At 36.5% G+C, this 115,343-nt stretch carries 102 protein-coding genes, 1 pseudogene, 1 riboswitch and 2 other annotated features (2 of these 106 running past the window's edge); of the genes and pseudogenes, 80 read left to right on the plus strand and 23 right to left on the minus strand.

Annotated features, from left to right (window positions below; translation table 11 throughout):
• Positions 1–102, plus strand: the end of a protein-coding gene (locus IGL70_RS02625) for a hypothetical protein (protein ID WP_113809442.1). Its footprint begins 1,896 nt before the window's first position; the window shows 102 of its 1,998 coding nt (coding positions 1,897–1,998); the start codon falls outside the window, past its left edge; its stop codon occupies positions 100–102.
• Positions 103–177: 75 nt separating this feature from the next.
• Here the strand turns inward: IGL70_RS02625 and IGL70_RS02630 are convergent, their stop codons facing one another.
• On the minus strand, positions 178–513 hold the full coding sequence (locus IGL70_RS02630; RefSeq protein WP_002403347.1) for a helix-turn-helix domain-containing protein: 336 nt from the start codon (positions 511–513) through the stop codon (positions 178–180).
• Between the two features lie 127 nt (positions 514–640).
• Here IGL70_RS02630 and IGL70_RS02635 point away from each other — a divergent pair, with 127 nt between their 5' ends.
• The 4 genes from IGL70_RS02635 (at position 641) to IGL70_RS02650 (ending at position 2,506) form a co-directional block, all read left to right on the plus strand.
• Positions 641–856 (plus strand): helix-turn-helix transcriptional regulator, encoded by a 216-nt coding sequence (locus IGL70_RS02635; protein ID WP_002404111.1) that lies wholly within the window; start codon positions 641–643, stop codon positions 854–856.
• A gap of 36 nt (positions 857–892) precedes the next feature.
• On the plus strand, positions 893–1,255 hold the full coding sequence (locus tag IGL70_RS02640; protein WP_104873735.1) for a zinc ribbon domain-containing protein: 363 nt from the start codon (positions 893–895) through the stop codon (positions 1,253–1,255).
• Positions 1,256–1,300: 45 nt separating this feature from the next.
• Positions 1,301–1,627, plus strand: a complete 327-nt coding sequence (locus IGL70_RS02645; protein WP_104873734.1) for a hypothetical protein — start codon at positions 1,301–1,303, stop codon at positions 1,625–1,627.
• Positions 1,628–1,780: 153 nt separating this feature from the next.
• Positions 1,781–2,506 (plus strand): hypothetical protein, encoded by a 726-nt coding sequence (locus IGL70_RS02650; RefSeq protein WP_104873733.1) that lies wholly within the window; start codon positions 1,781–1,783, stop codon positions 2,504–2,506.
• Positions 2,507–2,881: 375 nt separating this feature from the next.
• Here the strand turns inward: IGL70_RS02650 and IGL70_RS02655 are convergent, their stop codons facing one another.
• Both IGL70_RS02655 and IGL70_RS02660 read right to left on the minus strand, forming a co-directional pair.
• Positions 2,882–3,415 carry a transcriptional regulator gene (locus IGL70_RS02655; RefSeq protein ID WP_104873732.1) on the minus strand — a complete coding sequence of 178 codons (534 nt, stop codon included), beginning with the start codon at positions 3,413–3,415 and terminating at the stop codon, positions 2,882–2,884.
• A gap of 1,020 nt (positions 3,416–4,435) precedes the next feature.
• Entirely contained in the window at positions 4,436–5,608 is a 1,173-nt protein-coding gene (locus IGL70_RS02660) for an IS256-like element IS1542 family transposase (RefSeq protein ID WP_104807992.1), read from the minus strand.
• A gap of 303 nt (positions 5,609–5,911) precedes the next feature.
• On the opposite strand from IGL70_RS02660, the gene IGL70_RS02665 reads away from it, so the two are divergent.
• From IGL70_RS02665 to IGL70_RS02685, 5 genes are all read left to right on the plus strand, one after another.
• Positions 5,912–6,631 (plus strand): hypothetical protein, encoded by a 720-nt coding sequence (locus tag IGL70_RS02665; protein ID WP_104873730.1) that lies wholly within the window; start codon positions 5,912–5,914, stop codon positions 6,629–6,631.
• 15 nt (positions 6,632–6,646) lie between these two features.
• Positions 6,647–7,480 (plus strand): serine/threonine-protein kinase, encoded by an 834-nt coding sequence (locus IGL70_RS02670; RefSeq protein ID WP_104873729.1) that lies wholly within the window; start codon positions 6,647–6,649, stop codon positions 7,478–7,480.
• A gap of 14 nt (positions 7,481–7,494) precedes the next feature.
• A complete protein-coding gene (locus IGL70_RS02675; protein WP_104873728.1) occupies positions 7,495–8,673 on the plus strand; it encodes a hypothetical protein in 1,179 nt (392 codons plus the stop codon).
• Positions 8,674–10,773: 2,100 nt separating this feature from the next.
• Complete coding sequence (locus IGL70_RS02680) at positions 10,774–11,208, plus strand: hypothetical protein (protein ID WP_162781111.1); 435 nt, start codon at positions 10,774–10,776, stop codon at positions 11,206–11,208.
• Positions 11,138–11,626, plus strand: coding sequence for a PTS transporter subunit EIIC (locus IGL70_RS02685; RefSeq protein WP_104873727.1), 489 nt, complete (start codon positions 11,138–11,140; stop codon positions 11,624–11,626). Before IGL70_RS02680 ends, IGL70_RS02685 begins: the two co-directional genes overlap by 71 nt.
• 86 nt (positions 11,627–11,712) lie before the next feature.
• Here IGL70_RS02685 and IGL70_RS02690 read toward each other — a convergent pair whose 3' ends face one another.
• Together IGL70_RS02690 and IGL70_RS02695 are read right to left on the minus strand one after the other, a co-directional pair.
• A complete protein-coding gene (locus IGL70_RS02690; RefSeq protein ID WP_104873726.1) occupies positions 11,713–12,684 on the minus strand; it encodes a site-2 protease family protein in 972 nt (323 codons plus the stop codon).
• Between the two features lie 105 nt (positions 12,685–12,789).
• Complete coding sequence (locus IGL70_RS02695; protein WP_010727436.1) at positions 12,790–13,437, minus strand: ATP-binding cassette domain-containing protein; 648 nt, start codon at positions 13,435–13,437, stop codon at positions 12,790–12,792.
• A 1,013-nt stretch (positions 13,438–14,450) separates the two neighbouring features.
• Here IGL70_RS02695 and IGL70_RS02700 point away from each other — a divergent pair.
• From IGL70_RS02700 to brxL, 6 genes are all read left to right on the plus strand, one after another.
• On the plus strand, positions 14,451–15,050 hold the full coding sequence (locus tag IGL70_RS02700) for a DUF1819 family protein (RefSeq protein WP_002327399.1): 600 nt from the start codon (positions 14,451–14,453) through the stop codon (positions 15,048–15,050).
• Positions 15,050–15,625: a DUF1788 domain-containing protein gene (locus IGL70_RS02705; RefSeq protein WP_104873725.1), complete on the plus strand. Its 576-nt coding sequence runs from the start codon at positions 15,050–15,052 to the stop codon at positions 15,623–15,625. Before IGL70_RS02700 ends, IGL70_RS02705 begins: the two co-directional genes overlap by 1 nt.
• A gap of 24 nt (positions 15,626–15,649) precedes the next feature.
• The gene (brxC, locus tag IGL70_RS02710; RefSeq protein ID WP_096573229.1) at positions 15,650–19,321 is read left to right on the plus strand and encodes a BREX system P-loop protein BrxC; all 3,672 of its coding nucleotides are present in this window, start codon (positions 15,650–15,652) and stop codon (positions 19,319–19,321) included.
• Positions 19,322–19,384: 63 nt separating this feature from the next.
• The gene (gene pglX, locus IGL70_RS02715) at positions 19,385–23,011 is read left to right on the plus strand and encodes a BREX-1 system adenine-specific DNA-methyltransferase PglX (protein ID WP_104873724.1); all 3,627 of its coding nucleotides are present in this window, start codon (positions 19,385–19,387) and stop codon (positions 23,009–23,011) included.
• Positions 23,012–23,126: 115 nt separating this feature from the next.
• A complete protein-coding gene (gene pglZ / locus IGL70_RS02720) occupies positions 23,127–25,649 on the plus strand; it encodes a BREX-1 system phosphatase PglZ type A (RefSeq protein WP_104873723.1) in 2,523 nt (840 codons plus the stop codon).
• A gap of 243 nt (positions 25,650–25,892) precedes the next feature.
• The gene (gene brxL / locus IGL70_RS02725) at positions 25,893–27,926 is read left to right on the plus strand and encodes a protease Lon-related BREX system protein BrxL (RefSeq protein ID WP_104873722.1); all 2,034 of its coding nucleotides are present in this window, start codon (positions 25,893–25,895) and stop codon (positions 27,924–27,926) included.
• A gap of 477 nt (positions 27,927–28,403) precedes the next feature.
• On the opposite strand, the gene IGL70_RS02730 is transcribed toward brxL, so the two are convergent.
• Entirely contained in the window at positions 28,404–29,069 is a 666-nt protein-coding gene (locus IGL70_RS02730) for a helix-turn-helix domain-containing protein (RefSeq protein WP_104873721.1), read from the minus strand.
• 125 nt (positions 29,070–29,194) lie between these two features.
• Between IGL70_RS02730 and IGL70_RS02735 the strand changes: the two genes are divergently transcribed.
• The 8 genes from IGL70_RS02735 to IGL70_RS02770 all read left to right on the plus strand — a co-directional run bounded on the left by IGL70_RS02735 (position 29,195) and on the right by IGL70_RS02770 (position 39,989).
• Positions 29,195–31,231: a DUF1430 domain-containing protein gene (locus IGL70_RS02735; RefSeq protein WP_061605278.1), complete on the plus strand. Its 2,037-nt coding sequence runs from the start codon at positions 29,195–29,197 to the stop codon at positions 31,229–31,231.
• Positions 31,232–31,234: 3 nt separating this feature from the next.
• A complete protein-coding gene (locus tag IGL70_RS02740; RefSeq protein WP_002327390.1) occupies positions 31,235–31,873 on the plus strand; it encodes an ABC transporter ATP-binding protein in 639 nt (212 codons plus the stop codon).
• A gap of 376 nt (positions 31,874–32,249) precedes the next feature.
• Positions 32,250–33,161: a peptidylprolyl isomerase gene (locus IGL70_RS02745; protein WP_104873720.1), complete on the plus strand. Its 912-nt coding sequence runs from the start codon at positions 32,250–32,252 to the stop codon at positions 33,159–33,161.
• A gap of 216 nt (positions 33,162–33,377) precedes the next feature.
• On the plus strand, positions 33,378–33,815 hold the full coding sequence (locus IGL70_RS02750) for a hypothetical protein (RefSeq protein WP_002336024.1): 438 nt from the start codon (positions 33,378–33,380) through the stop codon (positions 33,813–33,815).
• A gap of 94 nt (positions 33,816–33,909) precedes the next feature.
• Positions 33,910–34,794, plus strand: a complete 885-nt coding sequence (locus tag IGL70_RS02755) for a diacylglycerol/lipid kinase family protein (RefSeq protein ID WP_010728140.1) — start codon at positions 33,910–33,912, stop codon at positions 34,792–34,794.
• A 221-nt stretch (positions 34,795–35,015) separates the two neighbouring features.
• The gene (locus IGL70_RS02760) at positions 35,016–38,186 is read left to right on the plus strand and encodes an Ig-like domain-containing protein (RefSeq protein ID WP_104873957.1); all 3,171 of its coding nucleotides are present in this window, start codon (positions 35,016–35,018) and stop codon (positions 38,184–38,186) included.
• A 19-nt stretch (positions 38,187–38,205) separates the two neighbouring features.
• Complete coding sequence (locus IGL70_RS02765; protein WP_002291157.1) at positions 38,206–39,234, plus strand: DUF916 and DUF3324 domain-containing protein; 1,029 nt, start codon at positions 38,206–38,208, stop codon at positions 39,232–39,234.
• Positions 39,231–39,989: a WxL domain-containing protein gene (locus tag IGL70_RS02770; protein WP_002291155.1), complete on the plus strand. Its 759-nt coding sequence runs from the start codon at positions 39,231–39,233 to the stop codon at positions 39,987–39,989. The genes IGL70_RS02765 and IGL70_RS02770 overlap by 4 nt, the downstream gene beginning before the upstream one ends.
• Positions 39,990–40,074: 85 nt before the next feature.
• On the opposite strand, the gene IGL70_RS02775 is transcribed toward IGL70_RS02770, so the two are convergent.
• Positions 40,075–40,815 (minus strand): LytR/AlgR family response regulator transcription factor, encoded by a 741-nt coding sequence (locus IGL70_RS02775; protein WP_002291154.1) that lies wholly within the window; start codon positions 40,813–40,815, stop codon positions 40,075–40,077.
• Positions 40,816–40,875: 60 nt separating this feature from the next.
• On the opposite strand from IGL70_RS02775, the gene IGL70_RS02780 reads away from it, so the two are divergent.
• The 15 genes and pseudogenes from IGL70_RS02780 (at position 40,876) to IGL70_RS02850 (ending at position 57,207) form a co-directional block, all read left to right on the plus strand.
• The gene (locus IGL70_RS02780) at positions 40,876–42,129 is read left to right on the plus strand and encodes a GHKL domain-containing protein (RefSeq protein WP_002291152.1); all 1,254 of its coding nucleotides are present in this window, start codon (positions 40,876–40,878) and stop codon (positions 42,127–42,129) included.
• Positions 42,130–42,423: 294 nt separating this feature from the next.
• A pseudogene (locus IGL70_RS02785) lies at positions 42,424–42,678 on the plus strand (winged helix-turn-helix transcriptional regulator); the annotation flags it as partial.
• A 122-nt stretch (positions 42,679–42,800) separates the two neighbouring features.
• A complete protein-coding gene (locus IGL70_RS02790; RefSeq protein WP_002291148.1) occupies positions 42,801–43,127 on the plus strand; it encodes a nucleotide pyrophosphohydrolase in 327 nt (108 codons plus the stop codon).
• 67 nt (positions 43,128–43,194) lie between these two features.
• Positions 43,195–43,908 carry a class A sortase gene (locus IGL70_RS02795; RefSeq protein ID WP_002318718.1) on the plus strand — a complete coding sequence of 238 codons (714 nt, stop codon included), beginning with the start codon at positions 43,195–43,197 and terminating at the stop codon, positions 43,906–43,908.
• Positions 43,909–44,217: 309 nt separating this feature from the next.
• Positions 44,218–45,069 (plus strand): BglG family transcription antiterminator LicT, encoded by an 852-nt coding sequence (licT, locus tag IGL70_RS02800; protein ID WP_002338530.1) that lies wholly within the window; start codon positions 44,218–44,220, stop codon positions 45,067–45,069.
• 120 nt (positions 45,070–45,189) lie between these two features.
• Complete coding sequence (locus IGL70_RS02805) at positions 45,190–47,055, plus strand: beta-glucoside-specific PTS transporter subunit IIABC (RefSeq protein ID WP_104873958.1); 1,866 nt, start codon at positions 45,190–45,192, stop codon at positions 47,053–47,055.
• 13 nt (positions 47,056–47,068) lie between these two features.
• Positions 47,069–48,511, plus strand: a complete 1,443-nt coding sequence (locus IGL70_RS02810; protein WP_002291139.1) for a glycoside hydrolase family 1 protein — start codon at positions 47,069–47,071, stop codon at positions 48,509–48,511.
• 107 nt (positions 48,512–48,618) lie between these two features.
• Positions 48,619–49,320 (plus strand): GntR family transcriptional regulator, encoded by a 702-nt coding sequence (locus tag IGL70_RS02815; protein WP_002339067.1) that lies wholly within the window; start codon positions 48,619–48,621, stop codon positions 49,318–49,320.
• A 542-nt stretch (positions 49,321–49,862) separates the two neighbouring features.
• The gene (locus IGL70_RS02820; RefSeq protein ID WP_002339066.1) at positions 49,863–51,203 is read left to right on the plus strand and encodes a PTS sugar transporter subunit IIC; all 1,341 of its coding nucleotides are present in this window, start codon (positions 49,863–49,865) and stop codon (positions 51,201–51,203) included.
• 25 nt (positions 51,204–51,228) lie between these two features.
• Positions 51,229–52,317, plus strand: a complete 1,089-nt coding sequence (locus IGL70_RS02825) for a DUF871 domain-containing protein (RefSeq protein ID WP_086299857.1) — start codon at positions 51,229–51,231, stop codon at positions 52,315–52,317.
• Between the two features lie 8 nt (positions 52,318–52,325).
• Positions 52,326–53,438: an amidohydrolase/deacetylase family metallohydrolase gene (locus IGL70_RS02830; RefSeq protein ID WP_086318899.1), complete on the plus strand. Its 1,113-nt coding sequence runs from the start codon at positions 52,326–52,328 to the stop codon at positions 53,436–53,438.
• Positions 53,422–54,519, plus strand: coding sequence for a DgaE family pyridoxal phosphate-dependent ammonia lyase (locus IGL70_RS02835; RefSeq protein ID WP_086295083.1), 1,098 nt, complete (start codon positions 53,422–53,424; stop codon positions 54,517–54,519). Before IGL70_RS02830 ends, IGL70_RS02835 begins: the two co-directional genes overlap by 17 nt.
• Positions 54,520–54,532: 13 nt before the next feature.
• Complete coding sequence (gene dagF / locus IGL70_RS02840) at positions 54,533–55,273, plus strand: 2-dehydro-3-deoxy-phosphogluconate aldolase (protein WP_002323613.1); 741 nt, start codon at positions 54,533–54,535, stop codon at positions 55,271–55,273.
• A gap of 10 nt (positions 55,274–55,283) precedes the next feature.
• Complete coding sequence (locus IGL70_RS02845; RefSeq protein ID WP_002291132.1) at positions 55,284–56,297, plus strand: sugar kinase; 1,014 nt, start codon at positions 55,284–55,286, stop codon at positions 56,295–56,297.
• 586 nt (positions 56,298–56,883) lie between these two features.
• Complete coding sequence (locus IGL70_RS02850; protein ID WP_086324531.1) at positions 56,884–57,207, plus strand: hypothetical protein; 324 nt, start codon at positions 56,884–56,886, stop codon at positions 57,205–57,207.
• Between the two features lie 451 nt (positions 57,208–57,658).
• Here IGL70_RS02850 and IGL70_RS02855 read toward each other — a convergent pair whose 3' ends face one another.
• Both IGL70_RS02855 and IGL70_RS02860 read right to left on the minus strand, forming a co-directional pair.
• The gene (locus IGL70_RS02855; protein WP_104873917.1) at positions 57,659–58,090 is read right to left on the minus strand and encodes a hypothetical protein; all 432 of its coding nucleotides are present in this window, start codon (positions 58,088–58,090) and stop codon (positions 57,659–57,661) included.
• Between the two features lie 203 nt (positions 58,091–58,293).
• Positions 58,294–58,647, minus strand: coding sequence for a hypothetical protein (locus IGL70_RS02860; RefSeq protein ID WP_002306073.1), 354 nt, complete (start codon positions 58,645–58,647; stop codon positions 58,294–58,296).
• A gap of 1,078 nt (positions 58,648–59,725) precedes the next feature.
• Between IGL70_RS02860 and IGL70_RS02865 the strand changes: the two genes are divergently transcribed.
• From IGL70_RS02865 to IGL70_RS02885, 5 genes are all read left to right on the plus strand, one after another.
• Complete coding sequence (locus IGL70_RS02865; RefSeq protein WP_016628078.1) at positions 59,726–59,947, plus strand: CAT RNA binding domain-containing protein; 222 nt, start codon at positions 59,726–59,728, stop codon at positions 59,945–59,947.
• Between the two features lie 94 nt (positions 59,948–60,041).
• On the plus strand, positions 60,042–60,500 hold the full coding sequence (locus IGL70_RS02870; protein WP_104873916.1) for a PTS sugar transporter subunit IIA: 459 nt from the start codon (positions 60,042–60,044) through the stop codon (positions 60,498–60,500).
• A 6-nt stretch (positions 60,501–60,506) separates the two neighbouring features.
• The gene (locus tag IGL70_RS02875; RefSeq protein WP_113792377.1) at positions 60,507–61,376 is read left to right on the plus strand and encodes a ketose-bisphosphate aldolase; all 870 of its coding nucleotides are present in this window, start codon (positions 60,507–60,509) and stop codon (positions 61,374–61,376) included.
• Between the two features lie 12 nt (positions 61,377–61,388).
• Positions 61,389–61,715, plus strand: coding sequence for a PTS fructose transporter subunit IIB (locus IGL70_RS02880; RefSeq protein WP_002293612.1), 327 nt, complete (start codon positions 61,389–61,391; stop codon positions 61,713–61,715).
• 1 nt (position 61,716) lies between these two features.
• Entirely contained in the window at positions 61,717–62,814 is a 1,098-nt protein-coding gene (locus IGL70_RS02885) for a PTS fructose transporter subunit IIC (protein WP_002339057.1), read from the plus strand.
• A gap of 397 nt (positions 62,815–63,211) precedes the next feature.
• Here IGL70_RS02885 and IGL70_RS02890 read toward each other — a convergent pair whose 3' ends face one another.
• The gene (locus tag IGL70_RS02890) at positions 63,212–63,421 is read right to left on the minus strand and encodes a phenylalanyl-tRNA synthetase subunit beta (RefSeq protein ID WP_002296192.1); all 210 of its coding nucleotides are present in this window, start codon (positions 63,419–63,421) and stop codon (positions 63,212–63,214) included.
• A gap of 240 nt (positions 63,422–63,661) precedes the next feature.
• Between IGL70_RS02890 and IGL70_RS02895 the strand changes: the two genes are divergently transcribed.
• Genes IGL70_RS02895 through IGL70_RS02905 form a run of 3 tightly spaced genes read left to right on the plus strand, consistent with a single transcriptional unit; the run spans position 63,662 to position 65,394 of the window.
• On the plus strand, positions 63,662–64,237 hold the full coding sequence (locus IGL70_RS02895) for a TIGR00730 family Rossman fold protein (protein ID WP_002293608.1): 576 nt from the start codon (positions 63,662–63,664) through the stop codon (positions 64,235–64,237).
• The gene (locus tag IGL70_RS02900; RefSeq protein WP_002293607.1) at positions 64,237–64,677 is read left to right on the plus strand and encodes a nucleoside 2-deoxyribosyltransferase; all 441 of its coding nucleotides are present in this window, start codon (positions 64,237–64,239) and stop codon (positions 64,675–64,677) included. Before IGL70_RS02895 ends, IGL70_RS02900 begins: the two co-directional genes overlap by 1 nt.
• A gap of 15 nt (positions 64,678–64,692) precedes the next feature.
• Complete coding sequence (locus tag IGL70_RS02905) at positions 64,693–65,394, plus strand: deoxynucleoside kinase (protein WP_104873913.1); 702 nt, start codon at positions 64,693–64,695, stop codon at positions 65,392–65,394.
• A 487-nt stretch (positions 65,395–65,881) separates the two neighbouring features.
• On the opposite strand, the gene IGL70_RS02910 is transcribed toward IGL70_RS02905, so the two are convergent.
• Positions 65,882–66,307 (minus strand): hypothetical protein, encoded by a 426-nt coding sequence (locus IGL70_RS02910; protein ID WP_002293601.1) that lies wholly within the window; start codon positions 66,305–66,307, stop codon positions 65,882–65,884.
• 373 nt (positions 66,308–66,680) lie between these two features.
• On the opposite strand from IGL70_RS02910, the gene IGL70_RS02915 reads away from it, so the two are divergent.
• From IGL70_RS02915 to IGL70_RS02935, 5 genes are all read left to right on the plus strand, one after another.
• Entirely contained in the window at positions 66,681–67,652 is a 972-nt protein-coding gene (locus IGL70_RS02915) for a LacI family DNA-binding transcriptional regulator (RefSeq protein WP_002293600.1), read from the plus strand.
• Positions 67,653–67,683: 31 nt separating this feature from the next.
• A complete protein-coding gene (locus tag IGL70_RS02920; RefSeq protein ID WP_002293599.1) occupies positions 67,684–69,081 on the plus strand; it encodes a glycoside hydrolase family 1 protein in 1,398 nt (465 codons plus the stop codon).
• A gap of 158 nt (positions 69,082–69,239) precedes the next feature.
• A complete protein-coding gene (locus IGL70_RS02925; protein ID WP_104873912.1) occupies positions 69,240–69,863 on the plus strand; it encodes a hypothetical protein in 624 nt (207 codons plus the stop codon).
• Between the two features lie 680 nt (positions 69,864–70,543).
• Entirely contained in the window at positions 70,544–72,637 is a 2,094-nt protein-coding gene (locus tag IGL70_RS02930; protein ID WP_002329531.1) for an LTA synthase family protein, read from the plus strand.
• Between the two features lie 159 nt (positions 72,638–72,796).
• Positions 72,797–73,663: an Rgg/GadR/MutR family transcriptional regulator gene (locus tag IGL70_RS02935; protein WP_104873990.1), complete on the plus strand. Its 867-nt coding sequence runs from the start codon at positions 72,797–72,799 to the stop codon at positions 73,661–73,663.
• A gap of 21 nt (positions 73,664–73,684) precedes the next feature.
• Here the strand turns inward: IGL70_RS02935 and ndk are convergent, their stop codons facing one another.
• A complete protein-coding gene (gene ndk, locus IGL70_RS02940; RefSeq protein ID WP_002293327.1) occupies positions 73,685–74,122 on the minus strand; it encodes a nucleoside-diphosphate kinase in 438 nt (145 codons plus the stop codon).
• Positions 74,123–74,294: 172 nt separating this feature from the next.
• A riboswitch (M-box (ykoK) riboswitch) is annotated at positions 74,295–74,469 on the plus strand.
• Positions 74,470–74,810: 341 nt separating this feature from the next.
• Between ndk and mgtA the strand changes: the two genes are divergently transcribed.
• The 7 genes from mgtA to nhaC all read left to right on the plus strand — a co-directional run bounded on the left by mgtA (position 74,811) and on the right by nhaC (position 84,550).
• A complete protein-coding gene (gene mgtA, locus IGL70_RS02945; RefSeq protein WP_002323359.1) occupies positions 74,811–77,459 on the plus strand; it encodes a magnesium-translocating P-type ATPase in 2,649 nt (882 codons plus the stop codon).
• Between the two features lie 86 nt (positions 77,460–77,545).
• Positions 77,546–78,217 carry an HAD family hydrolase gene (locus tag IGL70_RS02950; protein WP_002293780.1) on the plus strand — a complete coding sequence of 224 codons (672 nt, stop codon included), beginning with the start codon at positions 77,546–77,548 and terminating at the stop codon, positions 78,215–78,217.
• Positions 78,218–78,293: 76 nt separating this feature from the next.
• Positions 78,294–78,527: a binding site (T-box leader), on the plus strand.
• Positions 78,528–78,569: 42 nt separating this feature from the next.
• Positions 78,570–78,808: a binding site (T-box leader), on the plus strand.
• 55 nt (positions 78,809–78,863) lie between these two features.
• Positions 78,864–79,937 (plus strand): methionine ABC transporter ATP-binding protein, encoded by a 1,074-nt coding sequence (locus IGL70_RS02955; RefSeq protein ID WP_002323358.1) that lies wholly within the window; start codon positions 78,864–78,866, stop codon positions 79,935–79,937.
• 1 nt (position 79,938) lies between these two features.
• Positions 79,939–80,619 carry a methionine ABC transporter permease gene (locus IGL70_RS02960; protein ID WP_002293786.1) on the plus strand — a complete coding sequence of 227 codons (681 nt, stop codon included), beginning with the start codon at positions 79,939–79,941 and terminating at the stop codon, positions 80,617–80,619.
• 16 nt (positions 80,620–80,635) lie between these two features.
• On the plus strand, positions 80,636–81,475 hold the full coding sequence (locus IGL70_RS02965) for a MetQ/NlpA family ABC transporter substrate-binding protein (RefSeq protein WP_002306089.1): 840 nt from the start codon (positions 80,636–80,638) through the stop codon (positions 81,473–81,475).
• 30 nt (positions 81,476–81,505) lie between these two features.
• Positions 81,506–82,729, plus strand: a complete 1,224-nt coding sequence (locus tag IGL70_RS02970) for a M20 family metallopeptidase (RefSeq protein ID WP_002306090.1) — start codon at positions 81,506–81,508, stop codon at positions 82,727–82,729.
• Positions 82,730–83,131: 402 nt separating this feature from the next.
• Positions 83,132–84,550, plus strand: coding sequence for a Na+/H+ antiporter NhaC (gene nhaC / locus IGL70_RS02975; protein WP_002293307.1), 1,419 nt, complete (start codon positions 83,132–83,134; stop codon positions 84,548–84,550).
• A gap of 507 nt (positions 84,551–85,057) precedes the next feature.
• Here the strand turns inward: nhaC and IGL70_RS02980 are convergent.
• Together IGL70_RS02980 and IGL70_RS02985 are read right to left on the minus strand one after the other, a co-directional pair.
• Positions 85,058–85,501: a DUF305 domain-containing protein gene (locus IGL70_RS02980; protein WP_002299975.1), complete on the minus strand. Its 444-nt coding sequence runs from the start codon at positions 85,499–85,501 to the stop codon at positions 85,058–85,060.
• A gap of 215 nt (positions 85,502–85,716) precedes the next feature.
• Positions 85,717–87,057 (minus strand): amino acid permease, encoded by a 1,341-nt coding sequence (locus IGL70_RS02985; RefSeq protein WP_002296179.1) that lies wholly within the window; start codon positions 87,055–87,057, stop codon positions 85,717–85,719.
• A 268-nt stretch (positions 87,058–87,325) separates the two neighbouring features.
• On the opposite strand from IGL70_RS02985, the gene IGL70_RS02990 reads away from it, so the two are divergent.
• On the plus strand, positions 87,326–88,222 hold the full coding sequence (locus tag IGL70_RS02990; RefSeq protein ID WP_002323722.1) for a hypothetical protein: 897 nt from the start codon (positions 87,326–87,328) through the stop codon (positions 88,220–88,222).
• Positions 88,223–88,371: 149 nt separating this feature from the next.
• On the opposite strand, the gene IGL70_RS02995 is transcribed toward IGL70_RS02990, so the two are convergent.
• Complete coding sequence (locus IGL70_RS02995) at positions 88,372–89,313, minus strand: 2-dehydropantoate 2-reductase (RefSeq protein ID WP_104873713.1); 942 nt, start codon at positions 89,311–89,313, stop codon at positions 88,372–88,374.
• A gap of 125 nt (positions 89,314–89,438) precedes the next feature.
• On the opposite strand from IGL70_RS02995, the gene IGL70_RS03000 reads away from it, so the two are divergent.
• The 6 genes from IGL70_RS03000 (at position 89,439) to IGL70_RS03025 (ending at position 97,082) form a co-directional block, all read left to right on the plus strand.
• Positions 89,439–90,560, plus strand: coding sequence for a glycerate kinase family protein (locus IGL70_RS03000; protein ID WP_002291594.1), 1,122 nt, complete (start codon positions 89,439–89,441; stop codon positions 90,558–90,560).
• A 257-nt stretch (positions 90,561–90,817) separates the two neighbouring features.
• The gene (gene eat(A), locus IGL70_RS03005; RefSeq protein ID WP_002291593.1) at positions 90,818–92,320 is read left to right on the plus strand and encodes an ABC-F type ribosomal protection-like protein Eat(A); all 1,503 of its coding nucleotides are present in this window, start codon (positions 90,818–90,820) and stop codon (positions 92,318–92,320) included.
• 66 nt (positions 92,321–92,386) lie between these two features.
• Positions 92,387–92,914, plus strand: a complete 528-nt coding sequence (locus tag IGL70_RS03010) for a histidine phosphatase family protein (protein WP_002296174.1) — start codon at positions 92,387–92,389, stop codon at positions 92,912–92,914.
• A gap of 211 nt (positions 92,915–93,125) precedes the next feature.
• On the plus strand, positions 93,126–94,187 hold the full coding sequence (locus tag IGL70_RS03015; RefSeq protein ID WP_002291589.1) for a DUF871 domain-containing protein: 1,062 nt from the start codon (positions 93,126–93,128) through the stop codon (positions 94,185–94,187).
• Between the two features lie 2 nt (positions 94,188–94,189).
• Positions 94,190–95,086, plus strand: coding sequence for an N-acetylmuramic acid 6-phosphate etherase (gene murQ, locus IGL70_RS03020; protein ID WP_002287094.1), 897 nt, complete (start codon positions 94,190–94,192; stop codon positions 95,084–95,086).
• Between the two features lie 13 nt (positions 95,087–95,099).
• Complete coding sequence (locus IGL70_RS03025) at positions 95,100–97,082, plus strand: glucose PTS transporter subunit IIA (protein WP_002323720.1); 1,983 nt, start codon at positions 95,100–95,102, stop codon at positions 97,080–97,082.
• 64 nt (positions 97,083–97,146) lie between these two features.
• Here IGL70_RS03025 and nrdI read toward each other — a convergent pair whose 3' ends face one another.
• Complete coding sequence (gene nrdI / locus IGL70_RS03030) at positions 97,147–97,593, minus strand: class Ib ribonucleoside-diphosphate reductase assembly flavoprotein NrdI (RefSeq protein WP_002287091.1); 447 nt, start codon at positions 97,591–97,593, stop codon at positions 97,147–97,149.
• 210 nt (positions 97,594–97,803) lie between these two features.
• On the opposite strand from nrdI, the gene IGL70_RS03035 reads away from it, so the two are divergent.
• On the plus strand, positions 97,804–99,228 hold the full coding sequence (locus IGL70_RS03035) for a basic amino acid/polyamine antiporter (protein ID WP_002287090.1): 1,425 nt from the start codon (positions 97,804–97,806) through the stop codon (positions 99,226–99,228).
• 180 nt (positions 99,229–99,408) lie between these two features.
• Here the strand turns inward: IGL70_RS03035 and IGL70_RS03040 are convergent, their stop codons facing one another.
• The 3 genes from IGL70_RS03040 to IGL70_RS03050 all read right to left on the minus strand — a co-directional run bounded on the left by IGL70_RS03040 (position 99,409) and on the right by IGL70_RS03050 (position 101,558).
• A complete protein-coding gene (locus tag IGL70_RS03040) occupies positions 99,409–100,182 on the minus strand; it encodes an ABC transporter permease subunit (RefSeq protein WP_002287088.1) in 774 nt (257 codons plus the stop codon).
• Positions 100,179–101,084 (minus strand): ABC transporter ATP-binding protein, encoded by a 906-nt coding sequence (locus IGL70_RS03045; protein ID WP_002323718.1) that lies wholly within the window; start codon positions 101,082–101,084, stop codon positions 100,179–100,181. The genes IGL70_RS03040 and IGL70_RS03045 overlap by 4 nt, the downstream gene beginning before the upstream one ends.
• 153 nt (positions 101,085–101,237) lie before the next feature.
• Positions 101,238–101,558: a DMT family transporter gene (locus IGL70_RS03050; RefSeq protein ID WP_002287086.1), complete on the minus strand. Its 321-nt coding sequence runs from the start codon at positions 101,556–101,558 to the stop codon at positions 101,238–101,240.
• Between the two features lie 473 nt (positions 101,559–102,031).
• On the opposite strand from IGL70_RS03050, the gene IGL70_RS03055 reads away from it, so the two are divergent.
• From IGL70_RS03055 to IGL70_RS03070, 4 genes are all read left to right on the plus strand, one after another.
• Positions 102,032–102,718 carry a DUF969 domain-containing protein gene (locus tag IGL70_RS03055; protein WP_002287083.1) on the plus strand — a complete coding sequence of 229 codons (687 nt, stop codon included), beginning with the start codon at positions 102,032–102,034 and terminating at the stop codon, positions 102,716–102,718.
• A gap of 1 nt (position 102,719) precedes the next feature.
• Positions 102,720–103,664, plus strand: a complete 945-nt coding sequence (locus tag IGL70_RS03060; protein ID WP_002287082.1) for a DUF979 domain-containing protein — start codon at positions 102,720–102,722, stop codon at positions 103,662–103,664.
• A 198-nt stretch (positions 103,665–103,862) separates the two neighbouring features.
• The gene (gene pcp / locus IGL70_RS03065) at positions 103,863–104,507 is read left to right on the plus strand and encodes a pyroglutamyl-peptidase I (RefSeq protein ID WP_002287081.1); all 645 of its coding nucleotides are present in this window, start codon (positions 103,863–103,865) and stop codon (positions 104,505–104,507) included.
• A 78-nt stretch (positions 104,508–104,585) separates the two neighbouring features.
• Positions 104,586–105,863: a hypothetical protein gene (locus IGL70_RS03070; RefSeq protein WP_002323716.1), complete on the plus strand. Its 1,278-nt coding sequence runs from the start codon at positions 104,586–104,588 to the stop codon at positions 105,861–105,863.
• 183 nt (positions 105,864–106,046) lie between these two features.
• Here IGL70_RS03070 and pnuC read toward each other — a convergent pair whose 3' ends face one another.
• The gene (gene pnuC / locus IGL70_RS03075; RefSeq protein WP_104873711.1) at positions 106,047–106,796 is read right to left on the minus strand and encodes a nicotinamide riboside transporter PnuC; all 750 of its coding nucleotides are present in this window, start codon (positions 106,794–106,796) and stop codon (positions 106,047–106,049) included.
• A gap of 332 nt (positions 106,797–107,128) precedes the next feature.
• Here pnuC and gloA2 point away from each other — a divergent pair, with 332 nt between their 5' ends.
• The 4 genes from gloA2 (at position 107,129) to IGL70_RS03095 (ending at position 108,990) form a co-directional block, all read left to right on the plus strand.
• Positions 107,129–107,509 (plus strand): SMU1112c/YaeR family gloxylase I-like metalloprotein, encoded by a 381-nt coding sequence (gene gloA2, locus IGL70_RS03080; RefSeq protein ID WP_002287076.1) that lies wholly within the window; start codon positions 107,129–107,131, stop codon positions 107,507–107,509.
• 94 nt (positions 107,510–107,603) lie between these two features.
• Complete coding sequence (locus tag IGL70_RS03085; RefSeq protein ID WP_104807544.1) at positions 107,604–108,113, plus strand: hypothetical protein; 510 nt, start codon at positions 107,604–107,606, stop codon at positions 108,111–108,113.
• 76 nt (positions 108,114–108,189) lie between these two features.
• Positions 108,190–108,369 (plus strand): hypothetical protein, encoded by a 180-nt coding sequence (locus IGL70_RS03090; protein WP_002291570.1) that lies wholly within the window; start codon positions 108,190–108,192, stop codon positions 108,367–108,369.
• A 54-nt stretch (positions 108,370–108,423) separates the two neighbouring features.
• Complete coding sequence (locus IGL70_RS03095; protein ID WP_002319037.1) at positions 108,424–108,990, plus strand: GNAT family N-acetyltransferase; 567 nt, start codon at positions 108,424–108,426, stop codon at positions 108,988–108,990.
• A gap of 424 nt (positions 108,991–109,414) precedes the next feature.
• On the opposite strand, the gene IGL70_RS03100 is transcribed toward IGL70_RS03095, so the two are convergent.
• Positions 109,415–109,798 carry a hypothetical protein gene (locus tag IGL70_RS03100; RefSeq protein ID WP_258151696.1) on the minus strand — a complete coding sequence of 128 codons (384 nt, stop codon included), beginning with the start codon at positions 109,796–109,798 and terminating at the stop codon, positions 109,415–109,417.
• A 211-nt stretch (positions 109,799–110,009) separates the two neighbouring features.
• Here IGL70_RS03100 and IGL70_RS03105 point away from each other — a divergent pair, with 211 nt between their 5' ends.
• Positions 110,010–110,378, plus strand: coding sequence for a hypothetical protein (locus tag IGL70_RS03105; RefSeq protein ID WP_104873710.1), 369 nt, complete (start codon positions 110,010–110,012; stop codon positions 110,376–110,378).
• A gap of 564 nt (positions 110,379–110,942) precedes the next feature.
• On the opposite strand, the gene IGL70_RS03110 is transcribed toward IGL70_RS03105, so the two are convergent.
• Both IGL70_RS03110 and IGL70_RS03115 read right to left on the minus strand, forming a co-directional pair.
• On the minus strand, positions 110,943–111,458 hold the full coding sequence (locus IGL70_RS03110; RefSeq protein ID WP_002291449.1) for an LURP-one-related/scramblase family protein: 516 nt from the start codon (positions 111,456–111,458) through the stop codon (positions 110,943–110,945).
• 25 nt (positions 111,459–111,483) lie between these two features.
• On the minus strand, positions 111,484–112,353 hold the full coding sequence (locus IGL70_RS03115) for a Cof-type HAD-IIB family hydrolase (RefSeq protein ID WP_002287072.1): 870 nt from the start codon (positions 112,351–112,353) through the stop codon (positions 111,484–111,486).
• Between the two features lie 125 nt (positions 112,354–112,478).
• Between IGL70_RS03115 and IGL70_RS03120 the strand changes: the two genes are divergently transcribed.
• From IGL70_RS03120 to IGL70_RS03135, 4 genes are all read left to right on the plus strand, one after another.
• Positions 112,479–113,159, plus strand: a complete 681-nt coding sequence (locus IGL70_RS03120) for a uracil-DNA glycosylase (protein WP_002323793.1) — start codon at positions 112,479–112,481, stop codon at positions 113,157–113,159.
• Between the two features lie 152 nt (positions 113,160–113,311).
• Complete coding sequence (gene pta / locus IGL70_RS03125) at positions 113,312–114,292, plus strand: phosphate acetyltransferase (RefSeq protein ID WP_002291445.1); 981 nt, start codon at positions 113,312–113,314, stop codon at positions 114,290–114,292.
• Between the two features lie 122 nt (positions 114,293–114,414).
• Positions 114,415–114,888 carry a tRNA (adenosine(37)-N6)-threonylcarbamoyltransferase complex ATPase subunit type 1 TsaE gene (gene tsaE, locus IGL70_RS03130; RefSeq protein ID WP_002287066.1) on the plus strand — a complete coding sequence of 158 codons (474 nt, stop codon included), beginning with the start codon at positions 114,415–114,417 and terminating at the stop codon, positions 114,886–114,888.
• On the plus strand, positions 114,881–115,343 hold the 5' portion of the coding sequence (locus IGL70_RS03135; RefSeq protein ID WP_002287063.1) for a GNAT family N-acetyltransferase. 62 nt of this gene lie beyond the right edge of the window; 463 of the gene's 525 nt are visible here — the first part of the coding sequence; its start codon is at positions 114,881–114,883; the stop codon falls past the right edge of the window. Before tsaE ends, IGL70_RS03135 begins: the two co-directional genes overlap by 8 nt.

A 115,343-nucleotide genomic window follows, 5' to 3' on the forward strand; every position in this document is an offset into this window, starting at 1 on the left:
GCATCTGGTGTTGAATTAGTTCCTCTTTATCAATTTACAAGTGTAACAAGAGATGATGGACGGAGAGTAAGGAATAGAAGAGACCCAATTGTATTAACCTAGACAGGTTATCCATAGCTCTTAATCTTATTTCATCTCAATACACCCACCGTTAAAGTTCGGTGGGTTATTTATTTTTCAATCTTTCAATAGCTGATTGCGTTCATTTTCTTGCCTTTTTAATAGCTTCATATAGTCAATTGTTCGAATTGCATCTTCAGTGCTAAGAGAGCGATAGAGAGCCAAAAACTCTTCCTCATAATCTACGACAACATTGTCTAGAAAATGGCTTACAGGGGTTCCTAGGGCTCTAGAAAGAGCTGTTAAGCTATCGAGGTTAGGTTCTGTCACAGAATTTTCCCATCTTGCTACTGCCTGTTGTGTAGAGAAGATTTTTTTAGCTAATTCTTTTTGTGTCCACCCGAGTGCTTTTCGCTTTTCTCTAATGACCTTTGCATATTGTTTCTGTTTCATTAATACACCCCCTTCTCAGTAGAGTACAACAAGTTGTTGTATTTGTAATGATACTTGAAGTTTTTATATATTTTACGAGTTGAAATACATCATATTGTTGTATATAATAAAACAGGAGGGGAGAATCATGAAAAAAGTAAGTAATCTCAGCCGATACAGAAAAGAAAAAGGATTTTCTCAAACGGAGTTAGCCAAAAAAATGAATGTTACACAGCAATGCGTAAGTTCGTGGCAAACAGGGAGAACGATTCCTAAACCCTATCAAATGAAAATGCTTTCTGAGATATTAAGTGTACCAATAAATGAGCTGTTTTCTGATGTATTTAATAAAGTAAACAGTTAACTCATAAGCAATTGAATGATTTTAGGAGGAGAAGACATGTATTGTAGAAAATGTGGCAAAGAAATAACAGATGAAAGTAAGTATTGCCAGTTTTGCGGAGCATTACAAGAAACAGATGAGACAACCGAAGTAGACACAGTAAAGAAAAGTACTGAGCAGACAATTAATGAAATGAAGGAACAAATCGTACATGGACAAGAGACAGGGAAGCTGTATTTGATTATTGGTTGGATTTCTATGGTAGTATCGTTAGCATTTATTCCTGTTGTATTTGGTGCTGTTGCTGTTATTATGGGCTACTTATATCGAGAAAAAGATGAGAAAATGGGTACGATTTTGATGATAGCAGGGGTAGCTGGAGCAATCTTTGGTGTACTTTTAGGGATGTCAATGTACTGATAAGAGGGATAAGAGCAAATTATTTTGGAGATAGGAGATAAAAAGTTGAATAAAGTAAATATGAACAAGAAGTTTGTCATTATAGGTATCGTTGTATTGGCTATTATAGGTATAATTTTTTCAAGAATGACGGGTTCATCTGGACTAGAGAAGTCATCTGTACCATTGGTAACTCAGATTTTACAAGAACAGTATAACTTAAATCGGTCATGTGATGATGTGACGATCACTCATGATAATGGTGATAACACGTACCGGGCTAAAGCTACGTTAGACAATGGAAGTGCTATCAATATAAATGTCGAGTACTATCCAAAAAAAGACCGTGTATATGTAGAGATACCATATACTGAGGTGTTAATGTTAAATTGATTTAAATGTATTATGCATACCGTCCAAACAGGAACTCCTAAAGGTGTAAGCTTACTAAGGAGTTTTTTTGAATCCCTGTAAATAATAGTCTGATGATTACTGGGAAAATCTTTACATTAGTCACTGTTATAACAGCAGTGTATAGGAGGAAAAATGAAAAAGAAAAAATTATTATGGATTTGTTTGGCAATTTTATTGATAATTGGAGGAATTGAGATATTTACCACATATAGATTAAAAACGAATCAGCCTAAACAATATGTATCAGACATGTTAAATATTATTGAAGAAATAGACTCAGAAATGAAAACTTTATCAAAAAATTTTATGGATTTGGGAGAAAGATACGAATTTAAGGGTTTTATGGAAGATAAAATGGACGAGGTATCAAGTAGAGAAATTCCAGAAGGCACGCCTAAAGCTGTTAGGGACACCAAAGATACTCTTCTTGAAGCGATAGATAAAGTGAACACAGCTTTACTAACTAACGATGTAAAATTATTGGAACAAGGTCAGCTTTGTTTTAGTATGGCTCAAGCCATATATACAGAGTTTTTAGATGGAAATATAAAAGAGAAGTCACTTAATGAAAAACTTAATTCATTTGTAGAAACATACACAGCTATACCACCTACTTGGAAACTTGTAAATGAAGATAAAGGAATCACGATAAATACTGATACAGAGATTTCTACAGATGCTCAATCTTTATCAGATTTATTAGCTAATCTAACAGGTATCAGTAATGCAGTGACAGAGCAAGTTGGTAAAGATATTCCACTTCGGTTACTTGAAAATGGGAAAAAAGATTATTCTGTGGTATTTAAGAACGGACAGGTAATTGATTACAACGAAGTATTTAAGAAAGTTATTGAATAATGGTTTTTCTATCCTTTTATTAATTACCCCACCCCGTTGCTATATGACCGTACTTATACACCTCCAGTACTGAGGATAAGCTACTTGGGGTGTTTTTTTTTGGATTTTGGAATCCGACTGTATTTATTTGTATCTGAAATGAAACGGAGATAGGTTTATTAAATGTTGATATATAAGTGTTTTAGACTGTTTCAGGTAGTAGTTTTAGTAAAGTTTTTTTTAAGAAATTTGTATATTTTATACTACTAAATAGTACTGTTTTTTATGAAAAAAACACATGTAATTGTTTTGTATGTATCTGAAACGGTTCTAAAGATAACTATGTAGAAATATAAACAAAAAAGCCGGAGAATACTCTCTAGCTTTAGGGGAATACTAAGATAGGATAGTACGTAAATATGGGATTATTTGACCAATAATATGGAAATTGATTTTTTTCTGTTGTTTAGATGTGATCTTACTTTTGTCTCTTTTGTTAAACATTTTCTTTAAAAAAACAAGATCATTATAGTTGAACACATTTTGTTCGTAAAAATAATCAAGCAACTTACGACTGAAAAAATCGGAAGAGAGTCCAATGTATTTATTTGATGATAGTGCCGCCTGCAATTTGAATAATTTTTCAAAAATTGCAGTTTCTTCATTTAAGTCTTCCCTTTCAAACTTCTTTATACACTGACTACCAATCGGTTCTAATTCATTTCCATTTTCTCTATTTGTAATTGTAAAGAGGTATCTTAGGTTTTCTTTACCACACAAACATGATGTCTCAAGCTCATCATCTTCATCCCAAGCGGTAATATCCCATTCCAAAACGGCATTATCCCAATCAGTTGCTTCGGAATTGTCCATGACTTGCTTTAGAAGTCTTTCTGCATATGTGCTTAGATTTGAATTGTTGTCTTTCATATTGAAGCTCCTTTTTACTCATTGTAAATAAAGAATACTATACCAATGTTAATAAATCGATTACAAATTTGTTGCTAATATTTCAGTATTATTAAAAATTACGAGAGATTGAACATAATAATGAATTTTTTAGAGAAACAAAAATTTACAAGTAGTGGTGTATCTACACTTTATAAAACAACAAAAGAGGAAAGCTCATTGGGAAATGCTTAAAAAAGTAGTAAAAACTGGTTGTTTTTGTTAATTGGCCTAGCCGTAGCGGGCTATGCCGTAAAGCACCATCATACAGGTAAAAAAGCATGAAGAAATATTTGGTGATTCTTTCATTAATATTTCTAACAACTTGTAAAAATCATAATGAGGACATTAGCAGTATTTCAACAAGTACAGTCGAGAGTCAGCAGACCTCCAATCCACTGGAGATAAAAGTAAATAATCAGATAACAACTACTACACCAGATGAATTACTAGGAGATTGGAAGGTTAATAATAAAGGATTTGGAATAGAAGTACTAGAAGAACAGGTAGTATTCTATATTGGAGATTTCCATGTTGTGTCATATGTTGTTACACGCCTATTTTTCCTTTGAATATGCAGGTGTTAAATACGATCAAGTTTCCATTGAAAAACAGGATACAGTGAGTATTCTAATAAGAGTGAAGGGATAATGACGATGTTTGCTAAAGGTGGTCAAACGGTAAGCCACAATGTTAGGAGAGTGTCTGGGGAAGGTAACTGATTACAACGAAGTATTTAAGAAAGTCATTGAATAATGGTTTTTCTATCTTTTTATTCATTACCCTCCCCCGTTGTTATATGACCGTGTCTCAAGAGGAACTTTTAGAAAGCATAGGCTAACTAGGGGTTCCTTTTTCTTTTGTTTTTTTGGAATCCGCTTAAGTGAAATGTATCTGAAATGATAAAAAATGTTAAATTTGTTGTTATATCAAGTGTTTGAGCATTTCATTAGTCAAGTCCATAATCCTGTGTAAAATACTATACAATGTTTTACCGGTCTCTCATTGATCAAACTTAATATATTTTCTTGTAGAACTGAGCCATTCGTCATGAAGGTCCATAAGGACAGCTCCAATTAATCGATTGGCAGACGTTCGGTTGGGAAAAATCCGAATAATCTTTTCTCTTCTGCGGACTTCCTGGTTCAGTCGTTCAAGAAGGTTGGTGCTTTTTAGCCGATTATGACTATTTCCGATAACCGTGTATTGAAAGGCATCTTCGAAGCCATTATCCAATATTTCGCAGGCTTTTGTATATTTAGGCTGGTCGATATATTCACCGACTAAGGCATTCTTAGCTGTTCGAGCGAGTTCAATATCCGTAAACTTAAAGATCGCTTTTACTGCTTCTCTAAACGGTTTTGAATTCTTTTTTGGAATGGAACTGAAGATGTTTCTTAAAAAATGGACCTGGCATCTCTGCCAACTTGCGTTGGTAAATGACTTACGAATCGCAGACACTAGGCCTTTATGGGCATCAGAAATGATGAGTTCTGTCCCCTTTAGGCCGCGTTCTTTTAAGTATTCAAAGAAGATGGACCATGTGTCATCACTTTCTTCATTTTGAATCATGAAGCCAATGATTTCACGGTCGCCACCTTCTGTTATCCCGATCGCAATATGGCAGCTTTTAGAAAGCACTCGATGGTCCTCACGGACTTTTATGTAGAGAACATCAGTCATCAGATAAGGATAATTCGTACCTGAGAGTGAACGGTTCTGCCATTCGTTGACCATCGGGTCTAACTGCTCAGTCAGGCTAGAAACAAAAGATTTCGATACAGATTTTCCACATAGCTCTTCAACAATCTTTGAAACTTTACGTGTCGAAACGCCCGAAACATACATCTCAAGCATTGAAGCGAGCAGTGCCTTTTCATTTCGCTGATAACGCTCAAACACCGTCGGTGAAAATTCACCATCACGTGTTCTAGGCACTTTTAATTCGAGTGTACCCACACGAGTCGTAAAGTCTCGCTCATAATAGCCATTTCTTTGACTCTGACGACTTTCTGAACGTTCATAGTCATCGGCTTGAATATATTCTGTTCGTTGATTTTCCATCAATTGGTTGAAAACAGTGGTTAAAATATTTTTAGAAATATCATCTTTTACCGAATGTTCAATAATACTTTGAACCTCTTCGTTGTTCAGTGTAAAATGTACTTGGGTCATGTAACGTCCTCCTGGGTATGTTTTTGTGGTTAAAAACATTGTACCGTAAAAGGGCTGTTACATGGCCTTTTATCTTTTACACAATTATATGGACTTTATCATTTCATTTACTAATTTTTTGAAAATAAATATTTGCAATTAAAGTCTAATTTATACTACTAAATAGTGTTTGTTTTTTAACTTTTTTATACATGCAAACATTTCATTTATATTTGAAATATGATCATTCAATTCTTACTTTTTTACAAATAAAAATATAGTATAATACAGTATGGATATGAAATAGTACAAGGGATGGATAAGATGAATGAGATACAAATATTTGATGAAAACCAAAAAGATATAGGACTGTATACAAGGACTAATACTTTAGGAAAAGAATATGATCTTGTGCTAGAATTTATTTCATACTACAGAGAGTATTTTTTTAGATATAATAAAAGAAAAAAATTAGCAATATTTATAGAACCTAAAATCGAATCTGCTTTTCCAGATATTGTTTTAGCTTCTTATGATGATGGGGCTTTTAATCAATGGAAATCTGTTCGTAATACTATTAACACGCAAGATTTGAAAATACTTACAATATTAATAAAAAATAAGGGATGCAAGAGTGAATATTTGTCTGAATTAGGCTTTTCTGATAATCAAATTCTAAAATCACTTGAAAAATTAATTGATTGTGAGATGGTTTTTCGTTCTAAAGAACAGTGGAAACCACGTAGATTAGATTCTTATTTTGGAATTAAGCAATTAATAGCAGTAGAAGCTAAAATATCCGATATTAAATCGGTATATTCACAAACATTAATGAACACCTGGTTTGCGTCAGAGTCCTATGCTCTTACTATATCTAAAAACCCACATGATCAAACGAAGGATATGTTTTACGAAAAAGGGCTAGGCTTGTATACGAAATCTGATAAGTTTCGTAAAATCATACCTGCAAAAAAAATGAGCTTACCAACAAGCTACATATCATTGCAATTTAATGAGTGGATTGGAAAGTCATTGAACTTATGATAAGAGGAGGAAAAAATGTTGGAGTTTGAGACATTGTTAGAACAATACGAAAATATAGAGAAGCTTGCAAGTGGCGGTCAAAAAGTTGTTTATTCGGCAGAGCATCCTTTATACGGAGCTGTAGTACTGAAAATATGTAAAAATAAGTCTCCACGTTTGGAAAGAGAAATAGAGATCATCACCACTGGCAGGTTTGAAAATTCTCCAAAAATATTTGATTTTGGAGAAGTTCAATATTATGGTGATAATACTATGTATATTGTAGAAGAAAAAATAGTAGGAACTGAATTACGAAAATTTATTGATGAGAATGCACCAATAGATATTGAAAAAGCAATAGATATCTTAGAACAAGGTTTGCAATTTATCCAATCAATGGAAGAAAAAAATATTGTTCATAGAGACATAAAACCTGAAAATATAATGATAAATTCGGAAGGAAAACTGTTTTTCTTAGATTTTGGGATTGCACGTGTATTAAACATGCAATCGTTAACGATGACAGAAGCTGTCAAAGGACCACATAGCTTGGGATATTCTGCTCCAGAGCAAATTGATAATATTAAAGATAATATTGATTCTAGGGCTGACATATTTTCCTTGGGAGTAGTTGTATATGAATGTTTAACAGGAAAAAATCCATTTGTGGAGAATGCAATAAGTAGATTTGAAGTTGAAAATAGAACAAAAACTATGCTTCCTACTCTTATTACCATACCAGGAGACGAAAATAGGCAATTTTTAGGACTATTAAATGTTATGATGGCTAAATTTCCTTCTCAACGTCCTTCTAATGCCAAGGAAGCTTTATTATTCCTTCAATCGGCACGAAATACAATTATAAAATAAAGGTGGGCAGAACTATGGATTTTTATATTCAGATGGGGCATGGCATGCAAGGGATGTGTCAAGAGTTAATAAAAAATTGGGGCGGCGGTACGGTAATCGTCAGTCCAGTTAATATTGATCCAAACAAGCTTGAAAATTTTTGTGAAAAAATAAACAATATTAATGGGGACGTTTTATTTGATCCTCAAATGTATTTTCCTGAAAAGTATCACAAAAATTTAAAAAAATATGACTATTGGCAATATGGTATGAAGAATGCGAAAAAATTAGTAGAAGAAATTGTCTCTCTAAATTCCAATATAAGATCAAAAGCCATCATTTTACCATCCTATACAACTAATAAAATTGATTCAAACTGGTTGCAGGTGCAAGAAAAAATTGTAGATGAAGCCTTGAAACATGTAAATGATTATAAATTGCTTTTAACCGTTTCCTTAGATAAAGATGTTATGAAAGATGCTGGAGAACTTGAAAAAATCATTTCTTTATTAGAAAAACTTCCTGTAAAGGGCGTATATTTAGTTTGTGAACATCCTGATAAGTTATATCTAGTTGATAAACCTCTATGGTTATTAAACCTGATGAATTTAGTTACAGGTATAAAAAGATTAAATAAGCAAGTTGTAGTAGGGTACGCTAGCCATCAAATGCTTTGTTTATCTTCAGCTAAATGTGATGCAATTGCTTCTGGTAATTTTTTAAATGTTAGATGGTTTCAGAGAGAGAGATTTGAAACGCTTGATAAAAATAATCCAAGTAAACGTTCAACATGGTACTATGCTCCTGCTGTATTATCTGAATTTAAATTAGCTTTTTTAGATATTGCATATCAACAAGACTTATTAGGGATAATTTCGCCCCCACCATCGATGCAAAGTGAATTTAGCAATATGCTTTTTAAAGGAGAGCTGCCCTCATCATCAGATTATAGTGAGAAGCATTCGCATAGACATTACTTAAATTGTTTATATTATCAATGTAAAGAAAGTGAAAGAGCTACTTATTTAGAAACATATAATGGACAATTACTTCAGTTACAAACTGCTGAGACACTTTTGAGAGCTCTAGATGAAAATGGAATTAAAGGCCAAAAAAGAGATTTTACAGAAATAGTAGATGTAACTAGATCAGCGTTGATTAATCACAATAAGACATATAATATTATTCTTAACAACATTTGGGATAAACTTTAATATTTATATTCTCTATAAAGAATTTTGAATCCGTGTCTGAATCCATTGTATTGATTGTAAATGATATTTGATGGTCTTTTAACAAGTCAATTTTTGTCTTTCTTTATATGATTCAGTTTGGTACTTATTGATAGTGCGATGTGCGTTTATATCGAACAAGGGAATAATCCAATAAAAAATGATTTAGAACATCAAAATAACAAAAAAGAGGACTACCTGTATTAGTCCTCTTTTTTGACCAGATTTTGACCAGTCTATTTTATATTTTAATATATTCATATGAGCTAATTTTTTGATTAAATGGTAAGTTTTTCCTTGTTTGTTTTAGTTTAAACTAGTGTATAATTCAAAAATCTATATGGAAGGGTCTGTTGGATAACAACTAATTCATTGCTCGAAACGTTTATATTAAAGCGTTTCGAGCATTTTTTTATTCATCAGTATATTAACTTAAAACAAACGACCGTCCAGAAATAATGAACTGAACAGCTAATATTATCCATTTGTCTGATGAATCTAAAGACTTGAATGTTTACTACTAGATTGTTCAAATTCTAGTAGTAGCTCAAGCAACATTTTTTAGTCACTACTTTGAGTGCGAACGACAATAATAAAATGTATGAAAGGGGATGGGTATAATTCTCTTCCCTTTTTACTAAATACATTCTTTTCCATTATTAGAGAGGACTGAGCACTCAATATAATCCTATTCGTTGATATGATGCCAAACAAACTTGCGAAGGCTGAACTTGCTGGTGAGTAACCTTTTTAGAAATGGAGCGAGATAAATTCACTTCTTCCATTTGTTCGAACTAATTGGGCCGTCGGTAATGAGTATCACGATTAGAATGAACGATTGGATTCACTTTGACTTGGCGGGTAGCGAGTCTAGCACTTAACATATTATTTACTGATCCTGCATTAAGCTTGAATTTAATGGACTAACTAATGATAGCAATATCGCGATAATCAACAAGTAGTAATAAATGAATTTTCTCTGCGGGAATTCTAAACTCAAAATTATCTGTCAGCCAATTTCAGTTGGCTTTTTTCTGCTTATTTGGAGATAAAGAATTTTTCAACATATCCTCTTTATAATTTTTTGGTTAATTTTTCCGTATTTTTCCAAAGTTTTCTAGCCTTGGTTGCTGCTATTTCTTCACGCCATTGCGACAGGTATCACTATTTGGATAACTAAGTATACGAATAGTTTATATATAACACTGCCTAATGATTAACAGTTCTCGCTTTTGTTCTTTGGAATACTTTGATTTTTTTCGGTACCTCTGATGGATCTTTCCAAATATCAAACATTCTTTGTACTATTCTAGAAATAGTTTGAACAAGTAAAAGGAATTTAAACACGCCTAATTTCGTACTTATAGCCCTTCTTTAGTAACTTTTGTTCCTTAGTCTATTAACAAAAAGTTGAAGGAACTAGAACAGTTGGCTTTACTCTTCTTATCATTTTGATAACAATTTGTGTAGAATGTCCATTTTTCAAATATGATTAAACATTATGGAGTGTTTGTTTTGAACGTTGCATTATCTGATTTGTTTTAATAACAAATTGATTGATATTTGTATCAGGTTTTTAGACTTAATTTTCTGATTTTCAAAGAATTTATCTTTTTTGATGTTTCATATTTTAGTTTTTTAATTTTCGGAGTGTTAATCTCTAGTTCAGTCTGATTAAGGGAGATCATCTACCTAATTATTAGATAATCTTTGAAATTAATCTGTTTTCCAAAATAACTCGGTAAATATTTGGATTTTAAGTATAATATTGTCCTTTTAATACAAAAAAAGGCTCTAATAGCCTATATTTTTTTGATAACGATTACAATGACGTTATAAATTTTGGGGATTTGCATAAAGGAAAAATAAAATGTCTAATAAAGGAATTGATAATCAAGAAAAAATATTTGCTCATCAAATTAAACTAATCAAAGAAAGAAGAAAAAACATCATATTGATCTAGCGATTCTAAGAGATGAATACCTAAATTCTGAAAAGGGAAGTTACGGGAAACATTTAGTAAAAGATAACTCCATATTAAATGATCATGGTTTTTCTTATGAATTTGTTTCAACTGATTTATTGTTAGAATTTAAAATAGAAAAAGGGCATGTGTCAACGAATGGTATAGGCTGCAAAGCATTGATTGTTCAATCTAAAGATAGAAATTCTACCAAAACAATACAGTTGCTTACGGAATTAGCAGATATAGGACTACCGATTTTTATTGTTGGAAATAATAAATTAGAACCAAAATTTATGGTTGATTTGATGGCTATGGATACCTTTAGTGAGACAGTCTACAAATTACTTAGCGAGGAAAATGTCTATCAAGTTAACATGTTTTCTGATTTATTAGACTCTTTACTTTCAAATTTTCCAATGCAATCAGTTGCGGATTTCTTTTTAGCAGTAGGGTTAACACCAATTTTTACAGCAATGTTCAATGCCACAGACTATTCCAAATGGCGAAGAAGTCATTATAGGTTTCCAACAAAAGTATTTAGGGAGCTCTGATTTATTTGTTACAATGATTGTATCAGTTTTAATTTCAATGCCTTATCTAAGGTCAGTCAAAACTGATAAATTAGTAATCAAATTCCCTGATTCTGTACCACCAATGGTTAGTCAGTCTTTTGAACCACTAGCAATAGGAGTCATTATCTTTATCGTGATTGCATTATTTCAGATGGGACTTTCACTTTTAACCGATGTAAATATTTTTGATTTAATAAATCAATTTATTGGCGCTCCAATCATGAAATTAGGAGAATCACCAACTACTTTTATCCTCGTTTCCTTTGTTTGTGCTTTACTATTTTTTATTGGGATTTATCCTGTTTCTATTATGGCGGCTTTAACTCCAGTAATCATGGTTCTCATAACAGGTGCAATCGAACAATATCAGGCAGGAGAATATCTTAATCCATTGTAACAATCTCCTTTTATACGTTCATGATTATTTAAAATCAAAAAATAAGTTTAATATAAGTTTATTCGCAACATAAGTGATCCCATACATTACATTAATTTCTCCAAACGTTCTACATATTCAATTTCCATCTTTCTATATCCTCGATCAGGAAAGTTTATTAGCTGTTTTTTAGCCTTTTCTAAAAGATACCTTCCTTCCACTACATTATCCAAAACAAAATAAGTATATGTTGCTAAAATTCTAGTGTTAGAAGGCAGATCATTTTTCAAAAATAACTGTACCTCTTTATCTTCATATATGCCCTTCGCTTTTTCAAAATCAGGGCGATGAATAATATGATAATCTAAAAACTCAAGAGCTACTAATATTTTAAATGAAGGTGGCAAGTTTTTAAAATCCAATCGGTTAAGCTCTTCTATTGCAAGATTGTATTCACCCATGTCTCGTAACCGACTTGCTTCACATAAAAGAAGATAAATGATAAACTGATTATCTAGCTTAATTCCTTCATCAACTTTAAACATCTCATGAGGTAAATCTCTGAATCTTTTGCCGTTTTTCGCCATGGTAGGTGGAAGATAAAAGAAAGCATGCATCCCCCTTTTTGCTTCTTCAGATCTTAATGCCGCATAAATGTTTGTTCCATCATTAGTTCCTCTTGGAGTTGGAAAAGAGTTCGAAATAAAGAACATAATACCCGCAATAATCCCAACAATTAAAAGATTCTCATATAAAATGCTTCCTTCTGAATTTTTATAAATAAGAAGGAATGCAATAGCACTTAATAGATTAAAAAGACTTCCACCAAAATTATACCAAAAAAATTTAAACACTTCTTTATTTTCATGCGGAATCATCAAGCATTCTCCCATAGAAAAAAACTTTAGTAACTTAAACTTTATACGATCTTCCTCTTTAATCCACATAAAAAATCCTGCTTGAAAGCTATGAAATTTGTACCCTGTTGCAAAGCCACAAACTAAGTGTCCTAGTTCATGAATGTATAGATTAAACAAAAATATCATTATACTCCCTATCGCTAAAAGCACTATATTCACGAAGCCATCTCCTTCCTAACTATGTTGAGTAATAGTTTACTCAATTTTCTAGTCTCTCATTTGGTCTTTAAAATTATATTCATTAATCAATGAAAATAGTAGAAGCTATTCCTTTTCATTTTTCTCATATAGCTTTTTATAATAAAAGGAATTTTCAATCAGTTCTCTATGCGTACCTATTGCAACTATTCTCCCGTGATCCATAACAATGATTTTATGAAAATGTTGAATCATAGACAATCTGTGTGCTACAACAATCATCGTTGAACAAACTTTAAATAAGTTATTCATAACAATTTTTTCAGAAATATTATCTAATGCACTAGTCGGCTCATCCATAAAAATAATTTTAGGATCAGATATAATCGTTCGAGCAATAGATGTTTTTTGCCTTTGTCCACCAGAAAGATTATGCCCACTTTCTGAAATTCTTGTTTCCAAACCTAATGGAAATGATGAAAGCAGCTCCTCTAAATTCGCTACTTTAATGCTTTCCATAATTTCTTCATCTGAATATTTCCTTCCCATTAAGATATTCTCTTTAAAAGTTCCATTAAATAAAACATTCTCTTGTAAAACAATGCCTATGTGTTCTCTCAAATCATGCAATCGAACATCTTTCACATTCAAATAATCATAGTAGATTTCACCACTAGTCGGCTTATATAAGCATGATATGATCTTCAATAATGTAGATTTTCCAGAACCGCTTGCGCCAACAATCGCTATTTTTTCATTCGAACAAATCTTCAATCGAACATCCGAAACTGCATTCTCTGAAAATAGGCTGTATCGATAACTAATTCAATCCATGCTAATTGCTCCCGTATAGCTTTTCATTTCTTGGTCTCCACTAGTAAGTGTTTCATTTTTAGTTTCTAAGATATCCAACAATCTATCTAAATAAATTTTACCATCAATAGTTGACTATAACTATTAGCTATTGATAATAAAGAAGATAAAAACATTACACCAATAGTGTTAAATGCAATCAATCCGCCTATAGTTATTTGCTCATTTATTATCAATAGATGCCCGAAAGAAAAGATAATCAAAGGATAGAAATTTTGAATAATTAAAAAAATCTTTCAATCATGAAGGATATATTTACAAAAAATATATTAGTAATAATGAGTAACGAATCCTATTAAGGGAAATAGTAATAAGATTTTTTCATCTATATGATCATGGTTAATTGAATTACAAGATATATAATCTTTAACTGTATTTGAGAATATGGATTTGTTTCATGAATGAATTACTGTCAAAAGTAGACACTAGGAGCTAACCTAACAGTAAATTGATTCCCCAAATAACTTCTCTACCTGCTATTTTGGCTACGATATTGGTTACGTTCCCGATGATAGTATCTGCTAATATATACCGTCAGTCTATAGTAATTTGATAAATCAAATATCTCTGCAAAGCCTATTCCTTTCCTCTGATTCCTAAAAGAGTCATTGGAAGGGTCTGGGGGATAAATCATTATACAAAAGTAAATTTTTTACTTATTAACAGACTGTAGAAATATAAAAAAGAACTAAAATTTAACTAAATTATGTGCTATTCTTAAGGAAAGCCAAGTGTACAAGAAAGTTTCTGAGAATGTAATTTTTATAATTAGATGTTTAGGTTGCATACATGGATATAAAAAATAAAACTATAATAAATATGTATTGTATAGTAGATAGTAAAAAATGAATGCTAACGATGAGCAAAAAACACTTGTTTACTTATTGAATTATAGATGATTAGGAGGCAATCTATTGAATAAAAAATATTCTGCTGGTCTAGTTTCTAAACGCTTTTGGTTTTCAGAGTTCAAGTTATATATTCAATTACGACTAGAAGGATATACAGATATAGAAATTAAAGAGAAAAATGAACATGAAAATATTTTTTTGGCAGTGAGCAGTAACCGTCAAAAAGAAATCTATCAGAACGTGAAAAGGAGAGTTAGTCAACTGGATGAAGCTGGATTGCAACTTTTCAATCAGTTAAATATAGATAATCAAAAGTTAGTGAATTTGATTTCCATCCTTATGATTGATGATCTTTTTAGTGAATTTATGACTGAGGTATATGCTGAAAATCTACGTAAAGGAAATTTGCAATTAACACCAGTTGATTACCGTTCTTTTTTTACAGAGAAGCGGAGAAGTTCAGAAGATATTTCAAAATGGAAAGATTATACGATTAAACGGCTTATTGCCGCTTATCAAACGAATCTAATTGAAACAGGATTAGTCAGAGGGGAAAAAGAATACGGACGAATGACCCCGATATTATTAGATAAACGATTGATTCAATGGTTAGTTGACAAGAATCGTAAAGATATTGTACTAGCACTGGGAGGAATTTTATAATGTCATTATCGATTCAAGAGCATTTAGAAAAACTGGACGAAGTAATCCAAAAAGAAGATTTTTTATTGAATCGTGGTTTAGGTAATGAAGTAGGCTATTATATCTTTGACTACGATCCAAAAGACGAGTTAATTGTAAGAGATTATATTAATGATATATCTGGAACATCTGTTGGTGATAATTATGAAGTGAAAGTTTATAATCTCTATGTGATTATGTTAGAGTATTTAGAAAAACGTGGTTTCACTGAAAAAGCGATTAAGATGGAAGAACGACGTGGTTTACAAAAATTAGTGGAAAGCATTGGTCGTTTATTGAAAATGGATTTACCTGAGGAAGAAAATGTATTTTTTGAATATGTGGATACCCACACACCAGAAAAATCAGTTGTGTTCCTGACAGGAATTGGTGAATTGTATCCGTTAATTAGAGCGCACTCCATTTTAAATAAAATGCATCAGGTATTTGATCGCGTACCAGTTGTGATGATGTATCCAGGGGAATATGATGAGTTAAGTTTAACGATTCTTAATACCAATAAAGACGATAATTATTATCGAGCATTTAGAGTTTAGTTGGATTGGAAGGTAGGAGAGTAAATGCTAATTAAAGATATTTTTGCAAAACCAATTGACCGAAATATTCAAGGAGTTATTAAAGTCGGTCAAGCAAAGGATGAAAATGTTCAACAAGAATTAGAAGAATACGTGGTTACGAAAGAATTACAAAAACACTTTAAAACAATTTTTGATGCCTATCAACGAAGTATCAATACGCCAACAGATAAAATGGGTGTTTGGATTCAGGGGTTCTTCGGTTCGGGTAAATCTCATTTCTTAAAAATTATTTCTTACTTGCTCGCAAATCGAGAAATAAATGACAAGAAAGCCATTGATTACTTCAAAGAAGATGGAAAAATCAAAGATCCACTGACTTTGGCAACGATGGAACGGTGCTCACAAATAAATACAGATGTTATTCTATTTAATATTGATTCAAAAAGTGATGCAGGTGGTAAAAAAGATAAAAACGGAATCGTAAATGTTTTTCTAAAAGTATTTAACGAAATGCAAGGATTAAGCACGATTCCACATCTAGCAGATTTTGAACGTCGGTTAATTAAAGAAGAAAAGTTTGATGCATTCAAAGCTGCTTTTGAAGAGATTAATGGGGCAAAATGGCAAGAAGAGCGCCATGAGTTTGATTGGATTCAAGATGATATCAAAGAAGCGGCACTTAAAATCGATTTTATGAGTGAAGCCGCTATTGATAATTTTTTAGAAAAAGCATCAGGAAATTATTTAATAAGCATTGATGATTTTGCCAATCTAGTTAAAAGCTATCTTGATTCCAAAGAAGCAGACCATCATATTGCCTTTCTAGTCGATGAGGTCGGACAATATATCGGCGGTAATCGTGAGTTGACTTTGCAGTTACAAACCGTTGTGGAAGATTTGGGTCGAATTTGTGAAGGTAAGGCTTGGGTATTAGTGACAAGTCAGGAAGCGATTGATCACGTAACAAACTTTGATAACAATTCTGATAATGATTTTTCTAAAATCAAGGATCGTTTTGCCACAACTGTGAGTTTATCTTCAGCAAATGCCGATGAAGTAATTAAAGAACGTATTTTGAAGAAAAAAGAGTCTGCCAATGATTCTTTAGCTTTACAATTTGAAACTGTTCAAACAGAATTGAAAAATAAATTACTCTTTGTTGATAGCCCTGAATTAAAGCTCTTCCAAGATGCTGAAAATTACGCAGAAGTTTATCCATTTATTCCATATCAATTCAATTTATTGGGGCAAATTCTAACCGAGATTCGTAATCACAGCTATCAAGGATCAAACTTATCGTCTGGTGAACGTTCATTACTAGCAATGTTTAAAGAAGCCGCTGAACGAAATAAGGAAAATGATACAACCAGTTTGGTTTCTTTAGATCAGTTTTATTACTCGTTAGAACGTTGGATTGATACAGCAATTAGCCGAGTGATTACACAAGCTACAAATAATTCTCACATTCAAAGGCCAACTGATATAGATGACTTTAACGTGAATGTCTTACGAATTTTATTCATGATTAAATATGTTGATCAAGCCATCAAACCAAATGTTGAAAATATTACGAGCTTGATGATAAGAAATATCAACGAAGACCGCCTAGAAACTAAAAAACGAGTAGAAGAAGCATTGGACCTTTTAATTAAGGAAAACTTTGTGCGGAAGAACTTAGATAGTTATATTTTCCAAACTGATGAAGAACAGGAAATTACTCGTGAGATTAAAAATCAAAATATTACAGATAGTGATTTGATCGTAGAACTATCTAAACGAATTTTTGACGGCGTTCTAGACCGAAATAGTTTTGCCTATGAAAAATTAGGCATGTCAGGTGGAAATAAATTTAAAAACCGGTATACGTTTACTTATGCACAAGTGTTAGATCAACGTCCATACAAGCAAGCTGGAAATGCTGAAATGACAGTTAATTTTATTTCACCATACTCTGATTTAGCAGGTCAAGAGGCAGAACTTGCGCTTAAGAGTTCCCGTAACTTATTATTCGTAGAATTGCCATCAGATAAAGAATTTAAAGATGATATAGCAATGTATGCTAGAATGAATCTTTATTTAACAACGACTTATTCGAGTGTAGTAAAGAACTTTGACGCGATTCGTTCGGAAAAATCTGGTGAATTACAGGAACTAAGTGCAAGTATCAACGATCAATTAAATGAACTGTTGAAATCTGCAAAATTTTTCTATAACGGTGCAGAAATTCAACTGACAGGCTCCGACTTTAAAGCAAAATTCCAATCAGCACTTCAGAAAATGGCTGAAGAAGTATACCATAAATTAAACCAAATTGATGCGCCTAAAGAAAAAGAAGATATCTTATATTTAGTGAAAGAAAGCAAAAATGAAATTATTGAAGATCCATCAAATGAGCAAGCAGTTCAGGAAATTTTCAATTTTATCAATGATCAAAAGAGAAATCACCTAACGATTACGATGAAAACAATTCGTGATCGTTTTGAAACAAAACAACCGTATGGATTCACAGAACTTGATGTGGAATGGTGCATCGCTAAACTTTTCATGTCTGGTAAAATTGATTTACTTTATAACAATGTACAAATTTCACGGATGGATGATCCCAATAGTATTGTAATGATTATTCAAAAACGACGAGAAAGTGAAAAGATAAAAATTGAACCAAGCGCGGTGATTTCGCCAAAAGCAAAAAAATTGGTTGACGAAATCGGTAGAGAACTGTTTCAAAGTCGTAATATTGTTGATGAAAATAACAATGAACATACAATGGAAAATTTCAAGAAACATTTAAAAGGTCAATTAGACAATTTACGCTCTTATTTTGATTTACAAAACACTTATACCTACCCTAGTGCTTATGAATATGAGCAAATAAAAAAATATCTTGAAGTAATTGTTCAAACGTCAGATGTTGAAGACTTTTTTTATACAATCAAAAAATATCGCGATGAATTATTCGACTGGGCTGAAACATATGATAAAATTAAAAATTTCCACAAGCAAAATAGTACTCAGAAAAAAATCTGGGAGAATGCACAAGATAAAATTAGATTAATCGAAAAAAGTCGGCGTCAAACTTCTAGCCAAGAAATTGATCAATTGATTCATGAGATGAAAACCATTTTGAAAAAGGCTGATCCTTATTCAGATATGATGAAACTAAATGAGTTGATTCAAGAATTTATCGAACAATATAACCAACTGTTAGAGTTGGAAAGTCAGGAAATATTAAATAAGCTAACGGAAGAAAAACAAGCAACATTTAAATTATTAGAAGGAAAAGATTTTAAAGATCAATTTGTACCAATAGTTGACCAAGAATTTCAAGAACTGAAAGCAAAAATTGAACAAGCGAATACTATAGATGATCTTGTTTTCTTATCATTAAACGTAGCAGAACAGTATTCGATCTTTAATCAACGTTTCGATAAAGAAGAAAATCGCAGACGTCAAGAAGAACAAGCACGTAAACAAATTGAAGCAGCAAACTTGATTCGTGAAACTGAAAAAGATGAAATAGACTCTGCAGCAGAAGCTGAAGAAATAGCGATAGTAAAACCTACTATTCGACAGAAAACAGTACCAATGAGAACACTTAACGTTCATGTTAAAACTATTAAGTCAGCAGCAGATATTGATGAGTTAACAGCTGAAATTAATCAAAAACTGAAGGAACAACTTCAAGAAAATACAGAAATCACGATTCAATTCTAGTGAAAAGACAGGCATAAAAAGGTGCCTGTCTTTTCAAAGGTTACATATAGAAAGGAAAGAAAAATGGATAAGAAAGCGATAAAGAATTTCGCGGTCAATGCCCGTAGAAAATTAATTGATGAAGTAATGACTAAAGCAAAACGTTTAGGAATTGATGAATCAAAAATTGAAGATGTGAAGAAAATTGATAGCAATTTACAAGAAATCGAAAAATCAGGAATAAGAATTCAAGGAAAAGAAATAGCGCAAAGAAACAAATTGATTGCAGAACTAAAACAACGTGCTTCTGTCACTTCTTATTCAGAAGCTTTTCAAGAGTTAATCGAAGAGGTTGCTTATACGTGGTTTAACCGATTGATTGCCATTCGGTTTATGGAGGTAAATGATTATTTACCTGACACGTATCGTGTATTATCTAGTGAAATAAGTGGGAAAATTGAGCCAGATATTATTACAGATATTTATGATGCCGATATCTTTGAAGAATTATCTAGTAATGAACAGCAACAAGTCAGAACTTGGAAAACAGATAATTCAGCAGAAGCAATGGACAAGCTGTATCAATTGATTTTTATAAAAATCTGTAATCAATTGAATGATTACTTACCTGAGCTATTTGAAGAAGTAGAAGATTATACAGAACTTTTGTTTACAGCTTCTTATATTAAAAAAGATGGCGTAATCGCTGATCTTTTAAGTATTCCAGAGGATGATTTCAATGTTCAAGCTGGTGGACAGGTAGAGATTATTGGGTGGTTGTATCAGTACTATAATAGTGAGCCACATAATAAAGTGGTGAATATTTATAAAGGGATTGTCAAAAAACAAGATATTCCGGCAGCAACTCAACTATTTACCACAGATTGGGTCGTTCGTTATATGGTTGACAATAGTTTAGGAAAGTATTGGTTAGATCGTTATCCCAATAGTGAATTAAGAAATAAGTTGAAATACTTAATTCCTGATAAATATGCTTTTAAACAAGCAACATCTGTAAGTAATTTAAAACCAGAAGAACTAAAAATTATCGATAACGCAATGGGGTCTGGGCATATTTTAGTTTACGCCTTCGATGTATTGATGGAAATTTATCTTACGTTAGGATATTCTGAGCGTGATGCTGCACGTGCAATCGTTGAATACAATTTATATGGACTTGAGATCGATAAGAGAGCGTATCAGTTGTCTTATTTTGCAATTATGATGAAAGGGCGTCAATACGATCGTCTTTTTTTGAAAAAAAGTCTATCGCCGAATTTAAGAGAGTTTATTGATTCTCCTAAAGTGACAGACGAGTATCAAGAGCGTATTAGTGAATTGAACAATGATAAGGATAGTGAACGCTGGAATGAATACAAAGAGTTAATTTTTGATCAATTTGAAAATGGGAAAGAACTTGGATCAATCATTAAGTTAGTCGATAAAAATAATCAGGCAATAACTAAAGAATACTTAGGAAAAGTAAGAGAGTATATATCAAAATTCAATGAATTTACGAATATGGATATTCTTTATGGGATGAAGGAAATACAAGAAAAATACTTGCACATTCTTGACGTGGCTGAAATGCTAGTTGATAAATATGTAGCGGTAGTCACTAATCCGCCTTATCTTAATAAAATGGATAAGAAATTAAAAAAATATGTAAATGATAACTATTCTGATGTCAAAAAAGATCTATTTTCTGTGTTTATTAAATTGAATAGCCAAATGCTGATTGATAATGGATATGCTTCCTTTATGACGCCATTTGTTTGGATGTTCATTTCTAGCTATGAAAAGTTACGCTCATTTTTAATTAATGAAAGAAACATTTCTAGTTTGATTCAAATGGAGTATTCAGCTTTTGAAGAAGCAACCGTTCCAATTTGTACGTTTACGATAAAAAATTCAAATGAACAAGAGGGAAGCTATATCAAATTATCAGATTTTAAAGGTGGAATGGAAGTTCAAAAAGTTAAGACGCTAGAAGCTATTCATCAGCATTGTGAATGCGATTATTTTTATAGTACTAATCAAAGCAACTTCAAAAAAATTCCTGGAATGCCGATTGCTTACTGGGCAAGCAAATCAATTATCACTGCTTTTGAAAAAGGAAAACCAATTTCTGATTATGTAACACCTAAGCAAGGATTAGCTACAGCTGATAATGATAAATTTTTACGTTTATGGTGGGAGGTAGATATAAATAAAATAAAGTTTGATGCTAAAACATTAGAGGATGCTAAAAATTCTAGGAAGAAGTGGTTCCCTTACAATAAGGGAGGATCTTTTCGTCGATGGTATGGAAATTATGACTACATTGTTAATTGGGAAAATGACGGTCAAGAAATTAGAAATTTTGTCGATAATAATGGAAAAGTTAGGTCTAGGCCTCAAAACACAGAGTTTTATTTTAAAGAATCTATAACATGGTCCGATGTAACAAGTGGTGCCTTTTCGATGCGTTATAGACCTAGTGGGAGTATTTTTGATTCAACAGGACACTCTGCTTTTACAGAAAATAAAAGTGATCAACTATATTTGCTTGGATTGTTAAATAGTCCAATCGCGAATTATATTTTTAATATTTTAAACCCAACGATCCATATGCACATTGGATATGTTTCTCTTTTTCCAACAATAATAAACGAAAATATCAGAAAAAAAGTCACAGAATTAGTAGAAGAAGCAATAAGATTAAGTAAAAATGATTGGATTGATAATGAACAAGGTTGGTATACTTTTAGAAAAAATTCATTACTTGGATATTTTAAAACAATAGAGAATTCCATCCAGATAAGGAATGAAACGTTAATAACAAATATTTCACGTATGAGGGATATAGAAAGAGAAATTAATACTCATTTTATATCTTCTTATGGAATGGATAAAGAGTTATCAATAGAAATTGAACATCAACCACTTTCATTAAAAATAGTAAATAATAAAAGGGAAATTAAGGATTTTATTTCTTATTCAATAGGTTGTATCTTCGGTCGCTACTCCCTAGACGAAGATGGTCTCATCTTCGCTGGCGGCGAATGGGATCCTTCTCGTTATCAAAAATTTAAACCTGATACTGATAATGTTTTACTCATCACCGATGATGAGTATTTCAAAGATAGCCAAATTGACATTGTCAATCGCTTTATTGATTTTGTTGAGGTGACTTTTGGTGAAGATACTCTAGAAGAAAACTTACAATTCATTGCTGATACTTTAGGTGGAAAAGGAGAGCCAAAGGAAATCATACGTCGCTATTTTTTGAAAGATTTTTACAAAGACCATTTAAAAACATACTCCAATCGACCAATTTATTGGCAATTGGACTCAGGAAAACAAAATGGCTTTAAAGCGTTAATGTACTTGCATCGCTATACACCAGATCAATTAGGAAAAGTACGTACTGAATACCTACACGAACTACAAAAAGCGTATGACAATCGAATCGAATTGCGTCAGCAGCAAATTTCAACAAGTGATAACCAAAAAAAAATAAATGTAATGACAAAAGAAATTGCAAAGATTCAGAAGCAATTAAAAGAAGTTCGTGAGTATGACGAGAAGTTGGGTCACTTAGCATTAAAACGAATTGAATTAGACCTAGATGATGGTGTGATTGTCAATTATGATAAGTTGCAGCGTGATCCTAAAACCGGCGAGAAATTCCAAATTCTGACAAAAGGGGTCAAAGAACCTAAAAAATAGTTATTTGAGAAAGTTGTTTTCTAACAACTTTCTTTTTTATTCTTAAATTGCGTGCGAAATTATCCAAATTATGTCAATATAAGGGGTATAGAAAGAGAACGATTAGGTGAGATTGATGACAGATATAAATATGCAACAAATTGAAGAAAAATTAAATCAACGTTTTCCTAATTATGGACGTAGGAGAATCATTTTTTGGTTTGATTCAAATCAGGATTTTCTTGAAGAAATTGACTCATTGGTCATTCAAAATGCAAAAATCTATCGATTAGAAAAGGACGCACAATTTAAAACTAAGCGTTTATTGGAATATGAAGATCCCGAAACTAACTATTTAATCTATGCACCATTTCCTCGCTGGGATGATAAAGATGAAGATAATCATTTGTTGAGTGTATTGAATTATTCAGAGGAATTTAGTGCAGACCGCTTAGCGATTATCATGAATGAATTGGCTATTCCACTTAGATTTCATCAGACAGTTAAACAGTATCGTAATTTCTTTAATGCAAAGGATCGCATGAGAAGTTTTGGTGAATTTAGTACGCATATGACAATTAATAAATCGGAAACGATTGAATTAATGATAATGGCTGTTTTGTTGAAATCGAAAAGTATTCGATTAAATGACTTACTGCGTGTAGTTCTAAAAAGCTTTACAGAAAGTAGGGAGAATCCTTTAAAGGAACTTGATAAGTATCAGTTAACAGCTAAATTTTGGGAATTTATTCAAATAAAATTTGGCTTTACGGATAGCCAGCCTACATTGGAAAAGCTGACGATGTGTCTTTATTTGAACTATTTTTATTATCAAATTGATCAAGAGATGCCGAAGAAGTTCAAAGGATTTGAAATACTCCATCTGAAAGCAAACATTATTACTTTCATGGATCAGTTTATGAATGATACACGTTACGTGGAAAGCTTTGAACAGCTATCTAAAAAAGTATATCAGACTATTGATGGTGATGGATTATTAGACAGTATAGAAATTGATGATTTAATTGAAGCAGACGTATTTTCTGAGATTCATGCAAAAATATTAATGTTTTATGCAGAACGATTAAAGGCTTCTGACACTACAACGAAAATTGCAGGACAAACAATTTTTGATAGTTTAAAGCAGCGCGAAAAAATGCATTTCGCATCGGATTATATTTACGAGTATCAATTATTGAAACATGCTTATTATCTTGTGGATAAAAACAGATTATGCTTGCCGATGAACATGGATAATTTGCTAACTCAATATGAGAAGGAAATGTATTGGATTGATACGCATTATCGGAAATTTATTTGGAATAGTGATCATATAGAAGAAAAGCAAAAATATGACCAATTGTATCGATTAGTTGAAGCAAATTATTCGAAGTTTCTTGATCAATCAGGACAAATTTGGAATCAAACTTTTGAATTTAAGAATCGTCCATCCATTCGGAAATTTTATAATCAAGCCGTAATGAAACGCTCTGTTAAAACTGTAGTTATTATTTCAGATGCTTTTCGATATGAGTTAGGGATGAATTTAGAACGTAAGTTAGTTAGAGAAAAGAAGTATTCAACAAATATGGCTAGCTTTCTTTCTGTATTACCTTCAGTTACTGAATTCGGTAAAGCCGCCTTATTACCAAACAATCAACTAACTTACAATGAAGGAACAGAAGTACTGGTTGATGGGAAAAAAACGAATGGTTTATCCAATCGAAATGCGATTCTCCAGCAACGAGATGCAAATGCTGTAGCTTTAAATTATGATGATGTGGTTAAGATGAATAAGGCTGAGATACGAGAAGTATTTAATGGCAAATCAGTCATTTATATTTATCACGATCAAGTGGATAGAACAGGTGATCACTCGAATGAAAATCGAGTTTTTGATGCCTGTGATTTAGCGATAAGCGAAATTTCCCGACTTATTAATCGCTTGCATAATGATGGAAGTATCTATCGTTTTATAGTTACGGCTGATCATGGATTTATTTATAAAAGAAGCCACGTTGAAGAAGTAGATAAGATTGAAAATCCATCTAGAAATGAAAAAGATCGTGTAGAACGTCGTTTTATTCTTAGTGAAGAAGAATACGAAATAATTGGTACGAAAAATTACTCTTTGGGAGATTCTTTAGGAAATGATGACACTAGAAACATTTGTGTCCCGGTTACTTCAAGTATTTTTAAGAAAGCTGGCGGGGGACAAAACTACGTTCATGGAGGGTCATCTATTCAAGAAATGCTAGTCCCTATTCTAGAAATTACGGTAGCCAAAGGTAGCAATGCAAAGGAACCAGTAGCAATTGAATTAATGACTAGCAACCGCAGAATTACAGGATTATCAACCACGTTAGAATTCTATCAAAAAAATGCAATTAGTGATGTTTATGACCCAGTATCTTTCTGGCTTTATTTTGAAGATGAACATGGTGAACGTATCTCAAATGAAGAAATCTATGTTGCGGATTCAAAAGCAGAAGATGCGAATCAGCGGTTTACTAAATTTGTTTTTGAATTTGTAAATCGTCGATATACAGTTGAAGATACTTATTATTTAGTGATAAAAAATCAAAAAAATGATTTGACCGAGCGAATAAAATTCATTATAGATAATCCTTTTGCAGAATCATTTGATTTTGATATATAAAAACGAGGGAGCTGTGACAAAAGTCTTGTCGCAGCTCCTTTTTCCGAATAAACGGTGTTCCAGAAGTAGCTTCTTCGGAAATTTCACAAAAATTTGAGAAGCAATTTTCGTAAATTCTTTCTTATTTCTTGAAGCTGCCCACTTCTTTCACAACCTCTTTTTATTTTGTATTATCAAGCCTACTGGTTAAATATGATATACTTTAATTGCTATTATAATGACTGAACACATGGAGGAATTCTAGTGGAACAACAGGAAATTTTAAAGTTATCTGAATTCTTTCCCGGAAAGATTGTCAGAAAAGATTTAACAAAGAAAATTAAAGAAGGTGCGAATGTCCCTGTTTATGTATTGGAATATTTACTTGGTATGTATGCCTCATCATTGGATGAAACATTGGTTGAAAAAGGTGTAGAAAATGTTAAAAATATTCTTGCTCGAAACTATGTGCGTCCTGATGAAGCAGAAAAAGTAAAAGCTAAAATTCGTGAATTGGGCGGCTATACAGTTATTGATAAAGTAACTGTACATTTAAATGAAAAGAAAGATTGCTATGAAGCAGAATTCTCTAACCTCGGATTAAAAAACGTTCAAATTAGTGAAGAATATCCGAAAAAATTTGATCGATTATTAGGTGGGGGAATCTGGTGTATTGTTTCGATGGAATATTGGTATGACGAGAATGATCGTTGGAATAGCCCTTTTATTGCAAAAAAGGTTGATCCAATCCAAATGCCTGGTTTAGACATTGAGGCTTACAAGATGGCTCGCAAAGAGTTTACTACAGATGAATGGATTGACTTACTTTTACGGTCCATTGGTATGGAACCTACACAATTTAATAAAAGGGTAAAATGGCTTCATTTAGCAAGACTTATTCCATTAATTGAAAATAATTTTAATCTCTGTGAACTAGGGCCGCGTGGTACAGGTAAATCGCATGTATATAAAGAAATTTCACCAAACTCAATCCTTGTTTCCGGTGGTCAAACAACAGTAGCAAACCTTTTCTATAATATGGCTAGTCGTACAATGGGACTTGTAGGTATGTGGGACTGTGTTGCTTTTGACGAAGTTGCTGGGATTAAATTTAAGGATAATGATGGCGTTCAAATCATGAAAGATTACATGGCTTCAGGATCTTTTGCTAGAGGAAAAGAAGAAAAGAATGCTTCAGCATCAATGGCTTTTGTAGGAAATATTAACCAAAGCGTGGATGTAATATTGAAAACTTCGAATTTATTTGAGCCATTTCCGGAGGTTATGGGGACAGATTCAGCCTTTTTGGATCGGATGCATTGTTACTTACCAGGTTGGGAAATTCCTAAATATCGACCAGATTTTTTTACAAATGACTATGGCTTCATTACAGATTATTTTTCTGAAGTCATGCGGGAACTTCGAAAAGTTAGTTTTGGGGATAGTTTTGATAAATATTTCAAACTTGGCTCCCAATTAAATCAGCGGGATACTATTGCAGTTCGTCGGATTGTATCTGGGATGATGAAACTATTGTATCCTGATGGTAGATTTGAAAAAATTGATGTCGAAGAAGTCTTGCGATTTGCACTTGAAATGCGTCGTCGTGTAAAAGAACAATTAAAGAAAATTGGTGGAATGGAATTTTATGATGTCAATTTTTCATACATTGATTTAGAAGAAGAGCGAGAAGAGTATGTTTCTGTTCCTGAACAAGGTGGAGGAACATTGATTCCTGAGGGATTAGGTAAACCAGGACATTTATACACGGTCTCTTATGGAAAAACTGGGCAATTAGGTACCTATAAATTGGAAACACAAATGACTTCGGGAAATGGAAAGTTTGAACGTACAGGGATCAATTCAGATGCTGGAGCAAGAGAAGCAATGGATTCGGCATATCGATACTTAAGAGCCAATTATGGAAGTGTTAGCCAGTCTATTAGTTTGACGACAAAAGACTTTGTCGTACATGTCCAAGATATGAATGGCATTGGTATGACAAAAACATTATCATTACCAACTATAATAGCTTTATGTTCAGTTTCCTTAAACAAACCTGTATTACCAAGTTTAGTTATTTTAGGTGATATTACAATTGGTGGATCTATGATTAAGGTAGATAATTTAGCTAACTGTTTACAAGTAGCAAAAGATGCCGGAGCGAAAAAAGTACTTGTACCTATGATAAGCGCTGCTGATATTGGAACTGTACCCCCAGAATTAATGGGTACCTTTAATTTGATTTTTTATCAAACGCCGGAAGATGCTGTCTTTAAAGCCCTTGGGGTGGAATAGACAACTTTTTATTAAGCTAATATCTTCAGAAAATTAATCAATGAACTTAACTTCATAGTTTAAACAGAAAAAATTAATTGCTTAAATAACTTTTCCATTTGCTGGTTTGACTACGTACCAATCTATATTACTTATTAGATTAGTCGTTAATCTATTCGGATCGAATGGGCAAAATATTTTTGTGTATGTCCGTCCTTGATTATGATTCCAAAAAGAATCATTGGGTGGCTGTGGCGTAAATATTATATTATAAGCCAGAAATACCTATATCTAGTTATTTCTGGCTTTTTTGATAGAAAAAGGACAGAAGAATAATACAAATAGCCTAATACTAGAATAGTTAGTCATTTTTTTTACCTATCATTCTGAACTTTTTTATTTAGGAACTTTCATCTCAAAGCTTTTTCAATTAATTTGTACCCTTGTTTTTTTTGATAAGATCATGTGCATTGTTCTATCTCTACGTTCATCTCCTACTTAATGCCTATCTGGCTCCTGAGGGGTTCTTTTTAAGGCGTCGTCATAGTCTTGGCTGAGGATTTCTTGGTAATCTGAGGGAATGGCTTCCCAAGAGAGCAGGCGAACGTTCATGACGTGTTTTCCTTTGTGTTTGATTACAGCATGGTTTTTCTCTTTTTCTACCTCTCCAGCGTGAAAAGACAGCCATGTACCATGGCCAAAGATATCATTACATACCCAATGTTCGATGGAATTTTCCACGTATCCTACAGGGAGTGTGGTATAGCCGATTTGTGGTTTCAAAAAAGGATTGAATCGATCAATCGTTTCATTTTTGTATTGATAATTGATAAGAAAAAGATAGACCAAACAAAAGACGAGCAGAAAGAAAGATAGTGTCTTTTTGAGTGAGAAGGGTTGTTTTGATGAATAAGATTTCTTGATAACAAGAGGTTCGTCTGGCAATGTTGGTTCTATTGATTCGGTAGCTGATTCAATAGAAGGAAAATCAATCAGCAGACCTAAAGTCTGATGTAAAAGTGACAGCATTTCAAGGTCTGGCATTGTACGAGAATTTTCCCAACTAGAAATCGTTTTATCGGAAACACCAATTTTTTCGCCTAATTCTTTTTGCGTAAGGTTACAATTTCTGCGGTAAGTTCGTATTTTTTCTCCGATGTTCATCTTCTTCTCCTTTCGATTCTACAGTATATAGATTTATTCTACATGACCTATACACTTGATAGATACGTTTTTTTGATGAAAAACGGTATGATTTTATCAAAGAATCATTTAAGTAAGGGAGAGTGGTGATAATCAAAAAAAAGTTCACAGTTTTACTCACAATCATAGTGACCGGTATCATGAGTGGTTTTGCCTTGGTTAGTATAAATAAACAGGTACTCTATCGGACAAATGAATTTTTCCATCAAACAGATACTTATACTCCGATTCGATTGCCACAACATTTTATTGGGCAAGAAGAATATGAGCAGCTAATCATGGTATTTGAAAATGTCTCATCAGAAACTGAGCTTTCTTATATGAAAAAAACAGTAAATGAATCCAATGAAGTAGATACATCTTGGAACTTCAAGATACAGCCAAAGCTTGAAATGACATTGTATTATCAAGGGGATGTCAAATCTTCTCACGAGAAGGTACCCTATTCTAATACCTCCTTTCGCGTAACGTCCATTGAAGAATCGATCAAAATAAAAGATTTTGAAGGTGAATTTTTCTTGATGACGAGAGAAAAAGAAGAATATGAACGGTTCATTTCACTATTCACTGAACGATTCAATCAAGCATTTCACACTGATTATGCGACTAATATTTTTGAAGACTTTGAAAATAGCTATTCGTATTCGGTTATTTCAAGTACAGACGTATATAATTATCGAGTGTATTTAACTATTGGATTGATTCTTTTATTCCTTTTGTTATCATCCTTTTTCTTATTGATGAATAAAGAAATCAGTTTATTGTTGAATAATGGCTTTTCATTACATCAAGTATTGTGGTGTTTATTGGGGAAAAAGAAAATCATTATTACATTCATAATTGCAGGAATCATTGGTGGTTTTATTTTTATGTATTATAAGGAGCAATTTCTTTATTTGTTCCAGATGTACGTTTTCTTGTTCAGCGGAATATATGGTATTTCTTTGATTTCTCTTTTATTAGTTGAAAAAATCGCTTCGTTAAGAGAAGCGTTCAACTATATCCAATACATTCTTTTTACATTTGGATTGTTGTTTTCTCTTCTTTTGACCGTTGCCAATGTCGAATTAGCAACTATTGTTTTTTCTTCTTCACAGTTAGCTGTTTCCCATGAACCTCCAAAAGAAATCGCTGATGAAGACTATTATGTGTTTTATCCAGTAACCATCGGGAAAAACCACGTGGATTTTATTTATTCCAATCGTTTTGCATCAGCAGCAGATCAGGAATTATATGAAACTTTGAATAAAAACGGAAGTATATTAGTCAATGTATCAGATTACTTGAATGAAGATAACGAACAGTTTGGCAGAGGGATAAAAATAAATCTGAATTATCTTAAGAAATTTCCTTTGATTGATGTCTCTGGAAGGATGATCCAAATAACCGAAGAAGAAACGCACCCTGTTATATTGATCCCTGAACGATATAGACATACAGATTTAAAAAATGACCTGGCGCAAATAACAGAATATTATCAAGAAATCAGTGAAAAAGAACCGGAATTTCTATTTATAAAAAACAATCAACCCATTTATACATTTATTCCTTCTATCCCCTGGATCGAACATTATCCGGTTGTTGAAATACTGACATTGAAAAACAGTACGTATTGGGAAAGGAATATTCTCAGCGGAGAAATCTATCCACCGTTAAAGATCAAGATAGGCTCTTTGTCGAAAGAAAGGTTATTTGAGCTGATTGAAGAAAGTCAGTTACGTGATAACTTGCAGTTATCATTTCCGTATACTCAGACTGAAGAGATAGCTGTCAAAGTGTTAAGCAGATCATTTCATTACTTGATACAGATATGTTTTCTCACTTTCTTTTCTTTCTTCTTGTTGAGCTACGTCATGTTATGCATATATTTTGTCTACAATTGTCGGAAAATCGCTATCTTTCGTTCAAGTGGTTATTCGCTCTTTGAAACGTATAAAGATTTCTTCATGATGAATCTCATCAAATGGGGGACGACAAGTGTAATCTTCCTTTTTCTTATAGAAAGAGAGCCTAAATATCTTTTTAATATTTTTTTCTTTAGTTTCATTGATTTTATTCTTTCAGTTGTTTTTATTTTGTCTACAGAAAAGAAAAGTCAGTTATTGTTGATGAATGGAGGTTAACAATTGGAGCCGTTGATAGTGATAAAAGGTGCGAAAAAAATCATTCGAAACAAAACGATTCTTCATTTGGATCGTTTCATTGCGGATGCTGGGGATCTTGTGACTGTTGTTGGAGAAAGTGGAGCAGGTAAAAGTACGTTATTGAATATATTAGGATTGAATGATCGGTTCAGTTCAGGACAATTCTATTTGTTCGATCAAGAGACGAAACAATTAACTGGAAGAGAGAAGCGCTTGATAAAAAGAAATACCATATCTTTTCTTTTTCAAGATTTTGGGTTGATTGAATATGAAACAATCGATTTTAATTTAGATATTGGATTGAAGTTTTCGAATTTAAATGTTTCAGATAAGCGAACAGCAAAGTATGAGGCATTGAAAAAAGTAAATATAAACAAGAAACTAAGTACGCCTATCTACACATTATCTGGTGGTGAGAAGCAAAGAATCGCCTGTGCGAGAGTCTTATTGAAGAATAGCAAAATCATTTTAGCCGATGAACCAACTGGATCATTAGATAAACGAAATAAGGAGCAAGTCGTTGAAATCTTATCGCAACAGGCTTCTCAAGGTACGTTAGTTATCGTGGTCACGCATGATCCATATCTGACCAAAATAGGAAACAAGAAGATCATGCTTTAGAAAACAAATGAAAAATCAAATTTTTTTCAATAAAAACAACAAAAAAATGTCTGGAAAATCGAACATAAAAGTGTCTGATTTGAATATCCCAACAGCGGAAGAAGAAAAACAAAATCGATAACATTTGTTCTAAGAATTAGTTACGTTAAATACGGAACGCAAGATAGACTTGAAAAACGGTAACAAAAGAAGTAGTATATTAAGGTGTGATGTGCTACTTGACATTTATTCTGCTGAGCGAACTTTCTGGATTGTGTAGCCTTATATCTATTCAGGACGTATCGAGCAGATTAGTAAAGGTGTTCTTGATGATTTTCATCTTGAACACCTTTGTTTTTAGCAATTCGCAAAAAACGAAAAGTAGGAGAAATGATAAATGAAAAAAAGATTTTTAGCACTTGCCATCGTACTAGGCGCTGGCTTATTGTCAGGCTGTACGAATGCCGGTGAAAAAACAGCCGTTAGTTATAAAGGCGGTACAATCAGCGAACAAGAAGTAATGGATAGCTTGAAAAAAATGCAAGGAGCAGATTCCGCTGTGCAACAGTTGATCGTTTATCAAGTATTTGAAGATAAATATGGAGATGACGTATCAACCAAAGAAATCGATTCCCAATATGATCAAACAAAGAAACAATTGGGTGATTCATTTGATTCACAATTGAAATCTGCAGGTTACACAGAACAAACATTCAAAGACAGTATCAAACAAAGCTTAGCCTTCCAAGAAGGTCTAAAGAAACATATCAAATTGACCGATGAAGATTTAAAAACGGCTTGGGAATCTTTCCATCCAGAAGTGGAAGCTCAAATTATCCAAGTAGCAAGTGAAGATGATGCAAAAGATGTGAAGAAAGCTGCTGATAAGGGAGACGATTTCTCTAAATTAGCCAAAGACAAGTCAACTGATACTACGACAAAAGAAGATGGCGGAAAAGTGAAGTTTGATTCAACTACTGCAACGATTCCGGCAGAAGTCAAAGAAGCAGCCTTTAAGTTGAAAGATGGTCAAGTTTCTGATGTGATCACTTCTACCAATGCTTCAACTTATACTACGGAATATTATGTGGTTAAAATGGTGAAAAACCAAAACAAAGGCAACGACATGGATAAATACAAAAAAGAATTGAAAGAAATTGCAACAGACACAAAATTAAGTGACAGTACCTTCCAGAATAAAGTAATTGGCGAAGTATTGAAAGACGCTAATGTAAAAATCAAAGACAAAGACTTTGAAAATGTTTTGAGTACATTCACTTCAGATTCTAGTACAGCAAGTAGTAAATAAGCGGTATAAATAAAAAATATGAACTATTTAAATCAATAAAACTGTTCATCTAAATCTTTTTATTAGAACTAAATCAACAGTAGTTTAATTACTACTTGATTTAGTTCTTTTTATTTTAAAAATTTTTTTTACTTAGAATCCAGCGACCCTAGATATTTTTCTGTATAATCTTAAATAAAGAAAACAATATCAAAAAATGCACGTAGAAGTAGATAAATGGAGTGGTTTTGCAAATTTCTTTTATTTCTAGAAGTTATTCACGTATACGGATTTGTTTTTCTCACAAATAAAAAGGCAGGAAGTACAATGGATCATTTGTATATAAAATATATTCATCAATTTTCCGTTTTGGTGTTAGGCACACTAATTATAGCGGGGATTGTCGCATTTATTATTCAAGGTCGTGACATATTAACAGTACATCAAGAGTTTTTCAGTTATGCATTTGGTATTCCTCTGATCGCTATAAGGTCTGATAACAAAAAGTGGAAGAAACGCTATTACATTTTCTTGCTATTTTTGTGTTTTTATCTGCCACCTAAAATTTTTACTTTATTAGGTATACAATGCCTATCATTTTCTTTTATTTCCTATATCATTGTTTTAATTTTCCTCAGTTTCATAGTATGGGTGTTTTATCTTGTCAAAAAATAAATGAATGTTTCATGAACAGTACTTCATCACAGCCTAATTTTTTTCTTTATGCTATCGTTATATTAAAGAAATCAATCAGAAGGGAAAGAAAGTGATGAAAAAAGTTTTATTAGTGGTAAACCCCAGTTCAGGCGGTGAACAAGCAAAGGAATTTGAGCAATTAGCGATAGCAAAATTGGAATCGGTGTTTGATGAAGTGGTCGTCTTGCATACAAAAAAAGCAGGGGATGCAAAAAACTTTACTCGCGAAGCGGTTACGGAAGGGTATCATAGTGTGTTTGTCATGGGCGGAGATGGAACAGTCAACGAAGGAATCAGTGGAATCGCTGAACAAGAACATCGGCCAAATTTCGGATTTTTCCCATTGGGTACGGTGAATGACTTGGCTCGAGCATTAGGGATACCGCTAGAACCTGAGGAAGCGATCAATCATTTTTCGATTGAATCAGTCAAGCCATTGGATATTGGAAAAATAAATGACGACTATTTTATGAATGTCGTCGCAATTGGCTCTATCCCTGAAGCAATCAATGATGTAGATGCGGAGAAGAAGACGAAATTTGGAAAACTAGCTTATTTCATGTCAGGAATCAAACAGTTAGCTTCCACACAATCCTACTCGTTTCACGTAGAAGTTGATGGAAAGAAGGAAGAAATTGAGAGCAGTACCTTGCTGATAGGACTAACTAACTCAGTCGGCGGTTTTGAAACATTACTTCCAAATGCAAAAGTGGATGATGGTAAGCTCCATTTGGTTTATTTAAAAGATTCTTCTTTGATCGATACGCTTAAAACATTGCCAGACCTATTAAAAGGAGTAGATGAATCTACGAAAAATCTAGCCTATCTTACTTGTGAGCAATTAGTTGTGTCATTAGCTGATGAGGAAGAATTGACGACGAATGTTGATGGAGATGAAGGGGATAAATTACCTGTGACAATCAAAGTGTTACCCTCACATTTACAGGTTTATTGTTAAAATGGAGGTTGTGACCGAAGAGTTGTCAGGAGGACATCGGTTGTTCGGAATAAGGGACTGTGACAAGACTTTTGTCACAGCCTTTTTTTGTACAAAAAAGAAATTTTCACCTAACAGAAAAATTTGCCATAAACATACATATTTTAAATATGAAAGTACAATTACAAATAAATTAAAACGTTAAAATAAAATTGTCAAAACGTCAGAGAGGATGGTGGAGAATGAATCAATATGTAAAAAAGCTGATTGCGTCGATTTTGTTTGTCTTCCCTCTCTTGATGGTGACATCCGTTTTTGCCGATGTAGAGAAAACAAGCGAATCAACGCAATCAGAGAATCAAAGTTTTGACAAGACTACTTTTTCAGAAGAATTAATTACTTCTGAAACTACAGAATCCCAAAGTGAGGCGCCTACTTCTAATACAAGGCAAGAAGAAAATAAGACAAGTGAGACCTCAGAAGTAGCTGAACAAACGTCTGATAGCAGTGAAGAGGTACAGGTTAGAGTTGTTTCAGCGGATGGGTACAGCGAAGCTGCCACAACAGAAGAACTGACGCAGCTTCTCGCAGACGAATCAGTAGCTAAGATTCGTTTAACTCAGCCTTTGACTTTAGACAGGGAATTGGAGATCAAGCGAGATATCGTTATCGATTTTGGCGGACTTGCTCATAATTTCGGCACACATCACATCTATATCAATGAGACACCTCAGTCGATCGAGTTTCAGAATTTTAAAGGAACGGCAGCTCATCCAGGTGGGTTGATACCAAATATCGATGGAAATGCCATTATCATTGCTTATATGTCCGATTTTTGGGGAAACAGATATCATTTTACGGGAGAAATAAAATTTACCGGGAAACTTGACTTATATGATGGTTCTAAATTAGGCCTGATTTACGCCCCTCGTGCAACTGTCACATTAGATGGTGTTTCCGGTGTATTGGATGTCCAACCAGTGAAAGAAGGGATGAATGCCGCTCCGGGTAAAGCTTATTTTTGTAGAAGCTATCAGCTAAATGTAATCAATGGTAGTCAGCTTTATGGACCATATCTAGGAAAATTCTATGGTTTTCTAGATTCAGGTGATGAGACGGGCAGTGGAAAAACAGCACCAGGACTCCATATCTTGAGTGGTTCAAAGGTCTCTCTTGACTATGATCGGGCAGATGGCGTCAGCGATGAAGGAGAGGCTGTCGATACGCTACCCGGGAATGTCACATTTGAAGTCAGTGGCTCAGGAAGTGAATTTTCGGTAAATACAAAGATCAATATTACCAACGACAACAATCGCGGAATTATCCAAATGAGAGGCTCAGGATCAAGAGTCGCTGTGTCGAATGATGGGAAAATCACAATCAATACAGCGACTACTGGCGGATTTCGCCTGCAAGGAGATTCTAGTCAAATCCATGTATCAAGTGGTGGACAAATCTCGGTTAAAATGGCTGGAGATGGCGACCAACCTGGAAACAATGGGATGCGTTTTGTAGGGAAAGGACTTTCTTTGATCGTAGAAGGAGCCGGATCAGTCATCGATATTGATAAGCAAAGTGGTCGTTCTAGCGCAGTTCGTTTTGAGAACGGTACGCAAAAACTAACAGTAACTAATGGAGGCTCACTGAAGGTAAGAAATGCAGGGGATGGCAAATCTTATGTGAACAGACTCAATCAAGGAAACCAAGCGATCCAATTTTATGACGCTTCTGGTTTTCTAGAAAGTCCAGGGTCAGCTGATTTTACGGTTACTGGAGAAAAATCAAATATCGATATACGCGCAGATTCCGGAGCTACCGTAGATACAACTGGAGATATTGATTTGAACTTTATGGCTGGCGAAAAAACTTATTTAGTCATGGTCGGGAAAACTGGGGAAGATAAGACTGGCATCATCAGTGGGGATGTGTTGAATGTAGACTTAGAATCTCCTACCTATTTCGATTTCCAAAACAAACGGATCGGAAGCGAGACTAATGGCATAGGTGGCTGGGTATTTCAAGGAAATGGCGATTCTTCATTGAAGATCGCTCATTCAGAAATTGCTTTATGGCGAAAGGCAGGAGCAACGTTCGATAACTTTGAAAAAGATCCGGATTATTTTTCTGATATGACAGACTTATCGATCAATGGAACCGACTTAGGTAATTTTGTATCAAGCCCTAGTGCAGGTTTAACAAATGAATTTGCTCAGACAGGTGCCGGAATGAAAAATTATAATCGAATCAGTGCCAATAACCAGCTTCCGATGATTGAATCCTTAAGAGTACCAACGAATGCAGATAAAAAAATCTATGGGCATGTCGTTGTTCCCGAAGATGTCGAGGCAAAGCCAAGAGATGCTTGGACAGGCGAAGTAGAAGTGACTTTACGTATTACTTATGCAGATACGACGAAATCACCTGTAGAAATTACTGCTCTCACACAAGGACAAACAGATGAAAATGAAGGGGCAGGATATAATCCGTGGGGAGAAGGCGAACAAGGCGGTTTGTTTGAAGTTCAAGTACCCAACGAAGAAAGACTAACAACGGGGGATCAAGTGCAAGTAGTTGCTGCTAAAAAAGTAAGAGGCGGCCAAGAAGTGACAGAACTGGACTCTTCCAAAACGACAGTCGATGTGATTCCCCCTGAACCTGCTAATTTAAGTACCACATTGATCAATGCAGCTTCTCGCACGATCACAGGTACAGGTGAGGCAGGAGCTTTGGTTTCATTGAAAAAAAATCAAGCTGTTTTGTCCGAAACAACTATTGATGATACAGGGAAATTTGTTCTTTCTATCCCAGAAAATCAACTTTTTGCAGGAGATGTATTAGAAATTGTATTAAACGACCAAGCAGGAGAAGCTGCTGCTAAGGGTGTGCAGAACAAGCCAAGTACCAACGATGAAATTGGGAATCACAATCCAAGTGATACGCCAGTTGTTTATCATGATGCCCCGCCTTTTGCACCTGCTACGAAGATCGTAGTAGAAGGTGGTCTCTCATTTCTTGCCCCTTCCAAACTCGATTTTGGTCAGATCAAAGCAACTGGTTTGATACAAGAAGCATTTGGCCAAATGGATGGGCAGGAAAAATTATGGATTTATGATCAGCGAGAAACAAAAAGTCCATGGATCTTAACGATAAAATTATCTCAGCCTTTCACAAATGATGCAGGATTTTCTATGCAGGATGTCCTATATTTCAAGAAAGCTGAGGAGTATCAATTAGTGAATGAAGAAGAACTGGAAATTGTCAGAGGACAAAATTCAACGAATGTGCAAGCAGATTATTCAGAATATTTAAATAACGGTCGGGCGTTTAAACTTGTCTTAACCAAAGAAAATCAGATAGCTGGTAATTACTCAGCAGAGATAACATGGACATTAGCAGATGCGCCGACAGAATAAAGATCAAGGAGGATGATTGATGAATCGAATATGGAATAAAAGTCATCGAAACAACTGCTCTTTACTTCTGATCCTTCTCCTTGGATTCATCCTTTGGCAGACACCTGTCCATGCCTCCGAATTCAATTTTGCGGTAGATTTTGAATTACCGGCTAATCAGATTGATAAGAACAAAACATATATAAATGTAAGGATGGAGCCTGGGAAAACACAGGAAATCCCCTACACGGTCTTTAACCGAACAGATAAATCAGTAACAGTTGAGACATTGATCCACTCCGCTACGACGAATTCAAACGGTGTGATCGAATATGGAGAATCAAAAAGTAAATTTGATGAAACATTAAGTTATGATATGAAAAACTTAGCAAAAACAGTGGGAGAAATAACTGTTCCTCCTCAAAGTGCGGTCACTGAGACACTTTCACTGAAAGCGCCAGAAAAAGAGCTGGCTGGTGTGGTCGCAGGAGGGATCACGTTTCAAGAAAAAAAAGAGAACGTTTCTAACAAAAGTACAGTTGGTGTCGTCAATCAGTTTTCTCAAGTGAAAGCAATCTTGATTCGAAATAGCGAAAAAGAGTCTTCCCCAGATTTGAAATTAAAAAAAGCTTATGCGGATCAAAGCGATGGAAGAAATGTGATTAAGGCGAATCTTCAAAATCCAAATGCTTCTTATATGTTCGGCTTGACTACATCGGTTGAAATCTACAAAAAAGAAACAAAAGAGCCTTACCTTTCAATAAAAAAAGAAAAAATAGATGTAGCACCCAATACAAATTTTGATTTACTTGTCCCATTAGAAGGAAAAAAATTAGCTCCGGGACATTATCAAGCGGTTGTGAAGGGTGCTTGGAAAGAAAAACGCTGGAATCTCCATACCGATTTTGAAATAACTGATGATGCAGCGGACCAATTGAATGAAAAGGATATTGATTTAAAAAATCAGCCAGAAACATTTGACTGGCGATGGCTGATATTTGTTGGAGTCATTCTTATTGGCTTATTTGCTGGATTATTTATTTTAAAAGAAAGAAGGAAAAAGAAATGAAAAAAACAATTGCATTAAGTACCGTTCTAGCTGGAAGTCTATTATTATGTACACAAAGTGTTTTTGCTGAGAATAAGAGCTCAGCCACTACAGAAGGAACGATTTCTGTAACAAAACCAGATGCCGCAAATCCTGAAGACGTTGTTCCAGTTCCTCCTGTTGATCCAAATGATCCCGATACGCCGTTTACACCTGACGAACCAAATCAGGGAACATCCGGATTACTGACGATTGACCAAGCTCCAGATCTTGATTTTGGAACAATCAAGTTAGGTACAGCAAAAACAGTATATGCTGCATTACAAAACGGAACGGACAGTACAGGGACAGCAACACAAGTACAGAATTTCGTACAAGTAACGGATAAAAGCGGAAATTATGCTGGTTGGAAACTATCAGTCAAACGAACAGAATTTATTGGTACAACATCTGATACGAATAAACTAACTGGTTCAAAGGTGAAATTCAAAAACGCCGTGATTCGAAATAGCGCAACTAATAGCAGTGGAACGCCATCTACTATTTCTGGTACTGGCGCTGAAGGAATTGAGATCCCAGCAGATCAGGCAGTAGATCTAGTAACTGCAGGAGCAAATGAAGGGATTGGCACATGGATTTATTCATTAGGAGAGAATGTGGAACAAGGGAGACAATCAGTGGAATTATTTGTTCCTGTATCCAATTATGCCGTAGACAACTACGTTTCAACATTCACATGGTCGTTAACAGATGCTCCTACAGAAGGGAAAGCGTAAAATCAAATCAATGACTTCAGGGAGTGGAGCCGATTCAAGGCCTACTCCCTGAAATCTGCTATGCTTACGTCTCAGCTCTTATTCATCAACTCGAAGCAGTTTTTTGGAAGTCATGGAAACGTTCCTTTGTCTTTTCAAAGATCTTTCGACCAACGAGTAAGGAGTCACCATTGAAAAATTCTAACACATAATGAGCAGAATCAATTTTCTGCAATTGCGATAAGTTGATACAGTAAGATTTTAATAGTAAAAAGTAAGCATACTTTTCTAACTCTGTCTTCAATTGTTTTAAAGAAGTATTCACTAATTTATCTTCTGTAGTTGTTTTGACCATAACTTGGTTTTTCAAACCTTTGATACTTTCAATATATAAAATTTCCCGAGGATACAGGACGAGACTTCCACCTTTTTGATCAATAAAGATTTTATCGACATTTACGATCTGCTGTTCTTTCCAATTGATCTGTTCTAGCACTTGACGAATTTGTTCAGATAAATTCCTGTCTTTTCTGATATATCCAATCGGAAGGATTTTCCGATTGATGATCTCTACTGCAAAATTCGTATAAGCGGTGAAAAAAACAATATTACTATGTGCATTTTTTTTACGTATTTGTTCGGCGACATCAATACCTGTGAGTGATTGCTTCAAGTCGATATCGATAAAGAAAACATCGTGATTATCAATAGTGCCCAACTGGATCAACTGATTGATTTGAGAGACAGAAGTGAGCTGCACGATATTCTCGATATGATGATTGACCAATTCTTTGATGATCCATTCGCTGTGAAACTGGTTATCTTCTATGATAAAATACTTTTTCATATGCAGGCTCCTATTAAAAAAATATGTGTACATTTTGAAACAAAACAATGGAGGAATAAGATGGTCGCAACAGTGACACTTTATTTGACCTTTACTTTGATTTTAGATTTAGGTATCTATTTATTCTTTTCGAAACAACTGCTAGTAAAAAACAGCTTTGGTTGTATAGCTTTGATGGTGGTGACACTTTTACTTCCTATCCCTAAAGTGAGCTTTCCTTACCTAGTTGGCTTATTATTGATGTTTCTTTTTTATTTTACTACGAAAAACCTGTTTATCAGCTGTTTGATCAGTAATCTTTTTTTTGCTATCACTGGACTCAGCTTTTTTCTGGTTTTTGATCTGATGGATTATTTAGGAAAGAGACATCTTGGAACAGCAAGTTTTTTTGCACTACTTATCGCATTTATTTTCTATCTATTAGTAAAAAGTATAGACAAACAGACGAGATTTCTCAACTTGCTTTTTACTTATCCAACTGAACACTATTTTGGAGGTATTTGTATTTTATTAAGCTGGGGCGTGATTTACTTGGTATTGGGAAGTGTTCACTTCCGCTCATCTAATTATCTGCTTCTATCTCTTTTGTCGATAGTCATCAGTTTTTTTTCTTTGTTTTTTTCCATTATGTTGATCAGTTTCCAAGTAAAAGAAAGACAACATCAGGAATCGCTTCAACTGTATCAAATAAATGAAGAATATTACCATCATCTAGAGGAATTCAAACATGATTATAAAAGTCTACTGTTTTCATTAAAAATTATTCTTCAGGAAAATAAAAAAGAAACGTTGGAATTTTTAGAAATCTTAGAAGATCATTCTGCAGCTATTTTTGAAAAACCGCAAATACAACAGCTAACAAATATTGTATCCCCAGCTGTCAGGGGTGTCTTTTTAAAATTTCTAGAAAAAGCAGAATCGGAGAAAATCCCGATCCAAGTAGTTATTCCTGTCGAAGTGAAAACAATCCCGATTGATCTGGTTGTTTTTATTCGCTGTTTATCTATTTTTATTTCTAACGCATTCGATCATCGTGTAGCCGATCAGAGTCCGATTACGATCAACCTGCTGGAAGAAAAAGAGGGATTACGTTTTAGTATAGCGAACAAGGCAAATCCAACGAATTTGACGCTATCGGAGATGGTCAAAAGAGGAAAAACCTCTAAAAAAAATGGCGGGTTAGGTCTATACAGTGCGAAAAAAATGCTGGATGTTTACGAAAATGCAGAACTAAAAATCGATTTTTCAAAGCAGAATCACTGTTTCTTTGTAGAAATGTATCTGGCATCTAGAAAGAGCAAATCAGCCTACTGACTTACTGTCAAAGGATAAGCTTGAGGAAAGTCTACACGGAGATAGAGACAACAACACAGCATATTCAAAAGAAACAGAAGCGTGATGACCGTTGTCACCCTTCTGTTTCTTTTGCTATGTAGTTAAACAAAGTAGTTGACACTTTCGCTACTTAGTATTAGTACGAAAGTATACTTCATGATACTAAGTAGATAAGAAGTGAAAAGCGGAACCCACGATCGTCAAAATGCTAACTGCTTTGCTTACACCAGATAAAGGGAAGAGCAATATCGCTTATTTTAGGCGTGGAGAAGCAAGAAAATCCCTACGATCACACAAAAAATGCTGACCCAGCAGTTAAGAGAGTTAGAACAAGATGGCATTGTCCATCGAAAAGTCTATAACCAAGTCCCGCCTAAAGTAGAGTACTCGCTCACCGAAGAAGGAAAATCATTAAGAGAGATTCTAGTAGCGATGTCTGTTTGGGGAGAAGAACGTATCGAAAAACAAAAAGCCTCAGGGGAAGAAGTCACATTACTGCATACACATGGTGGCTACCTAAATTACTGATTTTCTATGACATTTATTTTAAATAAAAGAAAACAGGAGTTTTTTTAAAAGCATCATCTATTTTTTATGTAAAAAAATGGTATGATTAATCAAGTAAGAAATGATTGGAAGAAGGCAAGCAAATGAATAGCATGGAAAAAGTCAACCAGTTTAGAGATGAACGTAATTGGCGACAATTTCATAACGAAAAAGATTTGGCTATCTCTATTTCATTGGAAGCATCTGAATTGTTAGAACTTTTTCAATGGAAAACGCCGGAAGAAGTAAAAGAAACACAATTAGAACGAATCAAAGAAGAACTGGCAGATGTATTGATCTATTCATACATGATGGCAGACAACCTTCAGCTGGATCTAGATGAGATCATTGAAGAAAAATTGATCAAAAATAATTTGAAATATCCTGTAGAAAAAAGCGCAGGTGTACGAAAAAAATACACAGAGTTGTAGAAATGTGTCATTCGGCTGTTGGAAAGAGCAAAAGAAAAACAGTAAAATGAGTCTGGAGGGAGAGAAAATGAAAAAAAAAGGAAAAGCAAAAAGATGGCTAGTCAATATCCTCTTGTTCCTCTTGTTATTAGTAGGACTAGCTTTGATTTTCAATGAACAGATCAAGGATTATCTTGTCAGAGAGACAGGAGATAAATATGCTATAGCGAATGTAACAAAAGAAGATCTGAAAAAGAATAACGATAAAGATGTCAGTTTTGACTTTGATGCGGTAGAACCAATGACGACAGAAGGGGTCATGAGGTCGCAGATGAGAGGAACAGATCTACCAGTGATTGCTAGTATCGCAGTCCCTTCAGTTTCAATCAATTTACCGATTTTCAAAGGCTTGGATAATACGTCACTACTTTACGGAGCAGGAACATTATCTCCAGATCAAGAAATGGGAAAAGGAAATTATGCCTTAGCAAGCCATCGTGCAACGAACCCTGAATTGTTGTTTACACCGCTGGAAAATTTAGAGATGGGTGCCAAGATCTATTTGACAGATTTAGAAAATGTGTATACATACAAAACATTTTTTAAAGAAAAAGTTGCTCCTACAGATACCCAATTACTGAATGAAGTCGAGGGAAAAGAAATTGTCACACTAATTACTTGTGGCGACATGGATGCCGTCACGCGACTAGTTGTACAAGGAGAACTGGAAAGTGTTACACCGATAAAAGATGCGACAGATGATATGAGATCTGCTTTCAATCTAGAGACAAAAACATTTTAGGATACTGGGACATAAGTCGTTACAGATTAAAAACAGCCAAAGGATATGAATCGATAAGGAAAAACCAATTTGCTGAAAAAAAGAGGAACGCAAAGAGGTGCATCTCTGATTTGGTTGTTCTCTAGATAGACTTGTGTTCCAGTTTTTTTATTTTTTATATGAAAAGGCTTGCATAAATAAAAATTCGATGGTATGATGATTTTGAATAAGAAATGGATTGTTACTGTACGGCAGGCAAAACCAGAATTCAGCTAAGAAACAGTAGGCGAATTCTAGGTTTTTTTATTTTTCTTGAGAGGGCGAAGCAAAATGAAAATTGATAAAATTTTGAATAACAACGTCGTCATTTCGAAAAATGGATTCGGGGAAGAAGTCGTTTGTATGGGAAAAGGACTAGCCTTTCAAAAAAAGATTGGGGACGAGATTTCGCCAGAAGCTGTCCAAAAAGAATTTGTTTTAAGAGATTCTTTTGCTAAAAACCAATTCCAGCAGCTGATGGCTGATATTCCGGCAGAGGAGATCGAATGGGTCAAGCAAGTAGTAGAACAAGCTGAAGATAAACTAAAAGTTGAATTTTCGCCTAATATTTATCTGACGTTGACCGATCATCTTCATTATGCGATCACACGAGCAAAAGAAAATATCCAACTGCCTAATCCATTATTATTTGAAACAAAAAAATTTTATCCGAAAGAATATCAAGCAGCGAAAGAGGCTCTTTTGTTCGTGAAACAAAAGACTGGTGTGGAACTTTCTGAGGATGAAGCCGGTTTTATTGCCTTTCATTTTGTGAATAGCCAACAAGGAAACGAAGACATGCAAGTGACGATGACCGCTACCACAATGGTAAGAGATATACTGAGTATCATCAGTAAATTCTTCGGCATCGTGTTCGATGAAGAATCTTTGAATTATCAGCGTATCATTACTCATCTGCAGTTTTTTGCCCAGCGTTATCTCAAAGGGGAAGGATCTGACGAACAAGATGAGTTTCTCTACGCATTAGTTCAAGGAAAATATCCAAAAGCGTTTCATTGTGTCGAACGGATCAATGAGTACCTTCGACAAACGCAAAAACAGGAAATGGGAATAGCAGAGCAGATTTATTTAACGATTCATATTCAAAGAGTAGTAAGTGAGAAAAAAAGCATCCAATCATAAGGATTGTTACTGTATGGCAGGCAAAACCTGGATTGAAAAAATAGGTTCACGAATGTTTGTGACTGTTTTTTTCAATCTGGGTTTTTATTTTTTAAATAAAAAAGAAAGAAGGAAAAAACAATGGATAATCAAGCAGTTGGTCGTCGTGTATGGGAAGCGGTAGGAGGACAAAAGAATGTCAAAAGTTTAGTACATTGTGCTACGCGGTTGCGATTCAGATTAAAAGATGAATCTTTAGCAGATACGCAAAAGTTAAAAGAAGACCCGGACGTGATCCAAGTCGTCCAAAGTGGCGGTCAGTATCAAGTAGTGATTGGCAGTAATGTAGCAGATGTTTATCAATCGATCGTGGATGAGGAAGGTCTTGCAGTTTCGGAGGATGGAAAAGAAGAGTCCAAAAATATTTTGAATCGTCTGATCGATATTATCTCTAGTATATTTACACCTTTTCTAGGGGCGATGGCAGCCGCCGGGGTATTGAAAGGATTCTTATCATTGGCAACGGTGATGGGCTGGCTGACAGCTGATAGCGGTACTTATCAAATATTGTTTGCTGCAGCAGATGGTGTCTTTACCTTCTTACCTGTCATGCTTGCTTTTACAGCAGCTAAAAAGTTCAAAGCCAACCAGTTTTTAGCAGTAGCAATTGCTATGGCACTTGTGTACCCAGCTATCACAGTAGTTGCTGGTGCGGGAGAAGCTATCAGTTTCTTTGGGATCCCAGTGATTCTTTCACCATCTGGTTATACTTCTTCTGTCATACCAATCATTCTAGCCGTATGGGTTCAAAGTAAATTAGAGCCATTCGTAAAAAAAGTGATTCCGCAATTTCTGCAAATGATTTTAGTTCCGCTTGTCGTTTTAGTAGTGATGGTTCCATTAACATTTCTTGCTTTAGGACCAATCGGGACGGTTGCCGGTAATGCTTTAGGCGGTCTCTTCAACTCGATTTATGGATTTAGTCCAATCGTAGCAGGTCTAATCATGGGAAGTTTATGGCAAGTATTCGTGATGTTCGGCATGCATTGGGGATTCGTACCGATCATGTTTTTGAATATCGAACAATATGGGTTTGATGTATTGATGCCAATGCTTCTTCCAGCCATCTTGGCACAAGGTGGGGCTGCTTTAGCTGTAGCATTGCGAACAAAAGATACGAAACTTCGAGCATTAGGGATTTCTTCTACAGTGACTTCGTTATTTGGAATCACTGAACCAACTGTGTATGGTGTGACATTACCTTTGAAGAAACCATTCATTGCCGCTTGTATTTCTGGAGGTATTGGTGGAGCTATTATCGGATTTTCTGGAGTAAAAGCTTTCTCCAGCAGTTTGGTCAGCTTATTGACGATTCCGACTTTCATTAGTACGGTGGATGGTGTAGAGTCAAATGTGACAGTAGCAGTAATAGCTACAGGAATTGCTTTTGTTCTTGCATTCGTAGGTACATTGATTTTAGGATTTGACGAACAAACACAAGACAATCAATTAGAAAACAAACATGCGAATGCAGGAGAACCGATTACTTCAGCACGGCATACCTTAAAAAGTCCTTTAACGGGTAAAGTACTGCCATTGAGTGAAGTACCAGACCAAGTTTTTTCTTCTGGCGTGATGGGAAAAGGTATCGCCATTGATCCAGAAGTAGGAGAACTAGTTGCATCTGCAGACGGAGAGATAACGACTATTTTCCCAACTGGACATGCTGTAGGGATCACAACGACTGACGGAGCGGAGATTTTGATTCATATCGGGATGGATACAGTAGAATTAAATGGGAATGGCTTTGAGATCTTAGTCAAACAAGGGGATCTCGTCAAAGCAGGAGATTTATTGATTCGTTTTGACATCGAAGCAATTAGAGCAGCTGGCTATAGCGTAATCACTCCAGTTGTCATTACGAATACTGATGCATTTGCCGATATACTTGAATTAGACCAAAAAGAGATTATTGCAAACGAAGATGTTCTAGCAATTGTAAAATAAGGAGGAAATCAGGATGCAATCACGTTTTTCAGAAAAATTTTTATGGGGTGGAGCAACTGCTGCCAATCAATTAGAAGGGGCTTATGATCGAGACGGAAAGGGGCTATCCGTTGCAGATGCTATGCCTGGAGGTAAGCAGCGCTTTGCGATTATCGGCAGTGAAGAATTTGACTGGACGATTGATCAAGAAAAATATATTTACCCGAATCATCGAGGAATCGATCATTACGATCGTTTCAAAGAAGATCTTGCCTTGTTTGCGGAAATGGGATTCAAATGTTATCGTTTTTCGATTGCCTGGACACGAATTTTTCCAAATGGAGACGAAGGTACTCCTAACGAAGCGGGATTAGAATTTTATGATCAGCTGATTGATGAGTGCTTAAAATATGATATTGAACCTGTGATCACGATTTCTCATTACGAAATGCCTCTTCATTTAGCAAAAGAATACGGTGGCTGGAAAAATCGGAAACTGATCGACTTCTATGAACGATTTGCTCAGACAGTATTAGAGAGATACAGCAGTAAAGTCAAATATTGGATGACTTTCAATGAAATCAATTCGGCCTTTCACTTTCCAGCTTTAAGTCAAGGATTAGTAAAAAGCAATGGAGCAGGAGAGTACCAAAATATTTTCCAAGCATGGCATAATCAATTCGTTGCAAGTAGCAAAGCCGTAAAAATCGGCCACGAATTGCGTTCGGATATCCAAATCGGCTGCATGATTATCTATGCAACAACTTACAGCATCGATGCCAATCCAGTCAATCAGGCAGCAACAATGATCCAAAACCAAGAATTCAATTTTTTCTGCACGGATGTCCAAGTACGTGGAGAATACCCTGCATACACAGCGCGTACCCATAAAAAATATGGAGTCGATCCGGAAAAATTAGAGCAAACGGAAGAAGACTTCCAGTTGCTAAAAGAATATCCAGTGGACTACATCGGATTTAGTTATTATATGTCTACGGCAATCAATGAGACTGATCCACAAGCAGCAACTTCAGAAGGGAACTTGCTGGGAGGAGTAAAAAATCCGTTTCTTGAGGCAAGTGAATGGGGCTGGCAGATCGATCCAGAAGGGCTGAGAATCGCATTGAATGAATTATACAATCGTTACCAGAAACCATTATTCATTGTTGAAAACGGTCTTGGAGCCATTGATCATATGGAAGAGGATGGCACGATTATTGATGATTATCGGATCGATTATTTACGTCGTCATATCGAAGCGATGGCTAATGCAGTAGCAGACGGTGTAGATTTGATGGGCTATACGCCTTGGGGATGTATCGATCTTGTCAGTGCATCAACAGGAGAAATGAGTAAACGTTACGGCTTTATCTATGTGGATCTAGACGATGAAGGAAATGGGACACTGAATCGATCAAAGAAAAAATCTTTTGATTGGTATAAAGAAGTAATTGCCTCAAATGGCGTAAACTTGTAATTAAAGCAGCTGAATGAAAAAGAACACACTTCTCACATGTGATTTGTGTTCTTTTTTTATTTTTTATGTGCTATTCTTTTAGTAATAGTAAAGCAAAGGGTGACGTTATGAAAAGGACACGTGTACTATACTTGGAAGTCGCAGATAAAATTAAAGAAGATATTTTCTCAGGAAAATATCCAGTCGGTTCGATGTTGCCGACAGAAAGTGAATTAGAAGAACTGTTTCAAGTCAGCAAAATCACTGTCCGAAAGGCAATCGAACTGCTGGCATCAGATGAATATGTCGAAAAGAAAAGTGGTCGTGGGACGACGGTTCTAAGCAATCGTCCTTACAATCGATTATCCAAAGCGGCAAGCTTTACGCAAATCTTGGAGAACTCCCGATATGAAGTCCGGAAAGAAACGCTCGATTTGCAATTGGTCCATATAAAGAAGGAAGATCCTTTGTTTTCCTTTTTCGGTGAGCAAGCTGTTTGTTTTAAGCGCTTATATTATTTGAACAATCAGCCTTATATTTATTTTGTCCATTATCTTCCACAAGAAATGATGCAATTCAGCAGAGAAGAATTTGGCAAAGAATCTTTGTATCGTTTGCTGACGAAAAAAGGATATACTATTGACTCATTTTCTGATGATTTCTCTGCAGTATTTTTAACAGAAGAAGAACAAGGAATTCTGAAAACAGACGCACAGATCGGCATCAAACGGATACGGAAATCGTCTACGCAAATTGGGGAAATGATTGAATATTCGGAGGCGGTCTACCATACGGATCTGCATCCTTACCATATTGATTATGAAACATAAATAAAAAAAGAGGTTGTGAAAAAGCTGCCCTGCATCAAGTACTAAGAACAGCCAAACAAAAATAGCTTCTCATATTTTTCGTTTGGTTAGGCTTATTACCGCAGATGTAAGCTTTTGAACACCGTTTAAGGAAGAGGTTGTGAAAAAGTCGCTTAGTTTCGAGTATTAAGAAAAATTTTGTGAAAATGGCTTTCTACATTTTTGCATAAATTTGGCTTAATACCGAGAAACTGGCTTTTGAACACCGTTTACCAAGAGGCCGTGAGCTTGCCCTTCAGCTCTGAGTCACAAGGAGCAATTTCAAAAAACAGCTATTCATGTTTTTGAATTGGTTAGGCTTATTACCGCAGATACACGGCTGTTTCTGGATTACCATTTATTCTGGATAAGGGGGTGTGGCACGACTTTTGTCATATCTCCTTTTCTTTCTAAAAAGAAAACAGCAAAAGAAGGAGAGATTTTTAGAAAAGCGTTTACAATTAACAGAGAAGTGTGTTACTATTCATTTGTAAACATTATAATGTTATAAAAGGAGAAAGAAGATGGATAAATTTATAGGAATTATCGAACAAAAAATCATGCCCGTAGCCAATCGTATTGGTACTCAGCGACATATGACTGCCATTAGAAAAGGAATCATTGCCACTATGCCACTGACAATCGTAGGATCATTTTTTACAATTTTACTGAACATCCCAATTGAATCGATTGCAGCAGTCATTGAGCCATACCGTGAGATATTAGATATTCCTTTTCGCTATACTGTTGGTATCCTTGCTCTTTATGCGACATTTGGGATAGCTTCTTCTTTGGCGAAAAGCTATCGACTCGATTCCCTAACAGCAGGTATCTTGGCATTAATGTCTTTTCTGATCGTGGCAGCTCCTCCTACACGTATTTTAGAAGATATGGGGGAAGTCACAGCCGGACGTTACATCAACATTGCTAATCTAGGATCGGGCTCATTATTTGGAGCTATCGTGACAGCAATTATTTCAGTAGAAATTTACCGGTTTTTTATTGAGAAAAAAATAACCATCAGAATGCCAGATGGTGTACCGCCGGAAGTAACAAATTCTTTTGTGGCATTGATACCAGGAGCAGTTATCTTGATTTTCTTTTGGATCATCCGCCATATGCTTGGGTTCGATTTAAATGGATTCTTGAGTCAACTACTTATGCCTTTAAAAGGTGTATTAGCGGGTAACAGCTTGTTTGGCGGTCTTTTGACTGTCTTCCTGATTTGTTTCTTCTGGGTATTAGGAATCCATGGCCCAGCGATCATGGGTCCGGTTATTCGTCCGTTTTGGGATATTTCGATTGCTGAAAATATTGATGCGTTTAATGCAGGGACAAGTGCTAACGCCATGCCGAATATTTTCACTGAACAATTTCTACAATGGTTCGTTTGGATTGGCGGAGCAGGAACCACTCTTGCGTTAGTCGTCTTATTCATGTTTTCTAAATCCAAGTATTTAAAAAGCTTAGGACGTTTGTCCATTCTGCCGGGTTTGTTCAATATTAATGAACCAATGATTTTTGGTGCACCAGTAGTGATGAACCCAGTTTTAGGAATTCCATTTATTCTTGCACCTCTTGTGACGACGACTCTGTCTTATATTCTCACTGTCAGTGGTGTCGTGCCAATGATGGTTGCGCGTTTGCCGTTTGCGATGCCTGCGCCGATTGCTGCTTGGATGAGCACGAACTGGAGTATTGCAGCAGGATTATTGGTTATTGGTAATTTCTTGATTACTTTGGCTATTTATTATCCATTCTTCAAAGTGTTTGAAAAACAGCAATTAGCCAGAGAAGCAGAGGAGCAAGCGAAAGAGCAAGCAGATCTCACTCTGACAGATGGCGTCACCGAAGAACGACTATAATTGAAAAGAAAGAAGAGAACAAATCATGAAACGTTCATTAGGCATTTCCCTTTACCCAGACCACAGTGATCCTCAAAAAGATCGTGAGTATATCGAAACAGCCCATCAATACGGATTCAGCAGGATTTTTATGAGTATGCTTGAAATCTCGGAAGATCCGAAAGTTGTTCAGAAAAAATTCCAGCAATTGATCTTTTTTGCAAAAGAGAGAGGATTTGAAACGATATTAGATGTTTCGCCCGCTATTTTTGAACAACTGAATATTTCTTATGACGATTTAGGATTCTTCCATAAATTAGGAGCAGATGGTATTCGTTTAGACTTAGGATTTGATGGAAAAAAAGAAGCACTTTTGACTTTTAATCCTTATCAATTGGCCATCGAGTTGAATATGAGTAACGATGTCGCTTATCTAGAAAATATCTTGACACATCAGGCGAATACATCTTTTCTATATGGCTGTCACAATTTTTATCCGCAAGAAGGAACCGGTTTACCGTATCATTTTTTCCAATCTAGTAGTGAACGATTCAAAAAAAACGGTATTCGAACGGCAGCATTCATTACCTCACAATCAGGTAGAATCGGACCATGGGATATCAATGATGGACTGCCTACTTTAGAAATGCATCGCCATTTCTCTGTAGAAACAGCAGCTAAGCATTTGTTTGCCACAAATCTAATTGATGATATAATTATTGGAAACGCATACGCAAGTGAAGAAGAATTGAAGTCATTAGGGCATTTGGATCGTTACCAGACTGTTTTTAGGGTCGAGTTTGTTGCAAATATAAATGAGGTGGAACGGCAAATCGTATTGGAAGAGCAGCATGTTCGTCGAGGGGACATCACAGATCAAGTGATACGATCAACGGAAGTTCGAAAAAAATATCAAAAATATGAAAACAAAGCACATGATACCGAGTTTGAATTTGTCGTAGGAGATGTTGTCGTTGGAAATGACCGTTTTGGCAAATATAAAAACGAACTGCAAATCGTTTTAGAGCCCCACAGTGATCCGCGAAAGAATAAAGTAGGGCATATTATTCAAGAAGAATTGATCTTGCTGCCATTCATTCATCCATGGTCTAAATTCAAATTTATAGAAAAGTAGGAATGATTATGTATGATTTAGTCATTAAAAATGCAAGAAAGCTTAACGGGATGACCTTCGATATCGGGATAACCAAAGGAAAGATCTGCGAAATTGCACCTCTCATCACAAAAAAAGCTCGTCAGAAAATCAGCTTGACCCCTCAGCAATATTTGTCGGCTGGTTGGATCGACGATCATGTTCATTGTTTTGAAGAAATGACCCTGTATTATGATTATCCAGATCAAATTGGCGTGAATAAAGGTGTGGCAACAGTCATCGATGCGGGGACGACTGGGGCAGAAAACATTGCTGATTTTTATGAACATGCCAAACAGGCAAAAACAAATGTCTATGCGCTTTTGAATATCTCAAAATGGGGAATCATTGCACAAGATGAACTAGCAGACCTAAACAAGATCCAAGCTGATATGGTAAAGCAAAAAATCGAGGAACTGCCGGATTTCATTATTGGTCTCAAAGCACGGATGAGCAAGAGCGTAGTGGGACAAAACGGCATCACTCCGCTACAGCTAGCAAAAAGGATACAAAAAGAAAACCATCAGCTTCCTTTGATGGTTCATATCGGTTCTGCTCCGCCAAATTTGTTGGATATTTTAGCTTTACTGGAATCAGGAGATATTATGACTCATTGTTTCAATGGAAAAACAAACGGGATCTTGGAACAGGAAACGAAAAAAATCAAACAAATAGCTGTAGAAGCAAAAAATCGAGGAATCATCTTCGATATTGGACACGGGACGGATAGTTTTAATTTCCAAGTTGCAGAAACCGCCTATCATCAAGGGATAAAAGCAGATACGATCAGCACAGACATCTATATTCGTAATCGTAAAAACGGTCCAGTCTACGATTTGGCCACAACAATGGAAAAATTGCGGCTTGTCGGATATACGTGGGAAGAAATCATCGAAAAGGTGACGGAAGTTCCAGCACAGAATTTTCACTTGAAGACGAAGGGACAAATCAAAGAAGGCTTTGACGCTGATTTTACTGTTTTTGAATTGATCAATCAACCTAAGGAACTAATCGATTCCAATGGAGAGAAAAGACAGTCAAATCAGCAAATCAAACCAGTACAAACGATTATCGGAGGAAAAAGTTATGCATGCGAATCATGAGAAATTTCAGCTGAAAAAAGTAATCAATGCTTCAGGAAGAATGACGATTCTAGGAGTCTCGACCCTCTCAGAGACAGTTCTTGACGCGCAACGTTTTGGCGGCCAGCATTTTTTTGAGATGGAAGAATTAAGCATTCAAACAGGAAAATATTTAGCCGATTTGTTAGAAGTAGAAGATGTCCAGATCGTTTCATCCGCATCTGCAGGAATCGCTCAATCGGTAGCTGCTGTTATAGGTAAAGGAGAACTATATCCCCTTTATCATCCTTATGCAGAATCCATCAAAAAACGACAAATCATTTTGCCAAAAGGACACAATGTAGATTACGGCACGGCTGTGGAAATCATGGTACAGCAAGGAGGCGGTCAGGTAGTCGAAGCAGGTTACGCTAATATGTGTACGCCGGAACAGATCGAAATGATGATCACAGAAGAAACAGCAGGGATTCTCTATATAAAAAGCCATCACACGGTACAAAAAAGTATGCTTGACGTGTCAGAGGCAGCACAGATTGCCAAAAAGCACCAGCTTCCGTTAATCGTTGATGCTGCGGCAGAAGAAGATCTGAAAAAATATGTGCAGTTGGGCGCTGATCTAGTTATTTATTCAGGGGCAAAAGCGATCGAAGGACCAAGCGCCGGAATGGTGATTGGAAAAAAAACTTATGTTTCATGGGTTCGGATGCAATCAAAAGGAATCGGACGTTCCATGAAAATCGGAAAGGAAAATATTCTCGGTTTTGTCCAAGCAGTGGAAGACTATTTGAATAAAGGCAGTGAGTCTGGCCTTACAATGAAAGAAAGACTACAACCGTTCATCGAACAACTCAATCAGATCGATCGTTTGGAAGCTAAAATCGTTCAAGATAGCGCAGGTCGAGAAATCTATCGAGCAAGTGTGAAAGTTTCAGGAGATCAATCAGCTAAACAAGTGATTAAAGCATTGAAAGAAAAAAATCCTGCCATCTATACAAGAGAATACCAGGCAAACAACGGCATCATTGAATTTGATATCCGTTCCGTCAATCAACAGGAGATGGAGAAAATCATCGATCGCTTAAAAGAAATCTTGAAGAACTAGGAGAGAAAAAGGAATGAGATTAAGTCCCAATTATTTAAAAGATAAGATATGTCTAAATGTGTTAGCAAATTCTGTAGAAAACGCAAAAGAATGCTATGAGGCCGCGGAAGGCCATATTGTTTTAGGGGTTCTTTCAAAGAACTTTTCTGACGACGAAACAGCTATTGCAGAAATGAAAAAATACCAGCAAGCAACAAATAATGCCTTATCCATCGGTCTAGGCGCGGGAGACCCAAACCAGAGCCAGATGGTCACTCGTTTAGCCGAAGTATTGCAGCCTCAGCATGTCAATCAAGTCTTTACAGGAGTAGGAGCTTCCCGAGCTGTATTGAAACAGACAGAAACGGTCATCAACGGTTTGGTTTCTCCCACGGGAAAAGAAGGATATGTCAATATCGCAACTGGTCCTTTAAGTTCACAAGGACCTGCAGGAGTCGTGACACTTGAAACAGCTATTCGATTGTTGAAAGATATGGGCGGCAGCTCAATCAAATATTTTCCTATGAAGGGACTTGTTCATATCAAAGAATATAAAGCCTTAGCAGAAGCTTGTGCTGCCAATGATTTTTATTTAGAGCCAACTGGTGGGATCGACCTTGATAATGTGGAAGAAATCGTACGGATCGCAATAGACGCAGGAGTGAAAAAGGTCATTCCTCATGTATATAGTGCAATTATCGACAAGGATACAGGTAATACACGCCCAGAAGAGGTACGCCAACTGTTGCAATTGATGAAAAAAATCGTGGAATAAGGTGAGAAGAATGAAAATTGGTGCATTTGGGGAAGTCATGCTGCGACTCACGCCTCCAGAACATTTGATGCTGGAACAAACCCATACCTTACGCATGGCTTACACAGGGACTGGCGTAAATCTAGTAGGGAACCTTGCCCATTTTGGTGTTGAAAGTTATTTACTGACGGCTCTGCCAGACAATCGTCTAGGAAAAGCAGCACTCACTAATTTGAACGGACTAGGTATCCAAACGAAGTATGTGATCCATCAATATCAACACATCGGGACTTATTTTGCAGAAATGGGGTATGGTGTCCGTCCGACAGAAGTCACTTATCAAAACCGAAAACATAGCTCATTTGGTTTATCTGTAATAGAGGATTATGACTGTGCAGCATTTATTGATGAGATCGATTTGATCCATATCTGCGGGATCAGTTTAAGCTTATCTGATGAGACGGCTGAAACAGCTATCCAGTTAGCAGAACAAGCACATAAAGCAGGGAAAAAAGTTTGTTTTGATTTCAATTATCGTCCTAGTTTGAATCAAGAAGATGGAAAAAAAGAACAGATGAAGAAGCGTTATCATTCAATGTTACCTTATTGCGACATCTTGTTTGGCTCAGTTAGAGATCTGACAGAACTGGTGCAGTGGGAGGAAACAGACAATGTAGAAAACGAACATGATCCTATTTCTTATATCCAGTCCTTTATGAATCACTACGATATCCAGTGGTTTGCTGGGACGAGGCGAGAAAGTGTGGATGGAAGAAAACAGTTAAGTGGTTACTTGATCACACAACAAGAAGCAGAGAAAACAACAGTTTATCCCTTGGATGTACTTGATCGAATCGGGGCAGGAGATGCATTTGCTGCTGGAATCTTACTCGGTTTCTCTGAGAAGTGGTCCTTACAGAAGACCGTTTATTTTGCCTTAGGAAATGCTCGATTAGCTCATTCGATCCAAGGAGATGTTCCGTTAACGACAAGAGTACAAGTCGAGCGTCTGCTGAATGATCCTGAAACAGACTTGATCCGTTAAGTATGCCAATCAGACAAGGTGAAAAACTATCTTACATCGAGTATCAAAAAAGCTCATGACGAATTTTGGTCATGGGTTTTTTCTTTTATTTGAGTCTTTGCAAATAAAAAATCATATAACGAAGAGTACAGAAAAAGAGACATGACACATGAGGTCCGTAACCATAAAGTTTTACACTAGGTATGCTGGAAGATTCTAAGAAAACACTCGAGAAGGTTTGATACTATCTTACTAAAATAGGAAAAAGTCAAATTTCCCCCTGTTAGATTTTTGATATACACCGATACAGATAACAAACCAACTTATTTGTAAACTTAAACAAAATTCATGGGTAATTAATGTTTGATAGTTACAATGAGGACTATAAAAATTATCGAGGTGGATAAATGGAATGATTTAAAGTATCGTAAGCTTAGAATATACTTATCAACACACATATCTTACGGGGAGATTTAAGTCTGCCATCAAATAAACGCAGAGAACTATGATGAAATCATTGAAAGTGTTAAAATTCCCTTTTTGAATAGAAAACCATTTGAAACAATCCATGTAAGATATAAAATTCTTAATTAAAAGAGGAGAAAAAATGAAAAATAAAAAAAAGAAACTCAAAGGAATGAAAGCAAATGATCTTTTAGTAGGTATTTTGGTTGTTATTGTATTCATTATGCTAGTTCTAAGACATACAATATTCAAAAACAGCCAATTTGATTTTCTTCCGCTGATTTCATTTATTGTTGTATTAGGGATTCTTATTGTTAGTTTCATAAACGTAGAACCTTCGAAAAAACATGAGGTATTCGTTGAAAAGGGCCTGGGATTTGGGTATACTATCAATCCTAGAAATCTGTTTGGACTGTTTCTCTATATTATTTTGCTAGTAGCAACTATATTGCCTTACTTTATATAAAGTAAGTTTTTAAGTCTCCAAAAATTGTAAATCATTTATTAATAAGAGCATACAAAACTCAACCATGTAGATATATAGCGTATGTAATCTAAAGAAATCAATTTAAAGATAAACGTAAAGTATGACGCTAAGAGGGAACTGTGACAAAAGTCTTGTCGCAGTTCCTTTTTCCGAATAAACGGAGTTCAAAAGCTTGCATCTGCGGTAATAAGCTCAACCAAACGTAAAATATGAGGAACTATTTTTGTTTGGCTGTTCTTATTACTTGATGCAGGGCAGCTTTTTCACAACCTCTGATACACGGTGTTCCAGAAGTAACTTCTTCGAAAAATAAGCCGAAATTTCACAAAAATTTGAAAAGCAATTTTCGTAAATTCCTTCTTATTTCTTGAAGCTGCCCACTTCTGTCACAACCTCCATCCATTATGAAAGGAGAACACTGCAAGCAGAACTACGGTCTTCTGTATGATTCAAAGAGATGTCGATTTTCAAAGTTTGAAACATAATCTAAAAAATAAATATCTCTATTATCTAAATGTTCCTGTTCGATTCCTTGCTGGATTCTAAAGTCAATAGCTAATAAACTGCAATTTGTTTCCATGATCCCCAGTGACGCTTCGAATATAATATAAATTGTTCCTTTCTTTAACCTAGGGAGTGTGATTGGATTTTTTGCATATGACTGACAATATATTTTACTTTTTAAGTTGTCTTCTACATAAAATAGGTGAAATTCTATTGTTTTTTCTTTTCGAACATAAATCGAGTTAACAACATTGGTTTTTAACATTTCAAGATGATCTTTATAGATTTTGGAAATAGGGATCTCATTTACATCTACCATTTCTTTTAATGTAGTTAATGGTTTTTTTCTTTTTTTCACGCAGTGTATTTTTTCTTTATATTTTTCAAAAAGAAAATCCGTATCTAACAATATTCCTTTTCAAATAAGTATATGGATCTGGTCAATATAACTTACATAAGGATTGTTAAATAGTAGTTTGGTAATAATCGTTTTTTAGTAACGTAGCAAATATTCCCTAAAAATTAATAGCTGTTTGCTATGGTGGTAATAAACTCAAAGATCTATAACACAGGATCATTCAATTTGTAATGATTATATTTCGAAAAGGCTTCTATCTTATCGAAAATACTATCTACGTCAGCTGTTGCTAAATCCTGATAAGGGATGGAAAGCCCATTTTTTTTGATCTCATCATTCATATAAGCTTGATCCATTTCATTGTACATAATCAAATCAGCTTGGGGAATATCAGTAGTAATATCGTAGCTAATGATTGAAAGGTCCCATTCGGGTTCAACTTTTATACGTAATTGTTCCTGAAGCTTCTTTGATCTACTCCAGATCATACCGGCTCCGCTACTCTTAAGAATTCCCCCTCTTGTGTTTACCGAATAAATCCATACCAGCTTTTTCATACCTTTCACTCCTTAATACTTTTATTGTGTCTATATAATATAAGTAATGTAGTATATACTTTAATACTCTTGAACTTGATAGTTATCTTCAGTTAGCAGAGAAGATCATTATCTGTTCGTTTAACCTAATCATAGACCACTCTTGGAAATAATCAAGTTGTTCGTATACCAGTATACTTTTTCAACATACTGAGTTGAGTGCTGACTAGCTATAAATCACTAATTCTATAATTTCATTAACAATATTAGCTTTAGGGAGCTTAAGACGTATCTCTTGAAGTTTCTTGCGAATAAATTTTTTATAAACTGTGAGGGGAGCTAACAAAATGGCTAAACACACGACACTTTTCCTTGTTTACGATGTTTGCATAAGATTTGCATAAGAGGAGAAAAATTGTTATGTAGCAAAAAAAGCAGGTCCTTATCAGTAGCGCTTTGACTTAAGGTGTAGCCAAGAATCAGGAAAAGGATTGGCTAAAAAAGTATGATCACCAGAAGTTTTGGATGAATGAAATGCCGTACCTCTCATCTTGAGACTGTTAGAAGAAAGAAAAAAAGAGAAGGGGCACTAGAAACAAGTGTATTTCGTGAATGGATCGTAAAAGAATAAGAAATATTGTTTTTACAAAAACCTGACCGAAAAACAGTACACATTTTCGTATTTTTTCGTTTTTTCTTGACTACTGATGGCGCTATCAGTATCATAAATGGCAGATAGACACAGCCAAATAAAAAAAGGCACCTCTGCTTCTAGTGGCAGCTAGAAGCAGAGACCTTGAAAAGTCATCACACGTGACCGTCCAAGTTTGCCATAGTCAATGTAAATACATCAACCTTGTTTATTGTATCGAATCTAAAAGGAGAAATCTACCCTTTAGAGGAGAAATTTTAACAAAATGTATGCGTTTTATTTGCTGAGCAAAAGGTATTGGACGTTTGTGTTCAATACCTTTTTTGTCTGAACATACACCTGAAGATAAAACTGCTCTGTTCGAAGATCTCTTGTGCTTTTAATAGAGCTATAGCCAGCAGAATCGGTCAGTGTAAAAAGATGTTTTTTCGTCAAAGGAACTAGCCTTTGCGTATCTTATTATGGAAGCAGATTTTATTTGGCTGTTTTCTATCGCTGAAAGGAGAGGAGCAACCGATGCAAGTGATCGCTATTTTGAATCACAATGCTATCATTGCGAAATCAGAGGAAGGGGAGTGGGTGTTGATCAAAAAAGGAATAGGCTTTGGACGCAAGATCGGGGATCCAATCAATGAAAGAGATGTGGAAAGTGTCTATCAAAAAATTTAAAAATCGGGGAGTCACTGTTCAACAGGCTTGACCCATTTCGCTTCAGCGGAATGCGTCAAGCCTGTTTTTTTGAAGGGAGGAAATACCGCTGGAATTGACTCAAGTCATTTATGAAGAGTTGCTGATCATTCAGTCAAAAGCACAAACGAAACGCCAAATCTTAAAAGAATTAACAAAACTTATGACAGATAAAGGCGTAATAACTGATACAGAAAGTTTCTTGGATGATGTCTATCAAAGAGAAGCAGAAGGAGCAACAGGAATCGGACAAGGGATTGCTATCCCTCATGGTAAATCACCAAGTGTCCGGCAGACAGTGATCGCAGCTGCTACTTTAGCTGATCCGATTCCATGGGAAACATTAGATGATCGTCCTGTAGAAATCGTGATTTTATTTGCTGTACAAGAAGGTGACAAAAATAAAGGGCATCTTCAGCTTTTGCAAAAGATTGCCGTACTTTTGGCAAGAGAGAGGTTTATCAAAGAACTGAAAAAAGCTGCTTCAATCGAGGAATTATATATATTATTGACACAAAATGACCAGGAGGAATAATGACTTATGTTAGTAACAGGAAAAGAAATACTAGCCGTAGCGAAAGAGAGAAGCTTTGCCGTTCCTGCCTTTAATGCAGGTTCTGGGCAATTATTGAACGCAGTGATAGAAGCTTGTGAAGAAGCAGAATCTCCTGTTATGATTGCAATCCATCCAGAAGAACTGAAATTTTTGGCAGACAGTTTCATCGCTCAAGTGAAATATGCAGCTGAGCAGACAGATATTCCCGTATGTATCCATTTAGACCATGGTGATGAATTCAAACAAATTATTCATGCCATCCGCTTAGGTTTTACTTCTGTTATGATCGATGCATCCCATCAATCGTATGAAACAAATGTCATGTTATCTAAAAAAATAGTAGAAGCAGCTCACGCTGTTGGTATTTCTGTAGAGGCCGAACTGGGAACGATCGGAGACACAGGTAATACTGTAGAAGGCGGTGTCAGCGAGATTATTTATACGGATCCGTTAACAGCACAAGTATTCATTGAGGAGACCGGAATCGACAGTTTAGCGATCGCTATTGGAACAGCCCACGGGATCTATCCTAAAGAACTCAAACCCAAGCTTCGCTTCGATATTTTAGAATCAATTCGATCATTGACTACTATTCCTTTAGTCCTTCATGGAGGATCAAGCAATCCAGATGAGGAGATTCGTCAGGCAGTAGAATTAGGAATAAATAAAATCAATATTTCCAGTGATATCAAAATGGCATTCGCAGAAAAACTCCGAGATATCTTGAACTCAGGAGATTTAGAGATACGTGAACCGAATATGCTGTTTCCGCCTTGTATGGAAGCTGCAAAACAGGTTGCTTTAGATAAAATTTATTTATTCCAATCAGATGGCAAAGCAAAATACTATATGTGAGGGGGCAACAAAATGAAGATCGTAGGAATCGCAGCTTGTACCGCGGGGATTGCACACACGTATATCGCAAAGGAAAAACTGCTTCAAGCAGCAGAGAGCCTTGGACATGAAATCTGGATTGAGACACAAGGTCTTGCTGGAACACAAGAGCCACTAGAACAAAAGTGCATTGCTGCTGCAGATGTCGTGCTTATTGCAGCAGATATCAAGGTAAACGGAAAAGAGCGTTTTCGTGGAAAAAAAGTAGTCGAGGTACCAACTAGTTTAGTGGTCAAATCTCCGAGAAAGCTGATCGAAAAATTAGAAGAGATGCTGAATGAAAGAATGGAAGGGGAATAAGATGGAGATACTGAAATCAATAGGCTTCAAAAAACATTTAATGACGGCGATCTCTTTCTTTTTACCTATCGTCGTCGCTTCCGGATTCTTGCTAGCTATCGGGAATATGATGGATGGAGTCACTATTGAATCATTCACAGATGGGTTTTCTTTTGCAGATACGATGACAACGATGGGAGGATATGGTTTAGGTTTATTACCAATGATTGTTTCCTGTGCCATTTCTTATTCAATAGCAGATAAGCCTGGTATTGCCCCTGGTTTGATTACTGGGATGACCGCTAGTGGGATTGGAGCGGGATTTTTAGGTGGAATGGTTGGCGGATATTTATCTGGATTAGTTGTTATTGGACTAACGGCAGGAATCAAAGTACCTAAATGGATGGATGGTCTAATGCCGACTCTGGTTTTACCATTTCTCAGTTCTTTCATTGGAGGATTGGTCATGTATTACGTGATAGGGACACCTATTAATTGGATTACAGAGATGGTTACAGGTTATCTAAGTAATTTAGATACTTCTTCGTTATTTTTATATGGTGCAGTAATTGGAGTATTATCATCAATCGATTACGGTGGAGCAATCAACAAAGTAGTATTTGCTTTTGTGTTTGCTTTGTTTTCAGAAGGAATCTATGAACCAATCACTGTATTGATTTTAGCTTCGATGGTAACCCCATTCGGCTTGACGATCGCTTATTTCTTAGGGAAAATCATTCGTAAAAATATATTCAATCGTCAAGAAATCGATACATTGAAGACCGCTTTTCCTATGGGGATCTGTCAGATCACAGAGGGATGTTTCCCTATCGTATTGAACGACTTGGCACGCAATGTCATAGCAACGGGAGTCGGTGGGGCAGTAGGTGGCGGATTAAGCATGCTTTGGGGCGCAGATAGCCGTATTCCGGCATCGGGAATGTTTGCAGTCGCTACGATGACCAGACCATGGGCATTCATTGGTGCATTGTTAGCTGGTTCTTTTGTCACAGGAATAACCATTTTATTATTGAAAAAACCAGTAGATCCGAATGCAGAAATCATCCAAGAAGAAAAAGAGGAAGAAGACATATCTTGGGATGATTTGACAATTAGTTAGGAGAGGCAGAATGGATTACAAGAAAAAAGTACAATAGATGTACCTTGAGGCAGGAATGGTATGAAAGAATCAGAGTTAGAAAGAATCGAATATACAGATTTTGGTTTAGGAGCGATCGAAACTGTCCAGAGCATCGGCACCCTCCTTGAAATGACGATGAAGGAAAAATGAGAACCTTTCGTTGTCGAAAAGGTCTGGTATACCTTATGTCGAAGGAAAGGAAACAAAAAAACTTTCCTATACTATTCCAAAAAGGAAAGAAAGTTATTATACAGTAAAAAAAGAAATTATTCTTCATGCTAGAGATCAGTACACGATCGAGCCCAATATCAAACACTAGTTCCAGGCAGGCGCAACAGGTGCGGTTATCACTGAATTTTCTTCCAGCAGTGACGATTCAAGTGATATTTTTACAAATCCAGCTATTTATCGTTAACAAAAAGATTTTTAGGAGAAGCTGATGAACAAAAATGATCAAATTTTGATCGTTTAGTTCGTCGGCTTTTTTATTTAGAGAAACATCATTTATCAGTGAAACATAACACGAGAACAAAATGATTTTTTCGTTAATAAAAGAAACAAGTATTTGTTGTTTAAAATAATACACGTTATTGGCATATAGGACGAAATCCCAGTATCTTCTATAAGTAAGTCATTTCATATCGATGAAAACACGTTATTTATTTTTGTTTTATCTATAAAATAGCTGAAAAATGATTTTTTTATAAATACTATATATAGTGGTGTCTATCCTATATACCACTAAAAAACTACAAAATCTAGTCTTTTATTTTAAAAAAACACGTGTAGAATGAAGATAGACTTTTGAGTTAGGGAGTGTTTTTTTATGAAACTTACTGTTTTTTGCGGTTCCCGTTTTGGTAATAAAGAAAGTTACAAATTTATTGCGCAAACGTTAGGAAAATACATGGCACAAGAAGAAATCGAACTGGTTTACGGTGGTTCATACTCCGGGATTATGGGAGTGATTAGTAAAACAGTACTGGAAAATAACGGAAAAGTCACAGGTATCTATCCGAATGGGCTTTTTGAAACTGAATTGCCTGGAAAAGATGTTACTACATTTATTCCTACAGAAACGATCGATGAAAGAAAGGTATTATTATTTGAAAAGGGAGATGCTGTCCTCGTTTTCCCTGGAGGTCTAGGTACATTGGAGGAATTCTCACAACTTCTTTCTTGGATAGCAATCGGTCTGACGCCTGACAAGCCAATCGGAATATTGAATATTGGCGGTTATTACAGCGGCTTGCAACAATTATTAGAAACTTTTGCAAAAGAGGATTTTATGGATAAAAAATGGTTGGATCAAGTAATCTTTTCCAACAATCCATTGGAACTGGTCAATGAATTACGAGCAGTATCTATTAAAAATCAGTTATTATTGAAGGAGGCAAAATAATGAGTCAAATATATTTAGCAGGACCATTTTTTTCAGAGGAGCAAATCGATCGAGTAAGTCGTATCGAAAAAGCGTTGGAGGAAAACAAAACAGTCACAAGTTTCTACTCTCCACGTCATCACCAAGAAAGCAATTATGAACTATTCAGCGCTGGATGGGCGCAGGAAGTATACGAAAAAGATATGGAAGAACTGACAAATGCAGAATTTGTTGTTGCTATCCTTGACTTTGAGCATCAAACAATCGATCCAGGAACGGCTTACGAATTAGGTGTGGCAACTATGTTGAAAAAACCGATGATCATTGTACAAGAAGAGACGGTACCTACAAACTTGATGATTACACAAAGTCTCCATACGTATTTAAAATCAGACCAAGCTGTACGTGAATATGATTTTGAAACATTGCCTGTTGAAACTTACGTAGGCGAGTACTTATAGAAGAGGAAGGGTTGTATGTCAGTGATTTTGATTTCAGGAACGATTGGTGCAGGTAAGAGCAGTTTGACGGATATGCTTGCAAAAGAGATTGATTCTAAACCATTTTATGAAAATGTCGAAGATAACGAAGTATTGCCGCTCTTTTATTCAAATCCTGAGCAGTACGCATTTTTATTGCAAATCTTCTTTTTGAACAAGCGATTTTTAGCAATGAAAAATGCTTTAGTGAACGATGACAATGTGCTAGACCGATCCATCTATGAAGATAGCCTGTTGTTCCATCTAAACGCTGATTTAGGTCGGGTAACGGATATCGAAGTACAGCAGTACGATAGCTTATTAGATACGATGCTAAACGAGTTAGATGATGTTGCTCCAAAAAAACGGCCTGATTTGATGGTCCATATCAAAGTTTCTTTGGACACGATGCTAGAACGTATCAAAAAACGTGGGCGTGATTATGAACAGCTAGAAAGCGATGAAACGTTATATACCTATTACGAAATGTTGAACACCCGCTATAATCAATGGTATGAAGATTTTGATGTATGTCCTAAAATACAAGTGGATGGGGATACATTCGATTTTGTAGAAAATCCAGAAGATGCAAAAAAGGTGATCCGTCAGATCCAAGAAAAATTAGCTGAATTGGAAGGAAAGCCTGCTGGAAAATATTTTACGGATAACCAGCATGCAAAAGGTCAAGAATTAGGCTAAAAATAAAAAACCAAACGACGGGAAAGAAAAATTACTACGTGATGTAGAATAAGCCTTTCTGTCGTTTGGTTATTTTATATTCAAATATTTGAAATAAATAAATCTTTACTCTTTGATTTGTAAACTGAAATGATCCACTGTTTGTTTTACTGATGAAGCTTGATCAAAGGAAGAAGCTGAGTTTGAAGTTCATAAAAATCAGCCATAGTGAGTTTTGCTTGATTTTGTTTATCTTCTTCTACTTTTTACATAATTTTGAACAGGATAAGATTCAAATGTTTTAAATGAATCTTTGACTAGTTTGTGACAGTTGTCGCATATGCTCAAGCTTCCTTGGTCATTAAATTCTGTATGGATATTTTTGTTGTTATTACATGTACAATAATCAGGACTATCGATCATCCATTTCGTCTCCTTTACAATCATCTTGCTTCTTTACTATAGCAGAAAAGAAGGGGAGAAACAAAAGAAGATCCAACAGACGGCACTATAGACTGTAGATGTTGCCATCCTCATCCTTCAAACGGTAATTACCGATTTTTGTAAATATGACTGTTGTTTCTTTTTTATTTTCTTTTCCTGAAATAATATATTCGTCATCTTTGGTAGTGATCTTGATATCTGTCAGCACTGTTTTTTCTTCAGATGATTCAGAAGAATCAGTTCCTTGTGTCTGATACGTGCGTGTCCATTCCATTTTTTTATCTGTAAATGTCAACTGTCCCGCGGATAAATCCATATCTTTACGTACTTTTAGCGTATATACACTGTTAGTGATATCTGCTTTTTCCGCTTTTAAGACAGAAGAATCGGTTGTTTCATCCGAGGATTGGTCAGAGCCGCCAAACAAATTACAGCCAGTCAATGTCAAAAGTCCCGCAGACAAAATAAATAGTACGATTAATTTCTTCAAAATACTTCCCCCATTTGATAGGATAAAGAAATTATACCATTGGAAAGTAAAACTTCAAACGGATGGAAGAGAAAAACGCACAAAACACCCACAAATAGAGTAAATTTTAGAATAAAATTTTAAAAAGGCAAAAAATCCGCCACTTTCAGAAAGCGTTTTAAAAAAGTGTTGCAATCTTTTAAAAAAATGCTATATTAAAAATGAACCGGTTCAAATACTTGTTTAAGTATAATTAATAGTGAGAGGAAGTTGCTCTACTGAAGACTTTAGTTATATGGATATTGATGACAAGCAACACTATGCAAAGAAAGCGGTCATCATAATCGAACAACAAGAAAGAGAAATCAAATGTAACTGGCAGGAGTGAGAATGTATGGCATCGATCCGTGACGTGGCTAAGATGGCTGGTGTTTCAGTGGGAACAGTTTCCCGTTACTTGAATGGTCAGCAACTGAAGGAAAAGAACATGAAAAAAATAGCAGAAGCGATTTCAGCGTTGGACTATAAAGAAAACATCATTGCTAAAGGGTTGAAGAATAATCGAAGCTTCTCTATTGGACTTTTGATAAACGGGATTTCCAGCCGTTTTGGGTCGGAAGTTGTCTCAGGGATCGAAAGAGTAGCTGAAGAAAATGGGTATAGCTTATTATTAAGCGGGTTTGCCGATCAGCCAGAAAAAATTGAACAAAAAATTGAATACCTGATGAAGCATGTGATCGATGGGCTGATTGTCTTCTTATCCGAAGAAGAGTGGTCTGGATTTGAAATGCTCACAAAAATGAGTATTCCAGTTATCGCATTGAATTGTCCAGAAGGGCCAGCAGGTATTGATACAATATTAGTGAATGATCGAGAAAGTGTAGCAAAAGTGATCGCTCATCATGGTGAACAAGGACATAAAAAAATCGGATTTATTGCTGCCACTCAAACAGACTACGTAGCAAGAGAACGTTTAGCAGGAGCCAAAGAAGCGGTACAAAATGATCCATCGATCCAATTAGAGGTCTTTACAGGAGACTATTCTAGAAAAAGTGGCTATTATGGGGCAAAAGAATTATTAGAAAAAGGAGTAACAGCGATTTTTGTCAGCAATTATAATATGTCGATCGGTGCTATCGAATGTTTCAATCAAGAAGGTATCAGAATCGGGAAGGACATTGCGTTTAGTCATTATGATTATTTGGATAAAAACGAATTGAGCATCCTTCCGAAAATCACGATTACACCACCAACAGATAAAATTGGGGAACAAGCCGCAGAACAGCTGTTGAAACGAATCAAAAAAGAAGAGGAAGAAAATGAAAAAGTGATTGTGATGGAAAATATCATACATGGAATCAACTAAAACGAACTAAAAAAGAAAAAGAGGTGCTTTGATGAAAAAATATCAATTTCCAGCAAATTTTTGGTGGGGTTCTGCAGCAAGTGGCCCACAAACAGAAGGAAGGATTTCAGGTGATGGAAAAGGAGAGAACATTTTTGATTATTGGTACAAAAAAGAACCGCAAAAGTTCTTTGACCAAGTAGGACCTGAAAAAACTTCACAAGTTTATACGAAGTATCAAGAGGATGTACAGTTGATGAAACAGACTGGGCATAATTCATTTCGAACATCTATCCAATGGAGCCGTTTGATACCTGATGAATCTGGAACAATCAACGAAGAAGCCGTTCGTTTCTATCATCGTTATTTTGATGAGTTGATTGAAAACGGTATCGAACCCTTTGTGAATCTGTATCATTTCGATATGCCGGTGTATCTGCAAGAAAAAGGCGGATGGTTGAACCGAGAAACGGTTGAAGCCTATGAAAAATATGCCAAAAGTTGTTTTGAATTGTTTGGTTCGAAAGTAAAAAAATGGTTTACTCATAATGAACCAATCGTTCCAGTCGAAGCAGGTTATTTATATCGATGGCATTATCCAGAAGAGTCAGATATGAAAAAAGCGATCCAAGTTGGCTATCATGAAGCGTTGGCTTCAGCGTTAGCCATCAAATCTTACCATGAAATGGAGCAAGGTGGTGTTATTGGTATCATCTTGAATCTGACACCAAGCTATCCAAGAGACGAATCAAACCCTGAAGATGTTAAAGCAGCGCAAATAGCAGATGCGTTCTTCAATCGTTCATTCCTTGATCCAGCTGTAAAAGGCGAGTTTCCAAGTGAATTGATTGAGATAGTAAAAGAACTTGATCTCATGCCTGTGATCCATGCAGAGGATTTGACGGTTATCAAAGAAAATACAGTAGATCTTTTAGGTATCAATTATTACCAGCCACGCCGGGTAAAAGCAAAAGAAACACCAATCGATACTAAAAACGGTCCAATGCCTGAGGATTATTTCGACAATTATGAAATGCCTGGTCGTAAAATGAATCCTTATCGCGGATGGGAGATCTATGAACAAGGAATCTATGATATTTTGATCAATGTACGAGATCATTATGGAAATATCGACTGCTTTATTTCTGAAAACGGTATGGGTGTAGAAAACGAAGCACGATTTATCAAAGAAGATGGCATGATCCACGATGATTATCGGATCGAATTTGTCCAATCTCATCTGAAATATGTCCATCAAGCCATTCAAGAAGGTGCCAATTGTTTAGGCTATCATATGTGGACATGTATGGATAACTGGTCGTGGACCAATGCATATAAGAATCGATATGGCTTTATTTCAGTAGACTTAGCACAAGATGGAAAAAGAACAATCAAAAAATCGGGTCATTGGTTCAAAGACGTATCAGATAAAAACGGATTTGAGGCTTAAGAAAGAATAGTTGAGAGCAAATGCGTGAAATTCTCCATTCTTACCATTTTGTGAAAAAGAAGTTCAATTATTTACGATCTTTTTCAACTTTTTTGTCTTTCTATTTCATTTTTTGTATATAATAGAATAGTCAAAATTAAATAGGAGTGGAGGAAAGCATGAGGAAAAAAAGACCGTTTCTTCTCTTTTGGTTATTCGGTTTTTTCTTACTGCTTATTTTATCCGCAGCATTTTCAGGAAAAATGACAGCAGATCTTGCTCAGAAAGAAACAGAAAAAATCGTAGCAAGCAAAGAATCAGTAGATAATTTCAAAAAAGAATTCTCAACTTATTGGTGGGAGGAATATAAATTAACTGCCAATTACGAAAAAGGTGAATTGGATATCTATTTGCCGAAAGGAAAAGAAGAAAATCAATTTATCAATATCGATGACGTACTTAGTGCGATTTCTCTCAGACAATATCAATTCAAAGACAAACATTTGACCGTTTTGCTTTTGACTCATGATGGCGACAAGGTAGCTCGTTTGAAAAATGGAAAAGTGGTCACAGCTTATTCTGAAAAAGTGGACAAAAAAGTGGTGGCCGATCGATTAGCGGAATGGAAAAAGACAAATGAACAAGTCAAGAAAACAACTATCTCTTCTCAAAAAAACGAATCGACAGGAACAAGCCCTTCAGATTCTGGCAGTGGGCAAACGATAACGGGAAATGAAGAAAATCAAGCCTCAATCATTACGAATGAGTCATCAGAAGGACAATATCAAACTTATGGGCAATGAAAAACAGAGGTTGTGAAATCAGCGTTTTGACCTGAGTATTAGAGAAACAAACGGCAAAATAGTTCCTCATATTTTGCCGTTTTTTGAGCTAATACCGAAGGTCAGCTGATTGAACACCGTTTAAGAAAGAGGTTGTGAACCTGCCGTTTCAGTCTGAGTCACAAGGAGCAATTTCAAAAAATAGCTCCTTATATTTTTCGTTTGGTTGGGCTTATTACCGCAGATGCAAGCTTTTGAACACCGTTTACCAAGAGGTCTTGAGCCTGCCGTTTAACTCTGAGCCACAAGGAACAATTTCAAAAAACAGCTTCTCATGTTTTATAAATATTGTGACTTGTGGCCGAGGAGTTGGCAGGAGAACACCGTTTAAAGAAGAAGTTGTGAAAAAGCTGTCCTGCATCAAGAAATAAGGAGCTGCGACAAGAATTTTGTCACAGCCTCTTTTTTTGTACGAATACCGAGAAACTGGCTTTTGAATACCGTGGAGTGAAGCGGTCACCACAAGACTTTTATCTCTTCATTAGTTTAATCGCTTACATCGCAGCGGTTTTATGCTGTGAAAAGTGGACGGAATAATCTTTAGAAAGAATAAAAAAATCTTAAGATAACAACTTTTTTAGGAAATTTTCATTTTTCAGGAGCAAAATAAGAAAAAATGTGAATAGAGAGAAGTGATATACGTGACACAACTTAAAAAATTGTGCCAAAATCGTTTAGCAATCGTTTTGACAGCTGTTTTCTTTTTCTGGCTGAAGACGATCATTGCCTACTATGCAGATTTTTCATTAGGTGTGGAAGGTACGATCCAGTACTTTATCTTGTGGATCAACCCAATTGCGACTACCTTATTGTTTTTTGGCCTTTCTTTGTATATTAAAAAGCCAAAGCCAGCGTTAGCTATTCTTTTGATCATTGATATTTTAAATACGCTTTTGTTGTACTTGAATATTATTTTTTATCGGGAATTCACAGATTTCATTACAGTCAAATCTGTATTAGGCTTTTCGAAAGTGTCGCAAGGATTGTCAGGAAGCTCCTTTTCTTTGATGAAGCCCCATGATGTCATCTACTGGCTGGATATCGCTGTGTTCATTGGGCTACTGGTTTGGTTGAAGGTCAAGAAAATACCTATCAAAAGTCAACCTGTCGGCAAACCGATGGCTATCGCTGTTACCTGTCTTTCAGGGCTTATTTTTTCAGGAAATCTAGCGCTGAGCGAAGCCAACCGTCCACAATTGCTGCAGCGAACATTTGACCGTTCATATATTGTCAAATATCTAGGAATCGATGCGTATACTATTTATGACGGAATCAAAACAGGAATGACTAGCAGTGTTCGCGCGCATGCAAGCAGTAATGGGATTGATGAAGTTTTAGATTATACAAAGAAACATTATGCAGAGCCAAATCCCGAAACATTTGGGATCGCTAAAGGGAAAAATGTGATCGTTCTCCATTTAGAAAGTTTCCAGCAGTTTTTGATTAATATGAAGGTAGACGGACAAGAAGTCACACCGTTTTTAAATAGTATTTTCCAGAATCAAGCAACGATCAGCTTTGACAATTTCTTTCATGAAGTAGGACAGGGAAAGACAAGTGATGCTGAAAATATGTTGGAAACTGGCACATTTGGTTTACCTCAAGGCTCATTATTCACAGAGCTTGGGTCAGACAATGTCTTTCAAGCCGCACCAGCGATCCTTGGACAAAAGCAAGGCTATACAAGCGCTGTTTTCCATGGGAATGTAGCTAGTTTTTGGAATAGAGATCATGTATATAAAAATTTAGGTTATGACAATTTCTTTGATCGATCTTATTTTGATGAATCCGACGAAACGTTAGGTTATGGGATATTAGATAAAGATTTATTCAGAGAATCTGCCCAATATCTTGAGCATCTACAACAGCCGTTTTACACGAAATTTCTTTCCGTAACCAACCACACGCCTTATTATACGGATGACAAGAATTTCGACTTTCCATCTTTGAATACTGGCAATAGCACAGTAGATAATTATGTTCGAACGGCACATTATCTGGATCAATCATTGGAACAATTTTTTACGTATTTGAAAAAATCCGGTATTTACCAAAATTCGATCTTTGTGATTTATGGGGATCATTTTGGCATCTCAAATACAGATAATAAAGACTTAGCAAGTGCTCTTGGAAAAGACCCAGATACATGGAATGAATTTGACAACGCACAAATGCAGCGTGTGCCATTAATGATTCATATGCCTGGTTATACTAAAGGGTCAGTCAATCACGAATACGGTGGAGAAATCGATGTTTTGCCGACATTACTTCATCTCTTGGGAATCGATGATAAAGATTATCTTCATTTTGGTACAGACTTATTATCTTCTCAGCATGATCAAGTAGTTGCTTTTCGAAATGGGAACTTTGTGACACCCAAATACACCGTCCTAGGAGGAAAAGCTTACAATAATCAGACAGGAGAAATCATCGATACGAAAGCAGCAGGAATCGATGAGGAAATCTCCAAAGATCAGGAAAAAGTCAAGACTGCGTTAAGTCTTTCAGATAAGCTGAATCAGGAAAATCTCTTGCGGTTTTATGTGCCAAACGGATTTGAGACGATTGATCCGAAAAAATATGACTATAAAAATGAAGCGGAACGTAATGAAGCAATCGAAAAGCAAAAAGGCGAACATTCGACAAGTGTCTTTTCAAAAAATGGCAATAAAACAACAACCAACTTATATCCAGTAACAAGAACAGACGTTGAACAGCAAAAAGATAATCAATAAACAATCAAACCAACCTTCAGTAGTTAGACAACATTCTAATGCTTGAAGGTTGGTATTTTTTATGAAAAAAACATTTTTTTATTTTTTTCGTGTATTTTTCCTTTTTAACGTATCTATTTATTGAATGCGGAAAAATTTAAATTAAAAAGGAGAACTATTATGTATGATGGTGAATTGATCAAGAAACTTCGAGTCAACAAGAAGTTGACACAGTCCCAATTAGCGGAAGGAATCTGTTCTAAGACTTCTCTAGTCGGGATTGAGACAAATTCAGTGAAAAAAATGTCATTTGTAACATTGAGATCATTTTTAGAGCGAATGAACATGACACTTGCAGAATATGAATGGATGCGAAACCAGCTGGATGAACCAATAAAGTTAAAGAAAAAAAGACGAATGCTAGATCGGGTACAAGAAGACAGCTTTGATCCTTATAAAGAGATCAGCAATAACCGTAGGCATTTTAAGAAAACAGAAGATCTGTATTATTTGGTTTTGAATCTTCACATGGTCGAAAAAACAGAAGTATCTGAGACAGAATTTGAATTTTTAAGTTATGAATGCCGAATCATTGAAGAATACTTGATGCAGATACCAGACTATGGTCAATTTGAACTATCTATTCTAGCTGATTTTCCTTGGATATTCAGTGATCGGTTCATTGAGAACAATTATTTGAAAATCAAAAAAAGAATGCGACGATTAGCACAGTTGAACAATCATGAGCAGTATCTCTTTACTTTTTTAATGAACCTGACTTCGTTTTATATAGAAAATGGTCGGTTGAAAAAGGCACGTAGTGTGAATGAAGATATGAAACGGAGCTTAGCACATAAAGAAAGAAGTACAGTGATCTATGAAACATTGATGGCAGATTATTATCAAAGATTGATTTCTGCTGCTTTAGGGGAAGAAAAGACGAAAGACTACCAAGAATTCTTCACAGTGCTCGAATATATGTTAGGAAAGAATCAACGGAGGTCCTTAGAGAAAAAACTGCTGGCCATTGCTGAACCCAGCAACTAGACCAGCAGTTTAGAATTTGTATCACTTCGCCGCTTTTTCAGACGGTTTGTTTATATCGAATGGCGGGAAAAAGCGGGCGATCTCTTTTACCGCAGCATCACGGGAATCAGAAGCGTGAATAATGTTTTCAGTCCCCGGCAGCGCGTAGTCTCCTCGGATCGTACCTGGAACAGCATCGGCAGCTTTTGTTGCTCCAACCATCTTACGGACGATATCGATCACTTCCTCGCCGACCAGGACAAGATAAACGACAGGACCGGAAGTCATGTAATCGATCAGTTCATCAAAAAAACTGCGCTCAGTCAAGTGCTGATAATGTTCTTTTGCTAATTCAGGAGTCATAGTTTCAAACTTCATTTCAGCAATGGCCAGTCCCTTTGCTTCAAAACGTTGGATGATGCTTCCGACTAAATGGCGTCTCACGCCGTCTGGCTTGATAATAACAAGTGTTCTTTCCATAACAGCACCTCGTTTCCTACTATATTTCTATTATAGCGGGAGGTGGAAAATGAGACAAATAAAACCGCGTGAGACAGGAATATAACGCGTGTATTTTAAAAAAAGTATGAAAAACATGGAAAATTGATTTGACATCCTCTTTTTTAGTTGTTATATTAACGAAGGAAAACCGAATAAGATTTGTTAGGTGAGGCTCCTATACAAACATAGGCTACTGCCCAAAAACGTCGAGAGACGCCAATGGGTAGAACAGGAATTGTCGAGATAAGGCTTTTCATAAGGTAGCTAAAAGCAGGTATCTGCTTTTTACGTTGTACAGTGTCAAAACTCAACGATGAGATCTGAGAAGCTTTTTTTAATATGCTTTTTCAAACCTTTCGCTGAGTATTTGGCGAGAGGTTTTTTTGTTGCCGCAAATCCCCATCGGTGAAAAATAAAAAGGAGGTGGTCTAATTGGGAAAATAACTATTCGAAAAATGATTGGAAGTCATGAATTAAAATTACTTAGTAAAGGAGATGAGAACAAATGGATGACAGTCATTCGAAAAACAAGGATCTAGAGGAAAGGCCAGGGCTATTATCTATCTGTTCTCAGCCCCTTTCAGTTTTTTCTCTATCGATCCGATAAATAGCTAAAGACCAAAAGCAGCGAGAACAGCTGTCTTTTGGACACAAAGGAGAGATTGAGATGGAAAAAAAGAAAGATACACAAAAAATCTATGCAGCTTTTGCTGGAAAAACGAAACAAGAATTATTTGAACTATTCCATGCATCAGCAAATGGATTGACAGAAGAACAAATCGAACGTTCAAGAGAAAATTACGGTGAAAATGCGATTTCATATGGCAAAAAAACACCATTCATCGTAGAAATATTGAAAGCATACATCACGCCATTTACATTAGTGTTGATCGCATTAGGAATTATTTCATTCATCACGGAATATGTATTAGCAGCTCCTGGGGATAAAGATCTTTTCGGTGTAGCCATTATCTTCACTATGGTTATCGTCAGCGGGACAATGACGTTGATTCAGTCCGTACGTTCCAATCAAGCGGCTGAAAAACTGAAATCACTTGTGAAAGTAACGGCAGCTGTAAAACGTAATGGAAAGTACACAGAGATTCCTATGGAAGAAATCGTCTGTGGAGATCTTGTTCGGCTTTCAGCAGGGGATATGATACCAGCGGATATGCGTTTATTGTCCGCAAAGGATTTATTCATTTCCCAAGCAGCATTGACAGGGGAAAGCTATCCAGTAGAAAAGCATGCGAAAGTATGTGAAGACGATCAGCAAAGCGAAACAAGTTACGAAAATCTTGTCTTTATGGGAAGTAATGTCATCAGTGGAAGTGCGGAAGGAATCATTGTTTCTGTTGGAAATGAAACACTATTTGGTCATGTAGCAGAAACGCTATCTGAAAAACCAATTCAATCAAGCTTTGAATTAGGCATCCATAAAACATCCATGCTACTGATCAAATTTATGTCATTGATGGCTCCAGCAGTTATCGTCATCAATGGGCTTACAAAAGGGGATTGGCTAGAAGCTTTTCTTTTTGGACTATCTGTAGCAGTTGGTCTAACACCTGAAATGCTTCCAATGATCGTTACGACGAATTTGGTCAAAGGAGCAAGTGTGATGGCCAAAAAAGGAACAGTGATCAAAAATTTGAATGCCATCCAGAACTTTGGTGCAATCGATGTGTTATGTACGGATAAAACGGGGACATTGACACAAGATAAAATCATTCTTGAATATCATATGGATTGTGAAGGAAATGAAGATGATCGTGTTTTGCGCCATGCGTATCTAAATAGCTACTATCAAACAGGGCTGAAAAATTTGTTAGATGTGGCTATCATTGATGAAGCAACAGAAACTTTAGATACAGATAAGATCAATTATCAAAAAGTGGATGAAATTCCTTTTGATTTTGAACGTCGCCGTATGAGTGTTGTGGTTGCTGATCCAGCTGGTAAAACACAAATGATCACAAAAGGCGCGATTGAAGAAATGCTGAACATTTCTAAATTTATTGATCTTGGCGGTACTGTTACACCATTAACAAAAGAACGAAAAGAAGCCGTACTTGCAAAAGTACAGTCACTTAATGAAGATGGCTTACGAGTGATTGGTGTCGCACAAAAGACCAATCCAAGCGTCGTTGGAGAATTTTCAGTCAAAGATGAGTCAGACATGGTTTTGATTGGTTATCTTGCTTTCCTTGATCCACCAAAAGAAACAACGAAACAAGCGTTGAAAGCTCTGAAAGAACATGGTGTAGCTGTAAAAGTTCTGACTGGGGACAACGAATTAGTTACACGTTCAGTGTGCCGTCAAGTAGGTCTAGAGATCAATGAATTGGTTACCGGTGAGAAAATCTCGGAAATGAGTGATCATGAATTAGCACAAGTAGCTGAAGACCATGAAGTATTCGTAAAATTGAATCCTCAGCAAAAAGCACGTTTGACGACAGCTTTACGTAAAAATGGTCATACTGTCGGATTTTTAGGAGATGGTATCAATGACGCTCCTGCAATGAAAGTGGCTGATATCGGTATTTCTGTAGATACAGCTGTGGATATTGCGAAAGAATCTGCAGACGTGATCCTTTTAGAAAAAGATTTGACGATTTTGGAAAGAGGCCTTCTTTCTGGACGAGAAACTTTTGGGAATATCATGAAATATATCAAGGCTACAGCAAGTTCTAATTTTGGCAATATGTTTTCCGTGCTGATTGCAAGTACGTTCCTGCCATTTTTACCAATGCTGCCTTTACAACTTCTGTTTTTGAATCTGATCTATGATGTTTCCTGCATTTCCTTGCCATGGGATCGGATGGATAAAGAATATTTGGACGAGCCAAAAAAATGGAATGCATCTAGTATTGGGAAATTCATGGTTTACTTTGGCCCAACAAGTTCGATATTTGATATTACTACTTACTTGTTGATGTATTTTGTTATTTGTCCTGCTGTAGTGGGCGGAAGTTTCCATACATTGGATAGTTCACAGCAAGTGATTTTCATCGCATTATTCCATGCAGGATGGTTTGTCGAATCACTATGGACACAAACCTTAGTGCTCCATGCACTGCGTACACCGAAAGTACCATTTATCCAAAGCAATGCAACATTTGCCATGTTTGTTATCACTACATTAGGAATTATTGTCGGTTCTGTCCTTCCTTTTACAAGTTTTGGTACTGAATTAGGCTTGATGCCACTTCCTGGCAATTACTGGTTATGGTTATTTGCTACAGTCATCGCTTATCTGGCGCTTGTGACAGCTGTGAAGAAAATCTATATCCGTCGATTCCAAGAACTCTTATAAACGAGAAGGATGGTTCTTTGCTTCTGTTCTTTTTGGACCAGTCGTGCTAAACTATGTGTATTGTTTTGGAAAGGATTAATGTATAGATGAAAGGTGCAATATTTGATTTAGATGGTTTGTTAGTTGACACAGAAAAAACGTATCGTGATGGCTGGCTTTGGGGATTTCAGCAATTTGATATCCATATCCCAAAAGAAATCGTTGACGCTTGGGGCGGAAAAAACTGGAAACAAAGTTTTGATATTTTAGTGAAAGCAGCAGGTAGCCCTGAAAAAGTACAGGAAGTCCGAGCGAAGCGTGAAGAATATTTTTATCAACAGCTGACAAGCGGAGCCATCCACTTAAAACCATATGCAAAAGAAATATTGGCAGACTTAAAAGAACGTCATATGAAACTAGGCATTGCTACGACCACTGTTACGAAAAGAGCAACAGATATCTTGGATCACTTTAAATTAGCTGATTACTTTGACACGTTTACATTCGGAGACGAAGTGTCGGAGAACAAGCCTTCACCGATTCCTTATCTGACAGCTTTGGAACGAACAGGATTAGAAGCTAGTTCAGCCTTTGCAGTGGAAGATTCTTTAGTAGGAGCAACAGCTGCTTCACGAGCAGGATTAGGCGTTGTTTTGATACCTGATTCCAGTTTTGTCCGAAATTATACCGTCGAAGAAAAGGAAAAATTGAAACTTCTTGCGGAAGGAAAAGATCTTCGAACTGTTATTGAAATGTTAAATAAAAAAACAGAAAAATAAATATAGAAAAAATAATTTGAATTTCGTACTTGACTTTTCAGTTTTCCTCATGTAGATTAATCCCAACAACAAAATATCGATTTCGTTGAAAAGGAAAGTAAGTTTGGAAACTTTGCAGAGAGGCTCTGGCTGGTGAGAAGAGTCAAGTAAGAAAAGCTGAAAATGGCCTTGGAGAATAATTTGTCGATAAGTAGGCAAATTCGGAACTGTTCGACCGTTAAAACGAACGCCAATCTCTCTTTTTGAGATGTTGGGCTTGAGGGAAGGAAACTTCCGAAAAAAGGTGGTACCGCGATACGTCGTCCTTTTACTGACATAGTTTATGTTAGTAAAAGGATTTTTTTTTTGAATATTATTTGCATTGAAATGGTAAGTACGATAGAAGAACCTTTGACAGAGAGCTTCGGTAGCTGAGAAGAAGCAAGGAACGACTATTGGAAAATGGCCATCGAGCAATTCATCCCGAGCATAGATGTAAGGCGATGACGGCTGCGACCGATATCTTGCTAGAGTATGATCGTACTTGAAGAGGAGTTGTGTGTGAACACAGCTTGAACATGAGGTGGTAACACGCAAAAAAGCGTCCTCAAGAAAATGACATTTTCATTTTCTTGAGGACGCTTTTTTTAGATAAGGAGGAATTTTAATGATTGAATTGCGAGATGTTTCTGTATGTTTCAAACAAAAAGAAAAAGAGATACAGGCAGTAGATTCTGTAGATTTAACGATTGAAAAAGGCGATGTTTATGGAATCGTCGGTTACTCAGGTGCAGGGAAAAGTACGTTAGTTCGTGTGATGAATTTGCTGCAGAAACCAACAGCAGGAGAAGTCATTGTCAATCAGACGAATTTGAGTCAGCTCTCTCCCAAAGAATTGCGAAAAGAAAGAAAGGCCATCGGTATGATCTTTCAGCATTTCAATCTAATGGAAAGCCGAACTATTTTTGACAACGTTGATTTTTCTTTAAAGTATTCTGGAAAATCGAAACAGGAACGTCGTCAAAAAGTGAATGAACTACTGGAACTTGTCGGTTTGGAAGAAAAAGCATCTGCTTATCCTAAACAACTGTCGGGGGGACAAAAACAACGAGTAGCAATCGCACGAGCTTTGGCGAATGAACCTAAGGTATTATTATGTGATGAAGCAACCAGTGCACTTGATCCGAAAACGACCCTTCAGATCCTTGCATTGTTAAAAAAATTGAATCGCCAGTTAGGTTTAACAATCGTCCTGATCACTCATGAGATGCAAGTTGTCAAAGAAATCTGCAACAAGGTAGCGGTTATGGAAGATGGAAGAATCATTGAAAAAGGTAGCAGCATCCAGATCTTCAGCAATCCTGAAGAAGAATTGACCAAAGATTTTATTCGAACAGCTACTCATCTTGACCAAGCATTAGAAACGATCATTGCCCATTCTGCTTTTGCCGATCAGATCGCCAATAAATGGCTGTTGGAATTAAGTTATATTGGAAATCAGACGAACGAACCTCTAATCGCTCATCTGTACAGCAAATATCAAGTAACAGCGAATATTTTATATGGCAATGTAGAGTTATTACAAGAAACGCCGTTAGGGAGTTTGATCGTTACTTTAGCTGGAGAAACCAAACAGCGGCAAAAAGCATTGGATTATTTGATCAAATCTGGTGTAAAAATAAATATTTTACAAAAAAACGAATTAGATAGTCGTATCAAAGTGATCGAAGGAGGAAGATAAAATGACTGATTTCTTTAAAACATATTTGCCCAATGTTTATTTGATTCCGGATGAATTTGTCGAAGCGACGAAGCAAACACTATATATGTCTTTTTGGACAGCATTCATTGGCGGGATGATCGGAATCATCTTAGGTGTGACGTTAGTAGTGACACGCCCTAATGGATTACTAGCTAACCGTCTGCTATTTGAAATACTTGATAAGCTGATCAATATCATTCGTTCCATCCCTTTCATTATCTTGCTTTCTCTTTTAGCATTGACTACTCGTTTCTTAGTTGGAACGACGATTGGTGCGAAAGCAGCTTTAGTGCCATTGATTTTTGGAGTTGTTCCGTTTTTTGCTCGTCAAATCGAGAACGCACTGCTAGAAGTTGATCCTGGGGTGATCGAAGCGGCAGAAGCGATGGGAACCAGTCCAATCGGTATTATTTTACGTGTGTATTTGTTAGAAGGTTTGCCTGGTATCATTCGGGTCTCGGCGTTGACTATCATCAACGTGATCGGACTGACTACCATGGCTGGAGCAGTAGGTGCAGGCGGATTAGGGAATCTTGCTATATCGAGAGGGTATAATCGATTCCAAACAGATGTAACGATTGTGGCTACATTATTGATTCTAATCTTAGTTTTTTTAAGTCAATTTATCAGTAATCAACTGATTAAAAAAATTACACATTGAAAGTGGAGGAGAAAAAATGAAAAAAATTATTCGTTTTGTAGTCATTACATTTGTAGCAATTATTTGGTTGGCAGGGTGTAGCCAAGGAAAAGCAGATACAACTGACAAAAAAGAAACTACCGTAAAACTAGGGATTATTGGAGAAGATACAGATGTATGGGACAACGTGAAAGACCGTTTGAAAAAGGAGAACATTAATTTGGAATACGTGAAATTTACAGATTACAATCAACCAAATGCGGCTTTAGCAGATGGATCGATTGATTTGAATTCTTTCCAACATCAATTCTTTTTAGACAATTACAATAAAGAACACGGAACTGATTTAGTATCGATCGGAAATACTGTCAATGCACCGCTGGGAATTTATTCTAACACTTTGAAGGATGTAGCTGATATCAAAGACGGAGCAAAAGTAGCAATTCCTAATGATGTCACAAATGGCGGCAGAGCTCTTCTGTTATTGCAAACTGCTGGATTGATCAAAGTGGATAAGGCAAAAGGACAAGCGCCCACTGTTTCTGATATTACCGAGAATAAAAAAAATCTAGACATTTCTGAATTAGATGCTTCACAAACAGCACGTGCTTTGTCGGATGTAGACATTTCAGTGATCAATAGCGGTGTAGCTGTAGATGCTGGATTTAATCCTGCTTCTGATGCCATCTTCTTAGAACCAGTGGATGACCATGCACGTCCTTATGTGAATATCATCGTTGCAAGAAAAGAAGATGAAAAAAATAAAACGTATCAAAAAATAGTAGACGCTTATCAAACAGAAGACACAGTCAAAGTAATCGAGAAAACATCAAAAGGATCAAGCGTGCCTGCATGGGAAACATTCGGGAGAAAATAAGAAAAATGACTAGCATAGGAGGAATTTTTTATGACAACAACAATCTCAACAAACCAATTGAAGGATCTAATCCAATATCGTTTACCAGAATATCAAGCACTTGCTCTAGATATCCACGAACATCCTGAAGTAAGTAACTATGAGTTTTATTCCTCAGCAGCGTTGATTAAACAATTAGAAAAAGAAGGGTTTTGGGTAGAAAAAGAAGTAGCTGGACACCGAACAGCCTTTGATGCACGTTATATTTCCAATAAACCCGGTCCCACAATTGCCTTTTTGGCAGAATTCGATGCTTTACCAGGTATTGGTCATGCATGCGGGCATAATTTGTTTGGTACTTACTCCGTATTAGCCGCCAGCATAGTGAAGCAATTTATTGATGAAACTGGTGGAGAAATCCGTGTATATGGCACCCCAGGGGAAGAAGGGGGCGAGAACGGATCAGCTAAAGGCAGCTTTGTTCGAGAAGGTTTTTTTGAGGATGTCGATGTAGCGTTATGCGTCCATCCAGCTTTTCGTTATGGGAAAACGACAGAATCTTTAGCGAATGATCCAGTCGACATCAAATTTTACGGTGTCGCTTCCCATGCAGCAGCAGCACCTGAAAAAGGAGTAAATGCTTTGGAAGCATTGATCCAAGTGTTTAATGGAATCAACGCTCTACGCTTGCAATTGCCAAAAGATGTCAATATCCATGGGATCATTACAGACGGAGGAGTAGCTGCCAACGTCATTCCAGATTACGCTGCTGGACGTTTCTATTTACGTGCAGGAAATCGGCAAACATTAGATAAGGTATATGAAAAAGTGGAAAATATCGTACGAGGTGCTGCGATAAGTACGGGCACGACTTTTGAGTTTGGATTGTTCCAAAATGCAGTTGATGATGTCATCGTTACTCCTTCTTTTGATGACTTATTCTTCCAGCATGCAAAAGAAGCAGGTGTTCCAGATGAAGAAATAGAAACGGAACAAAGAACAAGTCTCGGTTCTTCTGATGTAGGAAATGTCAGCCAAGTCATACCAACAATCCAGCCTACGGTAGCAATCTCTGAGACATATATTGCCGGACACACAGAAGAATTCAAAGCTGCTGCTAAAAGTGACAAAGGCCTTGCTTCTATTGCGATTGCAGCAGAACTACTCGCCAATACAGCTCTTGATCTGTTGAAAGAGCCAAAGCTATTAGAAAGAATCAAGCAAGAACATCAAGAAATAGTAGCAAGAAAAAAACAAGAGGGTGCTACTTTCTAGTAAAAAATAAACTTGTGTGTGAAAGTTATAAAAATAATTTTCAGAAAAATGAAAAAATATTTTCTTTTTCATTGACAAATGATCTTATGGAAGGTAAACTTCATACAAGTCAACTTTTCACGCAGTAGCGGTTAGGTGTTTTGTTCAGAAAGTCGGTGGTCGCTGTGAACCGATCAAGCCTAATTGACGAATTACATGGAAAGTCCATACATTTGAATAAAAGTTTGAAAGTGAAAAACAGATCTGTTTTTAATTAAGGTGGTACCGCGGAGTCATTCGTCCTTAGTTTAAAACAGGTCTTTTTATTTTTATAAAGGAGGAATCGCGGATGAATTGCGGCGGAGTAATCCGATATCTTAACTTTTTTAGAACATAAGAACAACTAAAAAAGGAGAGATTATCATGGGAAAAAAAGGAACACCAAGTTTTTTAGAAGCAACACTTGTATTAATGGTTATTGTTTTAGGCATTGCGATTGGCGTTGTCGGATTAAAGGTCTCACCTAATATCACGATCTTAGCAGCGATCGGAATGGTCATGTTGTATGCAGTGATAAAAAGATACCCGACAGATTGGCTGCACGAAGGAATCATCAATGGCATCAAACCAGGAATCATCCCAATCTTTATTTTTATTTTAGTCGGTTCATTGATTGCTGTATGGATACAAGCAGGGATCATTCCAACTCTAATGGTCATTGGGTTCAAATTGATCAGTGTCCAGTGGTTTGTCCCTTCTGTATTTGTTGTGTGTGCAATCGTAGGTAGCGCTGTAGGGAGTGCCTTTACTGTTATGTCAACGATTGGGATTGCATTTTTCGGTATTGGGACAACACTAGGCCTAAATCCAGCGCTGGTTGTTGGAGCTATTGTTTCAGGTGCCGTTTTTGGAGATAAGATGTCTCCATTATCCGAATCAACAAATCTAGCAGCAGCTATTGTTGATGCCGATTTGTTCAAACACATCAAGCATATGATGTGGTCAACTGTTCCGGCATTTGTTGTTTCTTTCTTTTTATTCATGATTTTAGGACACACAAGTAAAGCCGCAAGTCTTTCATCTATTCGTGAAGTGACTGATGTTCTAGAAGCAAACTTTACTATTTCAATCTGGTCACTGATTCCTTTATTTTTAATGTTACTGTGTGCATGGAAAAAGGTGCCGGCAATTTTGACGATTTTGTTGAATATCGCTGTAGCAGTAGGAATGATTTTTATTCAAAACCCACAAACTTCCTTAACGAAGTTGGCTGGGGTCATCGAATCAGGGTTTGTTTCAAATACTGGAAACCAACAAATCGATTCACTGCTTAGCCGCGGAGGAATCGAAAGTATGATGCCTACTGTGTCATTGATTATTCTAACTTTGTCATTAGGTGGATTGTTGATCGAATTTGGCTTGATCTCAACCGTGATGGAACGAGTATCAAGAAAGATGACGAACACACCAAAATTGATTTTTACAACATTGATGACAAGTATCGGAGTAAATATTTTTATTGGTGAACAATTCCTATCTGTTATTCTGCCTGGTAATGCATTTAAAGAAACTTATGAAAAAGCAGGATTTGATCCAACTGTATTAGGTAGAACGCTAGAAGATGGTGGAACAGTAATCAACTACTTAGTGCCTTGGGGAATTGCCGGAAGTTTCGTAGCAAGTACATTTGGTATTCCTACACTCACTTACTTGCCATTCGTATTTTTCAGTTTGCTTTCTCCTGTGTTTTCGATGGTCAGTGCCTTCACAGGTTGGGGAATCTCAAAAAAATTTGTGAAACCGCAAGAAGCAGTAAGCAAGACAGCGCAATTAGAACAATAAAAACATAAAAAGGGATTGTGACAAGACTTTTGTCACAATCCCTTTTTACGAATAAACGGTATTCAAAAGCCAGTTTCTCGGTATTAAGCCAAATTTATACAAAAATGTGGAAAGCCATTTTCACAAAATTTTTCTTAATACGCGAAACTAAGCGACTTTTTCACAACCTCTCCACTAAACGGTGTTCAATCAGCTGACCCTCGGTATTAGCTCAAAAAATGGCAAAATATGAGGAACTATTTTGCCATTTGTTTCTCTAATACTCAGGTCAGAACGCTGATTTTACAACCTCTTAATAAAACGGTGTTCAAAAGCTTGCATCTGCGGTAATAAGCCTAGCCAAACGAAAAATAGGAGAAGCTATTTTTGTTTGGCTGTTCTTATTACTTGATGCAGGGCAGCTTTTTCACAACCCCTTATTCACGGTGTTCCAGAAGTAGCTTCTTCTTATTTCTTGAAGCTGATCACTTCTGGAACATCCTCTTTTTTTATTTGGACGGATAATGGTCATTCCATTTCTTTGATCATTTTTTTCATTTTGTCGATCTCTTCTTCTTGTGCCTGAATGATTTCTTCCGCTAATTTTTTTACTTCAGGATCTTTTAAATCAGCTCGTTTACTTGTCAGGATAGCGATAGAATGATGAGGAATCATGGCCTTCATCCAAGCTGTGTCGTTGACAGTAGTTTGGCTTCGTACCATAAACAAGGAACCGGCAAAAACAAGAAGACTAGCGGCTAAGATCATAACATTTATCTTTTTGTTTTCATACATTTTCCACATGAACAACAGCATGATGACTGCCATGACTGCACCCATCATCAACGCCATGAATACTCGTGTACGACTGAAGAAGATATGATCGAGCGCATAGACATTCAAGTACATCATACCAAACATAACTACCGTTGAAACACCGATCATCAACAAAAACTTCCAATACTTTTTCATTTAAAACAAACTCCTTTTTTTCATTCCTTTCTTCTATCATGTCATGAGCATGGAGAACAATCAATTATTTTGCACAGAGGGTTTTTGAACACCGTTTACCAAGAGGTCGTGAGACTGTTTATTCGGAAAAAGGAACTGCAACAATTTTTGTCGCAGCTCCTTTTTTCAATAGCTCTAGCTATTCAATATAAATAGAATAAAATTCTCTATTGGTTTCATTCATTCGTCAAGACGAACGCATCATTCTTTTTTTGATAACTGAAATAAATGAACAGGTAAAGCAAACCGGTCAATACAGTTACCCCAATGGAGTTCGTGAATAGGATACCGAGGAAAATCAACCCTAAGACAGCTAATGCAAAAAAGCTGATTCCTTTGTCCCATAACGTTCCTTTCCTTAGTGCCAGTACAAAGGATGCCGCACTGATAATGATCCAGATCAATAATACTGTATACGAAAGGGAACCTGCCAGATAGCCAAATAATTTGTCACCGACAAAATAAGAAAGAGCTACACCAAGATAAAGAACACTGGTACAAAATAAAACAGCACGTTGCGGTACTTGATGCTTGTTTAAAACAGCTAGTTTTCTAGAGGAACCTTTTCGATCCTTCAAACGGAAGAACAAAATTCTTGAAGATGCATACACACCCGAATTGATAGATGAGAACAAAGCAAGGACAATAACAAAATTGACGATATCCGCTGCAAATGGGATATTCATTTTTTCAAATACCATCACAAAAGGACTGACATTCGTACCTGCTAAAGTATTCCAAGGAAAAAGAATCAAAAGCAAAAACAAAGGAATGATGTAAAAGGAAATGATTCTTCCCATGACACCTTTGATGGCTTTAGGAATCGCACGTTTAGGATCATCTGCTTCGCTTACCGTGATAGCAATCAGTTCAGAACCGCCGTAAGAATAGATAACTACAAGCAAAGAACTGATGATTCCCTTCATACCATGAGGAGTAAACCCACCATGGTCAGTCAATTGCTGAAGGGTAGGGAAAACGCCTGTGCCCAACATTTGCTGACCGACAAGATAAGTAGCAAAAATGATCAGTAAGATAATGACACTGATTTTAGCAAAAGCCAGCCAATATTCTGTTTCTGCGAATAACCGTACCGAATAAAGATTGATGATCGTAGTCAAAACAGCCAACATAAAAACAAATACCCAGGCTGGAATGTGCGGGAACCACAACTGCAAAAAGGAAGCAGCTGCAACAGCTTCAGCGATGATATTGATAATCCACATAGACCAGTAGACCCAATCAGTAAAATCAGCAGAATGAGCACCTAGATAAGGGCGTATCAAACCGGATAATCCGTGATGCGTGTCGCCACCGCTTAAAACGATTTTTCCCAGACCTTTCATCACGATATATAAAATCAGTCCACCAATCAAAAAAGCAATCAATACAGAAGGGCCGGCGATTCCAATCGCTTCGCCACTTCCTTTAAATAGACCTGCACCGATTGCTCCACCTAAAGCTAACATGGTGATATGTCTGGAGCTAAGTTGTTTTTTCAATTTTTTATCTTCCATAAATGACCTCTTTCTTTTAAATTCACAATCAAAATTTATATTAAGAATAAATAGCAATATTTAACAATGACTAATGATAACAAATTTTCAGACAATTACAACTATTCAGAAAACTTTTAGGCGAATTTTAATAGAAGAATGATTTATTTCATCATATTTTCATACAAATGTTAAATTTTCATACAAATATAGGAAGCGTTTTACTGGCTTTTTACTATTTAAACAGGCTATCATAGGAAAAAGTGACAGAGAAAGTGAGGCGGAAAAGATGAACAAAAATGACGTACTGCTAGTTGCAAAAAATAAATCACTTTATTTTTTGCCTTCCATCCGCTCTTTAGATGTTTGGTCCGGAAAAGATTTACTACAGTCGGAATTCATTAAATCAGCTAGACAACAGTTGGCAAATTATCAGCTGATCGTTTTTTTAGATTATGGATTTGATATGGAGATGGCTCGACGCGTGCGCCCATTTACCAATGCAAAAATTGTGTTATTTTTTTGGAATCACTTCAAAGCAGAACACGAGGCGATGCTGAAGCAGGCACAAGATGAACCGGCAATCGATGAGATTTATCATTTTGATTTTTTGGAAGCAAAAGAACTTGGGCTGAAACATAATAGTTCATTTTATTCGAAACATATGGATTTTTCTTCTAGCGAACCAAAGACGGATCTATTTTTTGGTGCAACGAATAATGGGAGAAAAGAACGAGCAGAAAGCTATAAGCAGGAATTTATAAAAAGAGATGTTACGACCAACTATTTCATTCTTCCACATCGAGGGAATGAACAACCTGGATATCTTACTTATGAAGAGTACCTGAAAAAAACAGGGGAATCGCGCGGGATTCTGGAACTGTTGCGGGAGGGTCAGCAAGGAGTGACTTTGCGGACATTTGAATCTATGTATTTTCAAAAGAAACTAGTAACGGATAATCAAGCGATTGCTCATTATCATTTTTATCGTCCTGAAAATATTTTTTTGCTTCGAGAACGTGATTTAGATGAATTACCGGAATTTCTGCATACACCTTTTAAGCCAATCCCATCAGAGCTATTGGAATTTTATGATGCAGAAAATTGGGCAAAACGATTTATCACTAACGATTCCACTATTTATGAGCAATACGAATATGACCTCTCCTCTGTTGAAAATAAATAAAAAACCTACATTTTGAAGATATTATGTACCGAAACAAACAAGCACAATTCTTATGGCATCATGAGAGTTGTGTTTTCTTTTTGATCTTTCATTGGGCTTAAAAAAAGAGAACCAGCTGCTGATTCAGCTGATTCTCATCAGAGAGCCTTTTATTCTGCGCCAAGGATTCCTTCTTTTGCATGGACTAATTGGGTCAAAAAGGCACAATATGGTGTAGCAATATCATATTTTTGTCCTTTTCGCCAAACGGCACCATCGATGTAGTCGATTTCAGTCAAACGATGGTTTTTGATCAGGTCTTGGTACATAGATGGGTAATGCAACCCGATGTTGTCAGGATCATAAGTAGAAGCAATATGTTGGTACACTTCTTCTTGATCTAGTATGATTCCTTCTTTTGCTGCGATAGAAGCAAATTCAGATACGATTGTTCGAACCATGCTCTCTACCGCTTTTTGCGCGCCTAGTTCAGCAATATTACAATCCAAAATCGTGCATAAACCATTCAATGTTCCATTTACACAAGCTTTTCGCCAAATGGAATAACGAACATTATGGCTATAGATCGGATTTAATTTTGCTTCTTGAAAGACTTCTACAACTTCTTTTGTAAATGCTTCGCCTTCTGGTTCCAAGTTCTCTAGTTCGATTTCTCCATCACCTAACAATGTGACTTTTCCGGGACCAGCCAGACCAGCTGTCCACATCGTGATCCCAAATAAGATATTTTTCTTTGGCACATATTTTTCCAGTACATCTTCATGACCTAATCCATTTAGTAAACACAAAACATAAGTATTGTCAGTAATAATGGATTGGATCGAACGAAACATATCATCTAATTGATTCGCTTTTGTTAATGCTACGATCAAGTCCACGTGTTCGTTGCTTTCGATGATTTCTTCTGGTGAATAGATTGGCAGTTTTGCGACCACTTCTTTACCGTTAAAGTCAGCAATCAACCCATTTGTACGAATGGCTTCAATGTGAGCAGGCCAACGATCGATCAAGAGGACCTCATTTCCGCTTTGATGTAGCATCAATCCGATTCGGCTGCCCATTGCTCCGGCCCCAGCTATTGCGATTTTCATGTTTTTTCTCTCCTTTATTCAATGAGTTCCCTTTTAGTATATAGAAAGATGGAAGAAAATAGCATTGTTTTGTTTGAAAAAAATGAAAAAAAGTGTCTTACTTAAGAAGAAAGTGAGGGATACAGATGGATATTTTGGCGGCAATTGATTCATTTAAAGGAAGTGCTTCTTCATTTGAACTAAATCAGGCAGTTCTAAATGGCTGGGAAGATCGTAAAGGAAGAAAAATCAATGTGCCGATTGCAGATGGCGGAGAAAATACTGCAGAAGCAATCTATTACGCGCTCGGGGGAACATGGCGTACCATTGATGGGATGGATCTCTTATTCCGTCAGCGAAAAATCAGCTATTTATTGACAACTTGGCAAGGAAAAAATACCGCAGTCATCGAATCTGCACAAGCATTGGGGTTAGATCTACTTGATAAACCAACGGATCAAACTATCCGACTTGCTTCCAGTTATGCCTTAGGAGAACTTATCAAAGATGCACTGCTTCAAGAAGTAGAACAAATTATTGTCACTTTAGGAGGAAGCGGGTGTAGCGATGGTGGTCTAGGATTACTCCAATCCTTGGGTGCTTCTTTAGAAGGGTACACAGAAGGAAATCCTTTATTATCTACTAAAAAACTTCATTTTGATCGAAGAAACGTTCTTGTTTCTAAAGTAAAATTGATTATCGCTGCAGATGTTACCAATCCATATACAGGTCAACAAGGAGCTGCTTGGCAATTTGGAAGACAAAAAGGAGGAATAGATACGACGCTAGCTTTCTTAGATAAACAAGCAGGAAAGATTGCTCAGCAAATAAAAGATTTCTGGGAGGTGGATTTAGATGATATTCCAGGAAGTGGAGCAGCAGGCGGTATTGGTGGAGCCCTTTTTTTGTTGGGAGCGAAGATGGTTTCTGGTTTCGATTTAGTCAGCCAAATCACTGGATTGGAAAAAAAGATCGAACAAGCAGATGTCATCATTACAGGAGAAGGGCGGATCGATCAGCAAACGATCCACGGAAAAGTTCCATACGGTGTAGCAGTGCTTGCAAAAAAATATCGAAAACCAATCATCGCTATTTGCGGAAGTAGAGACCAAGAGCTAGAAGGACTCTCTGATTTTCTCCCAATTGTCTTAAGTATTCATTTGGGTCCAATAGGTTTAGAAGAAGCAATGGAACACAGGCAAACATTAGAAAAAACAAAAATCTTAGGACAGACACTTAGCAGATTTTTCACCATCCTCCCGAAGTAGTTGACAAAATCATTTTCTTTATGCTATCGTAATTTCAAATATAGGACAAAGTGAGGGATCCGTGCATTGAAAAATTAAGTCGATTGATGAAAGCTGCATTCAGACTGTACCTTGTGGAGACAAGGGAGCAGTGTGCAGATTTTCGGGATTGGCTTGGTTTTTTCGATGTATGGGTCTTTTTGTGTGTACCCAACCCTTGCATCCTCTTTAGCCAGTTCTGAAAATAGGACTGGTCTTTTTTTACGAGGTGATGGAAAATGTCTAAAATCGAAATAAAAAATCTGACATTCGGCTACGACAGCCAAGGCACATTATTATTTGAACAAGCAAATCTAAATTTTGACACACAATGGAAACTAGGACTTATCGGACGAAACGGTCGAGGAAAGACAACTTTACTGAATATTCTACAAAACAAACTACCTTATCAAGGGCAAGTAATCCATCAGCAAGAATTTGTCTATTTCCCGCAACAGACAAAAGATAAAGAACGTTTAACCTATTACGTGTTAAATGATATTACGGATTTTGAGATATGGGAAATCGAAAGAGAGCTCCAATTGATGCAAACAGATCCTGAAATCTTATGGAGAGAATTCAGCACACTATCAGGGGGAGAGAAGACAAAAGTCCTACTGGCACTTTTATTTGTGGATGACACTCATTTCCCGTTAATCGATGAACCAACGAATCATTTGGATATCTCTGGTAGAAAACAAGTAGCGGCTTATTTGAAAAAGAAAAAACAAGGCTTCATCGTGGTCAGCCATGACCGGGGATTTATCGATGAAGTAGTGGACCATGTTTTAGCAATCGAAAAAAGTCAACTGGAACTTTATCAAGGGAATTTCTCTATCTATGAAGAACAGAAAAAACTTCGTGATGAATTTGAAATGGCTCAAAATGAAAAATTGAAAAAAGAAGTCAGTAGGCTAAAGAAAACAGCAGCTGAAAAAGCCGAATGGTCTCGTTCCCGAGAAGGAGATAAAACAAAGAAACAAGTCGGATTCATCGATACTGAATCTAGACGAGTGAATAAAGGAGCAGTGGGTGCTGATGCTGCACGGACGATGAAACGATCCAAAGCAATCGTGAATCGGATGGAGACCCAGATCAGCGAGAAAGAAAAACTATTAAAAGATATCGAATATATCGATTCTTTGACGATGAATAGCCAAGCGTCTCACCATAAGCGACTTTTAAGCGTAGAAGATCTTCAATTAGGGTATGAAAATCTGTTATTCGAGCCAATTCATTTTACAATCGAGCCTCATCAGCGGGTGGCGATTTCAGGTCCTAACGGTGCAGGAAAGTCATCCATTATCCATTATCTTCTGGGGGCATTCAACGGCAAGGTTATAGGAGAAAAATCCCAGCCAAAACATCTGAGCATTAGTTATGTACGCCAAAATTATGAAGACAATCGAGGAACGTTGGCGGAATTTGCAGAGAAAAACCAAGTAGACTACCAAGCATTTTTGAACAACCTCCGAAAGCTTGGGATGGAAAGAGATGTTTTTCATAACAAGATCGAGCAGATGAGTATGGGCCAACGGAAAAAAGTGGAATTGGCTAAATCTTTATCACAGCCAGCTGAACTATATATATGGGATGAACCATTGAATTATTTGGATGTCTTCAATCAAGAACAATTAGAACAACTGATCTTGAACGTGAAACCTGCCATGTTACTAGTGGAACATGATCAAACCTTCCTGGATAAAGTATCTACTGAGATTATTTCTCTTGAGAAAATCTAACCCTTGTAATCTCAAGAACAACAAGGTATGGTTAAGGGGAACTTTGCCAACGAAGGAGAGAATCACATGCTTTATGTAACGAGACACGGAGAAACAACTTGGAACGCACAAGGATTAGTTTGCGGACGGGCAGATGTGCCGCTGACTGAAAAAGGACAGATGCAGGCACAGAAACTAGCAGAAAAGGTAGTAGATTTGCCTGTTCCAATCACGAAAATCATCCATTCCCCTCTTCAACGAGCAAGAGATACAGCACAAGCAGTTGCTGATCGTCTCAGCTTGCCGCTGACCGTTGATGAACGATTGGTAGAAATGGATTTTGGGGATTATGATGGACTGCCAAGCAAAGATGAGAACTTTCAAAAAGCACGTTTAGCGTTCGCTGTACGATTCCCAAATGGGGAGTCAGTCTTAGATGTGTATGCACGGATCGTTCCTTTATTGAAAGAATGCATCGAAGACGAAGAAAATGTCTATCTGTTAGTTTGCCATAATGCCTTGATAAGAGTGATCAATGCTTATTTTCATCCGATGCCTAATGAGGGGTTCTTTACATTCATGGTAGATAATACAGAATTGGTTTCTTATGAGTAATTATGTGTTTGTGTTATTTAAATAAAATATTTCAAGGCACTGCTTTTGCTTAGCAGTGCCTTTTTTTAGGTTATGACAATTCTTTTGGTAATATAAACTCAACCTTTAGAAATGAAATTTAATTATTTTAATAAAAGTGTTGAAATTTTATTTCTTTAGATATATACTCTAGTCATAGAAATGAAGACGGATACAGAAAAAGAGGGATAATATGTTTGGCTTTTCAATATTTATGAACGATTCTTTGTCAGAAGAGAAGAAACAGTATATCCGCCAAATGGCATCCAATGGCTTTGTCGGTATTTTCACTTCCATGCATATACCAGAAGATGATGTTTCGGCATATCAAAAGCGATTGATCGAACTAGGAAGCGAAGCGAAAAAGAATAAACTAGAATTGATGGTCGATATTTCAGGAGAGGCATTGGAACGAGCTGGTTTTTCATTAGAAGATCTCACGCCTTTGAAAGCAATTGGTGTAACAGGTTTAAGAATGGATTATCATATTTCCAATCAGCAGATTGCCGACTGGTCACATCAATTGAAAATCAGTTTGAATGCTAGCACGATCACGCCTAAAGATATCGATGAATTGAAAGAAGCAGAAGCTGATTTCTCACAGATTGAAGCTTGGCATAATTATTATCCACGTCCCGAAACAGGGCTGGACAAAGAATGGTATCAGAAAAAAAATCAATGGCTCAAAATTCAAGGTCTCCTTGTCCAAGGTTTTGTACCAGGAGATACAGAGTTGAGAGGCCCACTATATCAAGGATTGCCGACTTTGGAAGAACATCGCGGGGTCCATCCTCTTGCAGGCGCTCTAGATCTATTAGCAAGTAACACGGATATTGTTTACATCGGAGATGCAGGTCTGTCAGAAAACGTTCAGGAGCAATTTGCTTCTTTCCAAAAAGAACAGACAGTCTTGCTCCATACGGAACCTGTAGATGAAGAATTTTACGAATATATATTAGGGAAGCATACGAATCGGCAAGACGATGCAAGAGATGTCATACGAAGCGCAGATGCACGTTTTCGAGAGATTCCGCCTATCCCAGCAAGAAATACAGCTACGCGTATGAAAGGGTCTATTACTTTAGATAACGAAAAGTATTTGCGCTATATGGGTGAGATCCAATTAACTAAATATGATTTGCCAGCGGATGAAAAAGTGAATGTAGTAGCCAAAGTTATCAAAGAAGAGCTACCATTGATCAACCAAATCAAAGCTGGTATGAACTATCAATTTATAAGAAAAGAAGGAAGATAAAAATGAGCAAAATCAATTTAGAGAACCTAACAACGGAACGCAGAAACCAAGAAACTTTTGGATTAGATGAGATGAGTATTTCTCAAGCCGTTCAACTAATGAACAAAGAAGATCAGAAAGTGGCCGCTGCGGTTGAAAAAGAACTGACAAGTATCGAACCAGTGATTGCTAACACGATTGAATCCTTTAAAAAAGGTGGACGCCTGATTTATATGGGAGCCGGAACAAGTGGAAGACTAGGTGTGTTAGATGCTGCTGAATGCGTACCGACATTCGGTGTAGAACCGGAAATGGTCATAGGTCTAATTGCTGGTGGAGAAGAAGCAATGACTGTAGCTGTCGAAGGGGCCGAGGATTCTTATGAGCTAGGGCAAGAAGATCTAATCAAGCTGAATTTGACAAAAAATGATATAGTTATTGGTATCGCAGCTAGCGGTCGTACACCATATGTGATCGGTGGATTAGATTACGCAAAATCGATCGGTGCTGTCACAGGAACGATTTCTTGCAATAAACAAGCCGAAATCAGTAAACACGCGGATTTCCCAATCGAAGTCGATGCAGGTCCAGAATTTTTGACAGGCTCTACTCGATTGAAGTCAGGAACAGCACAAAAACTGATCTTGAATATGATTTCTACTATCAGTATGATTGGTATAGGTAAAGTATTCAATAACTTGATGGTCGATGTCAAACCAACAAATGAAAAACTAATCGAACGCTCAAAACGAATCATCATGCAAGCGACAGAAGCTGATTACGAAACAGCTGAAAAGTACTTTGAAGAAGCAGATCAAAATGTTAAGCTGGCTATCGTCATGATTTTGACAAATAGTGATAAAGAGGAAGCTCAAGCAAAATTAGCTGAAGCAAACGGATTTGTAAAAGGGACCTTATGAGGGGGAAAAGACCATGGCAAAAAACGAACTGACTTTGGAAGAACTGGCAAAACAAATTTATAAAGGGGCAGGCGGCATGGGCAATGTAGAAAGCATTGTCCACTGCATGACTCGTGTGCGTATGAAGATCATCAATGATGATCTTGTAAATGTCTCTGAATTAAAAGCGATTCCAGGAGTGCTTGGTGTAGTAGAAGATGAACAGCTTCAAGTCATCATCGGACCTGGGAAAGTGAACAAAGTAGCACAGCAAATGGTTGATTTGGCAGGCGTGAAATTAGGAGAAAAACTTCCTTCTGTAAGTGCAGCTACAGCAAATTCATCAGCATCTGGAAAAGACCGTGTAAACGAACGGGCACAAGAAATGAAAGCGGCACAAAAATCGAAACAAAAACCATCTAAAATCAAATCGGTATTAAAAGACATTTCTAATATCTTTGTGCCAATGATTCCTGCATTTGTCGGTACTGGGATCGTGGCAGGGATTGCCGCAGTTTTAGCAAACTTAGTCACAGCCGGAACACTTGATGCAGCAACATGGCAACAATATATCGATGTGATGAACATCTTGAAAAACGGGATGTTTAGCTACCTAGTTATCTATACAGGTATCAATGCTGCACAAGTTTTTGGTGCAACACCAACTCTTGGTGGAGTTATCGGGGCCGTTGTGATGCTGACAGGGATGAATCCGGAAGCACCACTGAAAAACTTATTTACTGGTGAAGCTCTTGCAGCTGGACAAGGTGGGATCTTAGGTGTCATCTTCGCTGTTTGGCTATTGTCAATCGTTGAGAAAAAACTGCATAAAGTAGTACCTGATGCGGTAGATATCATCGTTACACCAACTCTTTCATTGATTGCCATCGGTCTGATTGAAATTTTCTTCATCATGCCTTTAGCAGGTTTCATTTCTGATGGCATGGTCGGTGGGATCAACTGGGTACTTGGCGTTGGTGGAGCATTTGCCGGCTTCGTTCTAGGCACATTATTCTTGCCGATGGTTATGTTCGGACTGCATCAAATTTTGACTCCAATCCATGTGCAAATGATTGATGAAACTGGTCGTACGCTATTGCTTCCAATTCTTGCGATGGCTGGTGCAGGACAAGTGGGTGCAGCATTGGCATTATGGATTCGCTGCAAAAAAGATAAAGAATTAACAGAAATGATCAAAGGAGCTTTACCAGTCGGGATCCTAGGAATCGGCGAACCATTGATTTACGGAGTAACATTACCTCTAGGACGCCCATTTATTACTGCTTGTATCGGTGGAGGTATCGGCGGGGCAGTGATCGGAATGATCGGAAATGTCGGGGCTATCGCTATTGGACCTTCAGGAGCCGCTTTGATCCCATTGATCTCTGACGGTAAATGGTTAGGCTACATCCTTGGATTATTGGCAGCTTATGCTGGTGGCTTCGTTGCTACCTTCTTCTTCGGTATTCCTAAAGACCGTTTAGAAAAAGAAGAATTAGCGACTGAAACAGCCACAGTAAATGAAGTGCCTGAAAAAGCAGTACCTCAAACTTCAGCTGAAAGTGTGACTATCCTCTCATCAGTTGCTGACGGAACAGTTGTTTCTTTAGATAAAGCAAGTGATCCAGTTTTTGCACAAAAGATGATGGGTGAAGGCTACTTTGTAGAACCAGAAAACGGACATATCCATTCTCCAGTTACTGGGGTAGTCAGTTCTGTCTTCCCAACGAAACACGCTATTGGGATCACAACGCCAAATGGTTTAGAAATCTTGCTTCATATGGGAATCAACACAGTTGACTTAGGCGGTACGCCATTTGATGTGAAAGTAACAGAAGGGCAGCAAGTGACACCTGATACGCTTGTAGCAGAAGCTGACTTAGAAGCGATCAAAGCAGCAGGCAAAGAAACATCCATGATCGTCTTGGTAACCAATATGGATCGTGTAAAAAACTTTGTCTTGGAAAAAACAGGTAAAGCAAAAGCAAAAGCACCTGTGATGGATGTCAAAGCTTAATATGATAGAAACAATAGAAACGAAAGAAGAAGCTGAAATCTATTTTTCAGCTTCTTCTTTTTTATTATTTATTGTTTTCTGCTAAAATCTGATAAATTCGTGTCACATCAGATGGTGTTCCCCGTAATTCATAATCTGCCAAGAAAGGAAAGCCAAATGTTTGTGCATATTGTTTGGCTGTTAGACAATACTGATTATTGAAGTTTTTATTCCCGCTACCGACTACACCAAGACAAAGTTTATGATTGTCTTCATGTTCCAGATATTCACGCATCGTTTCGGTCAAGATTTCTGTATCACCGTTATCTAAACCATTTCCGCCGTCTAAATAAGTAGGAACGAAAGTAAAAAATGGTTCTGTTTCTTTCGTAAAATCACTATTTTCATGGATTTCTTTTAAAGTAACTTCAGGATTGACAGGATCTTCTGCATGCATTTTTTCAGCATATTCTGCTAGATGTTTGGCAAAGGCACGCGTATTTCCTGAAATCGATATATATAAAATGTTCATGGATCATCCCCCAATTCTTTCCTTTTAGTATAGCATCTTTTTTAAGTTTTTTGGTGGTGTAATTTGGAAAGGGACTAGGCGCTTTGCTTGTATAATGAGAAAAAAGCCGGTAGAATTATATTTCTATTAAAGTTTTTATTAATTAAGTAAAAATAAAAAAGGTTTGTTATACTTTTTGATAAAAGCGGTTTTATTTTGGAGGATGCTTACATGGATACAGAGCAACAGAAAAAAGGAATTGGTTTAATTCCACTTGCTGCCTTAGTAATTGGTTCAGCGATTGGAGGTGGCGTATTTGGTATTATGACGGACATCTCCGGATCGGCTGGCGGCCCAGCTATTTTCAGTTGGGTACTCGTAGGAACAGCAATGTTGATGCTCTCCTTGTCGATCAATAATATCAATAAAAAACGTCCAGATTTAAAAGGCGGGATCTTTAGTTACGCAGAAGAAGGTTTTGGCCGTTTCGCTGGTTTTATCAGCGGTTGGGGTTACTGGCTCACATGCTGGTTAGGCAACGTAGCTTTTGCAACATTGTTGATGAGCGCATTAGGATATTTCTTCCCAGTATTTGAAGGTGGGCAAAATCTGGCATCGATCGTGATGAGTACAGTCTTTTTATGGGGATATGCATGGCTAGTGAATCGGGGAGTCGAAAATGCTAGTTTCGTCAATGCTATCGTCACATTCTGTAAATTAGTGCCATTATTTTTATTTATTGTAGTAGCTATCAGCACGTTTTCGATCCAACAATTCATTGATAACTTTTCTAGCGACATTATATTGAATGCGAATGGACAGCCGATCCCGTTTTCCAGTCAAGTATTGAGTTGCATCATGGTGATGCTTTGGGTATTTGTTGGTATTGAAGGAGCCTCTGTCGTAGGTTCACGAGCAAAAAAACAATCAGATGTTGGGAAAGCAACGATTCTAGGGATATTCGGCTTGATTATTATTTACGTCTTGGTTTCCATGCTTCCATATGGGACAATGACGATGAATCAGCTGCAAACGATCAAGGCGCAGCCTGCTATGGGCTATGTGTTTGAAATGATGGTTGGTAAATGGGGAGCAGTCGTGATCAACGGCGGTTTGATCATTTCTTTAGTTGGTGTTTGGCTCTCATGGACGATCTTACCGATTGAAACAATGGGAAACATGGCTGAAGACGGACTTTTGCCTAAAGCATGGGGAAAACTCAACAAAAATGGGGCACCAACTTATGCTATCGTATTGACGACGTTATGTACGAATGTCTTTTTACTTTCATTATTATTCACTGACAGTGCTTATAACTTTGCTTACACACTTGGTACAGCAGCTATTTTCTTCACGTGGCTTTTCTTAGGATTGTACCAAATGAAACTTTCTTATCAGCGGAAAGAATGGGTCCAATTTTTAGTAGGGCTTTTAGCAAGTGCCTTTCAAGTATGGGCTATGCTAGTCGTAGCCTTTAATGAAGTAATGCTTGTTCTTGTTCTTTTCTTGCCAGGCATTTATTTTTATCTCAAAGCACGTAAGGAGCAAAACGAGCCTGTACAACATATCCACTTAGATAAGATTTTACTTATAGGTGTGACGATGGTCGGAGTGATTGCAATGGTTTTATTTGCCACTGGGATGCTTCACGTATAGAAGTATAAAAGAAGTATAAAGAGAGGTTGTGAGCCTGTCGTTTATTCAAAAACATACTAGGAAAGGAGCTGTGACACAAATGTTGTCACAGCTCCTTTTTCAGAATAAACGGTGTTTAAGAGACAGCCAATCGGCAATAAGGCTGAACGTCTCTTTCACAACCTCTTTTTTGATGAGTCATCATACATTTTTTCGCTTAAATACGAGATATCCTAATGCTAAGAACAAAACGATGTAAGCTAAATTACCGAACAGCATTTGATTAGTAGAAAGATGAGTCAATTGCTTCATGATCTCTTCGTTTCCAATTTGGTTTTGCAGATTCAACATACTGATCGGATTCCATTTGATCCACTCCCATTTTTGGATGAGTGCGATAAGGATACCAGATATGATTGACGAAGCAAAATAAAAGACGATTCCTGCTGAGATGGATGCACCGGAACTATTGATAAAGCAAGCAATCATCAACACTAAACTTAAAATCAGCCATAAACCGATATAACTACCCAAAGTATAAGTGAACAAGCTTTGGATCAGTGTTTGACCAGTAGAAACCTTCTCCGTGAAGGAAATCGAAGGGAAAAGAATCAGTTTCATCAACACAGTGACAATAATAGCTAAAAGGTATAAATAAACAGAATAAATAACTAATGTGATCCATTTGCTTACTAATATTTCTCCTCGAGAATACTTTCTATAAAGGAGATTTTTCAATGTACCATATTGTGCTTCCATCGAAATGATCGTGCTTGCAGCTGCAATCATGATAAAGACAATCCAAGATGTGGCACTAAAAAGCTGAGCAGTCATTTCAACTGGATCAATGATCGTCGTGTATTTTTTGGCTAGAAGTGCTGTTCCTATGAGCAAAACAACTAATAGAACAGATAAAACAGCAGTTGACTTTTTCTTGATCAATTTAAATAATTCTTGTTTTACAAGCAATGTCATTTTTCTTCTTCCCCCTTTACTGAATCCAGAATTTCCAATAGAGAAGATTCCAAATCATTCGTCAGATGCTGGACATCTGTCACATGGATATTTTGTGCAGACAATAACTGGATCACGGTTCCTAATAATTCTTCGTTTTCTTTTAAAAGCTTGATTTTATCAGAATCTTCCAAAGTATATCCAGCTTCTGTCAAGATCGTTCGAGCAGCTAGATCATTCGTTGTAGAGATAATGATGAAATCTTGCGCTGCTTGGTTCAATTCAGCCATTGTACATTGCTTGATGATCTTTCCTTGATTGATCAGGATCAGTTCATCCACCATTTTTTCAAGCTCACTGAGTAAGTGACTGGAGATCAAGAAAGAGGTGCCTTGAGTAGCCAAGTCGGTAATGATTTTTCGCACATCTCTTGTTGCTTGTGGATCCAACCCGTTCATCGGTTCATCTAAAATAACGATAGAAGGATGGTTCAGTAAGGCAAGAGCAATCCCTAGCTTTTGTTTCATTCCCAACGAGTAAGATTTCGCTTTTTTGTGAATGTACTTTTCCATCTTGAGCTGATTCACGATAGTATCGATAGCAGATACATCGTTTGTTTCAGAGAATAACTTCAGATGATCATAGCCTGTTAAGAATGGGTAGATACCCGGATATTCGATCAATGCTCCTACTTGTTCCAACCCTTTATGACTAGAGGGAGAAATCTCATTTTCACCAATACGGATTGTTCCATCTGAGTAATGGATCAGTCCTAAAATAGCTTTCATGATCGTTGTTTTTCCAGCGCCATTAGGACCTACTAATCCAACGATTTTGCCAGGAGATAAGTTAAAACTGACATCGCTGAGGGCTTGTTTGTGACCAAAGTTCTTGGATAATTCTTGGACCGAAAGACTTTTCAAAAATATTCACTCCTTTTCTATAGATAGTACAAGCATACACCTGATGTGTGGAGAAGTCGCTAGGTCATTGGACTTATTTCTTATTTTTTCATAAAAAAATTGAATATTAAATAAAAAGGCTTATTTTTTCTGATCAGTACTTATTCCAAGTGTCTAGTGGCCGCTAGTAATCTTGATGCCAATGATACTGATGAGTAGCATCCCCACAAAGAACCAAGTGGAAAGATTCAGCTTATCATGAAACAAGACCACACCAATTATGACCGAACCAACTGCGCCAATCCCTGTCCAGATAGGATAAGAGAGACTCATCGGCAAACTTTTGATTGCCTTTGATAAAAAGTAAAAACTAGCAATCATTCCAATCACTGTGTAAAAAGAATAATTTATTTTAGAAAAACCATCACTCCATTTCATCATCGTTGACCAGAATACTTCCAAAATTCCTGCTATGATTAATTCCATCCATGCCATACATACGTTCCTCCTTCAATATAAAAAATACACAAAAAGAGGAGAATCATCCCTTCAAAGACCTAATGGAATGATCATCCTCTTTTTTACTACCCGGTGGCAGATCGTATATCTTTTTCTGTAGTATAGCACACCTATCCAGATATCGGCAATCTCATACTTTTTAGTAAAGTGTACCAAGCATTGACGGATATATCGTTAGCAGAAAAGAAGATGAATGCTTTGCAATTTCATAGAAAGGAGTTGTTATTTATTAATCATTTAAAAAAAACAGTAACTAGACCTTATTTCTATATATTAGCGGGCAATAAATTAAAAAAAGCTTTACCTTACAATAAGTAAGATAATTTTTGTGATAAAAAAATAACGAAAAATATTTAAAAATAGTGTCTATTTCGTGAGAAAACAACTATATTTTTTATGTGTTTTGCTTTATAATTAAAAAAATATTGTCATTTTATGGAGGAAAATATATGGAAAATTATCTTAGCCTTTTAGGCGTCTTGATTGTTATTCTCGGGTTTGCATTTAAATTAGACTCGATATTGATCGTAATGGTTGCTTTAGTTGTTACAGCTTTGACTGGCGGTCTTGGCATTCAAGGAATGTTAGAACTTTTAGGTACAAGTTTTGTAAACAATCGCGGGATGGCGATTTTTATCATCATTATGTTGGCAACAGGAACGCTTGAAAGAAATGGTCTGAAAGAATCAGCGGCTTCCTTGATCAAGCGATTCAAGAAAGTATCTGCTGGTATGATTGTAGATATTTATGGGATCTTTCGAATGATCTTTGCGGCTTTTAACGTGAGTTTTGGTGGAGTTGCTGGATTTGTTCGTCCAATCATTTTACCGATGGCATTGGGGACCATCGAATCAAAAGGATTAGAAGTCCATCCTAAGCATGAAGAAGAACTAAAAGGTATGGCTTCGGCTATGGAAAATGTCTGCTGGTTCTTTGGCCAAGTACTATTCATCGGAGGAGCAGGGGCGTTGCTAGTCCAATCAACGCTGAAAGATCTAGGATATGACGTAACATTGGGACAGCTTGCTTTAGTGGAAGTTCCAGTGGCTATCACGGCTTTAGTTGTGGCAAGTGTCTACTTCTATCTTAAAGAAAAGAAATTAGCGAAGAAATATTATCCAGGAAAGGGGCAATAAGATGGACTTTTTTACAAATCCTGATATTTTATTAGGCGATAAATTACTGGAGATCCTTTATATCGTGATGGGACTCGTATTGATTTACACTGGAGTAAGAAACTTAACAGATAAAACCAATCCTCATCGTTACGGCTCAGCCTTTTTCTGGACGGTTTTAGGGGTAGTTATTGCAGGAGGAAGATGGCTTCCGGCAATCGTGAACGGTGGCTTGATCTTTGCGATGACCATACCAGCAATTGCTAAGAAAGTCAGCAAAGGAGAAAGCCGGCTTCCATCAAAAGAATATATGGAAAAAATGTCAGACAAACTAGGAATGAAAATCTTTATTCCAGCTTTGAGTATCGGTGTCTTTGCGATCTTGTTTGCTCTATTTACCAATTTAGGTGCTTTAGTCGGCGTGGGCGTCGGTGTTTTTGCAGCCATGCTAATCTTGATGTTCTTTTCTCGAGATAATCGACCAAGTACATTTTTAGATGATGCAGCAGATATGCTGGGCACAGTAGGGCCGTTAAGCATGTTGCCAATGCTTTTAGCTTCTCTAGGTGCGGTATTTACAAGCGCTGGAGTTGGGACAGTGATTTCCAATGCAGTAGGTACGATCGTTCCAGAAGGAAATGTGAACATCGGCATCATCATTTACGCTCTTGGCATGGTGATATTTACGGTAATCATGGGGAATGCATTTGCGGCCATCACCGTGATGACGGTTGGGATCGGTGCACCATTCGTATTTAGTCATGGAGCGAATCCAGCGTTAATAGGAATGGTTGCATTGACTTGCGGTTTTTGTGGGACCCTGCTGACACCGATGGCTGCTAACTTCAATATCGTGCCTGTAGCGATGCTGGAGATGAAAGACAAATACGGAGTGATCAAAAACCAGTTGTTTATTGCGTTATTTATGCTAGTTTTCCAAATTGCTTATATGATTCTATTTAAATAATAGAAGAGAAGGGTTGTGACAGAATAATTGTCGCAACCTCTTCTAACATTGTAGTGGAACACTATTTTTTTATAAGAATATATTAAGTTTGATCTGTTATGTTATTTAAACTATTGTTTCCTTTATTTACGCTGTTCAAGGAAAATGGTATGATAAAAGATAACCATATGTTAAATCAATCGGACGGAGGAACAACAGATGAAAGTACTAGTAACAGGTTTTGATCCATTTGGTGGGGACAAAGTGAATCCAGCCTATGAAGCAGTAAAAAAAATGCCAGATGAAATCAGCGGTGCTGAAATCATCAAAGTGGAAGTACCGACCGTATTCGAAAAAAGCAGTCAAGTAGTCAAAGAAGCCATCCAACAGCACCAACCAGATGTCGTGATCTGTGTCGGACAAGCAGGTGGACGGTCAGCAGTCTCGTTCGAACGTGTCGCAATCAATCTAGCAGAAGCAAGAATCCCTGATAATGAAGGAAATCAGCCATTCGATACGGCTTTAGAAGAAAACGGTCCAGCCGCTTACTTTACCTCATTGCCAATCAAAGCAATGACAAAAAATGTACAAGATCATGGTCTACCAGCGTACATCTCTTATACAGCAGGAACATTTGTCTGCAACGATATCATGTATCGTTTGCTTCATTTGATCGAAACACAATTCCCGGCCATTCGAGGTGGGTTCATCCACGTGCCATTCTCACCCGATCAAGTGATCGATCGTCCAGTGGGTACACCTTCTATGTCTTTAGAAGACATTGCTTCTTCTTTGACTTATGCAGTTGAAGCAGCAGTAGAAAATAAAGAAGATATTTCCGGAAATGCCGGAACAACTCACTAGTTTAGCAAGAAACACTGGCTGGTTGCTAACGTTATGTTAGTAGCCAGCTTTTTGTAATTAGAAAGGAAAGAAACAGCCATGGAAGAATGGCAATCCGTCTTTGAAGAATGGTTTCCAAAAGAAATCAGCAAAAGCTATCCCATCAAAATTTCTAAACAATACACAAGCAGTCAACGTTGGGAGATCTATGCAAAATTAACGAAAAAACAGCGGGAACTAGTCGATAAGCACCGCCGATATCTAATCAGCTCTCGTTTTATGGAAGAACATTATTTAGCTGCAACAGATTGGGTGTTTTCTGACTTCAAGATCAATCCGTTTTTTCGAACAAAACGAAGCCAGCAAAAATTGTATTGTGAGTGTGGTAGAGAATTAAAAGTGCAATACATCGTTAAATCGCCAAAAACCGGAAAGATCCTAAAACTAGGCATCAACCACTTTGCCGATCACCTGCATGTCTCTCCGACAGTGGCAGCTTCGATCCATCAGGGAATGACAAAAGTTGATCTGGCCTTAGACGAATTATTATGGCTTAAGCAGAAGAATATCGATTTTCCTGAAGGACTATGGCAAAAATACTGTTTTGTCTTGTACCAAAATCGTCGGATGAAACAGCCATATTTACCGGATATAAAATTAGCTCAGCGGCTCGCAGAATTTCGCCAAGTAGAAATGCCGATTTACATAGCGGATTATCAAGCATTGGAAAATGAAATCAAGAAAATAAGTGAACACATCAATGGGCAGCCAAAAAAGCGACAGATAAAAAAAGAACTATTTGACGACTTTGCAGAAGAATTAGTAAAGGATGTAGAAGAATTCTTGATCAACTATCGCGCATTTTTACGTAAAGATTGGCAATCCATCGTATATGAAGAAGTGCCAGTACATCCTAATGCTTATTTTGAAACATTTATTTCCGTGTTGAGAAAGACAAAACGTCAACGAACACCAGAAGTCACTGCTCAGATGGAATATTTTGCGAAAAACCAACGATTCATCCAACCAAAAATCTATCTATTTATTTGGAAGCAATATTGTCGCTATGGTTTTACAGAAGGGTTCTTCGACAGCATTCCTCGGATAGTCAGAAATGGTTTTTTAAAAGTATTGCGTAAAGAACGAGAAGCTATACAATCTGCTGATAAGAAAGACCGTACAGTCTCAAAAGAAAAATGGCAACTAGTAGTGAAAGATATCCAATCTGGAAATGTGCAAGAGACAATCGACAAATGGAAAGGAAAACATTATCGTTTTACTGAAGCTCAGAAACAAGCGTTGGAATATTATCAGAAGTTAGAAGAATCACTGCGTTTCAATGATGAGGCAAGAAAGTATCTGAAGGAATTACTATAAAAAATAGAGGCTGGGACAGAAGCGTTTAACTCCAAGAAATAAGAAGGAATTCACGAAAATTGCTTTTCAAATTTTTGTGAATTTCAGCTTATTTCCGAAGGAGTTGCTTCTGCTTCCGCCGTTTATACGTGTTTAGAGCGTGAGACAAAAGTGTTCTTTACTTTTGTCCCACGCTCAGTTTTTTTATGCGCGTTGTTGTGCGTTGTAGTATTTTTCTTCCATTTTTTGCATACGTTCACGTTCTTTTTGGTTATACCAAGGTGAAACGGTAAATGCAAGGACATCATTCAGCAAGTAAACAGAGCTGTTCACGAACATCGCCATACTTGCAGATCCATGCGTAAATGAAATATACCAAAGGACCATTTGAGCAAGCCCTGAAGCTAACCACCAGTAATATTGGTTGTTGTAACGCAAGAAACTGATGATACCAGCAGTCAAGCTAATAGAAAAAGCAATGGCATCTACCCACGGCCGAGGATCATCTGTATAACGACCAATCAGGAATCCTGAAACAAGATAGACAAGGAAAGTACTGATGATTGCGATAAACCAGCTTTTTCCAGTGAATTTTCGGATTTTTGAAGCCATATTATGATTCCATTCTTTACTTAACAATACGGGGATATCCAATGTGATCATATAAGCAATCTGTTCACCGATACTTAAATAGTTCTTTGCTGAGAATCCAACGATAATAAAACAAATCGCAGACAAAATACCTAAAATACCGTTGACTGATTTTGCCGCATTGATGGATAAAATACACAATACACCAAGCGTGGTACCGATAAATGTAATAACGGACAGCCAAGTGATGGGACTATTGACAAGAGTCATGACCTGGCAGCCAAGACTGAAAAAGAAAAGATAATAATTTTGTTGCGGCCAGCCTTTTAGCTGATGAGCTAAAAACTGAAAATATGACTTCATGTATGAGGACTCCTTAAGACACTAAATGTAGTGTGTTCTGTATTTACTAACACAATCTATTGTATGCTTTTCTTGAAAAAAAACTAGTCTTTCAATTATAAATAATTTGTGTTATGATAATTTTCTGTTTGTTTTCTTGAAAATATAATTTCTTACTTTCATTTATTATATTGGGAACAGGAAGAGTGTCTTGGAGGACCTACTTTCTGTTTTTTTTTTTGCCTTTTTTCTTATAAAAAGGAAAAACAGCTATTTTTTTCAATCTGACACATTTACAATGGAACTGGAGATTAATATAGATCCGAGCTTAAACGAAGAATAGGAGTGCTCATATGAACCTTACAACGATCCATCATATAGCCATCATTGTTTCAGATTATCAGAAATCACGTGATTTTTATGTTAATAAATTAGGATTTGAAGTAATCAGAGAAAATTACCGCAAAGAACGAGATGACTATAAATTAGATCTGAAACTAGGAAGTGCTGAATTGGAGATTTTTGGAATTGCTAATGCGCCACAACGACCAAACTATCCAGAAGCTTGTGGCTTGCGTCATCTTGCTTTCAAAGTAGACGATATTGAAGAAACAATTGCAGAATTGCAGTCCTTAGGGATCGAATCAGAACCGATTAGAGAAGATACCTTTACAGGAAAAAAAATGACGTTTTTCTTTGATCCAGACGGATTGCCATTAGAATTGCACGAATAAAGATAACAAAATTGTCACTTTTTTTTCGTTTCATTCGATTTTTCATTCGTTCATTTCTTGATATTCTTTAAAAAAAGAAACAGGAGAATGAAGAATGAAAAAAATGATGTTTGGTGTTGCTGCCCTCATCGTAATAGGGATTACCGGTATGACGGGACTGCTCAATGCCGCTTTTCACATGGATGATATTAGTGACCAGGAATATCGGATCTCATTGAAAAAAGCAGCAGCAATTGTAAAAAACGAAACAAAAGAACATAACATATCTGCTATTCATTTTGCAGTTGAAAAAGACTTGGATAATCCTACGAATGCAACATATGAATACCAGTTTTTTTGTGAAGGACAAGTCATAGCAGTCAATCCATCCACTGGGAAAACAACCGTACGAAATGACACGAAAAAGGCCGCAGAACATCTTTTTGATATAGAAAAAACGGAAGAGTTCAAACAACCGCAAGCAGCGATGAAGGAAGCAGTCAGCTACTACGGGAAAAAAGCAAAAGTGAAAGAGTGGACACTTCTAGTCAAAGATGAACGTCCTTATTATAAAGTCCGATTAATAGATGGAGAACAGGACCGTCAGGTATGGATATCTGCATAGAAGAAGGATATTGCTTCTCTTTTTTTCAATATAAGAGTAAGCTAAGAGAGTAAAGATGAAAGGAAGTTGAGATAACATGGAAAAAATGAAATGCCCTAATTGCGGAAAAAAATTTGCATACGAAGAAGTCAATAATGTAGTCGAACATAATGATAAAGAAATGCCAGTCGTCTGCCCTTATTGCCGAACTGAAGCGGCAAGAATCGTTACTCATGGTTATTTCATTACTGAAAAGATTGAAGATTTTTTAAAATAACGATTTTGCGATTTCTTTTTCTGCATGTTAGAATGGAGAAAAGGAGAGGAAACTATGATTCGTTTTGCGAGAAAAGAAGATGCTCCAGAAATCGCCCCATTGATCTTAGTGATTCTAAAAGATATGGAACTGCCATTTTTGAAGCAGACAGGGGAACAAAAGACTTTAGAGATTTTAGAAGAAGCAATCACTGATCCAAATTATCGTTACAGTTATTCACGAGGTATCGTAGAAGAAATAGACGGTAAAGTTGCAGGAGTTGCTTACGGTTATACAGATGAAGAAGAATCAATCATCGATCAGCCACTGGTACCTATCTTAGAGAAATATCAGCTAGATGCGTCTACACGTTTGTTCATTGATAAAGAAACGTTTCCCAACGAATGGTATTTGGACTCTATCAGTGTATCAGAAGATTTTAGAGGACAAGGCATCGGTTCGCGATTATTAGAAGCATTACCTAAATTGGCGAAGAAAGCTAATCGCTCCGTCATCGGTCTAAGTGTGGATGAAAAAAATCCAAAGGCTAAAAAATTATACGAACGCCATGACTTCAAAGTTGTCGGTCAGCGGATGATCAGTGGTCATCTTTATGATCATATGCAAAAGAAATTAAATTGATTTAAATTGTCAAATAGTGAAAAAATAATAATGGTGTAAAGAAGAATGAACGTTACTAAAAATTGAATAGGTTTTAATAAGGTTGTGACAGAAGTGGTCAGCTTCAAGAAATAAGAAGGAATTTACGAAAATTGCTTCTCAAATTTTTGTAAATTCCTTCTTATTTCCGAAGAAGCTACTTCTGGAACACCGTGAATCAGAGGTTGTGAAAAAGCCGCTTAGTTTCGAGTATTAAGAAAAATTTTGTGAAAATGGCTTTCTACATTTTTGCATAAATTTGGCTTAATACCGAGAAACTGGCTTTTGAACACCGTTTATTCGAAATAAAGGACTGTGACACGATTTTTGTCACAGTCCTATTTGCTATCCGTTGTAAAACTATATTCGACTCCGAATGAATCTTTCAATCTTGTTTGGTTATCAGCTACCCATGTAAATTCCTTTTTGAATCTTTTCCGATTAGATAAGTTTTTTTATTATCAGAATCGATTTCCACTCTTCCATTTTTGACTTTCCTGTTGAAACTTTGCAGTAACTCTGGATTTTCAGTAGAAATAGTTTCGGAAGGAAAGTCTTCTTTAATCATTTCAGCCAGTAACAGTCGATCGGTTTCGCTTAACAATTTTGTTGGAGAGGTATTTAAATTTATATTTTGTTTAAATTCTTTACTGATTTCTAAATACCCATTATCTAAAATATAAGTTCCTCTAGTTTGTAAGGTTCCATTAGCTGTAATTTGTTCTATTGTGACATGAGTTATTTTATTGTAATTCGAATTGCAACCGCTGATTATGAATAATAATAACAAATGCGATGTATAAATAGTTCTTTTTAATAACTTTTTTTCATATGTTCCTCTCCTGTGCCTTCTTTTTTCTGATATTTTACCATATTTGCAAAAAAATAGTAATATAATTAAAGTTTTGTTTGGTGTGCATAAAAATTCAATGTATAATCAGGATATAAAAATATAAATGGAGGTTTTTTATGATTAAAAATGTTTTTTATCTAGCTGTTTTTTGCTGTCTGTTGCTGTTTTATTAAGTAATAACTGTGTCCATGCTGAAGAAAAAGATTTTAGCTATGGTGAGGATGCTCCTTCTCACATTGTAGAAACTACTATTTTTGATTTTGATCAAATGAAGTTTATCACTATTTCCCCACAAGCTATATTGACTCGTTATTGGACAAGCGAATGGACAACGACTGGAAATCCTGCCCCAGCTGTTGCATTCTTCCAATCTGGAGCCTATCGAGGTTGGCTTGGAAAATATAGGGAAATGCCCCTTTCAAATGGAACTCGAGGTTATTATGAGGGATATTTTTATCACCATTCCTTACCTTTACCGATTCCTTCAAAAATAAATATCAGGAAGGAGATAATATAAGTGAAAAAATTTAAGAACTTATTTATTTTAATAATGGCTATATGGGGATTAACCGCTTTTTCACAAAAAATCCATGCTGATACAAATGATTTAAGTGCTTAGCAAGTAATGAGTACTATCAATAGCAGAGGTAGTAAAGTTATCTACCACACAAGACGATCGGCTACTTTAAGCGGTCTAACAAATACAATTATATATAATGATGGTATTTATTGTGGGCAATTATATTTACAAACTTGGTCTTACGACAAAGATTTTACTACAGGAAGATTTTGGTATGTAGGGATATATAGAGGAACAGTCAGATCGAATGGAGGATGTCCTATCGGACGATTAAAGTCTTAATATGTGTTATGAGAATATAGAAGGATAAAACAGCACTTTTTTAGTTCATCATCAAGAGTGTTTGAATACCTCCGTCTCGAAGGGAATTTTGGTATTTCCTATTTTTGATAAGAAATATTGGGAGTCGTTACTCGATCAAGTAACGACTCCCAATATCGTAGATTCTTAATTTTGACTTAGAGTTTGAGATTGTTTATTGTTAGCTTGCTTTCATTTTTTCTAGTTCACATCAAATCGATAGGATAAAGGCTTTTCTTTGCTTTTGTCTTTACGGTAGAGCCAGTAATCTAAAACCGCAGCAATACAAATACAAACTGGAGCATCTTCATCATTTGAGACATCCAATACATAGTAATCTCCTGAAAAAAGTGTTGCTTTATCCATTTTCATGATTTGCTGATTGAAATGATGGATTTGATATTGATGATTATAGATATCACCTTGGACTGTCCAGTGAAGTCTACGAATATAATAAAAATCACCGGGCCAATTGAATATTTTCTGCATGGTTCCCACCTTTTCGAACTCTTTATACAGCTCAAAACGCGTACCGAATGTCAGGCTTATCTGCTTGATGTGAGCAACGAGATCGCCATTCATGGCATAAAGAGACAATGCATCGCCCTTTGTTCCCCAGCGACCAACCATCAAAAACAGGGAATGTCCTTTTTCGTTTTTGACAATTGTCCGAGTTGCACGTCCAAGCTGTTTTTCCTGAATGAAAAATTCTGACATCTATATCCCTCTTTTCTAGATAAAACTACAAGTCTTCTGCAATCGCGCGCAATATGGCTTTTCCTACGCCAGATTCAAGGTTTGTGTCCGTTGTATATTTGGCATAATCTTTTACTTCGATTTCTGCATTTCCCATTGCGAAACTGACTCCTGCTACTTGCAGCATGCTGACATCATTGAAGTTATCGCCAATCGTCATGACTTCTTCTAAAGAAATCCCACGCTCGTGAGCGACATGGGCAACAGCAATTCCTTTTTGAGCGTTTTTATGGTTCACTTCGATATTGTTTTGACCAGAGGAAGTAACGGCCAGATCGCCTAAAAGAGAAATCTGCTTTCCGACTGGACCTAATACAGCTGGCCCTTCTGTATGAAAACAAATAATTTTTAAAACTTCCAGATTCTTTTCTTCCAAGATAGCACGAATACTGTCCACGTATGTGATGTGCAATAATTCCAGCTTAGCTGAGGCCATGGCAATCGCCATTTTATACGTAAGGTGAGGTAAATGGGTAGCCACCATGGAAGCAAAACTTTCGATTCGTTTCGCTTGATTTTCAGAATAAAGACCATCGTTGGTTGCTACTTCATAGTAAATACCGTTAGCATCTAGAATATCTAAAACAGAGATTGCTTGATTATTTGGAATCGATACGGTAAACAGTGAATTTCCTTCTTTATCAAATACCTGTGCCCCGTTCAAAGTGATCATCGCACAATCGATTCCTACCTCATCTAAAGCTGCGCGAGCTTCTTGATAGTTTCGACCAGTAGCGACCATGAACTCAACACCGGCATCATTTGCAAAACGTATCGCCTCGGCATTTTCAGGAGAAACACTCATATGGGCATCTAATAATGTGCCGTCCATATCTGATGCAATTAATTTGATCATAATGATTATCGTTCCTTTCTGCTTCTTGTTCCTAGTTTACCATATTAATCAAGTGCTGAGGGTGAAGATTGTCCCTTGTGATTGAAGAAAATGTGAGTTATTCTTTTTATTAGGAGGTGGAGGTTTTGAAAGAAATCATTCATAACAGTTGGCAAGAAGTTTTGTCCTCAGAATTTTCAAAAGATTATTATCTGCATCTAAGAGAATTTTTAAAAAAAGAATATGCGTCCCAAAAGATCCATCCAGATATGTATCATATCTATGAAGCATTGGAATTGACTCCTTATGAAGAAGTTAAAGTGGTGATTTTAGGACAAGATCCTTATCATGGAGAAAATCAAGCTCATGGCTTATCTTTTTCTGTGCAACCCGGCGTAAAGATCCCGCCATCGTTAAGAAATATCTATAAAGAGCTTAATGATGATCTTGGAATCGCACCTGTTCAACATGGAAATCTAGTGTCATGGGCTAAACAGGGAGTCCTTTTACTCAACACCGTTCTTACCGTTCGGGAAGGGCAAGCGTATTCTCATCGCGGGAAAGGTTGGGAAAGATTAACAGACACGATCATTGAAAAATTAAATGAACGGGAAAAACCAATCGTGTTTATCTTGTGGGGAAAACCGGCACAAGAAAAAATCAAAATGATCGATAAGAGTCGCCATATCATCATAACATCTCCACATCCCAGTCCGTTATCTGCAAGTCGTGGCTTTTTTGGTTCCAAACCCTTCTCGAAAACGAATGATGCGCTCCTTGCGTTAGGAGAAGAACCGATTGATTGGCAACTGCCTGAAACAGTGTAATAAAACAGCGCTTTCCTGTTATAGCGCAGTTCGCTATGTATGTGAAAAACTTAATTTTTCCAGCATTTTTGACTAATACAGATAAAATAAACTGTTCTTTTTTTCTGGAATAGTGTATGATAATACATATAAAAACGTCTGGAGGTCATCTTGTGGAATTGTTTGATAGTTTAAGATTTAAGATTGTTCGCCGTGGGATCAAAATCGTTTTCCCGGAAGCTACTGATGCTCGTATTTTAGGCGCAGCTGCCCGGTTGAAAGCAGAAGAACTTGTGGAACCCATTTTAGTAGGGAACGAAGAAGAAATAAGAAATGCAGCGCATGCCAGAGGAATCAAAACATCTAGCTTTACGATCATCAGCCCTGATAATTACGATAAGTGGGATGAAATGGTGGATGCTTTTGTTGAACGCAGAAATGGAAAGGCATCCAAAGAACAAGCAGAAAAGATTTTAAAAGATGTGAATTACTTTGGTACGATGCTTACGTATATGGGGATTGCAGACGGAATGGTCTCTGGAGCGATCCATTCGACTGGCGACACTGTTCGCCCAGCACTTCAGATCATCAAAACAAAGCCTGGCATCAGTCGGACAAGCGGAGCGATGATCATGGTACGTGGAAGAGATCAAGAAAAATATGTCTTTTCGGATTGTGCGATCAACGTGAATCCAACTGCGCAAGAATTGGCTGAAATCGCCGTAGATTCTGCAAAAACAGCAGAATTGTTCGATATCGAACCAAAAGTAGCAATGATGAGCTTCTCGACAAAAGGCTCAGCGAAATCGCCAGAAGTAGACAAAGTAGTTGAAGCAACTAAAATCGCTAAAAAACTAGCGCCACAATACATGATCGACGGCGAATTGCAATTTGATGCTTCTTATGTTCCTTCAGTTGCACAACTGAAAGCGCCAGATTCAGAAGTAGCTGGTCAAGCAACAGTCTTTGTATTTCCAGAATTGCAGTCAGGAAATATCGGCTATAAAATTGCTCAGCGTTTCGGTAACTTTGAAGCAATCGGACCAATTCTACAAGGCTTGAACAAACCGGTTTCTGATTTGTCTCGTGGAGCAAATGAAGAAGATGTATATAAATTATCGATTATCACAGCAGCACAAACATTGATTGATTAACAAATACACGCGAACTAGCCAAAAACAGCAGCTGCTGTTCTTGACTAGTTCATTTTTTCTTTAAAAAAACTTCATTACGCGATATACTGGCAAAAAGAAAGAAGAGCGGGAGAAGATGAAAAATGATCGAACTATCAGGATTAACAATGACAGAACAATTCGCAGAGGCAATTGGTCATTCCGCAATGCCAGGTGACAATCTGATATTGACTGGTGATCTAGGTGCGGGTAAAACAACGTTGACGAAAGGAATTGCCCAAGGATTAGGGATAACGCAAATGATCAAAAGTCCGACATACACGATTATTAGAGAATATAGTCAAGGTCGGATTCCGTTGTATCATATGGATATTTATCGGGTAGCAGCTAGCGGAGCAGATTTAGGGTTAGATGAATATTTTGAAGGTGATGGGCTTTCCGTTGTCGAATGGGGAAATCTATTAGAAGAAGCACTGCCGGAGGATTATTTGGAACTGATTTTAGAAAAAAGTGATACAGATTTAGAAAAACGGTATGTGAAACTAATCTCATACGGGGAGCAAAGTGAAACCTTCAAACAGCGAATTCTAGAAAAATGGGCTGAAAATCATGAGTGAAGAAGTTGGGATCATCTTGCGGGAAGCAGTGCCAGGAGATGCAAAAGACATTCTTTTGATGATGGGACAAGTCAATAAGGAGACAGAATTTTTAGTTTTGGATGAAGCAGAACTCCTGTTACCACCAGAAACCTTAGAAGAAGAGTTGGATTATATATACGAAAGCAATAATAATTTATTGCTGCTTGCAATCTATGAAGGGACGATTATTGGAACAGCATCTGTCAAGGCAGACAGTCAATTTCGTTTGTCTCACGTGGGAGAAGTCGGTATCAGTATTCTGCAGGAATATTGGGGAATGGGACTAGGCACTCTTATGCTAGAAGAAATCATCAGTTGGGCGAAGGAAATGGGTGTACTTTTTCGATTGGAGCTTGACGTTCAAGTTCGTAATGAAAGAGCCGTACACCTTTACCGAAAAATGGGCTTCCAAATCGAAGCGGTCATGCCTAGAG

This window comes from Enterococcus sp. DIV0901a (assembly GCF_051711525.1).
Classification (GTDB): Bacteria; Bacillota; Bacilli; order Lactobacillales; family Enterococcaceae; genus Enterococcus_B; species Enterococcus_B faecium.

Bases quoted from the DNA above. Each gene is read 5' to 3' on its own strand.
- IGL70_RS02630 (WP_002403347.1), bottom strand. From the start codon at position 513: ATGAAACAGAAACAATATGCAAAGGTCATTAGAGAAAAGCGAAAAGCA.
- IGL70_RS02635 (WP_002404111.1), top strand. From the start codon at position 641: ATGAAAAAAGTAAGTAATCTCAGCCGATACAGAAAAGAAAAAGGATTT.
- IGL70_RS02640 (WP_104873735.1), top strand. From the start codon at position 893: ATGTATTGTAGAAAATGTGGCAAAGAAATAACAGATGAAAGTAAGTAT.
- IGL70_RS02650 (WP_104873733.1), top strand. From the start codon at position 1,781: ATGAAAAAGAAAAAATTATTATGGATTTGTTTGGCAATTTTATTGATA.
- IGL70_RS02655 (WP_104873732.1), bottom strand. From the start codon at position 3,415: ATGAAAGACAACAATTCAAATCTAAGCACATATGCAGAAAGACTTCTA.
- IGL70_RS02660 (WP_104807992.1), bottom strand. From the start codon at position 5,608: ATGACCCAAGTACATTTTACACTGAACAACGAAGAGGTTCAAAGTATT.
- IGL70_RS02665 (WP_104873730.1), top strand. From the start codon at position 5,912: ATGAATGAGATACAAATATTTGATGAAAACCAAAAAGATATAGGACTG.
- IGL70_RS02670 (WP_104873729.1), top strand. From the start codon at position 6,647: ATGTTGGAGTTTGAGACATTGTTAGAACAATACGAAAATATAGAGAAG.
- IGL70_RS02675 (WP_104873728.1), top strand. From the start codon at position 7,495: ATGGATTTTTATATTCAGATGGGGCATGGCATGCAAGGGATGTGTCAA.
- IGL70_RS02685 (WP_104873727.1), top strand. From the start codon at position 11,138: ATGCCACAGACTATTCCAAATGGCGAAGAAGTCATTATAGGTTTCCAA.
- IGL70_RS02705 (WP_104873725.1), top strand. From the start codon at position 15,050: ATGTCATTATCGATTCAAGAGCATTTAGAAAAACTGGACGAAGTAATC.
- brxC (WP_096573229.1), top strand. From the start codon at position 15,650: ATGCTAATTAAAGATATTTTTGCAAAACCAATTGACCGAAATATTCAA.
- pglX (WP_104873724.1), top strand. From the start codon at position 19,385: ATGGATAAGAAAGCGATAAAGAATTTCGCGGTCAATGCCCGTAGAAAA.
- pglZ (WP_104873723.1), top strand. From the start codon at position 23,127: ATGACAGATATAAATATGCAACAAATTGAAGAAAAATTAAATCAACGT.
- IGL70_RS02730 (WP_104873721.1), bottom strand. From the start codon at position 29,069: ATGAACATCGGAGAAAAAATACGAACTTACCGCAGAAATTGTAACCTT.
- IGL70_RS02745 (WP_104873720.1), top strand. From the start codon at position 32,250: ATGAAAAAAAGATTTTTAGCACTTGCCATCGTACTAGGCGCTGGCTTA.
- IGL70_RS02750 (WP_002336024.1), top strand. From the start codon at position 33,378: ATGGAGTGGTTTTGCAAATTTCTTTTATTTCTAGAAGTTATTCACGTA.
- IGL70_RS02755 (WP_010728140.1), top strand. From the start codon at position 33,910: ATGAAAAAAGTTTTATTAGTGGTAAACCCCAGTTCAGGCGGTGAACAA.
- IGL70_RS02760 (WP_104873957.1), top strand. From the start codon at position 35,016: ATGAATCAATATGTAAAAAAGCTGATTGCGTCGATTTTGTTTGTCTTC.
- IGL70_RS02765 (WP_002291157.1), top strand. From the start codon at position 38,206: ATGAATCGAATATGGAATAAAAGTCATCGAAACAACTGCTCTTTACTT.
- IGL70_RS02770 (WP_002291155.1), top strand. From the start codon at position 39,231: ATGAAAAAAACAATTGCATTAAGTACCGTTCTAGCTGGAAGTCTATTA.
- IGL70_RS02775 (WP_002291154.1), bottom strand. From the start codon at position 40,815: ATGAAAAAGTATTTTATCATAGAAGATAACCAGTTTCACAGCGAATGG.
- IGL70_RS02780 (WP_002291152.1), top strand. From the start codon at position 40,876: ATGGTCGCAACAGTGACACTTTATTTGACCTTTACTTTGATTTTAGAT.
- IGL70_RS02790 (WP_002291148.1), top strand. From the start codon at position 42,801: ATGAATAGCATGGAAAAAGTCAACCAGTTTAGAGATGAACGTAATTGG.
- IGL70_RS02795 (WP_002318718.1), top strand. From the start codon at position 43,195: ATGAAAAAAAAAGGAAAAGCAAAAAGATGGCTAGTCAATATCCTCTTG.
- licT (WP_002338530.1), top strand. From the start codon at position 44,218: ATGAAAATTGATAAAATTTTGAATAACAACGTCGTCATTTCGAAAAAT.
- IGL70_RS02805 (WP_104873958.1), top strand. From the start codon at position 45,190: ATGGATAATCAAGCAGTTGGTCGTCGTGTATGGGAAGCGGTAGGAGGA.
- IGL70_RS02810 (WP_002291139.1), top strand. From the start codon at position 47,069: ATGCAATCACGTTTTTCAGAAAAATTTTTATGGGGTGGAGCAACTGCT.
- IGL70_RS02815 (WP_002339067.1), top strand. From the start codon at position 48,619: ATGAAAAGGACACGTGTACTATACTTGGAAGTCGCAGATAAAATTAAA.
- IGL70_RS02820 (WP_002339066.1), top strand. From the start codon at position 49,863: ATGGATAAATTTATAGGAATTATCGAACAAAAAATCATGCCCGTAGCC.
- IGL70_RS02825 (WP_086299857.1), top strand. From the start codon at position 51,229: ATGAAACGTTCATTAGGCATTTCCCTTTACCCAGACCACAGTGATCCT.
- IGL70_RS02830 (WP_086318899.1), top strand. From the start codon at position 52,326: ATGTATGATTTAGTCATTAAAAATGCAAGAAAGCTTAACGGGATGACC.
- IGL70_RS02835 (WP_086295083.1), top strand. From the start codon at position 53,422: ATGCATGCGAATCATGAGAAATTTCAGCTGAAAAAAGTAATCAATGCT.
- dagF (WP_002323613.1), top strand. From the start codon at position 54,533: ATGAGATTAAGTCCCAATTATTTAAAAGATAAGATATGTCTAAATGTG.
- IGL70_RS02845 (WP_002291132.1), top strand. From the start codon at position 55,284: ATGAAAATTGGTGCATTTGGGGAAGTCATGCTGCGACTCACGCCTCCA.
- IGL70_RS02850 (WP_086324531.1), top strand. From the start codon at position 56,884: ATGAAAAATAAAAAAAAGAAACTCAAAGGAATGAAAGCAAATGATCTT.
- IGL70_RS02860 (WP_002306073.1), bottom strand. From the start codon at position 58,647: ATGAAAAAGCTGGTATGGATTTATTCGGTAAACACAAGAGGGGGAATT.
- IGL70_RS02875 (WP_113792377.1), top strand. From the start codon at position 60,507: ATGTTAGTAACAGGAAAAGAAATACTAGCCGTAGCGAAAGAGAGAAGC.
- IGL70_RS02880 (WP_002293612.1), top strand. From the start codon at position 61,389: ATGAAGATCGTAGGAATCGCAGCTTGTACCGCGGGGATTGCACACACG.
- IGL70_RS02885 (WP_002339057.1), top strand. From the start codon at position 61,717: ATGGAGATACTGAAATCAATAGGCTTCAAAAAACATTTAATGACGGCG.
- IGL70_RS02895 (WP_002293608.1), top strand. From the start codon at position 63,662: ATGAAACTTACTGTTTTTTGCGGTTCCCGTTTTGGTAATAAAGAAAGT.
- IGL70_RS02900 (WP_002293607.1), top strand. From the start codon at position 64,237: ATGAGTCAAATATATTTAGCAGGACCATTTTTTTCAGAGGAGCAAATC.
- IGL70_RS02905 (WP_104873913.1), top strand. From the start codon at position 64,693: ATGTCAGTGATTTTGATTTCAGGAACGATTGGTGCAGGTAAGAGCAGT.
- IGL70_RS02915 (WP_002293600.1), top strand. From the start codon at position 66,681: ATGGCATCGATCCGTGACGTGGCTAAGATGGCTGGTGTTTCAGTGGGA.
- IGL70_RS02920 (WP_002293599.1), top strand. From the start codon at position 67,684: ATGAAAAAATATCAATTTCCAGCAAATTTTTGGTGGGGTTCTGCAGCA.
- IGL70_RS02925 (WP_104873912.1), top strand. From the start codon at position 69,240: ATGAGGAAAAAAAGACCGTTTCTTCTCTTTTGGTTATTCGGTTTTTTC.
- IGL70_RS02935 (WP_104873990.1), top strand. From the start codon at position 72,797: ATGTATGATGGTGAATTGATCAAGAAACTTCGAGTCAACAAGAAGTTG.
- ndk (WP_002293327.1), bottom strand. From the start codon at position 74,122: ATGGAAAGAACACTTGTTATTATCAAGCCAGACGGCGTGAGACGCCAT.
- mgtA (WP_002323359.1), top strand. From the start codon at position 74,811: ATGGAAAAAAAGAAAGATACACAAAAAATCTATGCAGCTTTTGCTGGA.
- IGL70_RS02950 (WP_002293780.1), top strand. From the start codon at position 77,546: ATGAAAGGTGCAATATTTGATTTAGATGGTTTGTTAGTTGACACAGAA.
- IGL70_RS02955 (WP_002323358.1), top strand. From the start codon at position 78,864: ATGATTGAATTGCGAGATGTTTCTGTATGTTTCAAACAAAAAGAAAAA.
- IGL70_RS02960 (WP_002293786.1), top strand. From the start codon at position 79,939: ATGACTGATTTCTTTAAAACATATTTGCCCAATGTTTATTTGATTCCG.
- IGL70_RS02965 (WP_002306089.1), top strand. From the start codon at position 80,636: ATGAAAAAAATTATTCGTTTTGTAGTCATTACATTTGTAGCAATTATT.
- IGL70_RS02970 (WP_002306090.1), top strand. From the start codon at position 81,506: ATGACAACAACAATCTCAACAAACCAATTGAAGGATCTAATCCAATAT.
- nhaC (WP_002293307.1), top strand. From the start codon at position 83,132: ATGGGAAAAAAAGGAACACCAAGTTTTTTAGAAGCAACACTTGTATTA.
- IGL70_RS02980 (WP_002299975.1), bottom strand. From the start codon at position 85,501: ATGAAAAAGTATTGGAAGTTTTTGTTGATGATCGGTGTTTCAACGGTA.
- IGL70_RS02985 (WP_002296179.1), bottom strand. From the start codon at position 87,057: ATGGAAGATAAAAAATTGAAAAAACAACTTAGCTCCAGACATATCACC.
- IGL70_RS02990 (WP_002323722.1), top strand. From the start codon at position 87,326: ATGAACAAAAATGACGTACTGCTAGTTGCAAAAAATAAATCACTTTAT.
- IGL70_RS02995 (WP_104873713.1), bottom strand. From the start codon at position 89,313: ATGAAAATCGCAATAGCTGGGGCCGGAGCAATGGGCAGCCGAATCGGA.
- IGL70_RS03000 (WP_002291594.1), top strand. From the start codon at position 89,439: ATGGATATTTTGGCGGCAATTGATTCATTTAAAGGAAGTGCTTCTTCA.
- IGL70_RS03010 (WP_002296174.1), top strand. From the start codon at position 92,387: ATGCTTTATGTAACGAGACACGGAGAAACAACTTGGAACGCACAAGGA.
- IGL70_RS03015 (WP_002291589.1), top strand. From the start codon at position 93,126: ATGTTTGGCTTTTCAATATTTATGAACGATTCTTTGTCAGAAGAGAAG.
- murQ (WP_002287094.1), top strand. From the start codon at position 94,190: ATGAGCAAAATCAATTTAGAGAACCTAACAACGGAACGCAGAAACCAA.
- IGL70_RS03025 (WP_002323720.1), top strand. From the start codon at position 95,100: ATGGCAAAAAACGAACTGACTTTGGAAGAACTGGCAAAACAAATTTAT.
- nrdI (WP_002287091.1), bottom strand. From the start codon at position 97,593: ATGAACATTTTATATATATCGATTTCAGGAAATACGCGTGCCTTTGCC.
- IGL70_RS03035 (WP_002287090.1), top strand. From the start codon at position 97,804: ATGGATACAGAGCAACAGAAAAAAGGAATTGGTTTAATTCCACTTGCT.
- IGL70_RS03040 (WP_002287088.1), bottom strand. From the start codon at position 100,182: ATGACATTGCTTGTAAAACAAGAATTATTTAAATTGATCAAGAAAAAG.
- IGL70_RS03050 (WP_002287086.1), bottom strand. From the start codon at position 101,558: ATGGCATGGATGGAATTAATCATAGCAGGAATTTTGGAAGTATTCTGG.
- IGL70_RS03055 (WP_002287083.1), top strand. From the start codon at position 102,032: ATGGAAAATTATCTTAGCCTTTTAGGCGTCTTGATTGTTATTCTCGGG.
- IGL70_RS03060 (WP_002287082.1), top strand. From the start codon at position 102,720: ATGGACTTTTTTACAAATCCTGATATTTTATTAGGCGATAAATTACTG.
- pcp (WP_002287081.1), top strand. From the start codon at position 103,863: ATGAAAGTACTAGTAACAGGTTTTGATCCATTTGGTGGGGACAAAGTG.
- IGL70_RS03070 (WP_002323716.1), top strand. From the start codon at position 104,586: ATGGAAGAATGGCAATCCGTCTTTGAAGAATGGTTTCCAAAAGAAATC.
- pnuC (WP_104873711.1), bottom strand. From the start codon at position 106,796: ATGAAGTCATATTTTCAGTTTTTAGCTCATCAGCTAAAAGGCTGGCCG.
- gloA2 (WP_002287076.1), top strand. From the start codon at position 107,129: ATGAACCTTACAACGATCCATCATATAGCCATCATTGTTTCAGATTAT.
- IGL70_RS03085 (WP_104807544.1), top strand. From the start codon at position 107,604: ATGAAAAAAATGATGTTTGGTGTTGCTGCCCTCATCGTAATAGGGATT.
- IGL70_RS03090 (WP_002291570.1), top strand. From the start codon at position 108,190: ATGGAAAAAATGAAATGCCCTAATTGCGGAAAAAAATTTGCATACGAA.
- IGL70_RS03095 (WP_002319037.1), top strand. From the start codon at position 108,424: ATGATTCGTTTTGCGAGAAAAGAAGATGCTCCAGAAATCGCCCCATTG.
- IGL70_RS03110 (WP_002291449.1), bottom strand. From the start codon at position 111,458: ATGTCAGAATTTTTCATTCAGGAAAAACAGCTTGGACGTGCAACTCGG.
- IGL70_RS03115 (WP_002287072.1), bottom strand. From the start codon at position 112,353: ATGATCAAATTAATTGCATCAGATATGGACGGCACATTATTAGATGCC.
- tsaE (WP_002287066.1), top strand. From the start codon at position 114,415: ATGATCGAACTATCAGGATTAACAATGACAGAACAATTCGCAGAGGCA.